The 110,221-nt window shown below is 67.8% G+C and carries 108 protein-coding genes, 3 tRNA genes and 2 pseudogenes (2 of these 113 cut by a window edge); 54 read left to right on the top strand and 59 right to left on the bottom strand.

Annotated elements, in window-relative coordinates:
- The 4 genes from JAN5088_RS01070 to JAN5088_RS01055 all read left to right on the top strand — a co-directional run.
- Nucleotides 1-901 carry the 3' portion of a UdgX family uracil-DNA binding protein gene (locus JAN5088_RS01070; RefSeq protein ID WP_055680943.1) on the top strand. Its footprint begins 548 nt before the window's first position, so only the last 901 of its 1,449 coding nucleotides appear in the window; the start codon falls outside the window, past its left edge; its stop codon occupies nt 899-901.
- A gap of 115 nt (nt 902-1,016) precedes the next feature.
- On the top strand, nt 1,017-1,868 hold the full coding sequence (locus JAN5088_RS01065) for a UTP--glucose-1-phosphate uridylyltransferase (protein ID WP_055680942.1): 852 nt from the start codon (nt 1,017-1,019) through the stop codon (nt 1,866-1,868).
- Nucleotides 1,869-1,895: 27 nt separating this feature from the next.
- Nucleotides 1,896-2,681: a trehalose-phosphatase gene (gene otsB, locus JAN5088_RS01060; protein ID WP_233489683.1), complete on the top strand. Its 786-nt coding sequence runs from the start codon at nt 1,896-1,898 to the stop codon at nt 2,679-2,681.
- Nucleotides 2,674-4,062 (top strand): alpha,alpha-trehalose-phosphate synthase (UDP-forming), encoded by a 1,389-nt coding sequence (locus tag JAN5088_RS01055; RefSeq protein ID WP_055680941.1) that lies wholly within the window; start codon nt 2,674-2,676, stop codon nt 4,060-4,062. The genes otsB and JAN5088_RS01055 overlap by 8 nt, the downstream gene beginning before the upstream one ends.
- Here JAN5088_RS01055 and JAN5088_RS01050 read toward each other — a convergent pair.
- From JAN5088_RS01050 to fsa, 5 genes are all read right to left on the bottom strand, one after another.
- Nucleotides 4,048-4,899: an alpha/beta hydrolase fold domain-containing protein gene (locus tag JAN5088_RS01050; RefSeq protein WP_055680940.1), complete on the bottom strand. Its 852-nt coding sequence runs from the start codon at nt 4,897-4,899 to the stop codon at nt 4,048-4,050. The genes JAN5088_RS01055 and JAN5088_RS01050 overlap by 15 nt on opposite strands.
- The gene (locus tag JAN5088_RS01045) at nt 4,899-5,699 is read right to left on the bottom strand and encodes an SDR family NAD(P)-dependent oxidoreductase (protein WP_055680939.1); all 801 of its coding nucleotides are present in this window, start codon (nt 5,697-5,699) and stop codon (nt 4,899-4,901) included. Before JAN5088_RS01045 ends, JAN5088_RS01050 begins: the two co-directional genes overlap by 1 nt.
- An 82-nt stretch (nt 5,700-5,781) precedes the next feature.
- Entirely contained in the window at nt 5,782-6,708 is a 927-nt protein-coding gene (locus JAN5088_RS01040) for a tyrosine recombinase XerC (protein WP_055680938.1), read from the bottom strand.
- Nucleotides 6,705-7,403 carry a DUF484 family protein gene (locus JAN5088_RS01035; RefSeq protein ID WP_055680937.1) on the bottom strand — a complete coding sequence of 233 codons (699 nt, stop codon included), beginning with the start codon at nt 7,401-7,403 and terminating at the stop codon, nt 6,705-6,707. Before JAN5088_RS01035 ends, JAN5088_RS01040 begins: the two co-directional genes overlap by 4 nt.
- A 124-nt stretch (nt 7,404-7,527) precedes the next feature.
- Nucleotides 7,528-8,181, bottom strand: coding sequence for a fructose-6-phosphate aldolase (gene fsa, locus JAN5088_RS01030; RefSeq protein WP_055680936.1), 654 nt, complete (start codon nt 8,179-8,181; stop codon nt 7,528-7,530).
- Between the two features lie 98 nt (nt 8,182-8,279).
- Between fsa and JAN5088_RS01025 the strand changes: the two genes are divergently transcribed.
- The 4 genes from JAN5088_RS01025 (at nt 8,280) to JAN5088_RS01010 (ending at nt 13,483) form a co-directional block, all read left to right on the top strand.
- Nucleotides 8,280-10,478, top strand: a complete 2,199-nt coding sequence (locus JAN5088_RS01025; RefSeq protein WP_055680935.1) for a primosomal protein N' — start codon at nt 8,280-8,282, stop codon at nt 10,476-10,478.
- A gap of 136 nt (nt 10,479-10,614) precedes the next feature.
- Nucleotides 10,615-11,697, top strand: a complete 1,083-nt coding sequence (gene hisC, locus JAN5088_RS01020) for a histidinol-phosphate transaminase (RefSeq protein ID WP_055680934.1) — start codon at nt 10,615-10,617, stop codon at nt 11,695-11,697.
- The gene (locus JAN5088_RS01015) at nt 11,694-12,617 is read left to right on the top strand and encodes a prephenate/arogenate dehydrogenase family protein (RefSeq protein WP_055681137.1); all 924 of its coding nucleotides are present in this window, start codon (nt 11,694-11,696) and stop codon (nt 12,615-12,617) included. Before hisC ends, JAN5088_RS01015 begins: the two co-directional genes overlap by 4 nt.
- A complete protein-coding gene (locus JAN5088_RS01010; protein ID WP_074962375.1) occupies nt 12,614-13,483 on the top strand; it encodes an extensin-like domain-containing protein in 870 nt (289 codons plus the stop codon). Before JAN5088_RS01015 ends, JAN5088_RS01010 begins: the two co-directional genes overlap by 4 nt.
- 7 nt (nt 13,484-13,490) lie before the next feature.
- Here the strand turns inward: JAN5088_RS01010 and JAN5088_RS01005 are convergent, their stop codons facing one another.
- The 3 genes from JAN5088_RS01005 to JAN5088_RS00995 are packed head-to-tail and all read right to left on the bottom strand — an operon-like array spanning nt 13,491 to nt 17,401.
- Nucleotides 13,491-15,572 carry a peptidoglycan -binding protein gene (locus JAN5088_RS01005; protein WP_055680933.1) on the bottom strand — a complete coding sequence of 694 codons (2,082 nt, stop codon included), beginning with the start codon at nt 15,570-15,572 and terminating at the stop codon, nt 13,491-13,493.
- 1 nt (nt 15,573) lies between these two features.
- Entirely contained in the window at nt 15,574-16,776 is a 1,203-nt protein-coding gene (locus JAN5088_RS01000) for a biopolymer transporter ExbB (protein WP_055680932.1), read from the bottom strand.
- 52 nt (nt 16,777-16,828) lie between these two features.
- Nucleotides 16,829-17,401, bottom strand: a complete 573-nt coding sequence (locus JAN5088_RS00995) for a gamma-glutamylcyclotransferase (protein WP_055680931.1) — start codon at nt 17,399-17,401, stop codon at nt 16,829-16,831.
- Between the two features lie 70 nt (nt 17,402-17,471).
- Between JAN5088_RS00995 and JAN5088_RS00990 the strand changes: the two genes are divergently transcribed.
- Nucleotides 17,472-18,440 carry a DUF2125 domain-containing protein gene (locus JAN5088_RS00990; RefSeq protein ID WP_055680930.1) on the top strand — a complete coding sequence of 323 codons (969 nt, stop codon included), beginning with the start codon at nt 17,472-17,474 and terminating at the stop codon, nt 18,438-18,440.
- Here JAN5088_RS00990 and JAN5088_RS00985 read toward each other — a convergent pair.
- Both JAN5088_RS00985 and JAN5088_RS00980 read right to left on the bottom strand, forming a co-directional pair.
- Nucleotides 18,435-18,950: a hypothetical protein gene (locus JAN5088_RS00985; protein ID WP_055680929.1), complete on the bottom strand. Its 516-nt coding sequence runs from the start codon at nt 18,948-18,950 to the stop codon at nt 18,435-18,437. The genes JAN5088_RS00990 and JAN5088_RS00985 overlap by 6 nt on opposite strands.
- Nucleotides 18,925-21,420 carry a GcvT family protein gene (locus tag JAN5088_RS00980; RefSeq protein ID WP_055680928.1) on the bottom strand — a complete coding sequence of 832 codons (2,496 nt, stop codon included), beginning with the start codon at nt 21,418-21,420 and terminating at the stop codon, nt 18,925-18,927. Before JAN5088_RS00980 ends, JAN5088_RS00985 begins: the two co-directional genes overlap by 26 nt.
- A 145-nt stretch (nt 21,421-21,565) precedes the next feature.
- Here JAN5088_RS00980 and JAN5088_RS00975 point away from each other — a divergent pair, with 145 nt between their 5' ends.
- Nucleotides 21,566-23,206: an FAD-binding dehydrogenase gene (locus JAN5088_RS00975; protein ID WP_055680927.1), complete on the top strand. Its 1,641-nt coding sequence runs from the start codon at nt 21,566-21,568 to the stop codon at nt 23,204-23,206.
- Here the strand turns inward: JAN5088_RS00975 and JAN5088_RS00970 are convergent.
- Nucleotides 23,203-24,147 carry a 2-dehydropantoate 2-reductase N-terminal domain-containing protein gene (locus tag JAN5088_RS00970; RefSeq protein ID WP_055680926.1) on the bottom strand — a complete coding sequence of 315 codons (945 nt, stop codon included), beginning with the start codon at nt 24,145-24,147 and terminating at the stop codon, nt 23,203-23,205. The two genes, JAN5088_RS00975 and JAN5088_RS00970, sit on opposite strands and share 4 nt — an antisense overlap.
- A complete protein-coding gene (locus tag JAN5088_RS00965; protein WP_055680925.1) occupies nt 24,144-24,566 on the bottom strand; it encodes a DUF1489 family protein in 423 nt (140 codons plus the stop codon). The genes JAN5088_RS00970 and JAN5088_RS00965 overlap by 4 nt, the downstream gene beginning before the upstream one ends.
- A gap of 75 nt (nt 24,567-24,641) precedes the next feature.
- Between JAN5088_RS00965 and JAN5088_RS00960 the strand changes: the two genes are divergently transcribed.
- On the top strand, nt 24,642-26,894 hold the full coding sequence (locus tag JAN5088_RS00960; protein ID WP_055680924.1) for an adenosylcobalamin-dependent ribonucleoside-diphosphate reductase: 2,253 nt from the start codon (nt 24,642-24,644) through the stop codon (nt 26,892-26,894).
- A 301-nt stretch (nt 26,895-27,195) separates the two neighbouring features.
- On the opposite strand, the gene adhP is transcribed toward JAN5088_RS00960, so the two are convergent.
- From adhP to JAN5088_RS00945, 3 genes are all read right to left on the bottom strand, one after another.
- On the bottom strand, nt 27,196-28,230 hold the full coding sequence (gene adhP / locus JAN5088_RS00955; RefSeq protein ID WP_055680923.1) for an alcohol dehydrogenase AdhP: 1,035 nt from the start codon (nt 28,228-28,230) through the stop codon (nt 27,196-27,198).
- A gap of 13 nt (nt 28,231-28,243) precedes the next feature.
- Nucleotides 28,244-29,764, bottom strand: coding sequence for an aldehyde dehydrogenase (gene adh / locus JAN5088_RS00950; RefSeq protein ID WP_055680922.1), 1,521 nt, complete (start codon nt 29,762-29,764; stop codon nt 28,244-28,246).
- A gap of 133 nt (nt 29,765-29,897) precedes the next feature.
- Nucleotides 29,898-30,854, bottom strand: coding sequence for a GAF domain-containing protein (locus tag JAN5088_RS00945; protein ID WP_177220034.1), 957 nt, complete (start codon nt 30,852-30,854; stop codon nt 29,898-29,900).
- Between the two features lie 509 nt (nt 30,855-31,363).
- Here JAN5088_RS00945 and JAN5088_RS00940 point away from each other — a divergent pair.
- From JAN5088_RS00940 to ureG, 6 genes are all read left to right on the top strand, one after another.
- Entirely contained in the window at nt 31,364-31,666 is a 303-nt protein-coding gene (locus JAN5088_RS00940; protein ID WP_055680921.1) for an urease subunit gamma, read from the top strand.
- Between the two features lie 245 nt (nt 31,667-31,911).
- Entirely contained in the window at nt 31,912-32,232 is a 321-nt protein-coding gene (locus JAN5088_RS19010; RefSeq protein ID WP_055681134.1) for an urease subunit beta, read from the top strand.
- Complete coding sequence (locus JAN5088_RS00930) at nt 32,219-33,928, top strand: urease subunit alpha (RefSeq protein ID WP_055680920.1); 1,710 nt, start codon at nt 32,219-32,221, stop codon at nt 33,926-33,928. The genes JAN5088_RS19010 and JAN5088_RS00930 overlap by 14 nt, the downstream gene beginning before the upstream one ends.
- Nucleotides 33,929-34,612 carry an urease accessory protein UreF gene (locus JAN5088_RS00925; RefSeq protein WP_055680919.1) on the top strand — a complete coding sequence of 228 codons (684 nt, stop codon included), beginning with the start codon at nt 33,929-33,931 and terminating at the stop codon, nt 34,610-34,612.
- Entirely contained in the window at nt 34,590-35,414 is an 825-nt protein-coding gene (locus JAN5088_RS00920; protein WP_082429740.1) for an urease accessory protein UreD, read from the top strand. The genes JAN5088_RS00925 and JAN5088_RS00920 overlap by 23 nt, the downstream gene beginning before the upstream one ends.
- Nucleotides 35,415-35,430: 16 nt before the next feature.
- Nucleotides 35,431-36,141, top strand: coding sequence for an urease accessory protein UreG (gene ureG / locus JAN5088_RS00915; RefSeq protein WP_055680917.1), 711 nt, complete (start codon nt 35,431-35,433; stop codon nt 36,139-36,141).
- A gap of 440 nt (nt 36,142-36,581) precedes the next feature.
- On the opposite strand, the gene JAN5088_RS00910 is transcribed toward ureG, so the two are convergent.
- Together JAN5088_RS00910 and JAN5088_RS00905 are read right to left on the bottom strand one after the other, a co-directional pair.
- The gene (locus JAN5088_RS00910; protein WP_055680916.1) at nt 36,582-37,469 is read right to left on the bottom strand and encodes a universal stress protein; all 888 of its coding nucleotides are present in this window, start codon (nt 37,467-37,469) and stop codon (nt 36,582-36,584) included.
- Nucleotides 37,470-37,799: 330 nt separating this feature from the next.
- Nucleotides 37,800-38,099 (bottom strand): YjiS-like domain-containing protein, encoded by a 300-nt coding sequence (locus tag JAN5088_RS00905; RefSeq protein WP_055680915.1) that lies wholly within the window; start codon nt 38,097-38,099, stop codon nt 37,800-37,802.
- Nucleotides 38,100-38,489: 390 nt separating this feature from the next.
- Between JAN5088_RS00905 and JAN5088_RS00900 the strand changes: the two are divergent.
- Together JAN5088_RS00900 and JAN5088_RS00895 are read left to right on the top strand one after the other, a co-directional pair.
- Nucleotides 38,490-39,758: pseudogene (locus JAN5088_RS00900) on the top strand (D-amino acid dehydrogenase); the annotation flags it as partial.
- Nucleotides 39,759-39,835: 77 nt separating this feature from the next.
- Nucleotides 39,836-39,912, top strand: a tRNA-Met gene (locus tag JAN5088_RS00895).
- 70 nt (nt 39,913-39,982) lie between these two features.
- On the opposite strand, the pseudogene JAN5088_RS00890 reads toward JAN5088_RS00895, so the two are convergent.
- The 8 genes and pseudogenes from JAN5088_RS00890 to JAN5088_RS00855 form a co-directional block, all read right to left on the bottom strand.
- A pseudogene (locus tag JAN5088_RS00890) lies at nt 39,983-40,843 on the bottom strand (ABC transporter permease); the annotation flags it as partial.
- A 1-nt stretch (nt 40,844) separates the two neighbouring features.
- Nucleotides 40,845-42,548: an ABC transporter permease gene (locus JAN5088_RS00885; RefSeq protein ID WP_055680912.1), complete on the bottom strand. Its 1,704-nt coding sequence runs from the start codon at nt 42,546-42,548 to the stop codon at nt 40,845-40,847.
- Between the two features lie 72 nt (nt 42,549-42,620).
- Nucleotides 42,621-43,733: an extracellular solute-binding protein gene (locus JAN5088_RS00880; protein WP_055680911.1), complete on the bottom strand. Its 1,113-nt coding sequence runs from the start codon at nt 43,731-43,733 to the stop codon at nt 42,621-42,623.
- Between the two features lie 78 nt (nt 43,734-43,811).
- Nucleotides 43,812-44,906 (bottom strand): ABC transporter ATP-binding protein, encoded by a 1,095-nt coding sequence (locus JAN5088_RS00875; RefSeq protein WP_082429738.1) that lies wholly within the window; start codon nt 44,904-44,906, stop codon nt 43,812-43,814.
- A gap of 210 nt (nt 44,907-45,116) precedes the next feature.
- Entirely contained in the window at nt 45,117-45,590 is a 474-nt protein-coding gene (locus JAN5088_RS00870) for a c-type cytochrome (RefSeq protein WP_055680909.1), read from the bottom strand.
- Between the two features lie 6 nt (nt 45,591-45,596).
- Nucleotides 45,597-46,079, bottom strand: a complete 483-nt coding sequence (locus JAN5088_RS00865) for a DUF411 domain-containing protein (RefSeq protein WP_055680908.1) — start codon at nt 46,077-46,079, stop codon at nt 45,597-45,599.
- Between the two features lie 70 nt (nt 46,080-46,149).
- A complete protein-coding gene (locus JAN5088_RS00860) occupies nt 46,150-46,467 on the bottom strand; it encodes a hypothetical protein (RefSeq protein ID WP_055680907.1) in 318 nt (105 codons plus the stop codon).
- 67 nt (nt 46,468-46,534) lie between these two features.
- A complete protein-coding gene (locus JAN5088_RS00855) occupies nt 46,535-46,729 on the bottom strand; it encodes a heavy-metal-associated domain-containing protein (RefSeq protein ID WP_055680906.1) in 195 nt (64 codons plus the stop codon).
- A gap of 143 nt (nt 46,730-46,872) precedes the next feature.
- On the opposite strand from JAN5088_RS00855, the gene JAN5088_RS00850 reads away from it, so the two are divergent.
- The 5 genes from JAN5088_RS00850 (at nt 46,873) to JAN5088_RS00830 (ending at nt 54,695) form a co-directional block, all read left to right on the top strand.
- Entirely contained in the window at nt 46,873-49,335 is a 2,463-nt protein-coding gene (locus tag JAN5088_RS00850) for a heavy metal translocating P-type ATPase (RefSeq protein WP_055680905.1), read from the top strand.
- On the top strand, nt 49,332-49,715 hold the full coding sequence (gene cueR, locus JAN5088_RS00845) for a Cu(I)-responsive transcriptional regulator (RefSeq protein ID WP_055680904.1): 384 nt from the start codon (nt 49,332-49,334) through the stop codon (nt 49,713-49,715). Before JAN5088_RS00850 ends, cueR begins: the two co-directional genes overlap by 4 nt.
- 56 nt (nt 49,716-49,771) lie before the next feature.
- Nucleotides 49,772-50,617 (top strand): DUF6692 family protein, encoded by an 846-nt coding sequence (locus JAN5088_RS00840; protein WP_055680903.1) that lies wholly within the window; start codon nt 49,772-49,774, stop codon nt 50,615-50,617.
- A gap of 11 nt (nt 50,618-50,628) precedes the next feature.
- A complete protein-coding gene (locus JAN5088_RS00835) occupies nt 50,629-51,381 on the top strand; it encodes a MauE/DoxX family redox-associated membrane protein (RefSeq protein ID WP_055680902.1) in 753 nt (250 codons plus the stop codon).
- Between the two features lie 95 nt (nt 51,382-51,476).
- Nucleotides 51,477-54,695, top strand: coding sequence for an ExeM/NucH family extracellular endonuclease (locus tag JAN5088_RS00830; protein ID WP_055680901.1), 3,219 nt, complete (start codon nt 51,477-51,479; stop codon nt 54,693-54,695).
- Between the two features lie 23 nt (nt 54,696-54,718).
- On the opposite strand, the gene JAN5088_RS00825 is transcribed toward JAN5088_RS00830, so the two are convergent.
- The 6 genes from JAN5088_RS00825 to JAN5088_RS00800 form a co-directional block, all read right to left on the bottom strand.
- A complete protein-coding gene (locus JAN5088_RS00825) occupies nt 54,719-56,389 on the bottom strand; it encodes a glycoside hydrolase family 13 protein (protein WP_055680900.1) in 1,671 nt (556 codons plus the stop codon).
- Entirely contained in the window at nt 56,386-58,023 is a 1,638-nt protein-coding gene (locus JAN5088_RS00820) for an alpha-amylase family protein (RefSeq protein WP_082429737.1), read from the bottom strand. The genes JAN5088_RS00825 and JAN5088_RS00820 overlap by 4 nt, the downstream gene beginning before the upstream one ends.
- A complete protein-coding gene (locus JAN5088_RS00815; protein WP_055680898.1) occupies nt 58,023-58,994 on the bottom strand; it encodes a TIGR03885 family FMN-dependent LLM class oxidoreductase in 972 nt (323 codons plus the stop codon). Before JAN5088_RS00815 ends, JAN5088_RS00820 begins: the two co-directional genes overlap by 1 nt.
- A gap of 653 nt (nt 58,995-59,647) precedes the next feature.
- The gene (locus JAN5088_RS00810; protein WP_055680897.1) at nt 59,648-60,490 is read right to left on the bottom strand and encodes a phosphotransferase; all 843 of its coding nucleotides are present in this window, start codon (nt 60,488-60,490) and stop codon (nt 59,648-59,650) included.
- Nucleotides 60,477-60,677: a hypothetical protein gene (locus JAN5088_RS18790; protein ID WP_055680896.1), complete on the bottom strand. Its 201-nt coding sequence runs from the start codon at nt 60,675-60,677 to the stop codon at nt 60,477-60,479. Before JAN5088_RS18790 ends, JAN5088_RS00810 begins: the two co-directional genes overlap by 14 nt.
- Before the next feature lie 106 nt (nt 60,678-60,783).
- A tRNA-Arg gene (locus JAN5088_RS00800) sits at nt 60,784-60,860 on the bottom strand.
- Nucleotides 60,861-60,949: 89 nt separating this feature from the next.
- Here JAN5088_RS00800 and JAN5088_RS00795 point away from each other — a divergent pair.
- Nucleotides 60,950-61,978 carry a LacI family DNA-binding transcriptional regulator gene (locus tag JAN5088_RS00795; RefSeq protein WP_233489682.1) on the top strand — a complete coding sequence of 343 codons (1,029 nt, stop codon included), beginning with the start codon at nt 60,950-60,952 and terminating at the stop codon, nt 61,976-61,978.
- A 467-nt stretch (nt 61,979-62,445) separates the two neighbouring features.
- Here JAN5088_RS00795 and JAN5088_RS00790 read toward each other — a convergent pair whose 3' ends face one another.
- On the bottom strand, nt 62,446-63,315 hold the full coding sequence (locus JAN5088_RS00790) for a lysophospholipid acyltransferase family protein (RefSeq protein ID WP_055680894.1): 870 nt from the start codon (nt 63,313-63,315) through the stop codon (nt 62,446-62,448).
- Between the two features lie 139 nt (nt 63,316-63,454).
- On the opposite strand from JAN5088_RS00790, the gene JAN5088_RS00785 reads away from it, so the two are divergent.
- The 6 genes from JAN5088_RS00785 (at nt 63,455) to JAN5088_RS00760 (ending at nt 67,534) form a co-directional block, all read left to right on the top strand.
- Entirely contained in the window at nt 63,455-64,057 is a 603-nt protein-coding gene (locus JAN5088_RS00785; protein WP_074962379.1) for a lytic transglycosylase domain-containing protein, read from the top strand.
- 48 nt (nt 64,058-64,105) lie between these two features.
- Nucleotides 64,106-64,771: a lysophospholipid acyltransferase family protein gene (locus JAN5088_RS00780; protein WP_055680893.1), complete on the top strand. Its 666-nt coding sequence runs from the start codon at nt 64,106-64,108 to the stop codon at nt 64,769-64,771.
- Entirely contained in the window at nt 64,768-65,703 is a 936-nt protein-coding gene (locus tag JAN5088_RS00775; RefSeq protein ID WP_055680892.1) for a phosphatidate cytidylyltransferase, read from the top strand. The genes JAN5088_RS00780 and JAN5088_RS00775 overlap by 4 nt, the downstream gene beginning before the upstream one ends.
- Nucleotides 65,704-65,708: 5 nt before the next feature.
- Nucleotides 65,709-66,065, top strand: coding sequence for a hypothetical protein (locus tag JAN5088_RS00770; RefSeq protein ID WP_199502135.1), 357 nt, complete (start codon nt 65,709-65,711; stop codon nt 66,063-66,065).
- The gene (locus JAN5088_RS00765; RefSeq protein WP_055680890.1) at nt 66,062-66,697 is read left to right on the top strand and encodes a CDP-alcohol phosphatidyltransferase family protein; all 636 of its coding nucleotides are present in this window, start codon (nt 66,062-66,064) and stop codon (nt 66,695-66,697) included. Before JAN5088_RS00770 ends, JAN5088_RS00765 begins: the two co-directional genes overlap by 4 nt.
- A gap of 87 nt (nt 66,698-66,784) precedes the next feature.
- The gene (locus tag JAN5088_RS00760) at nt 66,785-67,534 is read left to right on the top strand and encodes a CDP-alcohol phosphatidyltransferase family protein (protein WP_082429766.1); all 750 of its coding nucleotides are present in this window, start codon (nt 66,785-66,787) and stop codon (nt 67,532-67,534) included.
- On the opposite strand, the gene JAN5088_RS00755 is transcribed toward JAN5088_RS00760, so the two are convergent.
- A complete protein-coding gene (locus tag JAN5088_RS00755) occupies nt 67,434-68,333 on the bottom strand; it encodes a lysylphosphatidylglycerol synthase transmembrane domain-containing protein (RefSeq protein WP_055680888.1) in 900 nt (299 codons plus the stop codon). The genes JAN5088_RS00760 and JAN5088_RS00755 overlap by 101 nt on opposite strands.
- Here JAN5088_RS00755 and JAN5088_RS00750 point away from each other — a divergent pair.
- From JAN5088_RS00750 to JAN5088_RS00735, 4 genes are read left to right on the top strand one after another with little or no spacing between them, the layout of a single operon-like run.
- The gene (locus tag JAN5088_RS00750; RefSeq protein ID WP_074962381.1) at nt 68,324-69,901 is read left to right on the top strand and encodes an alkaline phosphatase family protein; all 1,578 of its coding nucleotides are present in this window, start codon (nt 68,324-68,326) and stop codon (nt 69,899-69,901) included. The two genes, JAN5088_RS00755 and JAN5088_RS00750, sit on opposite strands and share 10 nt — an antisense overlap.
- A 60-nt stretch (nt 69,902-69,961) precedes the next feature.
- Nucleotides 69,962-71,251 carry an extracellular solute-binding protein gene (locus tag JAN5088_RS00745; RefSeq protein WP_055680886.1) on the top strand — a complete coding sequence of 430 codons (1,290 nt, stop codon included), beginning with the start codon at nt 69,962-69,964 and terminating at the stop codon, nt 71,249-71,251.
- On the top strand, nt 71,248-72,144 hold the full coding sequence (locus JAN5088_RS00740) for a carbohydrate ABC transporter permease (protein WP_233489681.1): 897 nt from the start codon (nt 71,248-71,250) through the stop codon (nt 72,142-72,144). The genes JAN5088_RS00745 and JAN5088_RS00740 overlap by 4 nt, the downstream gene beginning before the upstream one ends.
- Nucleotides 72,141-72,971: a carbohydrate ABC transporter permease gene (locus tag JAN5088_RS00735; RefSeq protein WP_055680884.1), complete on the top strand. Its 831-nt coding sequence runs from the start codon at nt 72,141-72,143 to the stop codon at nt 72,969-72,971. The genes JAN5088_RS00740 and JAN5088_RS00735 overlap by 4 nt, the downstream gene beginning before the upstream one ends.
- On the opposite strand, the gene JAN5088_RS00730 is transcribed toward JAN5088_RS00735, so the two are convergent.
- The 9 genes from JAN5088_RS00730 to sdhC form a co-directional block, all read right to left on the bottom strand.
- Nucleotides 72,968-73,552 (bottom strand): YceI family protein, encoded by a 585-nt coding sequence (locus tag JAN5088_RS00730; protein WP_055680883.1) that lies wholly within the window; start codon nt 73,550-73,552, stop codon nt 72,968-72,970. The genes JAN5088_RS00735 and JAN5088_RS00730 overlap by 4 nt on opposite strands.
- Before the next feature lie 128 nt (nt 73,553-73,680).
- Entirely contained in the window at nt 73,681-73,818 is a 138-nt protein-coding gene (locus JAN5088_RS18785) for a hypothetical protein (RefSeq protein ID WP_158448454.1), read from the bottom strand.
- 109 nt (nt 73,819-73,927) lie between these two features.
- The gene (locus JAN5088_RS00725; protein WP_055680882.1) at nt 73,928-74,707 is read right to left on the bottom strand and encodes a succinate dehydrogenase iron-sulfur subunit; all 780 of its coding nucleotides are present in this window, start codon (nt 74,705-74,707) and stop codon (nt 73,928-73,930) included.
- 66 nt (nt 74,708-74,773) lie between these two features.
- On the bottom strand, nt 74,774-75,586 hold the full coding sequence (locus tag JAN5088_RS00720) for a sulfotransferase domain-containing protein (protein ID WP_055680881.1): 813 nt from the start codon (nt 75,584-75,586) through the stop codon (nt 74,774-74,776).
- On the bottom strand, nt 75,586-75,804 hold the full coding sequence (locus JAN5088_RS00715) for a hypothetical protein (protein WP_055680880.1): 219 nt from the start codon (nt 75,802-75,804) through the stop codon (nt 75,586-75,588). Before JAN5088_RS00715 ends, JAN5088_RS00720 begins: the two co-directional genes overlap by 1 nt.
- A complete protein-coding gene (locus tag JAN5088_RS18485; protein ID WP_144431842.1) occupies nt 75,801-76,022 on the bottom strand; it encodes a hypothetical protein in 222 nt (73 codons plus the stop codon). Before JAN5088_RS18485 ends, JAN5088_RS00715 begins: the two co-directional genes overlap by 4 nt.
- The gene (gene sdhA, locus JAN5088_RS00710) at nt 76,012-77,823 is read right to left on the bottom strand and encodes a succinate dehydrogenase flavoprotein subunit (RefSeq protein ID WP_055680879.1); all 1,812 of its coding nucleotides are present in this window, start codon (nt 77,821-77,823) and stop codon (nt 76,012-76,014) included. The genes JAN5088_RS18485 and sdhA overlap by 11 nt, the downstream gene beginning before the upstream one ends.
- Nucleotides 77,824-77,841: 18 nt before the next feature.
- Complete coding sequence (locus JAN5088_RS00705; RefSeq protein WP_055680878.1) at nt 77,842-78,213, bottom strand: succinate dehydrogenase, hydrophobic membrane anchor protein; 372 nt, start codon at nt 78,211-78,213, stop codon at nt 77,842-77,844.
- Between the two features lie 11 nt (nt 78,214-78,224).
- Complete coding sequence (sdhC, locus tag JAN5088_RS00700) at nt 78,225-78,608, bottom strand: succinate dehydrogenase, cytochrome b556 subunit (RefSeq protein ID WP_055680877.1); 384 nt, start codon at nt 78,606-78,608, stop codon at nt 78,225-78,227.
- Between the two features lie 252 nt (nt 78,609-78,860).
- On the opposite strand from sdhC, the gene JAN5088_RS00695 reads away from it, so the two are divergent.
- Together JAN5088_RS00695 and JAN5088_RS00690 are read left to right on the top strand one after the other, a co-directional pair.
- Nucleotides 78,861-79,895, top strand: a complete 1,035-nt coding sequence (locus JAN5088_RS00695; protein ID WP_055680876.1) for a hypothetical protein — start codon at nt 78,861-78,863, stop codon at nt 79,893-79,895.
- Nucleotides 79,896-79,958: 63 nt separating this feature from the next.
- Nucleotides 79,959-80,294 carry a DUF3140 domain-containing protein gene (locus tag JAN5088_RS00690; RefSeq protein WP_055680875.1) on the top strand — a complete coding sequence of 112 codons (336 nt, stop codon included), beginning with the start codon at nt 79,959-79,961 and terminating at the stop codon, nt 80,292-80,294.
- Nucleotides 80,295-80,300: 6 nt separating this feature from the next.
- Here JAN5088_RS00690 and JAN5088_RS00685 read toward each other — a convergent pair whose 3' ends face one another.
- The 4 genes from JAN5088_RS00685 to JAN5088_RS00670 are packed head-to-tail and all read right to left on the bottom strand — an operon-like array spanning nt 80,301 to nt 83,462.
- The gene (locus JAN5088_RS00685) at nt 80,301-80,999 is read right to left on the bottom strand and encodes a DUF4344 domain-containing metallopeptidase (RefSeq protein WP_055680874.1); all 699 of its coding nucleotides are present in this window, start codon (nt 80,997-80,999) and stop codon (nt 80,301-80,303) included.
- A gap of 36 nt (nt 81,000-81,035) precedes the next feature.
- Complete coding sequence (locus JAN5088_RS00680) at nt 81,036-82,064, bottom strand: MaoC family dehydratase (RefSeq protein ID WP_055680873.1); 1,029 nt, start codon at nt 82,062-82,064, stop codon at nt 81,036-81,038.
- A gap of 1 nt (nt 82,065) precedes the next feature.
- Entirely contained in the window at nt 82,066-82,608 is a 543-nt protein-coding gene (locus JAN5088_RS00675) for an NnrU family protein (RefSeq protein WP_055680872.1), read from the bottom strand.
- The gene (locus tag JAN5088_RS00670; protein ID WP_055680871.1) at nt 82,605-83,462 is read right to left on the bottom strand and encodes an HpcH/HpaI aldolase/citrate lyase family protein; all 858 of its coding nucleotides are present in this window, start codon (nt 83,460-83,462) and stop codon (nt 82,605-82,607) included. The genes JAN5088_RS00675 and JAN5088_RS00670 overlap by 4 nt, the downstream gene beginning before the upstream one ends.
- 262 nt (nt 83,463-83,724) lie before the next feature.
- Between JAN5088_RS00670 and JAN5088_RS00665 the strand changes: the two genes are divergently transcribed.
- From JAN5088_RS00665 to JAN5088_RS18480, 13 genes are all read left to right on the top strand, one after another.
- Nucleotides 83,725-84,054, top strand: coding sequence for a hypothetical protein (locus JAN5088_RS00665; protein ID WP_233489680.1), 330 nt, complete (start codon nt 83,725-83,727; stop codon nt 84,052-84,054).
- Nucleotides 84,055-84,139: 85 nt separating this feature from the next.
- Complete coding sequence (gene mdh, locus JAN5088_RS00660) at nt 84,140-85,102, top strand: malate dehydrogenase (RefSeq protein ID WP_055681132.1); 963 nt, start codon at nt 84,140-84,142, stop codon at nt 85,100-85,102.
- Nucleotides 85,103-85,371: 269 nt separating this feature from the next.
- Nucleotides 85,372-86,565: an ADP-forming succinate--CoA ligase subunit beta gene (gene sucC, locus JAN5088_RS00655; protein WP_055680870.1), complete on the top strand. Its 1,194-nt coding sequence runs from the start codon at nt 85,372-85,374 to the stop codon at nt 86,563-86,565.
- Nucleotides 86,566-86,602: 37 nt separating this feature from the next.
- Nucleotides 86,603-87,175 carry a hypothetical protein gene (locus tag JAN5088_RS00650; RefSeq protein ID WP_055680869.1) on the top strand — a complete coding sequence of 191 codons (573 nt, stop codon included), beginning with the start codon at nt 86,603-86,605 and terminating at the stop codon, nt 87,173-87,175.
- A gap of 19 nt (nt 87,176-87,194) precedes the next feature.
- Nucleotides 87,195-88,082, top strand: a complete 888-nt coding sequence (gene sucD / locus JAN5088_RS00645; RefSeq protein ID WP_055680868.1) for a succinate--CoA ligase subunit alpha — start codon at nt 87,195-87,197, stop codon at nt 88,080-88,082.
- A gap of 4 nt (nt 88,083-88,086) precedes the next feature.
- Nucleotides 88,087-88,518 carry a hypothetical protein gene (locus JAN5088_RS00640; protein WP_055680867.1) on the top strand — a complete coding sequence of 144 codons (432 nt, stop codon included), beginning with the start codon at nt 88,087-88,089 and terminating at the stop codon, nt 88,516-88,518.
- The gene (locus JAN5088_RS00635; protein WP_055680866.1) at nt 88,515-91,472 is read left to right on the top strand and encodes a 2-oxoglutarate dehydrogenase E1 component; all 2,958 of its coding nucleotides are present in this window, start codon (nt 88,515-88,517) and stop codon (nt 91,470-91,472) included. Before JAN5088_RS00640 ends, JAN5088_RS00635 begins: the two co-directional genes overlap by 4 nt.
- 4 nt (nt 91,473-91,476) lie before the next feature.
- Entirely contained in the window at nt 91,477-93,006 is a 1,530-nt protein-coding gene (odhB, locus tag JAN5088_RS00630; protein ID WP_055680865.1) for a 2-oxoglutarate dehydrogenase complex dihydrolipoyllysine-residue succinyltransferase, read from the top strand.
- A 29-nt stretch (nt 93,007-93,035) separates the two neighbouring features.
- A complete protein-coding gene (locus JAN5088_RS00625) occupies nt 93,036-93,746 on the top strand; it encodes a hypothetical protein (RefSeq protein ID WP_144431841.1) in 711 nt (236 codons plus the stop codon).
- A gap of 73 nt (nt 93,747-93,819) precedes the next feature.
- Nucleotides 93,820-94,059: a DUF3303 family protein gene (locus tag JAN5088_RS00620; protein ID WP_055680863.1), complete on the top strand. Its 240-nt coding sequence runs from the start codon at nt 93,820-93,822 to the stop codon at nt 94,057-94,059.
- A gap of 36 nt (nt 94,060-94,095) precedes the next feature.
- Nucleotides 94,096-94,491, top strand: coding sequence for an MAPEG family protein (locus JAN5088_RS00615; RefSeq protein ID WP_055680862.1), 396 nt, complete (start codon nt 94,096-94,098; stop codon nt 94,489-94,491).
- 56 nt (nt 94,492-94,547) lie between these two features.
- Nucleotides 94,548-95,942: a dihydrolipoyl dehydrogenase gene (gene lpdA, locus JAN5088_RS00610; protein ID WP_055680861.1), complete on the top strand. Its 1,395-nt coding sequence runs from the start codon at nt 94,548-94,550 to the stop codon at nt 95,940-95,942.
- 46 nt (nt 95,943-95,988) lie between these two features.
- A complete protein-coding gene (locus JAN5088_RS18480; RefSeq protein WP_143114547.1) occupies nt 95,989-96,696 on the top strand; it encodes a tellurite resistance TerB family protein in 708 nt (235 codons plus the stop codon).
- Nucleotides 96,697-96,700: 4 nt separating this feature from the next.
- Here the strand turns inward: JAN5088_RS18480 and JAN5088_RS00600 are convergent, their stop codons facing one another.
- The gene (locus JAN5088_RS00600; RefSeq protein WP_055680859.1) at nt 96,701-97,348 is read right to left on the bottom strand and encodes a GntR family transcriptional regulator; all 648 of its coding nucleotides are present in this window, start codon (nt 97,346-97,348) and stop codon (nt 96,701-96,703) included.
- A 15-nt stretch (nt 97,349-97,363) separates the two neighbouring features.
- Complete coding sequence (locus JAN5088_RS00595) at nt 97,364-98,059, bottom strand: M48 family metallopeptidase (RefSeq protein ID WP_143114549.1); 696 nt, start codon at nt 98,057-98,059, stop codon at nt 97,364-97,366.
- Between the two features lie 126 nt (nt 98,060-98,185).
- Here JAN5088_RS00595 and JAN5088_RS00590 point away from each other — a divergent pair, with 126 nt between their 5' ends.
- Nucleotides 98,186-98,515, top strand: coding sequence for a TIGR02300 family protein (locus JAN5088_RS00590; RefSeq protein ID WP_055680858.1), 330 nt, complete (start codon nt 98,186-98,188; stop codon nt 98,513-98,515).
- 83 nt (nt 98,516-98,598) lie between these two features.
- Nucleotides 98,599-98,674: transfer RNA gene (locus tag JAN5088_RS00585), tRNA-Ala, on the top strand.
- A 356-nt stretch (nt 98,675-99,030) separates the two neighbouring features.
- Here the strand turns inward: JAN5088_RS00585 and JAN5088_RS00580 are convergent.
- Nucleotides 99,031-100,220, bottom strand: a protein-coding gene (locus JAN5088_RS00580; protein WP_143114551.1) for an IS3 family transposase whose coding sequence is annotated in 2 segments (ribosomal slippage) — nt 99,031-99,968 and nt 99,968-100,220 — 1,191 coding nt in all. Because the reading frame shifts where the segments join, the coding sequence is not laid out codon by codon here.
- Nucleotides 100,221-100,630: 410 nt separating this feature from the next.
- On the opposite strand from JAN5088_RS00580, the gene JAN5088_RS00570 reads away from it, so the two are divergent.
- Nucleotides 100,631-101,515 carry an MBL fold metallo-hydrolase gene (locus tag JAN5088_RS00570; protein WP_055680855.1) on the top strand — a complete coding sequence of 295 codons (885 nt, stop codon included), beginning with the start codon at nt 100,631-100,633 and terminating at the stop codon, nt 101,513-101,515.
- A gap of 75 nt (nt 101,516-101,590) precedes the next feature.
- Here JAN5088_RS00570 and JAN5088_RS00565 read toward each other — a convergent pair whose 3' ends face one another.
- From JAN5088_RS00565 to JAN5088_RS00520, 10 genes are all read right to left on the bottom strand, one after another.
- Nucleotides 101,591-102,022 (bottom strand): DUF302 domain-containing protein, encoded by a 432-nt coding sequence (locus JAN5088_RS00565; RefSeq protein ID WP_055680854.1) that lies wholly within the window; start codon nt 102,020-102,022, stop codon nt 101,591-101,593.
- 55 nt (nt 102,023-102,077) lie between these two features.
- Nucleotides 102,078-103,217, bottom strand: coding sequence for a c-type cytochrome (locus JAN5088_RS00560; protein ID WP_082429730.1), 1,140 nt, complete (start codon nt 103,215-103,217; stop codon nt 102,078-102,080).
- Nucleotides 103,201-104,457, bottom strand: a complete 1,257-nt coding sequence (gene soxC / locus JAN5088_RS00555; protein WP_082429728.1) for a sulfite dehydrogenase — start codon at nt 104,455-104,457, stop codon at nt 103,201-103,203. Before soxC ends, JAN5088_RS00560 begins: the two co-directional genes overlap by 17 nt.
- 28 nt (nt 104,458-104,485) lie before the next feature.
- The gene (soxB, locus tag JAN5088_RS00550; protein ID WP_055681128.1) at nt 104,486-106,180 is read right to left on the bottom strand and encodes a thiosulfohydrolase SoxB; all 1,695 of its coding nucleotides are present in this window, start codon (nt 106,178-106,180) and stop codon (nt 104,486-104,488) included.
- A gap of 87 nt (nt 106,181-106,267) precedes the next feature.
- The gene (gene soxA, locus JAN5088_RS00545) at nt 106,268-107,122 is read right to left on the bottom strand and encodes a sulfur oxidation c-type cytochrome SoxA (RefSeq protein WP_233489679.1); all 855 of its coding nucleotides are present in this window, start codon (nt 107,120-107,122) and stop codon (nt 106,268-106,270) included.
- Nucleotides 107,123-107,196: 74 nt separating this feature from the next.
- Nucleotides 107,197-107,526, bottom strand: coding sequence for a thiosulfate oxidation carrier complex protein SoxZ (soxZ, locus tag JAN5088_RS00540; RefSeq protein ID WP_055680852.1), 330 nt, complete (start codon nt 107,524-107,526; stop codon nt 107,197-107,199).
- Nucleotides 107,527-107,549: 23 nt separating this feature from the next.
- Entirely contained in the window at nt 107,550-107,969 is a 420-nt protein-coding gene (soxY, locus tag JAN5088_RS00535) for a thiosulfate oxidation carrier protein SoxY (protein WP_055680851.1), read from the bottom strand.
- A gap of 1 nt (nt 107,970) precedes the next feature.
- On the bottom strand, nt 107,971-108,450 hold the full coding sequence (soxX, locus tag JAN5088_RS00530; protein WP_055680850.1) for a sulfur oxidation c-type cytochrome SoxX: 480 nt from the start codon (nt 108,448-108,450) through the stop codon (nt 107,971-107,973).
- A 96-nt stretch (nt 108,451-108,546) separates the two neighbouring features.
- Nucleotides 108,547-109,104 (bottom strand): thioredoxin family protein, encoded by a 558-nt coding sequence (locus tag JAN5088_RS00525; protein ID WP_055680849.1) that lies wholly within the window; start codon nt 109,102-109,104, stop codon nt 108,547-108,549.
- Nucleotides 109,105-109,123: 19 nt separating this feature from the next.
- A complete protein-coding gene (locus JAN5088_RS00520) occupies nt 109,124-109,855 on the bottom strand; it encodes a cytochrome c biogenesis CcdA family protein (protein ID WP_055680848.1) in 732 nt (243 codons plus the stop codon).
- Between the two features lie 52 nt (nt 109,856-109,907).
- Here JAN5088_RS00520 and JAN5088_RS00515 point away from each other — a divergent pair, with 52 nt between their 5' ends.
- A protein-coding gene (locus JAN5088_RS00515) for a thioredoxin domain-containing protein (protein WP_055681127.1) crosses the window boundary here: on the top strand, nt 109,908-110,221 show its 5' portion. 76 nt of this gene lie beyond the right edge of the window; 314 of the gene's 390 nt are visible here — the first part of the coding sequence; it begins with the start codon at nt 109,908-109,910; the stop codon falls past the right edge of the window.

The raw sequence follows: 110,221 nt of genomic DNA, 5'->3' as shown, positions 1-110,221 counted from the left end.
AGCCGTGCCATCGGTGCGGCCCGACGGGGACGATGCGCTGGAGGAACTCTGGACGACCTATTACTCCAACATCTTCAACCCGGCCCGGCTGAAGCCCGCGGCGATGCGCGCCGAAATGCCGCGCAAGTATTGGCGGAACCTGCCTGAGACGCGGGCCATTCCTTCCCTGATCGCGGGGGCACGCGGTCGGGTCTCGGCGATGCAGGCGGCGGGGCCGTCCCTCCCCGCACCGCAGTCGCTTCGTCGAAAGGTTCCGACCATGCCCGAACACCCCCTTCCCGATGCCGCACCCCCCGGCGATCTGGCCACGCTGCGCCATCTGGCGACCGACTGCACGCGTTGTCCGCTCTACGGCCCTGCGACGCAGGTCGTCTTCGGCGAGGGGCCGGCGGATGCGCGGCTGGTCATCGTGGGCGAACAGCCCGGCGACCGTGAGGATATCGAAGGCCGCCCCTTCGTCGGCCCCGCGGGACAGCTTTTCGACCGGATCGCCGCAGAAGCGCGGCTGGACCGCTCCACGGCCTATGTCACCAACGCGGTCAAGCATTTCAAGTTCGTGCAGCGCGGCAAGCGGCGCATCCACCAGCGGCCGAACACGAGCGAGGTGTCGGCCTGCCGTTGGTGGCTCGACCGCGAGGTGACCACCGTCGATCCCGACCTCGTCGTCGCCATGGGGGCCACGGCGATGGGAGCCTTGACCGGAAAGGCCACGGGGCTGCTGAAGCGGCGTGGCGGGATCGAGACGATGACCGACGGGCGGCCCGTGCTGATCACGGTGCACCCGAGCTATCTCCTCCGCCTGCCCGATCCGCAGCTGCGCGAACGCGAGACGGAGCTGTTCCGCGACGATCTGGTTCGGGTCCGCAGCTTCCTCGAAGATCCCGCTTCGCTCCGCCCTTGACCGGCAACCGGCAGGCGCCCAGATCGTGCGACCGATGACGGGTTTGGGCGGAACCGGCCGCGCGATCGGGGGGTTTGTCCTGCGACAGCCCGTCTCGTTTTCCAGGATCACTGCCATGACCCGTCTATCCACCGTCATTTTTCCCGTCGCAGGCCTTGGCACACGCATGTTGCCCGCCACCAAGGTCACGCCGAAGGAGCTTCTGCCCGTCTATGACACGCCCCTGCTGCAATTCGCGCTGGAGGAGGCGTTGGCCGCCGGAGCGCGCCGTCTCGTCTTCGTCTCCCACCCCGAGAAAGCGGCGATCGAGGATTACCTGCGCCCTGTCCCGAACCTGGAAAGCAAGCTGGAAGCCAAGGGCAAGCATGAGCTTCTCGACGCCGTCCGCGCCAGCAGGGTGCCCGAGGGCGTCGACGTCGTCTTCGTCATGCAGCCGGAAGCTTTGGGGCTGGGTCATGCGGTGCTCTGCGCGGCGGATCACGTTCTGGACGGTCCCGTCGGCGTGATCCTGCCGGACGACCTGATCCTCGGACGACCAGCCCTGCGGGAGATGGCCGACGCCTTCGAGCAGCAGACAATGACCAGTCTCGTGGCCGCGCAGATGGTGGCATCGGACCGGGTTTCCAGCTACGGTATCTTCGATTGCGACGACGGGGAGTTCGCCCCCGGCACGGCGCGCCCTGCTCGGGCCTTCGTCGAGAAGCCCGCGCCGGGCGATGCCCCATCGCGGCTGGCGGCCGTGGGCCGATACGTCCTGTCGCCGGGTATCTTCGATGCGCTGCGGGCGACGGAGGCGGGAGCGGGCGGCGAGATCCAGTTGACCGACGCCATCGCCGCGATGGGGGGCATCCACGCCTTCCGCTTTTCGGGAACGCGACACGACTGCGGATCGAAGGACGGCATGGTCGAGGCGACACTCGCAGTCCAGAAGGGTCGGCGGTCGCACCTGTCGGTTGCCGCCGAATAGGAGACGCGACATGGGGAGGAAGCGCAGATGCTATTCTATCAGTTGACGGGATTCATGGGAGCCAGCGAGGACGACACCATCGCCTGCAAGGCGCCGCATCTGCCGGATCCTTCCACGGCGTCCCTGCTGCTGGACTTCGACGGGACGCTGGTGGAGATTGCCGACCGGCCCGACGGCATTGTCGTCACCGACAAGGTGCGTTACCTCCTCCGCCACGCATCCGAGCGGCTGGAGGGGCGCATCGCGCTCGTCTCCGGCCGCAGCATCGAGGATCTGCAGCGGTTCCTGCCTGACTTCGATGGCCCCCTCATCGGCACCCATGGGGCCGAGATGCGCATCGACGGCGAACGGACCGAGACGGAGAAGATCGACCATTCCACAGTCTCGCGCCTGATCCGCCTAGCGGAGGATTTCGGCGCCCTGCGTCCCGAATTCCTCGTCGAACGCAAACCTTCCGGCGTCGTCCTCCACTACCGCCAGGCGGAGGATCACGCGGCGCTGGCGCTCCGGTTCATGGAAAGCCTTGCCATGGCCGCCGATGGCTTTCGCCTGCAACCCGCGCTCATGGCCTATGAGTTGAAGCCCGAGAACATCGGCAAGGACGTGGCCTTGCGGAAGCTTCTGGCGATGCCTCCCTTCGCGGGCACGACGCCCGTGTTCATCGGCGACGACCTGACCGATGAGCCCGCCCTTGACCTCGTGCAGGAGATGGGGGGCTTCGGCATCAAGATCGGCGAGGCCGAGACCGTGGCCCGCCATCGCCTTGCCGATCCGTCGGGATTGATCGGGTGTCTGGAGGAATGGCTTGGCTGACCAGTCGGACAGGCCCGGACGCCTGATCGTCGTCTCGAACCGCATACCCAAGGGCGATGTCCCCGCAGGCGGTCTGGTTTTCGCCATCCACGAAGCTCTCTCCGGCGCCGGCGGCCTCTGGATCGGGGCGGCCGATCCCACGCCTCGGGCCGACGACGGCCTGACCCGTATCGGCAGCGGCACCTACGACCGGGCTACCTTCGCGCTGAGCGAGAAGGAGCATCACGGATATTATCTCGGCTACGCCAATTCCGTTCTCTGGCCCCTGTTCCACCACCGCCCCGACCTTTTGCAGATAGAAGAGGGCGATTTCGAATCCTATGCCGTCGTCAACCGCCGCGTGGCCCGCGCGATCGGCAAGGTCGCGGGTCCCGACGATCTGATCTGGATACAGGATTATCATTTCCTGATGGTCGCGCAGGAGTTGCGGGCCCAGGGACTGACAAACCGCATCGGATTGTTCCTCCACATTCCCTTCCCAAACCCTACGGATGTCATGGCCCTGCCGCAGGTGGCGGCGCTGCCGGCCTGGCTGGCCGCGCATGACGTCGTCGGCCTGCAGACCATGCGCGACGTGACCTCCGCCAACGAGATCCTGCGCCACGACCGGCAGTCGCAGATGCTCAACGACGGCTACTGGACGCGGGCGGGGCGGGTCTTCTCGATCCTCAGCTTTCCCATCGGGATCGACGCGCGGGGCTTTGCCGAGACGGCGGCCAGAGCGCCGCGCGTGGAATTGCAGCTGGCGCCCGACGCGCCACTCCTCCTCGGAGTGGACCGGCTCGATTATTCGAAAGGGCTCGTTCACCGGTTCGAGGCTTTTGACGAGTATCTGGGCACCCGCCGGCCCGGCGACCCGCGGCCCACGTTCCTCCAGATCGCCCCCGTCTCGCGCGAGGATGTCACCGCCTACCAGGATATCCGGGAGGATCTGGAGCGCGCCGCGGGCTCGATCAACGGCGCGCATGCCGACCTCGACTGGACGCCGCTGCGCTATGTCCGCCGGCACATCGACCGGGACGTCATCGCGGGACTTTACCGACGCGCGGACGTGGCCCTCGTCACGCCGCTCGCGGACGGCATGAACCTCGTCGCCAAGGAATTCGTCGCCGCGCAGGACGACAATAATCCCGGCGTGTTGATCCTGTCGCACTTCGCCGGTGCCGCCGAACAGATGAAGGCGGCCGTCCTGGTGAACCCGTTCGATACCCACAGTTTTGCCCAAGCCCTCGACCGGGCGATCCGCATGCCGCTCGAGGAACGACGCCAGCGCCACGATGAGCTTCGCAAGCTGGTCTTCGAGAAGGATATCGATTGGTGGACCCAGACGTTCCTGCGCCGGCTGTCGCGGACCGAACGCTCGCTGCTACGCCGCCGCTGACGTCACCCTGTCGATGGCGAACTCCGCCGCCCGGTCCAGCGACGCGCACGCCGCGTCCCACCACGGCGCCCAGACCTGCGCCATATGCAACAGTCCCGGCGTCACCGTAAGGTGGATGTCGGCCCCGGCGGCGCGACCCCGTTCGACCAACGCGAGGGAATCCCCCAGCAGCACCTCGGGCGTCCCCACCTCGATCCAGGTGGGCGGCAGCAGCGACAGGTCGTCCAGCACCGGCGAGACCTGCGGATCGTCGGACGCCATGTCGCCGAAACACATCCGCGCCAGCCGACGATCGTCCGCGTCGTCCACCATCGGGTCGTCGTCTTCCATCGCGGTGCGCGTATCGCTCAACCCGCTGCGATCGGTGTTGGGGGAAAACAGAAGGAGCGCGGCGGGGGGGCGACCCTCCCGCGACATGGCCAGCGCCGTCACCAGCGCCAGATGCCCGCCCGCGCTGTCACCCGCCAGGATCGGGGCCGGGCCGCCGGGAACGGCCGCCAGCGCATCGTCGAGCTGCGCGGGCCAGCGATGTTCCGGCGCCAGCGCATAATGCGGCAGATGCACCACCAGCCCATGGGTGTCGGCCAGATAGCGTCCGATACGCGCGTGGGTGTCCGGTCCGCCGAAAACGTAGCCGCCGCCGTGGAACCAGATCACCGGCGGCAGCCCGACCGAGCGTTCGGGCCGCAGACAACGCGCGCTGCTGTCCGGGCGAGCCCCGTCGCCCAGGACGAGACGACAGAAATTCGACCGCATCTCATCCGGTGACTGGCCCAGCGGATGCTCGGCGATGCGCGCCACGATCTGTTCGCGGGTGACGGGTCCCCGAAAGGCCATCAAATGTTGATGGCCTGAACCGACCCTCCGTCCACCCGCCAGTTCGACCCGTTGACGAAACTCGCGCGTTCGGAAGCGAGGCAGGCAATGACGAAGGCCACTTCCTCGGGCCTGCCGCGTCGCTTGAGCGACAGGTGCGGGCGCTCCTCCTCAAGGAAGCTCTCGACCGCCTCATCGACGCTGGTGCCGCGTTCCTTGGCGCGCTTTTCCATCATGCCGTCGGTCATGTCGGTCTTGATGAAGGCGGGCGCCACGCAATTCACGAGAACCCCCTCCTGCGCATAGATCTGGCTCATCGAGGTGGCGAAGCTCAGCACCGCCGACTTCGAAGCGTTGTACACGGCCTCGTCCGGATAGGGTTGCGCCACGTTCTCGGAGGTGACGAAGATCGCCCGGCCCCACCCCCGCTTCCGCATCCCCGGAATGAATGCCTTGGAAATGCGGACCGCCGTCATGAAGTCGGTGTTCCAGGCGTGCATCCAGTCGTCTTCGTCGATGTCGTCCAGCGGGTCGCCCTTTGCCCCCGTGACGCCGGCCGCATGGATCAGGATGTCGCAATCCCACCCGGCCTCGTCGCAGGCCTCGGCGATCCGGTCGGCACCGGCCTGTTCGCTCAGGTCCGCGACGACCGAGACCACGCCCTGGTCCAACTTGTCCATAACCTGCTTCAATTCGTCCTCATCAATGTCCGACAGGACGAGATTGCATCCTTCGGCCTGGAGGATTTTGGCCGTCTCATAGGCCATATCGCCCGCCGCGCCGGTGATGACCGCGGTGCGGCCCTTGATGTTCAGATCCATGTCGTGCGTCCTTGCTTCGGTATCAGGTATCGCAAGGCAATCCTTCGGCGGCCGCTCCGGTTCCTGCGACAGCTGCGCGCGGTCAGCGGCCGTGAGGATGGGCGCGGGCGTAGGTTTCCATCAGGTGCACGGTATCCACGGCCGTGTAGGACTGCGTTGTGGACAGCGAGGCGTGGCCCAGAAGCTCCTGGATGGATCTCAGGTCGCCGCCTGCTTCGAGGAGGTGGGTGGCGAAGCTGTGGCGCAGGGCATGGGGCGTGGCCGACGACGGCAGGCCCAGCTGCATCCGCGCCCGTGCCATGACACTCGCGACGATCCGCGCGTTGAGGGCCCCGCCCCGGGCGCCGCGGAACAGTGGCCCCTGTGGCGTCAGGTCGTGCGGGCAGGCCGCGACGTACCTGTCCACCGCCTTTCGCGCGACCGGCAGGACGGGCACCAATCGTTCCTTGTCGCCCTTGCCCCGCACCCGCAGAACGTCGGGCAGCGGTGCATCGGCGCCCATCAGCGCCAGCCCCTCGGATATCCGCAGGCCGCATCCATAGAGCACCGTTACCACCGCCACGTCGCGCAGCGCGATCCATGGCGTTTCGTGCTGCATTCCCACGGTCTCGATCAGGTCCCGCGCGGCGTCGCGCCCGAGCGGACGAGGCAGCGGCTTGCGAAAGCGCGGCGCGCGGGTCGAGAGGATTGCCGTCGGATCGAAGCCTTCGCGCTCGCACAGCCAACGGACAAAGGACTTGACCGCAGACAGGCGCCGCGCGACCGACCGCGCGTTGGTGCCGCGCAGCCGCTCCGCGGCCATCCAGGCGCGCATGTCCGCGGTGCCGAGGCGCCCGATCTCAGCCAATCCCATTGGCCCGCCCCGGTGCCCGGCCTGAAACCGCAGGAACGCGGTCAGGTCGCCGGCATAGGCCGTCAGCGTGTTCTCGGCCGCGCCGTCCAGCGCCCGCATGTGCGATAGCCAGGCCTGCATCGCATCGCGGGCGCCGGGGCTGAGGTCGAGCGTCATTGCAGGTGGCGGCGCAGCACCCGTTCCAGCGCGCCGGCCAGGAAGGTCAGAAGCTCCGTCCCCTGATTGGCCCGGAACTGGTGCGGATCTTCGGAGGCGAAGACCAGCATTCCCGGCAGGCGTCCCTGCCCTAGGTCGAGGCTCAGCAGCGCTTCCGACTGCAGCCAGTCGCCCGCATCCCCGAACACCGCGTCCGAGGCCTGCGCGCATTGCCGCAGCGTCACCTGACACGTCGGAACGTCGCGGCCCTGGGTGATGTAATCGCGCACGAAACCGGCCTCTACGGGGACAACGGCCGCATGGGGCGGATCGGCCGAATCAGTCGCCTCCAGCACCAGCCGCACGCGGTCGACGCGCACGATGTCGGCCAGATCGCCCGTCAACTGGTCCAGCAGCGTGGGAAGGTCCGGCGCCTCCAGCAACTTGAGGACGCAGCGGTGAATCTGGTTGGTGCCGGCCAAATTCTCATAGGCGGCAGCGATGACGCTGCGGTGCGTATCCTCCAGCCGGTCGAGCCGTGCTTCCAGGCGCTCCATCGCCACGCCGCGCAGGTCGACGATGTTCTGGCCCATCTGCCGCTCGTTCGCGGCGATCAGGGCGCGCATCAGGTCGCGGTCGTCGAGGATCATGTCGGGGTCGGTCAGGATGCGGTCACGCCAATCGTGACCCGCGGCCCGCGCGGTCTGGTCTGCCATCTGCTCTCTCTCCGGTCTTTGCCGATTTTCGAGGGGGATAGCACAGACGGACGGCGGCGCAGCGAGAAATCCGCGCCGCCGTCCGAATTTCCGCCCGACTGTGTGATCCGGGCGCCGTGCGGGCCTAGAGGATCTTCTGGCCGGTCTTGGCCCAGTCCTTCAGGAAGGCGTCGAGCCCCGCGTCGGTCAGCGGATGCTTGATCATCGCCTGGATCACGCCCGGAGGCGCGGTGGCCACATCCGCCCCGATCAGCGCCGCCTCCTTCATGTGGTTGGCGCTGCGGATCGACGCGGCCAGGATCTGCGTGCCGAAATCATAGTTGTCGTAGATCGTGCGAATGTCCTGGATCAGGTCCATCCCGTCGGTGTTTATGTCGTCCAGCCGCCCGATGAAGGGGCTGATGAACGTGGCCCCGGCCTTGGCCGCCAGAAGCGCCTGATTGGCCGAGAAGCACAGCGTCACGTTGACCTGCGTGCCCTCGTCCGTCAGCACCTTGCACGCGCGCAGCCCCGCCCAGGTCAGCGGAACCTTGACGCAGATGTTGTCGGCGATCTTGGCCAGATGCCGCCCCTCGCTCAGCATCTCGTCGAAGTCCGTGGCCACGACCTCAGCGCTGACCGGGCCGTCGACCAGGTCGCAGATCTCCTTGGTGACGTCCTGGATGTCGCGGCCCGATTTCAGGATCAGCGAGGGGTTGGTGGTCACGCCGTCGACCATTCCCAGGTCGTTGAGCTCACGGATGGCGTCGATGTCGGCGGTGTCTACGAAGAATTTCATGGCGTCCTCGACAGTTTTTGCGTTCGCCCCGTGATACTCCCGCCCCGGCGTCAGGGCCAGCCCCCACCCCTCTGGCATCGGCGACCGGCAGACGCGATATGGGGGACATGACGACGCATCACCCCAGGGGCACGCCGGTCGCCGTGCTGACGACGCAGCCGCTCGACCGCACGCTGGACTATCGCGCGCCCGAGAGCGGCGTGGCCGACGGCGCCTTCGTCGAGGTTCCGCTGGGCCCCCGCCTCGTGCCCGGCGTGGTCTGGGGGACGGCGGCGGGCGATTGGCCCGCGGAAAAGCTTCGAACCGTCGCGCGCGTGCTGGAGGTTCCTCCCATGCGGCCGGCGTTCCGCGACTTCATCGAACGCGCGGCGGCCTATACGCTGACCCCCCTGCCCGCGATGCTTCGCCTCGCCCTGCGGTCCCCGGGGCTGGGCGAGGCACCGGGCAAGCGCCGTGTCTACAGCCTGGGCACGGGCGTCCCCGACCGCGCCACGGCGGCGCGGGACAAGGTGATCGCCGTGCTGCGCGACCGGCCGTCGGACATCTTCGCGGCAAGGGAACTGGCCGATCTGGCGGGTGTGTCGACCGGCGTGGTCAAGGGGCTGGTCGCCTCCGGCGCCATCGTCGAAGGCGCGCAGGCCCGCGATGCCGACTTCCCCCCGCTCGACGCGGGCCGGCCGGGCAAGCCCCTCGCCCCCGATCAGGCGCAGGCGGCGACGACGCTGCGGGGGGCAGTGGCCTCCGGCACATACGGCACGACGCTGCTGCGCGGCGTCACCGGGTCGGGCAAGACCGAAGTCTACCTGGAGGCGGTGGCCGAATGTCTGGCACGGGGACGGCAGGCGCTGGTCCTGCTGCCCGAGATCGCACTGACGGCCGAATTCCTGACGAGGGTCGAGGCACGGTTCGGCGCGCGCCCGGCCGAATGGCATTCCGGCGTCACCCACGCCGAGCGGCGACGCACCTGGGCCAAGACGGCGCAGGGACAGGCGCGGCTGGTCGTCGGCGCCCGGTCGTCGCTGTTCCTGCCGTTCCGCGACTTGGGCCTGATCGTCGTGGATGAGGAGCACGACACCTCCTATAAACAGGAAGACGGGGTGCTGTATTCGGCGCGTGATATGGCCGTGCTGCGCGCGTCCTGCGAAGGGGCGCAGGTGGTGCTGGCGACGGCCACCCCCTCGCTCGAAAGCTGGGCCAATGCGGAGTTGGGGAAATACGCGCGGCTCGACCTGACCTCGCGCTTCGGTACCGCCGTCCTGCCCCGCCTGCGCGCCGTCGACATGCGCGACGAGGATCTGCCCGGCGGCCGCTGGATCTCCCCCACCCTCCGGCGCGGGATCGAGGCGCGGATCGCGCGGGGCGAACAGTCGCTGATCTTCCTCAACCGCCGGGGCTATGCGCCGGTGACGCTCTGCCGGGCCTGCGGGCAGCAGGTGGCCTGCCATCAGTGCGACGCCCGCATGGTCGAACACCGCTTCCAGAAGCGCCTGATGTGCCACCAGTGCGGCGAGACGACGCCCATTCCCCCCGCCTGCCCGTCCTGCGGGGTCGAGGGCAAGCTCGCGGCGGTCGGCCCCGGCGTGGAACGCATGGCCGAGGAAGTCACCGCGCTGTTCCCCGAGGCGCGCGTCGCCGTCCTGTCGTCCGACCTGTTCGGCTCGGCCCGCGCGCTCAAGGCCCGGGTGGAGGAGATCGCGCAAGGCGGCGCCGACATCGTCGTGGGCACGCAGCTCGTGGCCAAGGGGCACAACTTTCCCCTCCTGACCCTCGTCGGCGTGATCGACGCGGACCTCGGCCTGCAGGGGTCGGACCTGCGCGCGGCGGAACGCACGTTCCAGCTCATGCGTCAGGTGTCGGGCCGGGCGGGCCGCGCCGACCTGCCGGGCGAGGCGTTCCTGCAGACCTATCAACCCGACCACCCCGTCATCCGCGCGATCCTGACGGGCGACGAGGAGGCCTTCCTGCGGCAGGAGGCCGACCAGCGCCGCGCCGCCGGCGTGCCGCCTTACGGCCGGATGGCGGGCATCGTCATCTCCGACCCAGATGCCGCGGTGGCTTTCGACGTGGGCAATGCGCTCGCCCGCAACACCGCCATGCTGCGCGACGTGGGGGCCGAGGTCTGGGGGCCCGCTCCCGCCCCCATCGCCCGTATCCGGGGCCGGCACCGCGTCCGCCTTCTGGTGCGCGCGCCGCGTCAGGCGCCGATCCAGCCCGCGCTGGCGCAATGGGTGGCGCAGGTCCGGCTGCCCGGCACGACCCGCCTCAGCATCGACATCGACCCGCAGAGCTTCCTCTGACCCGCCCGCACGCGCGGTCTTTGCTTGTCCGGTCTTTCCACCGGAGGCTCCGCCGATTGCCACTCGCTCGAACCGCGCCCATTGCAGCGCCCTGTCCGCCCCGGCTAGAAGACGCCGGACCAGATGGGGTAGACCGATGAACGCCGCGCCGCAGCCCCAGCCGGGGATCATGGAAATCGACCTCTATCAGGGCGGCGCGTCACAGGTGGCGGGCCAGACCGATATCCTCAAGCTGTCGTCGAACGAAAATCCCTACGGCGCCCCCCGCAGCGCGCGGGAGGCCGCGCGCGAGGCCGTGGGCTCCATGCACCTCTATCCCGAGACCGATCACGCCGGCCTGCGCGCCGCCATCGCGCAGGTGCACGGCATCGATCCCGACCGCGTGATCTGCGGCGTGGGCTCTGATGAGGTGATCCACATGCTGTGTCAGGCCTATGTCGGGCCGGGCGACGAGGTGCTGCACACAGAGCACGGTTTCCTGATGTATGCGATCAGCGCGCGGGCCGCCGGCGGCACCCCCGTACGTGTGCCGGAGCGGAACCGCAGGGTGGACGTTGACGCTTTGCTCGCCGCCGTGACGTCCCGCACGCGACTGGTGTTCCTTGCCAACCCGGCGAACCCCACCGGTACGATGATAGACGCGGCAGAGGTCGCGCGGCTGGCCGACGGGCTGCCTGACGGTTGTCTCTTGGTGCTGGACGGCGCCTATGCGGAATACGTCCCCGAGTTCGACGGCGGGCTGTCGCTCTCGCAGGCGCGCGACGGGGTCTTCGTGACGCGGACCTTCTCCAAGATGTACGGGCTGGGCGGGCTGCGGGTCGGTTGGGGTCACGGCGCGAAGTCGGTGATCGACGTGCTCAACCGCGTGCGCGGGCCGTTCAACCTCTCGAACGTGGCGCTGGCCGCCGCCGAGGCCGCCATGCGCGACCGCGATTTCGTCGCCCGGTGCCTGGCCGAGAACACACGCCAGCGTGCGCGCCTGCGGCAGGGTCTCGACGACCTCGGGATCGCCTCGGACCCGTCGGAGGCCAATTTCGTGCTGGCCCGGATGGCCACGGCAGAGGAAGCCGCCGATTGCGACGCCTTCCTTCAGTCGCGCGGCGTCATCCTGCGCCGCGTCGGTGGATATGGCTTCCCCGAGGGCCTGCGGATGACCGTGGGCGACGAGGCGGGCGTCACCCGCCTGCTGGAGGGACTGTCCGCATGGCGGGAGGGATGATCTACGACCGTGTCGCGCTGATCGGGCTGGGCCTGATCGCGGGGTCCATGGGCCTGCGCATCCGCCGCGACGGGCTGGCGCGCGAAGTCGTGGGCACCGCCCGGTCCGCCGCGACGCGCGAGGTGGCCGTGAGCCTGGGCCTCTGCGACCGCGTGACCGACACCGCGGCCGAAGCGGTGCGCGATGCCGACCTCGTCGTCCTCTGCGTCCCCGTGGGCGCGATGGAAGATGTGGCCCGCCAGATCGCCGGACATCTGAAACCCGGCGCCACGGTCAGCGACGTGGGCTCGGTCAAGCGCGCCGTCCTCGATGCCGTCGGCCCGCATCTGCCCGAGACGGTCGATTTCGTCCCCTCTCACCCCCTGGCCGGCACCGAACATTCCGGCCCGACCGCCGGCTTTCCCGAACTGTTCGAGAACCGCTGGTGCCTGCTGACGCCCACCGGGGACAGCGGCCCGGCGACCGACCGCCTGACCCGGCTGTGGCAGGCCATGGGTGCCAGCGTCGAGACGATGGACCCCGACCACCACGACCTCGTGCTGGCCGTCACCAGCCATGCGCCGCACCTGATCGCCTATACGATGGTGGGCGTGGCCGACGACCTGCGCCGCGTCACCGACAGCGAGGTCATCAAGTATTCCGCGGCAGGTTTCCGCGACTTCACGCGCATCGCGGCCAGCGACCCGACGATGTGGCGGGACGTGTTCCTCAACAACCGCGACGCGACGCTCGAAATCCTCGGCCGTTTCACGGAGGAGCTTTTCGCCCTGCAACGGGCGATCCGCACGGGGGACGGCGACATGCTGCACGACTATTTCACCCGCACCCGCGCCATCCGCCGCGGCATCATCGAAGCGGGGCAGGACACCGCAGCCCCCGACTTCGGACGGGGCAAGACGCCGAAAGGATCCGCCGCATGAAACGCCTGATGGCCGCTACGCTGACCTTCCTGATCGCGGGCAGCGCTACGGCCGATGCCGCCCGGCCGGAGCCGCGTCCCCCCCTGCAGATCGAGGTGATGTCATCGCGCGGCACGCTCGCCGTTCCCCCGCCCGAAGCAGCGGTGCCGTCGTCGGTCCGGCCGGTGCTGCGGCTGGACGAGGCGATCCGTGCGCGCCGCGACCGGGCCGCGGTCCGGCGTCTGGCCGAACCCCGGATCGACGTCGCGGGCCATGTCCGCCTCTCCGACCGGCCCGCTTTGCGTCCCGACGGCGGACCGGAGGAACTCGTCCTTGCCATGGGTGGCCGCCCGCGCGCGAACCGGGGCGGCGGCATCTGCGGGCGTGGGTCCATCCAGGGCCAATCCATTGCCCCCATCCGAGACGGAGGCGGCTGCGGCATCGCCGACCCCGTGCGCGTCACCCAGGTCTCGGGCGTCGCGCTGGTCGACCCCGTGCGGATGGATTGCGTGACGGCGCAGACGCTGGACGACTGGGTGCGGTCCGGGCTGCTGCCGACCGTGGGGCGCACCGGCGGCGGGGCCGTGGCATTGCAGACGGCGTCGGGCTACGCCTGCCGGGCGCGCAACAACCAGGCCGGCGGCAAGATCAGCGAACATGCCAAGGGTCGCGCCATCGACATCTCGGCCATTGTTCTGGCGAACGGCGACCGGTTCAGCGTGCAGGACGACTGGGGGCGCGGACGGGGCGGCCGCATCCTGCAGGCGCTGCACCGGGCGGCCTGTGGCCCCTTCGGCACCGTTCTGGGTCCCGACTCCGACCGCTTCCACCGCGACCATTTCCACTTCGACACGGCACGCTACCGCTCCGGCGCCTATTGCCGCTGATCGCGTCTCAGCGTTCGGTCAGCTTCAACTCGATCCGGCGGTTGCGCTGCCGGGCCTCATCCGTGTCGGCCGGGTCGACAGGGCGGTATTCGCCGAAGCCTGTGGCAGCCAGCCGCTCCGGCGGCACGCCCAGTTCGTTGATCATGTAGAGAACGACCGACAGCGCGCGTCCCTGCGACAATTCCCAGTTGTTGCGGTACTGGCCAAACCCCGTCAGCGGCACGTCGTCGGTGTGCCCGTCCACCCGCAGCACCCAGTCGAGCCCCGGGGGGATCTGGTCGGCCACGTCCAGGATCACGTCGGCCACCTGCGCGATCTGGGCGCGGCCCTCGGGCTGCAACTCCACCTCGCCCTGCGCGAACAGCACCTCCGACGAGAAGACGAAACGGTCGCCAACGACCTCCACGCCCTCGCGCCCGGCCAGCACCTCGCGCAACTGCCCGAAGAACTCCGACTTGAACCGCTCCAGCTGCTCGGCCTGCGCCTGCAGCCGGATGCGCTCGGCCTCCTCCAGGTCGGCGCGGGCGCGTTGTTCCGCCGCGACCTGCGCCAGAGCGGCGTTCAGGCGATTGCCCAGGCTGTCGAGCTGGATGCGCGCCTCGGCGTCCCGCGCCTCCGCCTCGCCCAGCAGGGTCTCCAGCCCCGAAAGCTGGCTCCGCAACTCGGCCACCTGACGGTTCAATGCCGCCGCCTCCCGCTGGGCGACGATGCGGCTTTCCTCGACCTCGGCCAACTCCGTCGTCGCCTGGGCCAGCAGTGCGGCGACGCGTTCCCGCTCGCTCAGCGCCTCGGTCGCCGATCCTTCGGCCGCCAGTCGCTCCGCCAGCGCGGTGGCCAGCGCGTCGCGCACCTCAGCCTCGGACGCGCGGGCGTCGCGGCGGTCGGCCAGCGCCGCGTTGAGCCGCCGCTCCAGTTCGGCCTGCCGCTCGGCCGGATCGTCCTCGCCGTCCCGCGCGTCGAGCGTCGCCTGAAGCTGGGCCACCTCGGCGCGCAGGTCATCCTCCGTCTGCAACCCCTCGTCGAGCCGCGCCAGCGCCGCCGCGAGCCGTTCTTCCGTTCCCGCCGTGTCCTCGCGCGCGGCTGTCAGGTCGGCCAGCGTCTGCGACAGCCGGTCGGTCAGGTCGTCGCGCGCGGCCTCCGTCGCAGCCAGAATGGTCAGCGTCTCCTCCGCCGCGCGCCGCTCCTCCTCCAGCGCCAGCGACATCGCGGTCAGCTCCGCCTCCGATCCGGCCAGACGCTCGCGCAGGGCCTCGGCAGCGGCGGCTTCGACCAGTCGCGCGGCTTCGGCCTCTGACAGTTCGGTCTCGGTTTCGGCCAGACGGGCGCGCAGGGCTTCGGCGGCCGCGAGTTCTGCCAGCCTCGCGGCCTCGTCCTCGTCGAGCCCCGCCTGAAGGTCCGTGACCTGCGCCTGAAGGTCGGTCGCACGGGCCTGCGCGGCTTCCAGCGTGGCGAGCGTCTGGCTCAGCGTCGCGGTCCGCGCGTCGGCGGCGGCGCGCGCGTCGTCCAGCATCGCCTCCAGGGCTTCGCGGCGAGCGGCGGCGAGCCGGGCAGCCTCGGCCTCGGCGTCGATCTCCTCGCGCGCGGAGGCGAGCGCCAGTTGCAGCGCCTCGCGCTCGTCGATGACGCGGTCCAGTTCGGCCCGGTTGGTGGCGAGCTGCCCGTCGAGCTCGGAGCGTTGCCCCTCGCTCTCCTCCAGCGCGGCGGCCAGGCTGTCGCGACGGGCGATCAGCGCGGCCACCTGATCCTCGAAGGAGGCCACGCGCGACGTCAGGTCGTCGCGCTGCGCCGAAAGCGTCGCGATCAATGCCGCCTGACGCTCCCGATCCTGTCCAAGTGCCGCAACCTCGTCCTCCAGCCCCGCGGCCCGCGCGTTCTCCAGCCCGAGGGCCTGGGCCAGCGACGCGACCTGTTCGCCCAGCGCGTCCAGTTCGATCCCCTGGTCCGAAATGGTTTCCGACAAGATGAATTGCACGATCATGAAGATCGACAGTACGAACATCAGCACCAACAAAAGCGCCGTCATCGCATCGACGAAACCCGGCCAGACATTTGCCGTGAACCGCTGGCCGTTGCGACGGGCGAAGGCCATGTCAGCCGTCCCCTTCGATGACCTGGCCGCTGGTCGCCTGCACCTGGCGGTTCAACTGTCGCAGCGTCCGCGTCAGCGCGCTCAGATCGCCGCGCAGGTCATCGATGGCCGACTGGCGGCCCTGCTGCATCTCCTCGAAGACCTTCAGAAGCTGCACGTCGATCGACCGCAGGCGCATGCGGCTTTCGGCGTCGATGCCGCCCTCGCCGCCGGACCCGCCTTCCAGAACGGCGACGATGTTCTCCTGCCCCTCGGCCACACGGTTCAGCGCGGCCGCCGTCGCGCCGCCCGATTCCATACGCGCGGCCATGTCGGCCACCGCGTCCGAGAGCGATGCCATCCGCGCGTCGCTGGTCAGGCGGCCGGCCTCGGCCTTGGCGAACATGTCGCCCAGGGTCTCCATTTGGTAGTTCATGTGGTCGAGGACGGCCGCCAGCGAATATTGGTCGATGGTCTCCTCGCCGCCGTCGCCGACAAGGCCCACGCGGGTGATCGACGACAGCCAGTTCTCCATCTCGCGGTAGAAGCGGTTCTGGCCGTGGCCTGCGAACAGCTCCAGCAGGCCCACGACGAGCGATCCGGCCAGACCCAGCAGAGACGAGGCGAAGGCCGTGCCCATGCCCGCCAGTTGCGATTCCAGCCCGCCGATCAGCCGCCCGAAGACCGCCACGCCGCCTTCACCGCTTTCAGGGTTCAGGCTGCGGATGGTGTCCACGACGGCCGGGACGGTGGTGGCCAGACCCCAGAACGTGCCCAGAAGCCCCAGGAAAATCAGCGTGTTGACGATATAGCGCGTGATGTCCCGCGCTTCCTCCATCCGGGCGCCGACCGAGTCGAGGATCGAGCGGGACGAGGTGGACGAGATCTGGCTGCGCGCCGACCGCGACCGCAGCAGCGATGCCAGTGGTGCCAGCAGGCCCGGCGGGCGGGTGATGTCGTGACCGGGGCGGTTCTCGGCGAAACCCTCGATCCAGCTGACCGAGGAGAAGAGCTGGAACACCTGCGCGAAACAGGCCAGCACGCCCAGAACGAAGACCGCAATGATCGTGCCGTTGAGCCAGGGGTTCGCCGCGAAGATCGGCGCGACCTGCGGATAGGCCAGTGTGACTCCGGCACCGACCAGACCCAGGACAAGCAGCATCTGCACGATCTGGCGGATGGGCTGCGAGAATTGCGTCGCAGTGTCGAGAGGTTCGCGTGCCATCTGCCCCCGGTCTCCGGCCCCTTCGCGGGCCCCTGCCGTTCAGGTGCGGAGACTAGACCGGCGGCTTCGCCGTCACAAGCGGGCGCCCGGCCTGCTGCCTGATCTGTTGCACCCGCGCGACCAGCCATTCGAGGTCGGGGTCGTCGATGTCGAGCGCGGCGAGGCTGCGGGCCGTGTTCGACAGATATTCATGGTTCGGACCCCGTCCACCGACGGCATGGGCGATGATCCGCGCCTGTTCGTCGAGGCTCAGATCGCGGGCGTACTGGTCGTGGGCGGTGTCGACCACGTAGCCGATGGCCGGCAGGTCGCCCGCGTCGGTGGACAGCATCAGCCCCCGCTCGTGATAGGCGGCGGAGACCAGTTCGCGTTCGCGCAACTCGGCCAGCGCTGCGTCGGGATCGGCGGCGCGCAGCGCGATACCCTCGCAGGCGGCGCCCTCGCCGGGCTCGAGCGCAAGGACGAGGCCGGGGTCGGTCAGGCTGCCGCGATGATGGATCGACCACATGCAGAACCTCCGGCGGAACCCGCGCAGGGTCGCACGCCGCGTCTCGGCCACGGCGATCCCCGGATTCCACACCAGCGATCCGTAGCCGAAGACCCAGAGTTCCTTGGATGCCGCCATCGTCCGTCCTTTCGCGTCGCGCCCGCCCCCGTTAGACCGGGACGGTGCAAATCGGAAGAGGGTGAGTGCGGTGGCGAAATGGTTGGCGATCCTGGTCGCGGTGGCGGCGGTGCTGTGGGGCGGCTGGTGGATCGTGGGGTCGCGCGCGCTGGAACGCGGGGCCACCGGGGCAATCGCCTCGGCCCGTGCGTCCGGCTGGGACATCGCCTATGGCGACCTGTCGGTCGCGGGCTTTCCAAGCCGCTTCGACACGACCGTCACATCCCCGCGCGTGACCACGCCCGACGGCGCAGTCGGCTGGGCCGCGCCCTTCGTGCAGATCATCGCCCTGTCCTACCGGCCCAACAAGGCGATCCTCGTGGCGCCGCACCGGATGGAAGTGGCAACGCCTTTCGCGCCCTTCACGATCACCTCCGAAGACCTGCGCGCCTCCGTCACCGTCACGCCGTCGCGGCGCCCGGTGCTGGACCATGCGACGTTGGTGGCTGACCGGCTTTCCGTGACCGATGGCGACTTCGGCGCGACGTTGCGCCAGGGCCAGGTGGCGACCCGCCAAGCCGGGTCCGACAGGGTGCACGACCTCGCCGTCTCGCTGGCCGACATCGGCCTTCTGCCGGAGTTGCGCGCCCAGCTGGATCCGGGTGCCGCCCTGCCCGACACGATCGGGGCGATCGACATCGACGCGCAGATCACCCTGACCGAGGCGCCGGGCGTCGGTCGGCAACCGCGGCCGGAGGCGCTGACCCTGCGGCGCGCGACGGTGGCGTGGGGCGACCTGCGGGTGAAGGTGACAGGCGACGTGATCGTGGCGTCCGACGGCATCCCCGAAGGCACCCTGTTGCTGGAGGTCGAAGGCGCCGCGACGGCGTTGCGTCTGGCTGCGGACCTGGGTGTGGTGCCCGCCGACTGTGTGCCGCTTATCGCGGCCGGTCTGGCGGGGATGACGGCGGACGACGGGCGCGTGACGATGGACCTCACGCTGGCGGGCGGTCAGATGCGCTTGGGTGCGATCCCGCTCGGCCCGCTGCCGCGTCTATGATCGCCCGGGCTTGGGCGACCATAGGCGGGGGCGCCAGGCCACCTTGCGGCTGATGCCGTCGCAGGACCCTGCCCCTTCGATGGCCCTCATGGCGCAATCGAGCGTCGCCGGCGGCAAGGGTCGCCCGACGTCGAGGGCCGCCCCGCCACCCATCGCGCCGAGGTCGATCAACACGATCCGCGTCGCTCCGTTGATCGCCGGCCGCCGCAGCACCACGACATCCGCCCCGCCGTCGCAGGCCCGGCCGCAGAGCGCCATGACGTCGCTCAGGCCTTCGAGGTTCTGCCAGCGCCGGAACGTCACGATCTGCACCGTGGCCCTGTGCGGGTCGTCCGTGCGCACATGATTGGCCCCGTCGAATACCCGCGCCGCGACTTGCACGGCCCCGTCGCCGCTGACGTGCACGGTGATCGGCGCGACGGGCCCGACGGCGTGCCGAACCAGCCCGCCAATCACCACCGCCGCTGCCAGGAAAGCCGCCGCCCTAGCCGTCCGCACGGATGCGGGCATTGGTCGGGTCGTAGGGGCTGTCCTCCGTCACCTCGGCCTCCCAGAGAGCGCGCTGCATCCGCACCTGCAGCGGCGTGCCGGGCACCGCCAGGTCGGGGCGGACGTAGCCCATGCCGATGCTGCGCCCGAAGGCCACGGAATAGCCGCCCGAGGTCAGACGCCCGACCCTGTCGTCGCCCGCATAAAGCGCCTCGCGCCCCCAGGGGTCGGCATCATCCGGCCCGTCGATCAGTAGGGTGACGCATTTGGAGCGGATGCCCGTCTCCTCCATCGCGGCCTTGCCGTGGAAGTCCTTGGACAGGTCCACGAAGCGGTCCAGCCCAGCCTCGAGCGGCGTCGCGTCGCGGCCCAGTTCGGTGCCGAAGGCGCGATACGATTTCTCCTGCCGCAGCCAGTTCTGCGCCCGCGCGCCCACCAACGTCAGCCCATGCGCCTCGCCCGCAGCCATCAGACGGTCGAACAGGTGGTTCTGCATCTCCATCGGGTGATGCAGCTCCCACCCCAGTTCCCCCGTATAGGCCACGCGGATCGCGTTCACCGGCACCATGCCGAGTTCGATCCGCCGCGCCGAAAGCCAGGGAAAGCCCTTGTTGGAGAGCGCGAATGTCGGGTCCGGCGCCACGATCAGGTCGCGCAGCACATCCCGCGCCCGCGGCCCGGCCAGCGCAAAGACGCCATGCGCGCCCGTGCAATCGTCCAGCCACATCGGTCCGAAGTCATTCACCTTGTCGTTGACCGCCTTGGCCAGGAAATCGCTGTCATAGGCCTGCCACGCGCCCGCCGACACGAGGTAGAACGTATCTTCCGCCAGCCGGACGATGGTGTATTCCGTCCGCGTCGTGCCCGCCTCCGTCAGCGCATAGGTCAGGTTGATGCGGCCCACCTTGGGCAGTTTGTTCGTGGTGAACCAGTCGAGGAACGCCGCCGCTCCCGGCCCGCGCAGCATGTGCTTGGTGAAGGCCGTCGCGTCGATCATGCCGACGCCTTCGCGGATCGCCTTCGCCTCGGTCACGGCATGGCCCCACCAGGCCCCGCGCCGGAAGGAGCGGCTGTCGTGGTCGAAGCTGTCGGGCGCATCGAGCGGTCCGAAGTAATTCGGCCGTTCCCACCCGTTGACGCAACCGAACTGCGCCCCTCGCGCCTTCATCCGGTCATAGCAGGGCGCGGTCTTGAGCGGCCGGCAGGCGGGGCGTTCCTCGTCGGGGTGGTGCAGGACGTAGACGTGGTCGTAGGCTTCCTCGTTCTTTCGCATGGCGTATTCGGTCGTCATCCACTTGCCGAACCGCCGCGGGTCGAGCGAGGCCATGTCGATCTCGGCCTCGCCCGAGGTCATCATCTGCGCGAGGTAGTGCCCGGTGCCGCCGGCCGCCGTGATGCCGAAGCTGAACCCCTCGGCCAGCCACATGTTGCGCAGGCCAGGCGCGGGGCCGACCAGCGGGTTTCCATCTGGCGTGTAACAGATCGGACCGTTGAAATCGTCCTTCAGGCCGGCGTTCTCGCTGCTCGGAATGCGATGGATGAAGGACATGTATTCCTGCTCGATCCGCTCCAGATCGAGCGGGAACAGGTCCGCGCGGAAGCTGTCGGGCACGCCGAAGGGGAAGCGCGCGGGCGCGTTCTGCTCGTACGGTCCGAGGATCCAGCCGCCGCGTTCCTCGCGCACGTACCATTTGGCGTCGGCATCGCGCAGGACGGGGTGCTGGGGGTTCGACTTGCGCCATTCCACCAGCGCGGGGTCGGGCTCGGTGACGATGTACTGGTGCTCGACCACGATGGCGGGCGTCTTGATGCCCAGAAGCTGCGCCGTCCGCTGCGCGTGGTTGCCGGTCGCGGTGACGACGTGTTCGGCGTGGATCGTGACCTGTTCGTCCGATGCCACGAGATTGCCGCCCCGTTCCACCATCCGCGTCGCGGTGACGTCCCAGTGTTCGCCCGTCCAGTGGTAGCCGTCGACCTGCCAGCGCCGCTCGATCGTGGCGCCGTGCTGGCGCGCGCCCCGCGCCATGGCCATCGTGACGTCGGCGGGGTTGATGTAGCCGTCGGTCGGGTGAAGGATCGCCCCCACCAGGTCGTCCGTCCGCACCAGCGGATAGCGGTCTGCGATGTCGGCGGGCGTCAGCCATTCGTGCGGGATGCCCACGGTTTCGGCCAGCGAGGCGTAAAGCTCGTACTCGTCCATCCGCGCCTGCGTCTGCGCCATCCGCAGGTTGCCCACGACCGAGAAGCCGGGGTTGAGGCCCGTCTCCTCCTCCAGCGTCTTGTAGAAGCGGATCGAATAGTCGTGGATGTGGCTGGTGGCGTACCCCATGTTGAAATAGGGCAGCAGGCCCGCCGCATGCCAGGTGGACCCCGACGTCAGTTCGTCGCGCTCCAGAAGCATCGTGTCCCATCCGGCCTTCGCCAGGTGATAGGCGATGCTGGTGCCGACCGCACCGCCGCCGACGACGAGTGCCCTGACGTGGGTTTTCATGCGCATGTCCCTTCCGATGCCCTGCCGTCTTTCTGGCCCATCCACGCGGCGATGGGCAATCGCCGCCGACCGGACAGCGGCGTTTTGCGACAGGCTTGCACGCCGCGCCCGTCCGGGCTTGGCTGTGGCTTGGGGAGGGTCGGGCATGACGGACATCATCGTGATCGGCGCGGGCCTTGCGGGCCTCGTCGCCGCGGTCGAGGCGGCGGACCGGGGCCGCCACGTCACCCTCGTCGATCAGGAGGGGCGGCAGAACCTCGGCGCGCAAGCCTTCTGGTCGCTGGGCGGGCTGTTCATGGTGGACACGCCGGAACAGCGGCGCATGGGCATACGCGACAGCCGCGACCTGGCCATGGCAGATTGGCTGGGCAGCGCGGCCTTCGACCGAGCGGAAGACGCCTGGCCCCGCCGTTGGGCCGAAGTCTTCGTCGATTTCGCCGCGGGCGACATGCGCGGCTGGCTGCACGGGATGGGGATGCGCTGGTTTCCCGTCGTGGGCTGGGCCGAACGCGGCGGCGGATTCGCGGGCGGGCACGGCAATTCGGTTCCACGCTTCCATCTGACCTGGGGCGTGGGGCCGGGGGTCATCGCGCCCTTCGTCGACCGCGCGATGGCACATGCGCGCGACGGGCGGATCGACCTGCGCTTCCGTCATCGGGTCACGCGCCTCGACATGGCGGATGGCGCCGTCACCGGCGTGGCGGGGGACGTGCTGGAGGAGGACGACGCGCGGCGCGGCGCCTCCTCGACCCGCGCAGTGACGGGCCTCTTCGCGATCGCCACGCCGAACGTCGTCGTGGCCTCGGGCGGAATCGGGGGCAATTTCGACATGGTGCGGCGCAACTGGCCCCGCGACCGGCTGGGCGATCCGCCGGCGTCGATGCTGTCGGGAGTGCCCGCGCATGTGGACGGCCGCATGATCGACACCGCGGCAGCGGCAGGCGCGGAGGTCGTGAACGCCGACCGGATGTGGCACTATACCGAGGGCGTCGCGAACCATGACCCGATCTGGCCGCACCACGGCATCCGCATCCTGCCCGGCCCCTCGTCGCTCTGGCTCGACGCCACGGGCCGCCGGCTGCCCATGCCCTGCCTGCCGGGCTTCGACACGATGGCGACGCTGCGCGCGATCCTGGCCACGGGCCACGCCCACAGCTGGTTCGTCACCACCTCGACCATCGCGAAGAAGGAGTTCGCGCTTTCCGGATCGGAGCAAAACCCCGATCTGGAGTCGAAGGACTGGCGGATGGTGCTGCGCGACCGCCTGCTGAACCGCCGCGCCACCCCGGCGGTCGAGGCGTTCAAGAAACGAGGGGCCGATTTCGTCGTGGCGGACGATCTCGACGGGCTGATCGTGGAGATGGTGACCAAGGACGAACACGTCGATCCGGCGCGCGTCCGGGCCGAGGTGGCGGCGCGCGACAGCCAGATGGACAACCCTTTCTCCAAGGACGGACAGGTCATGGCGATCCATGCGATGCGGAACCACCGAGGCGACAGGTTCATGCGGACCGCGCGGCCGCACCGCCTGACCGACCCCCGGCACGGGCCGATGATCGCCGTGCGCCTGCATGTGCTGACGCGCAAGTCGCTGGGCGGGCTTCTGACCGACCTGGACGGCCGGTGCCTCGGAGCGGATGGCGCGCCGGTGCCGGGCCTGTTCGCCTGCGGCGAGGCGGCGGGCTTCGGCGGCGGCGGCTACCACGGCTGGAACGCATTGGAGGGGACGTTCCTGGGCGGCTGCCTGTTTTCGGGCCGCAGGGTCGGACGGTCGGGGGCGCTCTAGTCGTCCAGGCCCAGCGCGGCGCGCAGGTCGGGCGCCGTCCACTGCCGCCGGCCGCCCGCCTCGGCTTCATGCATCAACCGGACGAGCCCCGCGTTGACCGGCGCGCCGCCCTCGCCCGCCAGCCACACGACCTCGCCTGTCAGCGTGTCGATCTCGGTGGGTTTCCCGGCCGCCAGATCCTGCGCCATCGACGTCATGGTGCCGTCGTCCACACCCTGAAGCGGCAGCAGGACGTTGGTGAAGACGGCATCCGGCAGGCGCAGCAGCATCGGCGCCAGACGCGGCGGCACCGGCCCCGCCCGCACGAAGGCGACGCCCGCGCGGTCGAAGACGGCAATGGCCTCGGACAGGGCGGCGGCGAAGATGTCGCGCCATGCCCGGTCGGACAGCATCCGTTTCACCGGCATCCCCGACAGCGCGTTGACCGGATTGACGAGGTTCACCAGCAGCTTGCCGTGCTGCAACTCCGCCATGTCGCGCCTCCGCACGGTGCCCGGCAGGGCGGGAACATCGGCGGCGTCCTCGACCGCCACCTTCCCCGCACCTGACCGATGCAGATGCACGGGGCCTTTCCAGACGACATTGAACGGCACCATTCCCGCCCGGATGTCCCGGCCTGGCAAGCCCGCGCCGAGACGCCACAGGGGATCGAGGCCGTTCAGCAGGCAAAGCACGGAGGCGCCGGGCTTCGCGTGACGCCGCATGTCGTCGATGGCACCGTCCAGCGCCGTGGCCTTGACCGCCACGACGATCAGGTCGGCGCGGGCCAGCGCCTCTGGACCCTCGATGCGCGGCGCGGCCCGACGGTCCCGTCCGTCCCCGGTCAGGCGCAGGCCCTGGGCCAGATCGCGCGCGACATGCGGTCGTCCCACCAGCACGGCGTCCCATTCGGCCCCGACCCAGAGGCCGATGGCCCCCGCGCCCAGGACCGTGACGGTCACAGCACCCCGATCTCGGCCAGCGCCACCGACAGCTCCGCCGGCAGCCGCGCCTCGGCCGCACGGGCCGGATCCATATCGGCGGGCGCGTCCTCGGGGTTCAGATACCGCCAGCCCTGGAACGGACGCTTCGGCACGGGAACCACGGGGATCAGGCCCGGGCGCAGGATCAGGCCACAGCGGCGGATGCCGTCGTCGCGCACCACCTCGTCGAACCGCAGGATGGGCTGGCGGCACAGGATCGCGCCCTTGATGACCCAGTAGATCGACCCGCCGTCCAGCACCTCGTCGCCGCGCTTGGGCCACATGCGGGTGACGTGGCGGGGGTTGCCGTCCGCCGCCTTTGCCCGTCTGTCGGCCTGCCAGGCGGTCAGCCCCTCGATGGTTTCGCTGCCGACGCTGAGCTTGATGAGGTTGATCATGTGAATTTCCCGCCGTTGCGGTATATCTAGACCCTCAGCCCCCCACCGCAACCAGCCGCCCCGGAATGTGTCGCCATGTCAGACTTCGCCGCCCCCATCGCCGAACGGATCTGGGACATGAAATACCGGCTGAAGGATGCAGGAGGCGATCCCATCGACGACGACATCGACGCGACCTGGACCCGTATCGCCACCGCCCTCGCCGTGCCGGAGGACGACCCGAACGCGTGGCGACCGCGCTTCCTCGACGCGCTGCGGGATTTCCGATTCCTGCCCGCCGGGCGCATCGTCGCCGGGGCGGGCACGGGGCGGTCCGTCACGCTGTTCAACTGCTTCGTCATGGGCACGATCGAGGACAGCATGTCCGGCATCTTTTCCGCCCTGCGCGAAGCCGCGCTGACGCTGCAGCAGGGCGGCGGGATCGGATACGACTTCTCCACGATCCGGCCGCGCGGCGCCCCGGTCAGCGGGGTGTCGGCCGATGCCTCCGGCCCGCTGTCGTTCATGGACGTCTGGGACGCGATGTGCCGCACCATCATGTCGGCCGGGTCGCGGCGCGGAGCGATGATGGCCACCCTGCGCTGCGATCACCCGGATGTGGAGGCCTTCGTCGCCGCCAAATCCGACCCCGCGCGACTGCGGATGTTCAACCTGTCGGTACTGGTGACGGATGCGTTCATGGAGGCCGTGGCCACCGACGCCGACTGGCCGCTGGTCTTCGGCGGCCGCACCTTCCGCACGCTGCGCGCCCGCGACCTGTGGGACCGGATCATGCGCGCGACCTACGACTACGCCGAACCGGGGGTGATCTTCATCGACCGGATCAATGCCGCCAACAACCTGTCCTATGTCGAGACCATCGCTGCCACCAATCCCTGCGGCGAACAGCCCCTGCCGCCCTATGGCGCCTGCCTGCTGGGGTCGATCAACCTCGCGCGGCTGGTCGAGGGGCCCTTTACCGACGGCGCACACGTCGACACCGATGCGCTGGTCGATCTGACGGCGACCGCCGTGCGGATGATGGACAACGTCGTCGACGTGTCCCGCTTTCCCCTGCCGCAGCAGGCGGAGGAGGCCCGCGCGAAGCGCCGCATCGGGCTTGGCGTCACCGGGTTGGCCGATGCGCTGGCGATGTGCGGGCTGCGCTACGGGTCGGCGGGGGCGGTCGCCGCGACGTCGGACTGGCTGCGGCGGATCGCGAACGCGGCTTACGGCGCGTCCGCCCGGCTGGCGGAGGAGAAGGGGACGTTCCCCCTTTACGACCGCGATGCCATCCTCGCCGCGCCCATGATCCAGCGGCTCGACCCCGACGTGCAGGAAGCCATCGCCCGCCACGGCCTGCGGAACGCGCTCCTGACCTCCATCGCGCCCACCGGCACCATCAGCCTGCTCGCCGGGAATGTCTCGAGCGGGATCGAACCGATCTTCGCCCACGAATACACCCGCAAGGTGCTGCAACCCGACGGCACCCGGACCGAGGAGACGGTGCAGGACCATGCCGTCGCACTCTGGCGCCAGATGCACGGCGACGCTCCCCTGCCCGATGCCTTCGTATCCGTGGCCGACCTCGCGCCCGCAGACCACGTCGCCATGCAGGCGGCGGCGCAGGAATGGGTGGATTCCAGCATCTCCAAGACGATCAACGTCCCCGCCGACATTGGCTTCGATGCCTTCAAGGACGTGTACCTTCAGGCCTGGGACCAGGGCTGCAAGGGCTGCACCACCTATCGCCCGAACGCGACCACCGGATCCGTCCTGTCGGTCGATCCCGCCCCGCGTCAGGGCGAGGTGCAGGATTTCGCCCCCCTCGACCGACCCGCGACGCTGGGGGGCGAGACCTACAAGATCAGGTGGCCCGCCTCTGAACATGCGCTCTACATCACGATCAACGATATCGAGCAGGACGGCCAGCGGCGGCCCTTCGAAATCTTCGTGAACTCCAAGAACATGGAGCATTTCGCATGGACCGTCGCCCTGACGCGGATGATCAGCGCGATCTTCCGACGTGGCGGCGACGTGTCCTTCGTGGTCGAGGAATTGAAGGCAGTCTTCGACCCGCGCGGCGGGGCATGGATGCAGGGCCGCTATGTCCCGTCGATCCTGGCTGCGATCGGCGGGGTGATCGAACGCCACATGATCCTGACGGGCGTCATTGCCGCCGAGGGGCTTGGCCTTCGCACCGACCCCGTGCCGCCCCCGCTGGCCGATGCGGACCACGCTGCCGTCACCCCGCCCGGACCGACCTGCCCGAACTGCGGCAGCTTCGACCTGCGGATGGTCGAAGGCTGTGCCGTCTGCGCCGCCTGCGGGTTCTCGGAGTGCGGGTGACGTGGTCTGGAGTGGTTTGTTGCGTCGGTGAAAAGCCGTGTCTGGAAAATGGCTGACGACCTTGCACTTGGCTGAACGACAATCTCGCGCTGTATAAGTCCGAAGCCGAAAGGAGCAGGGCCGCCCGTCTTGCAGGGCGTCGCCTGACCCTGTCGTTGCAGGCGAATATCATCGGACCTCGGGACAGGGCGATGGGGACACTCCTTCCCGAGGAACAGGCTGCATGTTCGGCTCTGGCCTTCGCGCAGTCGTGTTCGTGGCGGTCGGCCCGTCTAGACCTGGGCCGACCGCGGCGTTCGGATCAGGCCGAGAGATCCATGACCATCCGGCCTTCAATCTTGCCCGCCTTCATCCGGTCGAAGACCGTGTTGACGTCCTCCAGGGAGGCCGTTTCGATGGTGGCTTTCACCTTTCCGTCGCTTGCAAAATCGAGCGATTTCTGAAGGTCGAGCCGCGTGCCCACGATGGAACCGCGCACGGTGACGCCATTCAGCACCATACCGAAGATGTTGAGCGGAAAGTCACCCGGCGGCAGGCCGTTCAGTGCGACGGTGCCTCCGCGATCCACCATGCCGATGGCCTGCTCGAACGCCTTTTCGCTGACCGCCGTGACCAGGATACCCTGAACGCCGCCGCCGGTTTCGCGTTTGACCTCGGCAGCGGGGTCTTCGCTCGTGCGGGCATTCACGGTGATCTTGGCCCCGAGGCGTCGCGCGAGGTCGAGCTTGGCATCGTCGATATCGACCGCGACCACATCGAAACCCATGGCGACGGCGTATTGGACCGCCATGTGCCCGAGCCCGCCGATGCCCGAGATGGCGACCGTATCGCCCGGTCGGGCATCGGTCATCTTGAGGCCCTTGTAGACGGTAACGCCCGCGCAGAGAACGGGCGCGATCTCGTTGAAGCCGATGTTATCGGGCAGGTGGCCGACGTAGTCGGGATCGGCGAGGACGTATTCCGCGAAGCCGCCGTTTACCGAATAGCCGGTGTTCTGCTGGCTTTCGCAGAGCGTCTCCCAGCCGCCAAGGCAATGGCGGCAATGGCCGCAGGCGGTATAGAGCCACGGCACCCCGACGCGGTCGCCCTCCTTCACGTTGGTCACACCTTTGCCCACGGCCGAGACGAACCCGACCCCTTCATGGCCGGGAATGAACGGTGGCTTGGGCTTGACGGGCCAATCCCCCTCGGCGGCGTGCAGGTCCGTGTGGCAAACGCCGGACGCCTGGATGGCGACCTGGATCATGCCGGGCTCGACCTCTGGGATCGGCGCTTCCTCGATCCGGAGAGGGGCACCGAATTCGCGGACGACGGCCGCTTTCATCGTTTTCGACATCACTTCTTCTCCTTCAGAAAAATCCAAGCTTGTTGGGGTTGTAGCTCACCAGCATGTTCTTGGTCTGCTGGTAGTGGTCGAGCATCATCTTGTGGTTCTCGCGCCCGATGCCCGACTGCTTGTATCCGCCAAAAGCAGCATGGGCGGGATAGGCGTGATAGTTGTTGACCCAGACACGGCCCGCTTCGATCCCGCGGCCCATGCGGTAGCAGCGGTTTGCATCCCGGCTCCAGACACCGGCGCCCAGGCCGTACATGGTGTCGTTTGCCAAGGCCAAGGCTTCGGCCTCGTCCTTGAAGGTCGTGACCGACACGACGGGGCCGAAGATCTCCTCCTGGAAGACGCGCATCTTGTTGTGGCCCTTCAGGATCGTGGGCTCGATGTAGAAGCCGCCCGCTATGTCGTCCGGAACGTCGGCCAGACCGCCGCCCGTCAGCACCTCGGCCCCTTCGTCGACGCCGATGGTGAAATAGGACATGATCTTGTCGCGCTGCTCCTCGCTGGCCTGTGCGCCGACCATGGTTTCCATGTCGCGCGGATCGCCCTGCTTGATCGCCTTGACGCGCGCGATGCAGCGTTCGATGAACGCCTCATAGATATCTTCCTGGATCAGTGCGCGGCTGGGGCAGGTGCAGACTTCGCCCTGGTTGAACGCGAACAGCACGAAACCCTCGACCGCCTTGTCGAGGAACGCGTCATCCTCGGCCATGATGTCCGAGAAGAAGACGTTGGGCGATTTGCCACCCAGCTCCAGCGTCACGGGGATCAGGTTCCTTGTCGCGGCCTGCATGATCTTGCGGCCCGTTTCGGTCGACCCGGTGAAGGCGATCTTGGCGATGCGCGGGCTTTCGGCCAATGCGCCGCCGACCTCGGCGCCGTAGCCGTTGACGACGTTCAGCACGCCGGCGGGCAGCAGATCGGCGATCAGTTCGACCAGCACGAGGATCGCCGCCGGGGTCTGCTCGGCCGGTTTCAGCACGACGCAGTTCCCCGCCGCCAGCGCCGGGGCCAGCTTCCAAGCGGCCATCAGGATCGAGAAGTTCCATGGGATGATCTGCCCCACCACGCCGAGGGGTTCATGGTAGTGATAGGCCACGGTGTCCGCGTCGATCTGCGACATCGTGCCTTCCTGGGCCCGGAGTACCCCTGCAAAATACCGGAAGTGGTCGATGGCGAGCGGAATGTCCGCGGCTGTCGTCTCGCGGATCGGCTTGCCGTTATCCCAGGTTTCGGCCTGCGCCAGAAGGTCGAGATTCTCCTCCAGCCGGTCCGCGATCCGGAGCAGTGCGTTCGCCCGTTCCGTAGCGGAGGTAGCTCCCCACTGTGCCTTCGCGGCATGCGCGGCGTCGAGTGCCAGTTCCACGTCGGCCGGGCCCGATCTCGCGACCCGGCAGACTGTCTGCCCGGTGATCGGGGTGACGTTCTCGAAATAGGCCCCGTCGACCGGAGCGACGAACTTGCCGCCGATGAAGTTGTCGTACCGGTCCCTGAAGGGCGAGGCGTAGAGGCTTTCGGGTTTGCTCATCTCGTTCATGGTTTTCCTCCGCTGATCAACCGGAGCTCCCTCCCGGTTCGGCATCAGCCTGCCACAAAGGTGCAGAGCGACGAATACAGCCGGGCAAGATGGACAGGTCGTGGTGTCTCGACAGTGAGACACTCGGCCGGTCCTACCTTTCGATGCCGAACTTGTGCATCTGCCGGTAGAGGGTGGCGCGTCCGATTCCGAGCACCCGGGCCGCCTGCGAGACGTTGCCGTCCGCGCGCACCAAGGCGCGCACGACCGCGGCCCGTTCGGCCTTCTCGAAGCCCGTCGGGCCGTCGCCCCGACCGAAGAGGTCCACCGACGGGCGCAGTTTGAGCGGGCCGACCGACTCAAGCCCGAAGACACGGCGAGCAGAGCGGGTGGCCCCGATCACCAGATCATTGTCGTCGACAGCCAGCAGCGCCGTTGCGTCGGCCCCGTCCGGGTCGGCCAGGATGATCCGCGCATCGGGAAAGGTCGCCCGAAAATGAAGGTTCTCAATGGTCTGGGCATATTGGGACACCGCGGCGGATAACAGCCGGTTGAACCCCTCGGTCTCGTTCACGCGCGCGGAGGATACATCCAGTGCCGCTAGAATATGCCCGTCCGCACCGAAGATCGGCGCATCCATGCAGCTGAGCACCGTGTTCCGTGCCAGAAAATGATCATCGCGATGGATGGTGACCCGGCGCCTCTCGGCCAGGCAGGTGCCGATCCCGTTCGTGCCCTCGTGCGCCTCGCTCCAGTCGGCACCGGGGCGCAGACCCCAGTCGCGAAAGATCTCGGCATCCGCGTCGGCGCATCTGAGGTCGAGCACGATCCCCGTCGCGTCGGTCAGCAGAACCCCGCAGCCCGATGCACCGACGAGCGCGAATAGCTGGTCCAGCTTCGGCATCGCCATTGCAAGGAATTCCCCGAGTTCATCCCGACGCCGCGCCAGTTCGCGCGCCTCGACCACATGAGGCACCTTGCCTCTGGCGGTATCGAGACCGTGATGTTCCATCGAACGCCGCCAGGACGCGGCGACGGGTGACCGCGCCGCGTCCGACCGGGATTCGACCGCGCGCATGACCTTGTCGATATGGTCCGCTTCCTGCCGCATGATGTGTCCTCCCGTATGAGGCAGACAGCGAAGGTCCAAGCGGAGCGCGTGGCGTTGCGCGTGCCTCCCCTTTCGATGTTTTTAACGCCTATCATAACACGATCGATCTTCGAACTGACCAGATCATATGATGTCCGATCGGCTCCGCTCCGCTCGGGATCCGCGCCAGTAGGTCCGCCCTGTTCGGGCCCAAGTGCCGTTCCAGCCATTGCGAACACTGCCGCAACATGAGCCATCTGCAGGGGCCGCCCATCATGGCCAGGCCGGCCCCCGTTCGGCTCCGGTCTGCATGCCGGGCGGGGCGACGTACGCTCCTTCGTGGACGCCACGGTCAGCGCGACCTTGTGCCGTCGAGGGATCACGATGGCAACCGCGCTCCGGACTTAGGCAAGAAGCTGGACGGGCTGGCAGATCCTTCCCGGCGGCGGAGCGCAATTAGGGGGTGACACCGGGACGCCGCACCTTCACGGTGAAGGTGAATTGCAATTCAGGCCCGAAAGGGGACGTCCATGTTGCTCAGCATGCAAGAGCAGGAACGGCTGATGGTCTACACGGCCGGAAAGCTTGCGCTGGAGCGTCGTGAGCGGGGGTTGAAGCTCAACCTTCCGGAAGCGACAGCGCGGCTGACCTCCTACCTTCTCGAACGTGCGCGCGACGGGGAGACGGTGACGGACCTGATGGAATCGGGTCGCAACGTCCTGACGCGGGACGACGTCATGGAAGGCGTGCCCGAGATGATCGCCCAGATCCAGGTCGAGGCCACCTTTCCCGACGGCACCAAGCTCGTCACCGTGACGGAGCCGATCCGATGACAGGCAAGCTCAATCCCTTCGCCCGGCTCGTGGCCGACAACCTGTCACCCGCCGAGACCGAGGAGAGACCGCGGTATCCGACCGACGATCCGGGTCGCGAATACGACCGGTCCAGTTCGGAGGCGCCCGAGCAGACCCGGTCCTCCGGCGTCAGCGCCCCGAGCGAGCCGCGCCGCCCCGGCGGCGGCACGCGGCAGGCCCCGCGCCGGCAGTCGGAGGCGCCGCTCGACGAGGGGACCGATCCGCTGATCCCCGGCGAGATCCTCTATGGCGAGGGCGACGTTGTCATCAACGAGGGGATGGAAGTCACGACGATCCGCGTGGCCAACACCTCCGACCGCCCCATCCAGATCGGCTCGCATTTCCACTTCGCCGAGGTGAACCCGGCGCTGCAATTCGACCGGGCCGCGGCCTGGGGCAAGCGTCTTGCAGTGCTGTCGGGCGGGGCGGAGCGGTTCGAGCCGGGCGCGGTCGAGGAGGTGGAGTTGGTCCCGATCATGGGGCGGCGCGTGGTGCTGGGCCTGCGCGGGGAATGCCGAGGGGGGCTTGACGATGCAAAGGATTGATCGCCGCGAGTACGTCGCGTCCTACGGGCCGACCAAAGGCGACCGGATCCGGCTGGCCGATACCTGCCTGACCATCGAGGTCGAGGAGGACCGCTCGGGCGGGGGGGACGAATCCGTCTTCGGCGGCGGCAAGTCGATCCGCGAATCCATGGGACAGTCCTCGCATACCCGTGCCGACGGCACGCCCGACCTCGTCATCACCGGCGCGGTGATCCTGGATCACTGGGGCGTCATCAAGGCCGACATCGGCATCCGCGACGGGCGCATCGTCGGCATCGGCAAATCGGGCAATCCGGACACGATGGACGGGATCGACCCGGCGCTGGTCATCGGCCCCTCGACCGAGATCATGGCGGGCAACGGTCTGATCGCCACGGCGGGCGCAGTGGACACGCATGTCCATTTCGTCGGCCCGCAGATGCTGCAAGTCGCCCTGGCCGCGGGCGTCACCACCGTGACCGGCGGCGGTACCGGCCCGACCGAAGGGTCGAAGGCGACGCTGGCCACGCCCGGTTCCTGGTGGATGGAGAGGATGCTGGAGGGCTTCGACCCCTGGCCGGTCAACGTGCTCTTCCTTGGCCGCGGCAACACCATGTCGAAAGAGGCGATGTGGGAGCAGCTGCGCGGCGGCGTGGGCGGCTTCAAGGTGCACGAGGACTGGGGCGCCACGCCCGCCGCCATCGACGCCTGCCTGTCGGTGGCCGAGGAATCCGGGGTGCAGGTGGCGATCCACTCGGACACGCTGAACGAGGCGGGTTTCGTCGAGGATCTGCTGCGCGCGGTCGACGGCCGCACCTTCCACGCCTTCCATACCGAGGGCGCGGGCGGCGGACACGCGCCCGACATCATCTCCATTGCGGGCGAGCGGAACGTCCTCCCCGCCTCCACGAATCCGACACGGCCCTTCACCCGCAACACGGTGGCCGAGCATCTCGACATGGTAATGGTCGCGCATCACCTGAACCCTCAGGTTCCCAACGACCTCGCCTTCGCCGAAAGCCGGGTGCGCGCGGGCACAATCGCGGCCGAGGACATCCTTCAGGACATGGGCGCAATCTCGATCATGTCGTCGGACGCACAAGCGATGGGCCGCATCGGCGAGACGGTGATGCGGACCTGGCAGACGGCGCATCAAATGAAGAAGCTGCGCGGCTCCGCCCCCGGCGATGACCGCGCCGACAACCACCGCGCGCGGCGTTACGTGGCGAAATACACGATCTGCCCCGCCGTCGCGCATGGGATGGAGCGCGAGATCGGGTCCATCGAGGTGGGCAAGAAGGCCGACATCGTGATGTGGCAGCCCGCGCTTTTCGGGGTGCGTCCGCATACGGTGTTCACCGGCGGCATGGTGGCGACGGCGGCGCTGGGCGATCCCAACGCCTCGATCCCGACGCCGCAGCCGGTGATGGAGCGGACCGGGTTCAACGTCCATTCGCCGGCCGCGGGGGCCACGTCGCTCGCCTTCGTGTCGCAGCCGGCGATGGACGACGGGCTGCCCGACCGGATCAACACGAACCGCACGTTCGTCGCCATCGAGAACACCCGGGGGCGCGGCAAGGAGGACATGCCGGAGAACACGGCCCTGCCGCGTATCGAGGTCGACCCGGACACCTATCAGGTCAGGATCGACGGAGAGACCGCCGATCACGAGCCCGCGCATGAGGTTCCGATGGCGCAACGGTACTTCCTGTTCTGAATGGCGCGGGCCGCGGGAGGATCGGCGGCGCTTCTGCTGCTGGCGGACGGTCGCCTGCCGGCGGGCGGCTATGCCCATTCCGGCGGGCTGGAGCCGGCGGTGACGGCCGGCCGCATCACCGACATGGCCGGGGTGGAGCGGTTCCTGATCGGGCGCGCCGAGACGGCCGGGCTGACCGCTGCCGCTTTTGCCGCCGCTGCCTGCAGTCGCGCGGCGCGTGACGACCTGTCGGACCTGTCCGGGCTCGAAGCCGAACTCGACGCGCGCATTCCGTCGCCCGAACTGCGCACGGTCTCGCGCAATCTCGGGCGGCAGCTTCGTCGCGCCATGGCGGGCATCCACCCCCATCCGCATTACGCCACCCTGGGCGCAGCGCCGCACCAACCGATCGTGATGGGTGTGGCGGCGGCAGTGCTGGGCCTCGGGCCGCGCGACGCGGCCCTGGCCATCCTGCATGAGACCAATTCGGGCGCGGCGGCAGCCGCCGCCAAGGTGCTGCGCGTCGATCCGTTCGAGGTGCATGCCATCCTGGCGCGCATGGCGGATCGGCTCGACCGGCTGGCCGGAGAGGCCGCGGCGGCGGCGGCCGGCCCCGCCTGCGACCTGCCCGCGCCCGCATCGCCCCTGGCCGATATCGCCGCCGAGCATCATCGGAGAACGCATGTACGTCTCTTCGCCTCCTGAACCCGTCGGCCTCGCCAACCGAATGACCGCCCGCGCCGCGCTGGCGACCGAATTGTCCGGGGGCGCCAGCCGCATCCGCGCGCTGCGTTCGGACGGGCCGCTCGTGCTGCGCCCCTCGCACCCCAAAGGTGCCGAGCCGCTGACCCATCGCCGCCCCGACGTGGCCCGCGTCTCGCTGGCGGCGGGCACGGCCGGGCCGCTCGGCGGCGACGACTACGCCCTGTCGATCCATGTGGGCGGGGGGAGCACGCTGGTTCTGCAGGAGGTGTCGGCCATGCTGGTGCTGCCGGGCGCCACCGGAGGCCGCTCCCGCACGGCTGTCGACATTCGCGTCGAGAGCGGCGCCACCTTCGTCTGGTGGCCGGAGCCGATCATCGCCGCGCACCGCTGCGACCACGAGCATGATATCCGCATCGAGATCGCCCCGGATGCCCGCATGATCCTGCGGGAAGAGGCGATCCTCGGCCGTCATGGCGAGATGCCTGGCGATTTCGCGAGCCGTCTCCGCATCACCCGCGGCGGCCTGCCGCTCTACGACCAGCGGCTGCGCTTCGGGCCCGGGGCCGAAGGCGCGGATGGCCCGGCCATCCTCGGCGACGCGGGCGCTGTCGGATCGGTCATCGTCGTCGATCCGGTCTGGGTCGATGACGCACCGCCGGCGCTGCCCTTCCACCGCGATGCCGCACGTACCCCGCTGGCCGGCCCCGCCGTCGCCATCGCCGCCATCGCCGCCGACAGCCTTGCCCTGCGGCGTCTGCTCAGTCGGGGCGTGCAGGACCTTGGCGCCCCCTGGGCCGCCTGATCTCGAGGAGAGACCCATGACCGAAAAGACACCCCGCTCCCTGCGCCTCGGCGTTGCCGGACCCGTCGGTACGGGCAAGAGTTCCGTCATCGCCACGCTCTGCCGCCATCTGCGCGACGAGTTCGCCCTCGGCGTCATCACCAACGACATCTACACCGACGAGGACGCGCGCTTCCTGAAGTCGGCGGGCGTCCTGCCGGAAGAGCGTATCCGCGCCGTCGAGACCGGCGCCTGCCCGCACACGGCGATCCGTGATGACGTCACCATGAACCTGATGGCCGTCGAGGACATGGAACGCGACTTCGCCCCCCTCGACATCGTCCTGGTGGAAAGCGGCGGCGACAACCTGACGGCGACCTTCTCGCCCGCGCTCGTGGATGCCCAGCTTTTCGTGCTGGACGTGGCCGGCGGCGGCGACGTGGCGCGCAAGGGCGGGCCGGGGATCGCCCGGGCCGACCTTCTGATCATCAACAAGATCGACCTCGGCCCGCACGTCGATGTGGACGTAGCGCAAATGGTCGCGGACGCCGAGGGCGCGCGCGAAGGAAAACCCGTCCTGGCGCTGTCGCGCAAGCATCCCGACACGATCGAGAAGTTGTGCGACTGGGTGCGGCAGTTGCACGCCGCCCATGCCGCAGGCCACCACACGCCCGTCGACCCCGGCCCCATGGCACCACATCACCATCCGCATGACAGCAATCACGCCCATGGCCATTCCCACGACTGAGAACCGCCGTGGCGGTTTCGGATCCCCGTTCGGGATCGTCACGGGGCCAAGATCCCCCGGGCGGCGACCTTTGTGAAAGGTCGCTCGCAGGCTCTCTTGCCAGTCGGTTCCTCCATCCGTCGCCGAGCCTTCACCTGCGCAGCCGTCATCGGTATCTTCGCCCTGTTCCGTGGGTTCCATCATGTCGCCGGGACGGGGCGGCCAGGTAACGCGCCACCTGTCCCGGTCACGCAACGCCCCGTTCGAGACGCCCATCGGACGCCGAACCGATGGGCTGAAATGGCCTGCCATCTGGCAGCGCGGTTTTTCGCTCAGCGATGCGCATGACTTCATCTCGGCCAGCGGAAGCACCGTGAGCCGCCGAAGATCAACGAGCGGAAGTTGCCCTGCCCCAATATCGTTGGGCTGAGCGGTGCGCGGAACAGCGCTGGGCTCAGCGCTCAGTCCGACTGACCGCCCTCGGGCGGGCGGCAGACCAGCACGTCACAGGGCGCATCGCGCACCACCCGCCGCGCCACGCTGCCCACGAAGGCGCGGCGGAACAGGCCGGCGCGCCCTCGCCCCAGCACGATCAGGTCGCTCCCGCGCCGGCGCGCTGCCCGGACGATCGCGTCGGCCGGGTCGCCCTGCATCACGCGCAGGGTTACGGGGCGGTCCAGCGTCGCCGCAAGCTCGCGCAGGTTTCGGGCGGCCGCATCCGCGATCGCGCGCCGGTGCGCCTCCATCTCCTCGGGGCCTGTGCCGATCCGCAGGATCGCCTCCTCGAGCTGCTGCACGATCCGCACCGCTTGCACGAGGTGCAGCGACGCCTGCGGCAGAAGACCGGCGGCGAAGGACAAAGCCGCCTCGTCCGACGGCCCGCCATCCGCCGCAAGCAGGACACGCGCGTGCGGGGGCGCGATCCCGGCCCGGACGACGAGCAAAGGCACGTACCCCGATGCCATGACCCGATCGGTCGTCGACCCCAGGATGCGGTCGGCCAGACGGTCGCCCTGATGTGCGCCCATGACCATCAGACCGGCCCCGACATCCCGCGCCAGATCGGTCAGGCAAGTGACCGCGTGGCCCAGGACGATGCGGACGTCGATGTCGATGTCCGCCCCGTCGAGCCCGCCGAGCGCAGCTTCGATCCGATCGCGCGCGCCGCGTTCCAGTTGCGCGCGGAGCGTCTCGCCCAGATCGAGCGACGGCAGGGGACCCGGCACGTCGATCACATGCGCGATCGTCACCGCGGCCCCATGGGCGCGCGCCAATTGCAGCGTGCGGGCGAGCACGGCCTCGCCCTGGGGAAATCGGTCCACCGCCGCCAGTAGTCTCGCCAAGGCCATTGCCGCTCCTTTCGCGTCCGGTCCCCCACCCTAACGCGATTGCCATGCCGGGTTTAGGGGGGTTGGCCAACCCTGCCATACCGTCCCGGCCGCCAGCGTCGCGGCCATCGGGATCAGTGGAGCCATCCATAGCGACAAGCCCGACCGCGCGGGGAGTGCGGACCGCCACATCGCCCGACAGGCGCGTGGCGGAGAGGGCGGACCGCTGTCATCCCCCCATCGGTCGGGGCAGAGCCGAAGCTGGTGCAGGAGGAAACCCGTCGGGGAACAGATCCTCGTGATAGGCCCTGCTCAGCATCACGTCATGCCTCCCTTTCGGGATCGCCCCCTTCAGGCTGCCCGTGCGTAGACCTCCGCCTGCTCGGGCGCGGGGGATGTCCGTCGCGCGACCGGCGCCATCCGCAGTTCGCCCCGGTCCAGCCGGTCGACGAACTCCGCGATGCCGCCACGATGCAGGCCGATGTCCCGCAGCGTCCGGTCATCGAGGCTGTGGAGAGTTGCGACCATCCGCTGCCGCTGCCAACCGTCGAGGCGGGTGCGCAGCCAACGGCGCAGACCGACGCGCCCGGGTGCGATGTCGATGCGCCGCTGCGGGGCGTCGAGAACGCGGGCGATGATGAGAGGATGCATGTCTTTTCCTTTCCGAAGATGCTGACCGACGACGTCCGGCTGGCCCCTGCGAAGGGACGCCTGCCAGTCGTTCGTCTTGCGTGTCGAGAGATCAGGATCACCCCCGTGGCGCCGGACGGACTCCGCCCGCGCCCGGGGCTAATGCCGGGTCAGCAGATTTCCCGCGAACAGCAGGAACCTCTTGGAATAGCTGATTTTCCTCATGCTTCATATGTGGGCCGGCGGCGTGGCGCTTTCAATCCGCCTCTCTGCCCATCGGCGCGAAAGCGCCCATCCTGCGGACCGTCCCCCCAGATGCAGAACCGGCTGCGCGAAAACCGGACCTTGCGGACGCAGCTGCGAAGGTGCTGATCTGCGCCCGGCGGCAGCCGCGTCGCCCTTGCAGTCAGTCAAAAGGGAAAAGCCATGAAGGTCATCGTTCTTGGGGCAGGCGTGATCGGCGTGACGACCGCCTGGTATCTGGCGCGCGCAGGGGCCGAGGTCACGGTGATCGAACGCCAATCCGGGCCGGGCATGCAGACCAGCTTCGCCAACGCGGGCGAGCTCAGCTACGGCATGACCTCGCCCTGGGCCGCACCCGGCATCCCGCTCAAGGCGATCAAATGGATGATGATGAAGTACCGCCCCCTGTTCGTGCGGCCGTTGCTCGATCCCGACCTGATGCGCTGGACCTGGATGATGCTCGGCAACTGCAACGCCGCGTCCTATCGGACCAACAAGGCACGCATGGTCCGCATCTCGAACTACAGCCGCGACGCCATGACCGAGTTGCTGGAAGAAGTGCCGCTCGACTTCGACCTGCGGGAGCTGGGCACGCTGCAACTGTTCCGCACCGAGAAGCAGGTCGAGGCGTCGAAGGCCGATCAGGAGGTTCTGGCCGAGTTCGACTCTCCCTACGAGGTGCTGGACCGCGACGGCTGCATCGCGGCCGAGCCGGGACTGGCCCACGTGCAGGAAAAGTTCGTGGGCGGCCTGCGCCTGCTGGCCGACCGGACCGGCGACTGCCGCATGTTTACCGAGGCGCTGGCCGAACGGGCCGCCGGACTCGGCGTGACCTTCCGCTATGGCGAGACCGTCCGCGCGCTGGAGACGCGCGGCGACCGGATCATCGGCGTGCGGCTCGACGCCGGGCCGGAGGAGGCTGATGCCTATGTCTGCGCCTTGGGCCCGCAGGCCCCTGCGATCTTGCGGACGGCGGACATTCGCGTGCCGATCTACCCGGTCAAGGGTTATTCCATCACCCTGCCAGTCACCGATCCCGACGCCGCGCCCCGCTCGACCCTAATGGATGAGACGCACAAGGTCGCGATCACCCGGCTGGGCGACCGCATCCGCGTGGCGGGCCAGGCAGGGCTGGTAGGATACGACGAACGGCTGAACGCGCATGCCACCGACACTGTGCGCCATGTCGTCTCGGACCTGTTCCCCAAGGGCGGCGACCTGTCGCAGAGCGAGGGCTGGACCGGCCTGCGCCCCATGACCCCCGACGGCACACCGGTGCTGGGGCCGACGCGCTATGGCAACCTGTTTTTGAACTCCGGGCACGGAACGCTGGGCTGGACGATGGCCTGCGGATCGGGCCGGGCCGTGGCCGACGCGGTGCTGGGCCGCACGCCAGAGATCGACTTCGACGGGCTGACGGTCGCGCGATACGGCTGACGCGCGAACGTCAGACCGATGCAAAAAATCCTGACGACGGGGATTGTATCCCCCCCACGAGGCAGCTAGATGCCCCTTGCGGGATGGAGCAGTCCGGTAGCTCGTCAGGCTCATAACCTGAAGGTCGTAGGTTCAAATCCTACTCCCGCAACCAGCACCCCTCATCATCCGTCAGGGCCGGTACCGTTCGGCGCCGGGCCTGGTCCCGGAACACGCGCTCCGGTTCAGCCAGGCGTCATGCCCCGCATCCGCTCGGACCGGCGGCGGAGCAGTTCCACCGTCGTCAAAAGCCCGATCGAGATGACCACGAGGATCGTCGCCACTGCCAGAATGGTGGGCGATATCTGTTCGCGCAGGCCGATGAACATCTGCCAGGGCAGCGTCTTCTGTTCGGCGGACCCCACGAACAGAACCACCACCACCTCATCGAAGGAGGTGATGAAGGCGAACAGCCCCCCTGAAATCACGCCCGGCAGGATCAGCGGCATCTGCACCTTGAAGAACGTCCGCACCGGCCCCGCTCCGAGGTTGGCCGAGGCCCGCGTCAGCGATTCGTCGAAGCCCACCAGCGTCGCCGTCACGGTGATGATGACGAAGGGAATGCCCAGCGCCGCATGGGCCAGCACGACCCCCAAGTAGGTGCCCTGCAACCCGATGCGCGAATAGAAGAAGTACATTCCCGCCGCCGAGATGATGAGCGGGACGATCATGGGCGAGATCATGATCGCCATGATCGCCCGGCGGAACGGCACATGGCTTTGCGACAGGCCGATGGCCGCCAGCGTACCCAGCGCGACCGACAGGAGCGTAGCCACCGGCGCGATCGTGACCGAGTTGCTCACCGCCTGCTGCCAGTCGGGGTTGGTGAAGAAGTCGCGGTAGTGCTTGAGCGAATAGGCCTCCGCGTCGAAGGCCAGCATGCCGGGGGTGAATGTGAAGAAGTTCTCGGCGTTGAAGCTGAGCGGGATGATGGTCAGGATCGGCGCGATCAGGAAGAAGAAGATCAGCCCGCAGATCACGAGGAACGTGTAGTGCCAGATCTTCTGGCCCAGGGTGGCATAGGGGGGAAGCGTCATGCGGTCTCTCCTAGGACAGCGACACGTTGTCGATGCCGACGATCCGATCGTAGAGGTAGTAGAGCACCAGCACGACCACGAGCAGGATCGTCCCCAGCGCCGCCGCTAGGCCCCAGTTCAGCGAACTCGAGATGTGATAGGCGATCCGGTTCGAGATGAACGTCCCCGTCGTGCCGCCCACCAGTTCAGGCGTGATGTAATAGCCGATCGACAGGATGAAGACGAGGATGCACCCTGCCCCGATGCCCGGCACCGATTGTGGGAAATAGACCCGGCGGAAGGCCGTGAAATTCGTGGCCCCGAGCGACTTCGCCGCCCGGACATAGCTGGGCGGAATCGTCTTCATCACCGAGTAGAGCGGCAGGATCATGAACGGCAGCAGGATGTGCGTCATGGCAATTATCGTGCCCGTCTGGTTGTTGATGAGCGCGAGCCGCCCTGCGTTCGATACGATCCCCGTCCAGACCAGGATGTCGTTGATGACCCCCTGCTGCTGCAACAGCACCTTCCAGGCGGAGGTCCGCACCAGAAGCGATGTCCAGAACGGGAGCAGGACGAGGATCAGCAGGATGTTCGCCGTCCGCATCGGCAGGTTCGCCAGAAGGAACGCGATCGGATAGCCCAGCAGGATGCAGCTGACCATGATGGTCAGCGACATGAACATCGTCCGCCCGAACAGGAGGCCATAGATCTGCCGGTCCTCGGGTTGCGCCGCGATGCCGTCGGCGGTCAGCTGGAAATCGGCGGCGGCCAGGAAATAGCCGGCCGTGTATTTGCCCGAGAACGCCTTGATCGTGCCCCATAATTCCGGGTCGGCCCAGTCCCGGTCCATGTCGACGAAGGCATCGGTAACGGAGAGCGCATCGAACGTCGGGGCGGCGACGGCGGCCTCGGCCAGCAGCGGCTCATCCTCGGGCAAGGTCACGGGACCGAGTGTCAGATCCTCCCACAGCGCCTGATAGACGATGTTCCAGGGTTCCTCCTCCGTGGGACTGTCGCGGTCCTCGGTCTGGATCAGACGGGCGAAATCGGCGTAGATGTCGGCGGTCCGCGGCAGCATCTCCGCCACACCGTCGCGCAGGCGAAAAGCCGGTTCGCGCGTGGTGAAGGGCCCCTGGGCTGCTTCCTTCTCGGCGGCCCATTCCGCCTGATCGGCGATCCAGCCCTCGTCGGCCATCAGCGCGATCCAGGTCGCGGGCTCCTCCCATGCGGGGTTCAGAGCGATGAACTGGTCCGTCAGTTCCTCGCCGATATCATCCACGCCTCGCCCGGTCTTGCGCAGCAGGGAAGACGCCCCCGTCGTCTCGTAATTCAGGCGCGACCCAAGCCGCGTATGGTTCTTCAATTCCGCCGCGATCACCAGATCGCGTGCCAGGTCGCGGAACACTTCCTCGTCGGGCGTCCCTTCCCCATCCCAATCGCGCAGCGCGACGACGGTGCGCGGCAACGTTTCGGACACGATCTGGTTCTCGACCGACCGGAACAGCATGTCAGCGATGGGGGCTATGAACGTCACCAGCACGAAGATCAGAAGCGGCGCAATCAAGGCCAGCGCCCGCAGCTTCTGCCGGCGCAGGGCCTTGTTGAGGCTGCGTCGGAGCGGCGTCCCGTCGGCCGCCAGCACGGGGCCGGCCAGCTCCTCCTCGACGATGCGCAGGCCGGTGTCCGGCGTCACGCCGGTTTTCGCGTCGGGGCCCTGGGTTGCATCGGTCATGAGGTCTCGCCTTCGGGTCGTCCGGGTGCCGGGTATGTCGGGGGCGACCCTGCGGCCGCCCCCCATGATGGCTTACTGCGCGAGCCAGGCCTGGAACTTCGAATCCAGGTCGTCGCGGTAATCCGCCCACCATTCGTAGTTCTGCACGAAGGCGTTGCTCGCGTTGTCGGGGTTCGTCGGCATGTGCGGCGCCATCTCGATACCAAGCTCCGCGTGCTTGCCTACCAGCGGGGCGGAGGATTTGCGGGCCGGGCCATAGCTGATCCAGGCCGCCTGATCCGCCAGACGCTGCGTGTCCGTGGCGAAATAGAGGAAGTCCTTCACGCGGTTCAGCGTCGGCTCGTCCAGCCCCTCGGGAATGACCCAGCCGTCGAGGTCGTAGGACTGCGCGTCCCAGAGCATCGCGACGGGCTGATCCTGCTCCTCGATGACCGAGAATAGGCGCCCGTTGTAGGACGACCCCATCACGACTTCACCGTCCGCCAGAAGCTGCGGCGTGTCCGCGCCCGACGTCCACCAGACCGTCTGGTCCTTGATGGTGTCGAGCTTGGCCAGCGCGCGGTCCTGCCCTTCCTCGGTCTCCAGCGTGTCGTAGACGTCCTCCATGGCGACGCCGTCACAGATCAGCGCCCACTCCATGTTGTTGTGCGGACGCTTCTCCAGGCTGCGCTTGCCGGGGAACTCCTCCAGGTTGAAGACGTCGCAGATCTCATCGGGGGTGCGGCCGTCCCAGGCGTCCACATCGGTGCGGTAGCCGAAGGTATAGGAATAGGCGATCTGCGGGATGAAGCAGTCCGAGATCAGCATCTCCTCCCCGAAGTCCTCGGACGCGGGCGTGCCGTCGGGCGCGGGCGCCAGAAGCTCGTCGTGGTCGACCTCCATGGCCAGACCCTCGTCGCACAGGCGCATCGAATCGGCGGCAGTCGCATCGACCAGGTCCCAGGTGATGTTGTTGGCTTCGGACTGAGCGCGCATGCCCGCCACCGCCTCGGCCGAACTTTCGTCCCAGGTGACCTTCAGCTCCGGATGCATCGCCTGATACGGCTCCACATAGGCCTTGAGCTGGCTGTTCTGATACGCGCCGCCCCAGCTGACGATCGTCATCTCGTCGGCCATCTCCTGCGCCAGCGCCGGCATGGCCACGATCGCCGCGCCGCTCATGAGCATCAGTGATTTAAGTTTCATCTCGGTTTCTCCTTGTTGCAGGCCCTTGTTCTCATCGCCACGCGCCGGGCATCCGCGGGGCTTGTCCCTCCGGCCGCGTCACCCGTTCAGCGCGCGGCAATCCTCCGGCAGCCAGCCGATCTTGACGTGCTGGCCGGGCGTCAGCCGCTTCTGGCCCACACGGTTCCGGGTCTTGACGATGAAATCATCGCGCCCCGCCACCCGCAGGCGGGTGCGGAACACGTCGCCCATGTAGATGAATTCCAGCACCTCGGCGTCGAGCGTATGGGCATCGGGCCCCAGTTCCGGGTCGATCTCGACCCGCTCGGGGCGGATGGACACCAGCGTCCGCTCGCCCGGCTTCGACACATTGACCGGAACGGCGTCGATGGTGGCGCCGTCGTCCAGCTTGACGAGGCAGCGGTGGTCGCCCATCTGCGTCAGCTGGCCGGCCAGCGTGTTGTTCTCGCCGATGAACTGCGCGACGAAGCTGTTGTCGGGCCGTTCGTACAATTCGTCCGGCGGGGCAAGTTGCTGGATGCGGCCGTCGTCGAACACCGCGACCCGGTCCGACATCGTCAGCGCCTCGGTCTGGTCATGGGTGACGTAGACCGTAGTGATGCCCAGCTCATGCGCCAGGTTGGTGATCTCGAACTGCAGCGTCTCGCGCAGCTGCTTGTCGAGCGCGCCCAGCGGCTCGTCCATCAGCACCAGTTCCGGCTCGAAGACCAGCGCACGCGCCAGCGCGATCCGCTGCTGCTGCCCGCCTGAAAGCTGCGCAGGCCGGCGGCCGCCGAAATCCTGCATCTGCACCATGCCGAGCGTGCGCTTGATCCGCTCCTCCCGCTCGGACTTGCCGACCTTGCGGACCTCCAGCGGGAAACTCAGGTTCTCGGCCACGGTCATGTGCGGAAACAGGGCGTAGTTCTGGAACACCATGCCGATGCCGCGCCTGTGGGGCGGGATGTTGTTGATCTCGCGCCCCTTCAGACGGATCTCGCCGTGGGTGGCGGTCTCGAAGCCTGCCAGCATCATCAGGCATGTCGTCTTGCCCGACCCCGACGGCCCCAGCATCGTGAGGAATTCGCCCTTGGCGATCGAGAGGTTGAGGTCTTTGACGACCAGCGTTTCGCCGTCGTAGCTTTTCTGGACGCGCTCGAACTCCACGAACGCGGTTTCACGTGCATCGGACAAGATATCCGGCTCCCTGATGTGGCTGGACGCTCAGTATCGCCCGCTCGTTGACGGGCAATAGACTCGACGACGGGCCATTATGCAACCGAAAGGGCGCGAGCCGGCCAGAACCCTTCCGTTCCGCCATCCGACATCGGGGATCGGAACGTCGCGCCGAACGGCGACGTCTGCCTGCGCGGCAAGGTCTCACCGGCAACCGGAAGGGCGCGCCTAGCGCCCTTCCGCCCGGGCATTGATGGCGTCGTGGGTGGCCCGCACCTCCGCCGGCCAGGTGGACTTGATGTAGGACAGCGCCGCGCGGATCTCCGCATCCGTCAAGACATCCTTGAAGACCGGCATTCCCGAATTCACGCGCATGTCGGGCCCGAGTAATGCCCCGACCCCGTCCCGCGTCAAGGTGATGAGCGTGGCGTCGTCATGGTGCCATGTGTGCCCGGTTGCGTCATGGGGCGGTGCGGGCAGGGCCCCGTCCGGCCCCGGACTGCGCCAGTCAGGCTGACCCTCCAGCCCCGCCCCATGGCACGAAGCGCATTGCGCGGCATAGATCGCGGCCCCCAGCTGAACCTCGGCCCGGTCGTCCGGACGCAGGCCCGGGCTGTCAGCTTCGGCCCCGGGCCAGACGGCGATGAGGAGGCCGGCGACCCCGATGCCGCCGACCAACCCCAGAAGCACGATGCGTCGCATCGACCCTCAGCTCGCGAAAGGCGTCGCGGTCCCGGCACGGTAGAACACCCGCCCGTCGCCGGCCGCGCCACCGAAAGCGATCACGTCGAAGCGTGCATCCGGATCGTCCCCCATGCCGGGCGACCCCATCGGCATCCCCGGAACGGCCAGCCCCGCGATGGCGGGACGGTCGCGCAACACGGCGTCTAGGGCCTCGAAGGGCACATGCCCCTCGAACACGTAGCCTTCGGCCCGAACGGTGTGACAGGAGGCGAGCGCCCCCGGCACGCCGAGCGCGGCTTTCTCTGCGTCGGGATCCGTGAACTCACGCATGGTGACGACATGGCCGCGCGCGCGGGCGAGGTCGGCCCACCCTTCGCAGCAGCCGCATCCGGGCGACTTGAAGATTTCGAGGTCGACAGGCGCGGCGGCCCGTGCGGACAGGGAAAGGGTGGACCCGGCAAAGGCGGTGCCTGCCAGAAGGGTCAGGAAACGGCGTCGATCGGTCATGATATGATCCTCGGTCGAAAGGGTGGGACGTGCGACAGCACGCTCCGGAAAAGTCACGAAGGAAGCGACTTCAGCCTTTCGGAGGGGCCAGCGGAACGACTGCATCCGGGGGCGCGGGCGCCCGTGCCTGCGCGGTGCGGTGCCGGATGGTGCGGACGGCGACGTCCGGCGCAAACGGAGCGGAGATCAGGACGGCATCCCACCCGCAGGGCGCGGAGGTCCGGCCCGGCACGGCATCGCAGCATTCCATCTCCGGCGTCTCGCCATCGGGCATATCGCCCATTTCCATCGCCGCATGGCTCGCGCCCTGCGACAGCGCATGGGCGGCCTGCATCGTCAGCGCGGACAGAAGCGCGACGGTCAGCAGAAGGGGAAGCAGGAAGCGCATGGCAGACACCTAGGCGCGGTTACGGGTCCATGCAAGCGAAGCGCGCCCTCGTCGATCCCAACCCGCCTCAGATCGGCCGCGCCTCATAGCCTTCGTCGCGCAGCGCCCGAAGCAGCTGCTCCTTACCGGCGTCGCTCTCGACATCGACAGTGCGGCCGGGCAGGTCGACGACGACCTTTGCCCGGGGGTCGACGGAGGCGATGGCTTTCTCCACCGCCGCACGGCAGTGGCCGCAGGTCATGTTCTCGACGTTCAGGCGCATGGGGCACTCCTTTCGTTGTCGAACCCGACCTAGGGCATTCCCGCGCGGGAATGCCAGACGATGGAGGTTTTTCTTTCCGGACCCTTGACCTTCCAGCTACTGGAACCCCCATCTGACCGTCAGGACCGGATGCGGAGATTCCCATGGCGACCCAGACATTCGAAATCGAAGGCCTCTCCTGCGCCTCATGCGTGGGCCGGGCGGAACGCGCCTTGTCCGCCGTGCCCGGCACGTCAGGCGTCCGGGTGAACCTCGCCACCCACCGCGCCCATGTCGACGGCACCGCATCGGCGCGCGACCTCTCCGCAGCCTTGGCCGAAGCCGGCTATCCCGCGCGGCAGGAGACGGTCGTGCTGGACGTGGACGGCATGACCTGCGCGTCCTGCGTCGGGCGCGTGGAACGGGCGCTGATGGCGGTGCCGGGCGTGACCGGGGCGCAGGCGAACTTCGGCACCGGCCGGGCGACTGTTACGGTTCTGCATGGTTCGGTGAAGCCCGCCGATCTGGCTCGCGCGTCGACGCAGGCAGGATACGCGGCCAGTGTGCCGCAGGCCGGCACCGACGCCCGCCCGGAGCATGACGACGGGGCCAGCGACCTGCGCCGCCGCCTGATCGTGGCGGCCGCCCTGACGCTGCCGGTGTTCGTGGTGGAAATGGGCGGGCATTTCATCCCCGGCGTCCGCAATCTGGTCGACGCGACCATCGGGCGGACGGCGTCCTGGTGGATCCAGTTCGTGCTGGCCACGCTTGTGCTGGCCGGGCCGGGCCGCGTGTTCTTTACCAAGGGCATCCCTGCCTTGCTGCGCGGCGCGCCCGAGATGAACAGCCTCGTGGCCCTCGGCACGTTCGCGGCCTGGGGTTATTCCACCGTGGCCCTTCTGTTGCCCGGCATCTTCCCCGAAGGCACCCGCGCCGTCTATTTCGAGGCGGCCGCCGTCATCGTCACGCTGATCCTGCTGGGGCGCTGGCTGGAAGCGCGGGCACGGGGCCGCACCGGGGCCGCCATCGCGCGTCTGGTGGGCCTACGGCCCGCGACCGCCCGCGTGATCCGCGACGGCGCGGCGGTCGAGGTGCCCGTGGCCGACATCGTGACCGGCGACCTGATCGAGGTACGCCCGGGTGCGCGTCTGGCCGTGGACGGCACCGTGACCGACGGCGCCTCCTGGATCGACGAGAGCATGGTGACGGGCGAACCCGACGACGTCCGCAAGGAGGTGGGAGACCCGGTGACAGGCGGCACCGTCAACGGCGCCGGGGCCTTCACCATGCGCGCCGACGCCGTAGGCGAGGATACCGTGCTGGCCCAGATCATCCGCATGGTCGAGACGGCGCAGGGCGCCAAGCTTCCGATCCAGGCGCTCGTGGACCGCGTGACAGGCGTCTTCGTGCCTGTCGTCATGGGCCTCGCCGCGCTTACGGTGGCGGTCTGGCTGTTCGTCGATCCGTCGCTCGCACTGGTGGCGGGTGTGTCGGTCCTCATCATCGCCTGCCCCTGTGCGATGGGTCTGGCCACGCCCACGTCGATCATGGTTGGGACCGGCCGCGCCGCCGAACTGGGCGTGCTGTTCCGCCGGGGCGACGCCCTCCAGGCATTGCAGGGCGTCCGCGTCGTGGCACTCGACAAGACCGGTACCCTGACGGCCGGCCGGCCCGAAGTCACCGCCCTGATCCCCGCCCCTGGCCTGACCCGCCCCGAGGTACTGACCCTGACCGCGGCGGTCGAGGCGAAATCCGAACACCCCATCGCCGGCGCCATCCTGCGCGCGGCGGAGCGTGAAGGCCTGACCCTGCCCGAGATCTCAATATTCGAGAGCCACACGGGCCTTGGCGTCTCGGCCATGGTCGACAATCGGCGCGTCCTCGTCGGCGCCGAACGGTTCCTGACCGGCGAGGGCGTCGACGTGGCCCCACTGCGTGCCGATGCCGACCGCATCGCGCGCGACGGCCGGACGCCGCTCTGGGTCGCCATCGACGGGGCCGTCGCCGCGGCCATCGGCGTGGATGACCCGATCAAGCCGTCCACCCCCGCCGCCATCCGGGCGCTGCACGATCTGGACCTGCAGGTCGCGATGATCACGGGCGATGCCGCAACCACGGCCCGCGCCGTGGCGGGCCGGCTGGGCATAGACCATATCGTCGCCGAGGTCATGCCGGTCGGCAAGGTCGACGCGCTGAAGGCCCTGCGAGCGGATCACGGCGCCATCGCCTTCGTCGGCGACGGCATCAACGACGCCCCCGCCCTGGCCGAGGCCGACGTGGGCATCGCCATCGGCACGGGCACCGACATCGCCATCGAGGCGGCGGACGTGGTGCTCATGTCCGGCGAACTCGACGCCGTGGTCCGCGCCTTGTCGATCAGCCGCGCGACGATGCGCAACATCCGCCAGAACCTGTTCTGGGCCTTCGCCTACAACGCCGCGCTGATCCCGGTGGCCGCCGGGGTGCTCTACGGCCTGACCGGGACGCTCCTGTCGCCGATGCTGGCAGCCGGGGCCATGGCGCTGTCGTCGGTCTTCGTGCTGAGCAACGCGCTGCGCCTGCGACGCGCCGGGACTCCGGTCGGGGACGCGTCTCCTGACACCCGACCCGAGGAGGCGCTGGCATGAACATCTCCGCCGCCGCCGAACGTTCGGGCGTCCCGCCCAAGACGATCCGCTACTACGAGAACATCGGCCTCGTCCGACCGCAGCGGGAGGCGAACGGCTACCGCGTGTTTCGCGAGAGCGACGTCCACAAGCTGACGTTTCTTGGTCGCGCCCGCGCCCTCGGCTTCGGGATCGAGGACTGCCGGGCCCTGCTCGCCCTCTGGGAGGACGAGGCGCGCGCCTCGGCCGAGGTCAAGCGCATCGCCGCGGACCACCTGGCTGAGATCGACGCGAAGATCGCCGATCTGCGCGACATGCGCGAGACGCTGGCCGATTTGGTCGATCATTGCCGCGGCGACGACCGCCCGGACTGTCCGATCCTGAAATCCCTCCAGGCCTGACGGAACCCGCCCGCGCTGGAACGTTGTTCTCCTGTCGAAGCAGCAGGAGAAACCCTATGTCATACTGGCGCTTTTTCGCGATGATCGGCACGTCCACGGTCGTGATGTACGGCCTGATGTACGCAAATTCCTACGCCTGGGAGCATCTCTACTTCAGCGAAAGCCGCGTCTACATGGCGTTCTGGATGGGTGCCATGATGGCCGTCATCATGCTGGCCTACATGCTGGGAATGTATTCCGACAAGCGCATCAACATCGCCATTTTCCTAGGCAGCGCCGTCGTCTTCGTCGCCGCGCTGACCCTCTTCCGCACGCAGGCCCTGGTCGAGGACCGATCCTGGATGAAGGCAATGATCCCGCACCATTCCATCGCGATCCTGACGTCGCGGCGCGCCGATATCAGCGACCCCCGCGTGGCCAAGCTGGCCGAGGAGATCGTGCTGGCGCAGGATCGCGAAATCTCCGAGATGCGCTGGCTGCTGGAGGACATCGCTCGCAATGGCGAAGCAGGTGCCGACACCCCCCTTGGCCGCACGGACGGCGAGACGCCGGTCGAGACGCTGGCCGAGGCGCTGGCCACGCCCGTCATCGCCGGCATCCGGCCCGACCCCATGACCGAGGCCGAGATCGCCCGCGCGCTCGGCACGCAAGCCACCTGCCGCTTCACCCGCGCCGTCGATGCCGACCCGATCCTCGCCACGGCGGACGGACGCGGCGTGGCCAAGGTCTCGGGCTCGCTGATCCTGCTCGATGGCGACGTTCCGACCTTTGCCGCCGAAGGCATCCGCTTGACGCTCACCCCGCCCGAGACGGACGATGGCGAAGGCGCCGACCTGATCTTCGATCTGACGACCGAACCGCCGTTCCGGGTCGGCTTCGACGGTTACTGGACTTGCACCTGAGGGAGGGCGCGATGCCACGCGACACCACGAGAACCGCGAAACTCTACCGGATGACGATGCCCGACCACATCTGTCCCTTCGGACTGAAGTCGAAGGATCTGCTTGAGCGTGAGGGGTTCGAGGTCGAGGATCACCCCCTGACGACCCGCGAGGAGACCGAAGCCTTCATGGAGAGGCAGGGTGTCGACACCACGCCGCAGACCTTCATCGACGGCGAGCGTATCGGCGGATACGACGATCTGCGGGTCCATTTCGGCAAGGCGGATCCTGAGGCGGGCGACACGTCCTATCAGCCCATCATCGCCCTGTTCTCCGTCGCCGCCCTGCTGGCGCTCGCCGTCGCCTGGCTAACGCTGCCCACGATATTCGCCTGGCGGACGCTTGGATGGTTCATCTCCATCTCCATGGTCCTGCTCGGCCTCCAGAAGCTCAAGGACATCGAGTCGTTCTCGACGATGTTTCTCAACTACGACCTGCTGGCAAAACGCTGGGTCCGTTATGCCTATGCCTACCCCTTCATCGAAACGGGCGCGGGCCTCCTGATGACGGCCATGCTTTTGCCCTGGCTCTCCATCCCCTCCGCCCTGTTCATCGGGACGGTGGGGGCGGTCTCGGTGTTCAAGGCCGTCTACGTCGACAAGCGCGAACTCAAATGCGCCTGCGTGGGCGGCGACAGCAACGTGCCGCTGGGCTTCGTGTCCCTGACCGAGAACCTGATGATGGTGGGCATGGCCCTCGTCATGCTCTGGATCGAACTCGCCTAGTCTTCCGGGCCGATGTCAGAAAATGTTTGCAATCGCATCTGACAGGTCCGCAACTGTCCCGGACACTCCAACCTAGCTTTCAGGACAGGTGACAGATGACTTCGTTTCCCCGGTTCCGCATTGGCACGTTCGGCGATGACATTCTGACGGGGGGGCGGGGGCGGGACGTCCTGCTGGGTCTCTTCGGCAACGATACCCTGTCGGGCGGGGCCGGACGCGACACCCTGTTCGGCGGCTGGGGCGACGATGTCCTGTCGGGCGGCGCCGGGCGCGATCGCCTGTTCGGCGGCGCGGGCTTCGACACCGCCCTGCTGGGCGGCGGCGTGACCGACTATGCCGTCAGCGGGGGGCGCGGCAAGTTCCGGGTCGAGAACCTGCGCGACGCGAGCGACGTCGACCGCCTCTGGGGGATCGAGCGTCTGGTCTTCGGCGACGGCTATGTCGCCGACCTGACCGGGGGCAACAACGCCGTCCGCGCGGCGGACGATGCCGCCGACGTGTCGGCGGCGGGTCAGACGGCCCTGTCCGGCCTTCTGGACAACGATTTCGACTTCGACGGCGATGCGCTGCGGATCGTCAGCATCGACACCACCGACCTCATCGGCACGGCGCGGCTGGTCGACGGACAGATCGTCTATGATGCGGGCGGCGCCCTCGACGCGCTGGCCGAAGGGCAGACCGCCCAGACGACGCTGCGCTATACCGTCAGCGACGGGAACGGATCGACGTCCGAGGCGCAGGTGACGCTGACCGTCGCGGGCGTGAACGACGCGCCGATCCTGACGGTGGCGCAATCCGCCGAGGTGGCCGAGGGCGAGACCGCCGTCGCGATGGCGCAGGTTTCGGACCCCGATGCGGGCGATACGTTCGCCTTCGCCCTCTCGGGCGCGGATGCGGGTCTGTTCACCATCGGCGGGGACGGCACGCTGCGCTTCATCGACGCCCCCGATTTCGAGGCTCCAACCGATGCGGACGGTGACAACATCTATGACGTCACCGTCACGGCCACCGACGCGGGCGGTCTGTCCGACAGCCAGGACGTCTCCGTCGCCGTGACCGACGTGGCCGAGGGGCCCGCCGTGGTCATCAACGAAATCCACTATGACAACGCGGGCGCCGACACCGGCGAGTTCATCGAGGTCGCGGGCGCGCCAGGAACCGAGCTGACGGGGTGGAGCCTCGTCCTCTACAACGGCAGCAACGGCACGGTCTACGATACCATCGCCCTGTCGGGCACGATCGGCGACGCCGGGGTGGCGGATTTCGACGCGGTGGGCCTTCAGAACGGCGCGCCCGACGGCATCGCCTTGGTCACGCCCGACGGGACCGTGGCGGAGTTCCTGTCCTACGAGGGCGTGCTCACCGCGACCGACGGGCCGGCGACGGGACTGACATCGAGCGACATCGGCGTCGCCGAAGGCAGCGGAACCGAAGTCGGCCAGTCGCTGCAGCGGCAGGCCGACGGCACCTGGACCGGACCGGTGGAGGCCACTCGGGGCGCGGCCAACGACAGCGGCCCCGTCGACCCCGGCGAGGCGCAGGCCGCCCTCATCAGCGAGGTGCAGGGCGACGGCGCGGTGGCCGCGCTGATCGACCGGTTCGTGTCGGTGACGGCGGTGGTGACGGCCACGGTCGGCAACGGCTTCTATCTGCAGGAGGAGGACGCCGACGCCGACGGCAACGCGGCCACCTCCGAAGGCATCTTCGTCTTCACCGGCGACACCCCCGGCGTGACCGTGGGCGATGTCGTCTATGCCGAAGGCACGGTGGAGGAGTTCTTCGGCTTCACCCAGATCGCCGCCAGCGCGACCCGCACCATGGGCACCGCCGCCCTGCCCACGGCCGCCGACCTGGTTCTGCCGTTCGCGACCGAGTTCGACCTCGAGTCGGTCGAGGGGATGCGCGTCTCGGTCACGGCCGAGGGCGCGCCGCTCACGATCATCGAGAACTTCAACTTCGACCGCTTCGGCCAGATCACCGTCAGCGCGGGCGAGCAGATCCAGCCCACGCAGATCTTCGACGCGCAGACCCAGGCTGCCGAGATCGACGCGCTCATGGCGCGAAACGCGGCCAACCGCCTGCTGATCGAGGATGGCGTCGGCGGGCAGAACCCCGACAGCTTCGGCTACATCGCCAACGACACGGCCGGCGACGACGGCGACGGCGTGCTGTCGGCAGGCGACGACCTGTCGCTGGGCAACCCCGCTCCCCGCATCGGCGCCCAGATCGACGCGCCCATCGAGGGCGTGCTGGCCTATGCCTTCGGCGCCTATCAGGTGATCCCGACCGGAACCCTCTCCATCGACCCTGCCACCAACGCGGGTGCACGCGACGCCGATGCGCCCGACGTGGGCGGCGACCTGACGGTGGCGAGCTTCAACGCTCTCAACTACTTCACCACGCTGGGCGAACGCGGCGCCGCCACCGAAGGCGATCTGGCGCGCCAGACCACGAAGCTGGTCAACGCGCTGGTCGAGATGGACGCCGACATCGTGGGCCTGCAGGAGGTCGAGAACAACGGCTTCGGCGAAGGCTCGGCCATTGGCGCGCTGGTCGCGGCGCTGAACGCCCGGCTCGGGGCGGAGGTCTATGCCGTGGTCGATCCGACCGACGACGGTGGCATGATCGGCACCGATGCGATCACCACCGGGCTGATCTACAAGATGGATGCGGTGTCGCTGATCGCCGCGGACACCTTCGCCTTCGACGTGGCCGACCGGCAGCTCAACCGCCCCGCCGTGGTCGGCGCCTTCGAGGATGCGAACGGCGGCGTCGTCACCGTGGCCAGCAACCACTTCAAGTCGAAGGGCCCGAGCGGGGTGGACGCGGGCGACCCGAACGCCGATCAGGGCGACGGTCAGGGCAACTGGAACCTCGCGCGCACGCAGGCGGCAAAGCAGCTGACCGCCTGGCTCGCCACCGACCCGCTGGGCACGGGCGACCCGGACGTCCTCATCATCGGCGACCTCAACGCCTACAGCCAGGAAGACCCGGTGCAGGCAATCGAGGCGGCGGGCTACGTCAACCTGCTGGAGCGGTTCGTGGGCGCGGCCGACGCCTTCAGCTTCGTCTTCGACGGCCAGCGCGGCGCTCTCGATCAGGCGATGGCGACGGACTCTCTGGCGGGTCAGGTGACCGGGGTGGCCGAGTGGCACATCAACTCGCCCGAACCGGACCTTCTGTCCTACGACAGCCGGTTCACCGATGCGGGCTTCTTCGACCCGACGACCCCCTTTGCAGCCTCCGACCACGACCCGCTACTGATCGGCCTGACGCTGACGCCATCACAGACGGATGGCTTCGTCTTCGTCTGACGTGCCGAAGATGGCGGCCCCGCTCAACCGGGGCCGCTCTCCCCGCCAGGGCCCATGACTGCAAAGGCTTCGTAGGGCGCAAGGTCCAGCGTCCCGCGGACCTGCGTCCGGGGCGTGACGTTCGCGCTCAGGCTCTCGCCCTCGACCTCCAGCCCCTTTGGCACCCGGAACGACACGGGCTGCGCGCAGAGGTTCACGACGACGGACAGGCGCTCTCCGTCCAACTCGCGCGCATAGGCCATCACCTGCGGATGACCTTCGGCATGGGCCACGAACTGCCCATGCGAGACGATGCGCCGATCGCGGCGCAACCCGATCAACCGGCGATAATGCGCGACGACGCCGTCCGGGTCCGCGCGGTCGGCCGCCACGTTGATCTCCGCATGGTTCGGGTTCACCCCGATCCAGGGCCTGCCGGTGGTGAAGCCGCCATTGGGTGCGTCGGACCATTGCATCGGCGTGCGCGCGTTGTCGCGTCCGTTGGCGTTCACCCCGGTCAGGAAATCCTCCAACTCCTCGCCCCGCGCCCGCGCCTCGGCCCAATGCCCGATGGCCTCGATGTCCCGGAACTCGTCCGGATCGGTGAAGCGGGTGTTGGTCATCCCGATCTCCTCGCCCTGATAGACGAAGGGCGTACCGCGCAGCAGATGGATCGCGGTGGCCAGCGCCTTGGCCGACCGCACCCGCCACTCGCCGTCGTCGCCATAGCGCGACACCTGCCGCGGCAGGTCGTGGTTCGACAGGAACAGCGCGTTCCATCCATCGTCGCGCAGCGCCTCCTGCCAGCGAAACAGCGTGCGCTTGAAGACCGGCAGGTCGAACGGGAGCGGGTCCCACTTGCCGCGTTCGGGGTGGTGAAAGGCGGTCACATGCTCGAACTGGAACACCATGTCCAACTCGTCCCGATCCCGCCCGCAATAGAGCAGCGCCGTCTCGGGCGTGACGCTCCAGGTCTCGCCCACGGTCAGGGTGTCGCGGCCACGGAAGGCGGCGTCGTGCATCTCGCGCAGGAAGGGGTGCAGGTCGGGGCCTTCCGCGAACACGCCGGCATCCGGATCCTTGCCGATCAGGTCGATCACGTCCAGCCGGAAGCCACCGATCCCCCGGTCCAGCCACCAGTTCATCATCTCGTGGATCGCCGCCCGCAGGTCCGGGTTCTGCCAGTCGAGATCCGGCTGCCCGGGGGCGAACTGATGGAAATAGTAGCGCCCCAACTCGGGCACCAGCGTCCACGCAGGTCCGCCGAAGACCGACCGCGCATCGGTGGGCGGCCCGCCGTCGGGGCCGGGATCGCGCCAGATGAAGTAGTCGTGCTCCGGCGCCGAGGGGTCGGCCACGGCCTTCAGAAACCAGTCGTGCCGGTCCGAGCAATGGTTCACCACGAGGTCCATCACGATGCGGATACCCCGCGCGCCCGCCTCGGCGATCAGGCGGTCCATGTCGTCCAGCGTGCCATAGGCTGGATCGATCGCGCGATAGTCCGAGATGTCATACCCCATGTCGACCTGCGGCGAGGCATAGACCGGCGACAGCCAGACGAACCCCACCCCCAGGTCGGCCAGATGGTCGAGGCGCGCGATGATCCCCGGAATGTCCCCAATTCCATCACCGTTGCTGTCCTGGAAACTGCGCGGATAAATCTGATAGCCGACGGCCTTCTGCCACCAGGGCACGTCCTGCCCGGCCCCGGTCATCGCCGCTCTCCACCGACGCGGAACCAGCGGTATCCGTTGGGTTCCAGCTCGATCGTGCCGCCGGGGGGGACGGGCTCCACCGTGTCCACGCTGGCGAGGAACGGCATCAGCCGCTCCTCGGCCTCGACGCTCATTTCCGCCTCCTCCCCACTCAGGTTGTGCAGCGTAACCACCGCCCCGCCCTGCCAGTCGCAGCGCAGCGCCAGCACCGCGTCGGGCGCGTCCAGCACCGTCCAGTCGCCCCAGCCGATCTCGGGCGCCGACCGTCGCGCGCGGATCGCCGCACGTACCCTTTCCAGTAGGGTGCCGGGCCGGTCCCGCTGCGCGGCGACATTGGTTTCGTGGAACCCCAGGGGCCCGTCCTCGACCACGGGGCGCACCAGATCGCCCTTGGTCCGACTGAACCCGCCGTTGCGCTCATCGGACCATTGCATCGGCGTGCGCACGGGCAGGCGCTCGGGCAGGTCCAGATCCTCGCCCATTCCGATCTCGTCGCCGTACCACATCACCGGCGTCCCCGGCAGCGCGAACAGCAGCGAATGCGCCAGCGCCAGCCGCGCCGGGTCGCCGTCCAGCATGGGTGCCAACCGCCGCCGCACGCCGCGGCCATAGATCCGCATTCCCTCCTCGGGGGCCAGCGCGGCGAAAGCCTCCTTCTGCTCCGCCTCGCTCAGCTTGTCGAGGCTCAGCTCATCGTGGTTTCGCAGGAACACGCCCCACTGCGCGTGGACGGGCATCGTGCCAGGCCGCGACCGCAGCGCCTCGATCAGGGGCGCCGCCGAACGGCGCACCAGCCCCAGCCACAATCGCTGGTTGAGGGGGAAGTCGAACACCATGTGCATCCGCTCGTCGCTGCCGAAGGCACGGCCGCCGAAATACTCGGGCACCGTCTCACGCTCCACATTGGCCTCCGCCAGCAGGATCGCGCCCGCCCGTCGCCATGACAGGAAATCGCGCATCTCCGACAACAAGAGCAGGGGATCGCGGTCCGGCTCCTCCTTCAGGCCCTTGTATTCGATAAGGAACGGCACCGCATCGACGCGGAACCCCTCGACCCCCATTTCCAGCCAGTATCCCATGATCCGCCGGATCTCGGCACGGACCTCCGGGTTGGCGATGTTGAGGTCGGCCTGATGCGCATAGAAGCGGTGCATGTACCAGGCACCGGTCTCCTCCGTCTGCGTCCAGACCGCCTCCTGCACGCCGGGAAAGATGATGCCCTCGGTGATGTCTTCGGGCTTTTCCTCCGACCAGACGTACCAGTCGCGATGCGGGCTGTCGCGGGAGGCGCGGGCCGACTTGAACCACGGATGGTCGATGGAGGTGTGGTTGCACACCAGATCGACCATCACCCGCATCCCCCGATCGGCCGCCGCTTTCGTGAACTCGACGAAGCGGCCGGGCGAGCCGAGCCGGGGATGGACACCGTAGAAATCGGTGATGTCATAACCGTTGTCGCGCATCGGCGACGGATAGAACGGGTTGAGCCACAGACACGTCACCCCCAACCCCTCCAGATGGTCCAGCCGGTCGGTCAGCCCCAAAAAGTCACCCGATCCGTCGCCGTCCGCGTCCATGAAGGTCTCGACGTCGAGACAGTAGATCACCGCGTTCTTGTACCACAGGTCGAGCATCACGCTTCCTTCAGTCGGGGCAGGACGCGGTCGCCGAAGGCGTCGATGAACGCCTCCTGGTTGGGCGCCACGTTGTGGATCATCACTTCGTCCGCGCCCATCTCGGCAAAGTCGCGGATATGGTCGGCCTGCGCATCCAGATCCTCGGACACGAAGACCGCCGACGCCACGTCCTCCGGGGTGACATGGCACGTGGCCTCTTGAAACTGGCGCGGGGTACGGATTTCCCAAGGCACGTCGCCCGGCAGAATATTGGTGCGCCATTCGCGCCAGGCCCCCTCCAGCGCGGCATCGCGCGTCTCGTCCCAGCCGATCTTGGCCTGCACGCAGACCGGCTTGCCCTCGCCGCCGCCTTCGCGGAACGCATCTATCACCGCGCGGGTCCGCGACCGGTCGGCCGCGCCCACGGTGATCAGCCCGTCGGCCCAGGTGCCGCACCACCGCGCCGTCGCCTCGCTCACCGCGGCGCCGATCGCCAGGGGCGGCACCTCGGGGCGGGAATAGAGCCGCGCTCCCTCGACCGTGACGCGACCCCGATGCGTCACCGTCTCCCCAGCCCAGAGCGCACGCATCACCTCGACGCATTCCAGAAGATGCGCGTTGCGCGCGTCCTTGGCGGGCCAGTTCACCCCCGCGATCCCCTCGTTGAGAAGCTGTCCGGACCCCAGCGCCATCCACAACCGTTCGGGATACATCGCCGACAATGTGGCCCCCGCCTGGGCCAGGATAGCCGGATGATACCGCCATCCGGGGCAGGATACGGTGCGAAACGACAGCGACGTCGCCTCCATCGCCGCACCCAGCCACGACCAGACGAACCCCGACTGACCCTGCTCCGCCTCCGACCAAGGGTGGAAATGGTCCGAGGCCGAGGCCACGCGGAACCCGGCCGCGTCGGCCCGCTTCGCCAAAGACAGCAGGCGCGCGGGTGCGAACTGCTCATGGCTGTTGTGATAGCCGTAGACGGTCATGGAACGCGCGCGGCCGATGCGGGTCCGACCCCCCGATCCGTGCGGGGTGCGACCGGGATCAGCCGGTCCCTGCCGTCACATCGACGTGGTAGCGCGCTGCAGCACTTCAAACGCGTGATCCCCCTTGGTGCATGACCGGACAATCGCCAACACGCGGATTGCGGAGGATGTTCCCCAGAGCGACAAAGGGCCGGTCGTTCGGCTTACGCGTTCGACAGGATTCCTGCGCAGACTTTGGCACAGTCGATCACGGGCGCAGGAGATGGACGCACGGCGCGCTGATCTTCCGAAGCTCGCCCGGAACCGAGGCCTGCCCGATGCTCGTCTTATGGGGCAGGACGGGCGAAGCAGGTGCCAGGTCAGGCTCCATGACTGATGCGCCCGTTATCCGGCGGTGCACCGACTGCAGACCTGCCGAGCCCCGCCCGCGCGGCATATGAGAACCGTAGGTCCGGCGTCCCCCGCTCCGCCGGGCAGTTCCGATTGGCCGATCGTAACCCAGCCGCCAGCCCAGACGCCCGGTGACGGTATTTTCTCGGATCGTTCTTTCCGGATCAGCGGGCGCCATCGTCCCTCCTCATTCCGTCAACGGGTGCGGTCGATATTTGTCCCATGGACGTTGGGAAACGCCCCACCCGCAATGATCAGTCATTTCAGCCGCACAAAACGAAGGTCACCCTTGGGCGAACGCGCGTTCGGCGATCGGGAGCAGACGGTCCAATGTCCGCTGCTTGGCTGCGGTGCGCCGACCCGGATCGGCCGGGACGTGCAGCCAGGCGGACAGGATCTTGACGTAGACAAGGAAGCCCACGCTCGGGTCGTCCGCGCCGACCACGCCATAGCCATCGAAGAACGCTGCCAATACCCAGGCTGGGATCACCCCCGCCCGCGGGGATCTCGGACGGGGCGACGAACAGGCTGACGTGGTCGAACAGGAGCTTGGCGATGTCGTGAACCACGGGCGCGGGATCTGCCTTGGAGACTTCGAGGCCCCAGACGGTCCGGTCCGACGGGATCAGGTTGCGCATGTGCAGGTCCCCATGTTTGGCACAGGATGCCGTTTGTCCGCCGTCGAAGCGGGGCGCGATCGCCTCCAGCATCCGAACGCCCCGCAGGAAAACGTCGGAATGGGGGACGGAGCGGTCGCCGCGCTCGATCTCGTCCCGCAGGCGGCGGAACCAGCGCAGCGTGAATTTCGGGCGAAACGGCCGGCGCGCATCGAGTTGGTCACCGTGAAACCGGTCGAGCCATGTCCCCGCCCGGCGAAGCAGCGCGGCCTGCGCCGCCGGATCGTCCCGCGACGCACGCATCAGATTCGACATGATTTCGCCCGACGCGTATTCCAGCAGGCACGCCCGGCGTTCCACGTCGAGATGGATCGGCCGGGGGACGTTCAGGCGGTCATCCCAGCGGCAGGCGGCCCTGACCGTTCGAAGCATGTGATACTGCGCCGCGAACCCTTCGGATGCATCCGGCCGAAGCTCATGCTTGACCACAACCGACCGTCCGTCCGTCGCGATGCGTGGCACAGAGGACGATCCGGGCGATATCGGGGTCGTCGCGCCGCGACAGGACCGAGAGCGTCCAGCACGTCGGATCGTATCCCGGATCGTCGCAGATCCCCGTCCATGCGGTCAGGGCCGAGGCATCGAGATCGCTGAACAGGGTTTGCAAGGTCCGCATGGGAGCGACGCTAGAGAACCAGGAAAGCGCCGTGAACGGATCGACGTCATTGATCGGGCCACGTCAGGCCCTTTCGGCATTCGCGACCAGACGGCCAGGGGGAAACTGGTGATCCCGGCAGGACTTGAACCTGCAACCTATCCCTTAGGAGGGGATTGCTCTATCCAGTTGAGCCACGGGACCACGGTTCTGCCATAGCGCCGCGCGGGCCTGCTTGTCCACAGGGGGCCGTGCGCGCTATCAGCGAGCGAATGTTCCCGGGGGAGGTCCGATTGACCCGCAGCAACACCCGCCACCACCACCTGACCCTCCGTGACGTCTCCGAAGCCTCGGGCGTGAGCGAGATGACCGTCAGCCGGGTTCTCCGCAACCGCGGCGACGTCAGCGAAAAGACCCGTGTGCGGGTGATGGAGGCGGCCCGGCGGCTCGGCTATGTTCCCAACAAGATCGCGGGCGCGCTGGCATCGAACCGGGTCAACCTCGTGGCCGTCATCGTGCCCAGCCTGTCGAACCTCGTCTTTCCCGAGATGCTGGCCGGCGTGGACGAGGTGTTGGCCGACACCGGCCTGCAACCCGTGATCGGTGCCACCAACTACGACCCGGAGAAGGAGGAGAAGGTCCTGTTCGAGATGCTGTCCTGGCGACCCTCCGGCGTCATCATCGCGGGTCTCGAACACTCCGATGCGAGCCGCGCGATGCTGGCCAACTGCGGCGTGCCCGTGGTCGAGGTGATGGACGTGGACGGCGATCCCGTCGATGCCGCCGTGGGCATCAGCCACTGGCGCGCGGGCTATCAGGTGGGCACCGAGATCGCGGCGCGGGGCTATGGACGCGTGGGCGTGCTGGGTACGAAGATGGACGGCGATCACCGCGCCCGCAAGCGGATCGAGGGGCTGGAGCGGGCCTTGCAGGAGAACGGGATCGCCCTGGCCGACCAGATGGCCTATTCCGGTTGGTCCGGCTTCGCCAAGGGGCGTGAGATGACGCAGGCCATGCTGGACCGCACACCCGACCTGGATTTCCTGTTCTACACCAATGACCTGACCGGGGCGGGCGGGCTGCTCTATGCGTTGGAACGCGGCCTCGATGTGGGGGGCGACCTGGGGCTCGCCGGGTTCAACGCCTTCGCGCTTCTCGACGGGCTGCCGCGAAAGCTCGCCACCGTGGACAGCCGCCGGCGGGAGGCCGGGCAGGTCGCGGCGCGCATCGTCGCGGGGCTGCATGACTTCGCCGATGGCGAGCGGCGGGTCGAACTCGTGCCCACTTTCCTGCCGGGTGACACGATGCGGCCGAAGCCCTGATACGGCCGTGACGCTCCGACCTCGTGAAGACCGCGGCGACATGTTCTTGTCGACCGGCACCTGGGCAAAGAAGGTGCGTTCCACAGGAGGTTCCGGGGGGCGCCCACGACGTCGACCCGGATTTCGCGCATATGGTCGAGACGGATGTAGCGCTGTAACGGCAGGTCCGGAACCGTAAGCCCGACAATCACGAAATGCCACAGGTTCGGCTCGCCGCATTTACCGCCGCAAAGGTCGTTTAGGGCAGGCTCGAAGCGCGCGTGCGCGGATCGAGCGGTCCAATGCGCGGCTGTCGGGATCGGCGATGAAACTGCCCTCGACGACATTCCGGTTCGACGGAACGCGCCGACCGTCCTCTAGATCCTGCCACGCGGCGGCTGGGCAAGTCCCCCTTTGCGGTCGTCGGCGCGGCGAACCGGCCCCTTGGGCGTGCGCCATCCGTCTGGCGCTTGGCGGTGAACGGAGCGTCAGCGCGGACGCCGCTTTCCATAGGGCTTCCAGCGGCGGTGCAGCCAGTGCCACTGCGCGGGATGGCGCGTCACCCACCACGACAGCCGGTCGTTGAAGGCATGCATCATCGTGGCGGCGTCGGTGTGGGGGATCGGCTCCTCGAAGACGACGCGCAGGCCGGTATCGCCTTCGGGTGCGAAGGCAGGCACCAGCGGCAGGTCGTAGCGCAGCGCAAGCTCCGCCGCCGCGAGCGAGGTCCTGGCGGGATGGCCGAGGAACGGCAGCACCTCGCCGTCGGAGACGTGCTGATCTGGCAGAAGCGCCATGAAGCCGCCCGACCGGATGTGGCCCAGCATCTGGCGGTAGCCCGACCGCCCCTTGGGAATGATGGGCGCCCCGCCCCGCTCGATGCCGGCACGGAAGATCGGCTCGTAGAAGGGGTTGTTGTTGGGGCGGTAGATGGCGCCCGTCTCCATGCCCTCGCGGCGCAGGACGTGGCGGATCGCCTCCCACTGGCCGAAGTGGCCGGAAACGACGATGGCCCCGCGCCCCGCCGCGCGCGCATCGCGCAGCGCCCGAAGACCCGGACCTTCGGGGTCGAGATCGGCCACCTCGGCCGCGAAATCGTCGTTGAACCAGATGCCGGTCAGGGTGCGCCCCACGTTGCGCGCGGCTTGCGCCAGGATCGCGTCGCGCTCCGCCTGCGGCCGATCGGGCCAGACCAGCGCCAGGTTTCGCGCGGCCCGCCGTCGCAGCGGCGACAGGCGCACGACCCATTCGGTGACAAAGCCCAGCACCCGGCGCCGCGCGGCCAGCGGCAGCACGGATACCAGCAGCAGGAGCGCGCGCAGGGCCAGGGCCTGGAGGCGGTAGAGCAGGGTTTCCATGGCTCCGGGGTGCCGCAAGGCGGCCGCGCTGACAAGACGCGATGGGCGGATGGCTGCCGACGCGGAACGCCGGACTGTGCGGATCGACGCGCCGACGGTAACGACGTTGCAAAAATCAAGATGCCGAGGGATGCCCCCAATGTTCCGATTCCTTCTGCCGCTGGTCTTCGTGCTGGCGGCCTGCGCCTCGACCGCGCCCGACGCCACCCGCACCGCGCCGCCGACCGTGCCGCTCTACCCCGGCGAGACGCCCGCCGTCCGCAGCCTGGTGAACAAGTGGGCCGATGCCTATTCCATCCCCCGCAGCCTGCTGCACCGCGTGATCCAGCGCGAAAGCGACTATCGCCCCGGCGCGCGCAACGGCCCCTACTGGGGGATGATGCAGATCCTGCCCGCCACGGCGCGGGGCGTGAATTTCCGCGGCGAGCCGGCGGAGCTTCTGGATGCGGAAACGCACCTGAAATACGCTACCCGCTATCTGCGCGGCGCCTGGATCCTTTCGGGCGGCGACGAGCACGAGGCGATGATGTGGTATGCCAAGGGCTACTACTACGAGGCCAAGCGCCAGGGCCTGCTCTACGAGACCGGGCTGCGCGGCGGGATGTGGAGCAAGTACGACGCCGGCTCCGCCCCCATGGTGCCGATCGACGCGAAGGGCCGCGTCGTGACGCAGCTGGCCGAAGCCGAGTGTGTCCCCGCTGCCGGTCCGGCGAGACTTCTAGGTGGGCGCACCTGTTCCTGACGCGGGGGCATCGCTAGGGTCCGGCCGGATGACCGACCGGACCATGACATGCGCGACACCCTGACCCACCTCGCCGCCGCCGCCACGGCGGGCGCCATCGAAGTGCTCGCCCGCCTCGTCACGGCCGTGCGCGCCGACTGGGACGGTGTGGAGCCTGTCCCCGGCAGGCGCGTCTATTACGCCAACCATTGCAGCAACGGCGATTTCGTCCTGATCTGGACGATCCTGCCGCATCGCCTGCGCCGCGACGTGCGGCCGGTGGCCGGGGCGGACTACTGGCTGTCCTCGCCGCTCAAGCGGTTCATCGGGCGGCATGTGTTCAACGCCGTCCTGATCGACCGCACCGGCACCGGCCCGCGCAAGGCGCCAGTCGAGCAGATGGCCGAGGCGCTGGACCGCGGGTCGTCGCTGATCCTGTTTCCCGAAGGCACGCGAAACCTGACCGAACGGCCGCTGCTGAACTTCAAGTCGGGTCTCTATCACCTGGCCCTCGCACGGCCGGAGGTGGATCTGGTCCCCGTCTGGATCGAGAACCTGAACCGGGTCATGCCCAAGGGCGAGATCGTGCCCATCCCCCTGCTCTGCCGGGTACGGCTGGGCGCGCCGGTGCGGCTCACGCCGAGCGAGGGCAAGGACGCCTTCCTGTCCCGATCGCGCGAGGCTCTGCTGGCGCTCGCGCCCGAGACCGCATCGACGTCGAAGACGCCCGCATGATCCCCGACCTGATCGTCCTTCTGGCTTGGATCGGCGGCCTTCTGGTCGTGGCGACCTTGATCGGCCACGTCCTGCAACGCCGCCTGTCGCCCGACGGCCGAAACGAGGGTGTCGAGAACCTGGTGGCCCGCATCCGGGCCTGGTGGGTCATGGCCATCCTGATCGCGCTGGCCTTCCTGGCCGGGCGGACGGGCGTGGTGATCCTGTTCGCGCTGTGCAGTTTCGCGGCGTTGCGCGAATTCGTCACGCTGACCAACGCGCGGCGGGCCGACCATTGGACGCTGGCCATCGCCTTCTTCGTGGTCATCCCGCTGCAATACTGGCTGGTCTGGGCGGGGGAATACGGCATCTATTCCATCTTCATCCCCGTCTATGCCTTCCTTCTGGGTCCCATCGTCTCGGCCCTGCGGTGCGAGACGACGAACTTCCTGGTGCGCGTCGCGGAGATCCAGTGGGCGCTGATGATCGCGGTCTTCTGCGCGAGCCATGTGCCCGCGCTCCTGACGCTGGACATCCCCGGACACGAGGGACGCGGCGTCCTGCTGATCGCCTTCCTCATCGTGGTGGTGCAGATGTCGGACGTGCTGCAATACGTCTGGGGCAAGCTGATAGGCCGCCGCAGGATCGCGCCCCGTCTGTCGCCCAGCAAGACGGTCGAGGGGTTCGCGGGCGGCGTCCTGTCGGCCACGGCGATCGGGGCGATGCTCTACTGGATCACGCCCTTCACGCCGCTTCAGGCGGCGGTCATGGCCTTCGTCATCGCCATCATGGGCTTCTTCGGCGGGCTGGTCATGTCGGCCATCAAGCGCGACCGGGGGGTCAAGGACTGGGGCCACACGATCGAAGGGCACGGCGGGTTCATCGACCGGCTGGATTCGGTGGTCTTCTCGGCGCCGATCTTCTTTCACCTGACCCGCTACTGGTGGACATGAGGGGGATGCTCGGCTCCACCCCGCTGCGCATGGCGGTGGCCTTCGTGCTGATGTGGGGCTGGGCGGTGCTGGCGACCCGCATCCACCCCATGCCCGCGCCGATGATCGCGGTGCCGACGCAAGGGGCGCTGTCGGCGGCGCTGACCGCGGGCCTGAAGCGCGGGGTCGAGGCGCTGTCGCGGCACATCGGCGGGTCGCTTCTTCCCGCGCTGGCGGCGCTGGCGGCGTCGGCCACGCTTCTGGTCGCCGCGCATCTGGTCGCGGGCACGCCCGAGTCGGCGGCCACCGTGGCCATGCCGCTCGCCGTCTCGGGCAGCTATGTCCTCCTCTTCAGCTACCTCAACGACCGGAGACGCGCATGACCGGCACGAAGAACCGCCGCCCCCTGACGAGCCGCGACACCGGCTGGGCGCGCGCCGTCACCCGAAGGCTGGCCGAGACGCGGATCACCCCCGACCAGGTCTCGGCTTTCAGCGTCGTGGCGGCGGTGCTGGCCGGATTGTCGCTGGCCGCGGTGGCCTGGGCGGACGGGGGATGGGCCATCGCCGCGCTGCTCATCGGGGGGGCGATGGTGCAGCTCCGGCTGCTCTGCAACCTGTTCGACGGGATGCTGGCGGTCGAGGCGGGGCGCGGCGGACCGGCGGGCGCCTTCTGGAACGAGGTGCCGGACCGTCCCGCCGACATCGCCATCCTGGTCGGCATGGGTATGGGCGCGGGCGAGCCCTGGCTGGGATGGGCCGCGGCGGTGCTGGCCGTCTTCGTGGCCTACCTGCGCGCCTTCGGCGTGTCGCTCGGGCAGGCGGCGGACTATCGCGGCCCGATGGCCAAGCAGCACCGCATGGCGGCCGTGACGGTTGCGGCGGTGGGCGCGGCGGTCCTGTCGCCCTGGGTCGCGCCGGGCGCCGTGCTGGCCGTCGCGCTCTGGGTCATCGTCGCAGGCTCCACGGTGACGGCGCTGCGCCGGGGCAGGACGGTCCATGACCGCCTGCTCTGACCGCGCTGCCCCCTTGCCGGGGCGGACCCGTTCACAATATTGACGGACATGTCCGTCTCCTATCATCCCTCAGCCGGTGCGCGTCGCATGGCGCTCGCTCTGGCGCCCGCGGTGATCCTCTGCGGTTGGTTCGTGGCGGGCGGTGTCTCGGGCGCGGTGATGGCCGGGATGCTATGGGGCGGGGTCATGGCAGCGGTTCGGACGTTCCTGCCAGCGTACCACCCCCATCGGCGGTTCGGCGCGGCCAACGGCGTCACGACGCTGCGGGCGGCGGGCGTGGCCGTACTGGCGGCTGCCACGCTGCACGGGCCGGGCGGTCCGTTCGACGGCTGGCCGCTGGTGGCGGCGGTCGCGGCGCTTCTGGCGCTCGACGGGGTGGACGGGACGCTGGCGCGGCGCACGGGCCTCGCCTCGCGGTTCGGCGCGCGTTTCGACATGGAGGTTGATGCGGCATTCGCGCTGGTGCTGACGCTGCTTCTGTGGCGGACGCAGGGGATGGGGGCGTGGGTCCTGCTCCTCGGCCTGCCGCGCTATGCCTTCGTCCTGGCAGGGCGGATCGTCCCTTCGCTGACGCGCGATCTGCCGCCGTCCTGGGCGCGCAAGGCCGTCTGCGTGCAGCAGATCGCGACGCTCTGCCTGTTGTTCGTGCCCGGCTTGCCGCAGGAATGGGCGTTCTGGCTGGGGGGCGCGGCTGTAGCGACGCTGGCCTGGTCCTTCGGGCGCGACATCCTGTGGCTCAGGCGGGCCGCGACCACAGGAACATCGCGCCCGGCAGCGCCCCCGCAAGGCACACCAGTCCATAGAGCGCCGCCGCCGCGACCCCGTCCGCAGCCATGAGCCCGGCGAGCGGCCAGAGCGCCGCCGCCGCCCCCTCCCTCAGGCCCCAGCCGCCGACCGAGAGCGGCAGGGTCATCGCCAGGAGCGTCAGCGGCACGACCGTCAGTGCCGCTCCCAGGGGCAGCTCATGCCCCAGGGCACGGGCGCAGAGGATGAAAACTGCGACGTAACTGGCCGCGATGGCAGGCGACAGGACGACCTGCGCCCGCCACGCGCCGTCGGCCACCCAGGCCCGATGCAGCAGGCCCCGCACCCCGCCCCCGGCGCGGCGCGCGCCAAGGACGGCACCGCCCGCGCCGCCTGCCGCCGCGACCGCCCCGGCGACAGCGACCCACACCGGCGCGCCCAGCATGAGCGGCGACAGGGCGAGGCCCAGCGACGCGAGCAGCCACATGGCGATCTGGCCCGCCAGACGCTCCACCACGACCGGGGCGGCGGCGGCGCGCCAGCCGTCGGCGTCCCGACCCCGTGCGATGCGCGCGGCATCGCCGGCGACCCCACCCGGCAGCGTCATGTTGAGAAGCCCCGCGACGTAGTACTCGCGCACCGCCCGCCCCATCCTCAGCGGACGGCCGAGGGCCTCTGCCGTCAGCCGCCAACGCCAGGCCGAAGCGATGGTCTGCGCCTGTACCCCAAGGATCGCCAGTGCGACCCATCCCGGTTGCGCCGCGACGAGACGGCGGAGTATCGTCGCGCCGTCCAGCCAGACCCAGAGCAAGGCCAGAACCGCGACAGACAGGGTCAGGCGCAGCGCGGCCCCGATCCGCCCGGACAGGAAGGAACCCCTATATGACGCCATCGCCCCGCACCCCGCCGCGCCTCTGGGCGGGTGCCGTGCTCGCCGTGGTCCTGTTGCAAGCGGTGCTGCGGTTTCCGGGCCGGCCAAGGGACATGGGGATCGGGACCTTCCTTCTGCTGCCCATCGAACTTCCGATCATCCTTCTTGCGCTCCTGATCCTGCGCGCCTGGTGGCTGCGGGCGGCGGTCGTCACGGGAGCCACGGGGGTTCTGATCCTGCGGATCGCGGACATCGGCACCTTCCAGGCCTTCAGCCGCCCGTTCAACCCCGCGCTGGACCTGCATCTGCTGGTATCGGGTTGGGACCTGTTGTCCAGCAGCATCGGCCGGGCGCAGGCGCTCGCGCTGATCGCGGCGGCCGTGTTGGCGGTCGGGGCGGTCGCGGCGGCTCTGTGGTGGGCGCTCTCGGCGCTGGTGCGGCTGCGCGGCGTGGCGAGGCGGGCTGCGGTGGCGGTGTCGGCGCTGCTGCTGGTTGCGGGGTTGGCCGGCCTTGCGGTGCCCCGCGCGCCCGTCACGGCCGACCTGATACCCGAGACGGCCCGGCGCCTGGGCCGCATGACCGACGCCGTTCGCGACCTGCGCGCCTTCGCGGCTGAGTTGCCGCAGGACGACGTGGGCCAGCCGGGGTTCGCGGCGCTGCGCGGGCGCGACGTCATCGTGGTTTTCGTGGAATCCTACGGCCGGTCCTTTGTCGAGGATGCGCCCTTTGCTCCTGCCGCGCAGGACCGGCTGCGTGCCGTCGAGGCGCGGCTGGCGGAGGCGGGCTGGCACGCGCGGAGTGGCTGGCTCACGGCGGCCTCGCGCGGGGGGCAGAGCTGGCTGAACCACGGCACCTTCCTGTCGGGGCTCTGGGTGGACGGGCAGGCGCGCTACGACCGGCTGATGACGTCGGAGCGTCGATCGCTCAACCGGCTGTTCGGCCAAGCGGGCTGGCGGACGGGGGCGGTGATGCCCGCGATCACGCTCGACTGGCCCGAGGCCGCCTGGTTCGGATACGACGTGACGCTGGACGCGGCCGGGCTGGGCTATCGCGGGCAGCCCTTCGAATGGGTCACGATGCCGGACCAGTATACATTGACGGCGCTCGACGACCGGCTGCGCGGCACGGAGCGGGTAATGGTGGAGGCCGCGCTCATCACCTCGCACGCGCCCTGGACCCCCCTGCCCCGCATCCTGCCGTGGGAGGAGATCGGCGACGGATCGGTCTTCGACGGCAGCCACCGCGACGGCGACACACCGCGCGAGGTCTGGGCCGACCCGGACCGCATCCGCACGCAATATGCGCTCGCGCTCGACTACAGCCTGGAGGTCATCGGCCAGTGGGTTGCGCGACAGCCGGAGGACGCGCTGATCGTGGTGCTGGGCGACCACCAGCCGGCGCAGCTTCTGACCGGGCCCGACGCGACGGCCGACGTTCCGATCCATGTCATGTCGCGCGACGCGGCACTGCTCGACCGCTTGCCGGACAACATCTTCGGCCCAGGCATGATCCCCTCGCCAGACCGCCCGGCGCAGCGGATGGACGCGATGCGCGCCGTCTTCGCCACAGAGTTCGAGGATGCCGGATGAGGTGGCCCCTTGGCAGGGAATATCCTGCGCCTATCATTGCCTGAACCCCGGAGGTTGCCCATGATCCGACCGATCCTCGCCGCGCTGGTCGCGCTGACGCCCGCCCTGCCCGCCGTGGCGCAGGACCTCATCACCCGCAACCGCGTCGGCCCGGAGGATGCGGAGAAGTCGCTGAGCTTCCGCCTGACGGCGTTCGACCTCTACAGTTCCGACCCGGCGACGCGCGAGGGGTTCGAGGCGCTGTTCACCGATTTCATCGAGGCGCATCCCGGCTGGCGGATCGACACGCAGCTGTCGACCGGCAACATCGGGCAGGAACAGGCGCGCCTGCTTCAGCAGACGCAGGCCGGGCGTGGGCCCGATTGCGCCATGATCGATAGCAGCCAGATCGCGCTGTTCCGCGACACCGGCGTGTTGCAGCCGATGAACGCGGTCTTCGACGCGGCGGCCGTGGACGACCTGTTTCCCTATGTTCGCGACGCGGTGATCGACGCCGAGGGCAACGTGCTGGCCTGGTGGTGGTTCACGGACCTGCGCGTCCTCTACCGCGACACGCGGTTGGTGCCCGAAGCGCCGCAAACCTGGGAGGAGGCGCAAGCCGCCGGGCTGGCGGCGGCCGGGCAGGGCAGCGAGGGCTTCCTGTTCAACGGCGGCCGTTGGGAAGGCACGGCCTTCGACTGGCTGGCGAATTTCTGGGCGCAGGGCGGGCGGCTGGTCGATGACGCCGGCGCGCCGGTCTTCGCCGAAGGAGACAACCGAGCGCGGATGCTGATCGCGCTGGAGTATGTGAAGGGACTGGTGGACAGCGGTGCGGCGCCGTCGCGGGTAACGGCGATCACCGACTACGACGCCTTCAACGCCGCCGCGGCCGCCGGATCGGCCGCGATGTTCGTGGGCGGAAACTGGCAATACGGACAGTTGCGCCAGACCCTGCCGCCCGAAGATTTCGCCGCCTGGGAGGTGTCGGAACTGCCCGGCCCGACGGCGGATCAGCGCGCGACCGGCGCGGGCGGCTGGTCCATCGGCGCGCTGAGCGACGACCCCGAGAAGATAGAGATGTGCGCCCTGATCGCGCGCGACATCTATGCGGGCGCGGGCAATGCGTTGCAGGGGCTTCTGCCCACCTCGGCGGGCATCTACGACGACTACGACGTCTATGCCGGGCCCGAATACGACCTGTTCGCCGCGGCATTGGAGAACGGCCGGGCACGTCCGGGGGCGGCGATCTATCCCGAGATCAGCAACCAGATCCAGATCATGCTGGGCGACGTCCTGTCGGGCAGCGCGACCCCGGAGGAGGCGCTGGACGCCGCCGCCACCGCCGTGCAGGCGGCCTACGACCGCCGTTGAGGCGGGCCAGCCCCACGCCGGGCGACGCCCCGGCCCTGCCCTGGCTGATGCCCGCGCTGGCGATGCTGGCACTGTTCTACGCGGTTCCCGTCCTTGACGTGCTGCGGCTGGCGTTCAGCGACGCGACGCTGATCCGGCCCGCGACCGAAGTCTCCACGCGCGCGGTCGCGGCCGTCCTGTCGAACCCGGCCCTGCCGCAGGTGCTTGGCACGACTGCCCTGTTTACGCTGGCCAGCGTCATCGCGTTGCAGGGGGTGGGGCTTGCCATCGCGCTCCTGATCGTGCGGGGGGAGCGCCGGGGACTGCGCGGGATGACGGCGCTCCGGACGCTGGTGCTGGCGGCGTGGGTCGTGCCGGGCATCGCCAACGGTCTGATCTGGCAGATCCTGTTCTCGGAGGCGCCCTACGGCGGGCTCAACAGTCTGCTCGGAAGTGTGGGGCTGGGGCCGGTGGCCTGGCTCTCGGACCCGCAGATGGCGCTGGTCTCGGCGGTGATCGCGAACACCTGGCAGGGGGCGGCGTTTTCCATGATCGTCTTCTATGCCGCGCTGCGGGCCATCGACCCCGTGATCTACGAGGCGGCCGAGGTGGACGGTGCGCGCGCCTTCACCGTGCTGACGCGCATCACCTTGCCCCTGTTGCGCGGTGCGGTGCTGGTCAATTCGGTGCTGGTGACGGTGCAGACCCTCAACACCTTCGACGCGATCCTGGCCCTGACCGGGGGCGGCCCGGGTCGGGCAACGGAGGTGCTGGCGCTCTTCACCTTCAACACCGTCTTCTACAACCTCGACCTGGCCGGGGGCAGCGCGCTGGCGATCCTGCTGTTCGCGCTCGCCATGGCGCTGGCGCTGGTGCTTTGGGTGACGCTGGGGCGGCGGGACATGCGGGCATGACCGGAAGGGCCGGCGATGCGCTGACTTACATGGGCGCGGCACTGGTCGCCGTCTTCTTCGCCGCGCCCTTCGTCTGGTTGCTGAGCCTGTCGCTGCGCACCCCGGCGGAGGTCTATCTGGGTGCTTCCCGCCTGATCCCCGAGGCGCCGACGTGGGGCAACTTCGCCACCATCCTGCGCGACCCGGCCTTTGCCATCTACTTGTGGAATGGGGTCAAGCTGGCGGCATCGGGCGCTGCGTTGGCCGTCGTGCTGGCGGTGCCTGCGGGATACGCCTGTTCGCGCATCGACTTCCGCGCGAAACCGGCGGTGATGCTGGGTATCCTCGCGGTGCAGATGGTGTCGCCCCTGGTCATCCTCATTCCGCTCTACGCATGGATCGACCGGATCGGCCTTCTGGACACCGACCTCGCCGTGATCGCCGTCTATGGCGCCATTGGCCTGCCCTTGTCAGTCTGGCTTCTGAAGGCAAGCTTCGACGCCATCCCCATCGAGATCGAGGAGGTGGCCGCCATCGACGGCGCGTCGCGCGCGCAGATCCTCACGCGGATCACCCTGCCGCTGGCAGCCCCCGGCCTCGCCTCGGCCTTCATTTTGACGATGATCATGAACTGGTCGCAGTTCCTCGTGCCCTTCATCCTGCTGGAGAGCGATGCGAACTGGCCGATTTCGGTAGCGATCTTCAACTTCGCCGGTTCCACCAGCGCGTCGACGACGCAGATCCTGGCTGCCGCCTGCATCGTCGCGGTGATCCCGGCGGTGGCGGTCTTCGTCGCGTTGCAACGAATAATCGTCTCGGCCCTGATCGACGGGGCGGTGAAGGGCTAGTCCTGCCGGATTGCTTCGGTCGAGATGGTGATCGCCACCTCGTCGCCCACCAGCCCGTTGGCCACCCCGTAGTCCATCCCCCAGTCCGAACGCATCAGGCTGCCGGAGGCCGAGAGGCCCAGCGTGAACTTCTGGTGCCCGAAGGGATAGACCTCGGCCTTGTTGAGCGTGACGTCGAGCGTCAAGGGGTGCGTCAGGCCGAGCAGGGTCAGATCGCCCGTCACGGTGCCGGTCGTCTCGCCGGTGGGCGTGCCGCCGTCGGCGGTGAAGGTCATGGCGGGGTGATCGGCGACGGCGAGGAAATCGCCCTTTTGGACGTGCTCATCGCGGGCGTCGTCGAAGGTGTCGACGCTGGCGGTCTCGACCGTGATCTCGACGTCGCTCAATTCGCGTGTCTCGTCATCCCAGGTGAAGCCGCCCGAGACCTCGCCGAAGATGCCCAGAACCTGTGAATAGCCGACGTGGTCCACCATGAAGGAGACGACGGTATGCGCAGGGTCGAGCTCATAGCGCGCGGGCTCAGCCAAGGCCGCACCGGCACCGGGCATCAAGACAAGGGCGAGGATCAGGGATCTGGTCATTCCGGCACTCCTTTGATCGAGGAGTGTAGCGCGATGGCCCCGATCCGTCGATGCCGTGCACCGGCGGTGGGGCGTTTCACGTCGTCGTCACGCCGCGAACGGCGGGGCGGGTTTTGCAGGCGCGGCGATCAGGCTGCGATGGGATAGTCGTTGGTGTCGTCGTCGGTGGCCGGCTCGGGCTCCGCCGAGTAGTATTCCCAGGCTTGGTTCAGCGCGTCGAGAGCCTTTTGCGCCGCACTATCCGTGGCTTGATTGACTTCGCTCATTGTGGTCGTTCCCATGTCCGTCTTGTTACGTGCACGTAACATAGGCGTTGCCGCAGCGCAGCACACCGGCGGATGACGCATGGCTGCCACCCGCCGGGCGCATGGTCCGTCAAAGCTGACGTTCGACCATCATCTTCTTGATGTTGGCGATGGCCTTGGCCGGGTTCAGCCCCTTGGGGCAGGTCTTGGTACAGTTCATGATGGTGTGGCAGCGGTATAGCTTGAAAGGGTCTTCAAGATCGTCCAGCCGCTCGCCCGTCGCCTCGTCGCGGGAGTCGATGATCCATCGGTAGGCATGCAGCAACGCGGCCGGACCAAGGTAGCGGTCGCCGTTCCACCAGTAGGACGGGCAGGCCGTCGAGCAGGACGCACACATGATGCATTCGTAAAGTCCGTCGAGCTTTTCGCGGTCTTCGATCGACTGGCGCCATTCCTTCGCCGGCGTGTTCGACTTCGTCTCAAGCCAGGGCATGACGCTGGCGTGCTGGGCGTAGAAGTGCGTGAGGTCGGGGATCAGGTCCTTGATGACCGGCATGTGCGGCAACGGATAGATCTTCACGTCGCCCTTCACGTCGTCGATGCCCCAGGTGCAGGCCAGCGTGTTCACGCCGTCGATGTTCATCGCGCACGACCCGCAGATTCCCTCGCGGCAGGAGCGGCGGAAGGTCAGCGTCGGGTCTATCTCGTTCTTGATCTTGATCAGGGCGTCCAGGATCATCGGGCCGCAGGTGTCCAGATCGACCCAGTAGGTGTCGAGACGCGGGTTCTGCCCGTCCTCCGGGTTCCAGCGATAGATCTGGAACTTGCGAAGGTTGTTGGCGCCCTCGGGCTTGGGCCAGGTCTTGCCCACGGTGATGCGGGAGTTCTTGGGAAGGGTCAGTTGGACCATGATGTCCTCCTCGGGGATGTCGTTGGCCAGGCGTGCTGGCCTGCGCGAAATGAGGTGGCTTGGCGGTCAGGCGGCGGCATGACGCAGTTCCTCAAGCCAGGCGGTGGGGTGATCCTCGTAGCCCAGCGTGACAAGCGCCTCGCCGTGACGCTCGGCATAGGCGCGGGCGACGGAAAGCGGCAGGTCGGCGCGCCATTGCGCGGCACCGCCGTGGGTCACATGGGCGCGCACGCGGGGGCTGCGGTCGTCGTCGCGGGCGAGACCGCCGAACAGGGCGGTGTCCCAGAAGGCCCGCAGGCCCACGGCGACCTCCGGCTCGGTCAGGCCCAGGTTCCGCAGGTATTCGCGGAACAGGCGTCCGTCGCGGTCGCGGATGAGATCCCCGTAGCGTGCCTCGACGGTCGTGCGGCGGGCATAGTCCCAGGCGGTCATCTCGGCCAGGGTGCGCGCGTGCCGCTCGCCCATCTCGAACATCAGGCGGGCCGTGTCGTCGGGCAGGGTGTTGAGATGCTGCTGATAGCTTCGGCCGTCCAAGTCGTCGCGGGCCTCGTGCAGCACTTCCTCGCCGCCCTCGGGCGCGCGACGATGATAATGCATGCCCGAAAGCAGCACGTCGCGGGGGTCGCGGATGACGTGCAGAATGCGCGCGTCCGGCCGGTCGAGGATGGCCTCGGGGAATTGCGACGACCATTGGAACAAAAAGACGCGCCGGTCGTCGGGAATCAGCCGCTCGCCGCTGGCCGGATAGACGGTATGCGCCTCGATTCCGGCACTCTCGGCCAGCCTGCGAAACACCGCCCGCATCCAGAGCGTGCCGGTCTTGTGATGCGTGCCGACGCCCATGACGCGCGGCGCGACGAGAGGGGCCTCGGACACCATCAGCGGCGCGCCCGCTCTGCGGTGCAGGTGAGCAGGCCCTGGATCTCGACGGCGGACATCGGCGCCTCCGGGTCGGCTGCCACGTCGGCGCGTCCGATCGCGGACAGACACGAGGCGAGGCCCGGCGTCACCCCGTCGCCTGCCGTGAACGCCGGACGGGGGCCATCGGCCACGCAACCCGCAAGGAACAGCGCCCCGGTGAGCCACAGACCCTTCATCGCGGCACCGCCCGGCAGGCGTCGAGCCGCGCCAGATCCTCCGGCCCGCGCGTGACGATGGTGCCGCCCCGAACCGTGACCCCCTGATCGCGCGCGCAGTCGAGATAGCTCGCCCGCCGCGCCTCCGGCCCGGTGGGCATGCAGGCGGCAAGGGCCGAGAGGCCACAGACTGCGCCAAGGCGACCAAGCACGGTCAGGAGGGCGCGATCAGTAGACACGGGCCTTCGGCGCGATCTTCTTGAGGTCGATGCCGCCATCGTTGTGGCTGGTAAGGGGGTTCACGTGGACGCCCCGATAGCCGAGGTCCGGGGCCATCCGGTCGCCCTTGAACCAGGTCAGCGAATGCTTGCGCCAGTTCTCGTCGTCGCGGTCGGGGAAATCCTCATGCGCGTGGGCGCCGCGGCTTTCCTTGCGCGCTTCGGCGGCGACCACGGTGGCCACGGCGTTGGGCATGAGGTTGGCCAATTCCAATGTCTCCATCAGGTCGGAGTTCCAGATCAGCGTGTTGTCGGTGACGGACACGTCCGACAGCTTGCCGGCGATCCCCTCCATCTTCTCCTTGCCCTGTGCCAGCGTCTCGGAGGTACGGAAGACGGCCGCGTCGTCCTGCATGGTCTTCTGCATCTCAAGCCGCAGTTCGGCCGTGGCGACCTGTCCGCGTGCATGGCGCAGCCCGTCGAACCGGGCAAGCGCCATCTCGACCGAGCGCATGTTGGGCGCGGGCACGGCGGTTTCGGGATCGACGATCTGGCCCGCGCGGATCGCGGCCGCGCGGCCGAAGACCACAAGGTCGATGAGCGAGTTCGACCCCAGGCGGTTCGCCCCGTGCACGCTGGCGCAGCCTGCCTCGCCCACGGCCATCAGGCCGGGCGACACCCGGTCGCCATCGTCCTTGGTAGGGGCAAGCACCTCGCCCCAGTAGTTCGTGGGGATGCCGCCCATGTTGTAGTGCACCGTGGGCAGCACGGGGATCGGCTCCTTCGTGACGTCGACGCCGGCGAAGATGCGCGCCGATTCGGAGATGCCCGGAAGGCGCAGGTGCAGCGTCTCGGGCGGAAGATGCGACAGGTTCAGGTGGATATGGTCGCTGTTCTTGCCGACGCCGCGGCCCTCGCGGATCTCCATTGTCATGCAGCGGCTGACCACGTCGCGCGACGCCAGGTCCTTGTAGGTGGGAGCGTAGCGTTCCATGAAACGCTCGCCCTCGGAATTGGTGAGGTATCCGCCCTCGCCGCGCGCGCCTTCGGTGATGAGGCAGCCGGCGCCGTAGATGCCGGTGGGGTGGAACTGCACGAACTCCATGTCCTGAAGCGGCAGGCCGGCGCGCGCCACCATGCCGCCACCGTCGCCGGTGCAGGTGTGGGCGGACGTGGCACTGAAGTAGGCGCGACCGTAGCCACCCGTCGCCAGCACCGTCATCTTGGAGGAGAACAGGTGAAGCGTGCCGTCGTCGAGCTTCCAGCACAGGACGCCCTGGCAGGTGCCATCCTCGGACATGATGAGGTCGATGGCGAAGTATTCGATGAAGAACTCGGCCTTCTGCTTGAGCGACTGGCCGTAGAGCGTGTGCAGGATCGCGTGGCCGGTCCGGTCGGCGGCGGCGCAGGTGCGCTGCACCGGGGGGCCTTCGCCGTATTCGGTGGTATGGCCGCCAAAGGGCCGCTGGTAGATCTTGCCCTCCTCCGTCCGGCTGAACGGCACGCCGTAATGCTCGAGCTCATAGACGGCCTTAGGCGCCTCGCGGGCGAGGTACTCCATGGCGTCCGTATCGCCCAGCCAGTCCGACCCCTTGACGGTGTCGTACATGTGCCATTGCCAGCTGTCGGGGCCCATGTTGCCCAGCGACGCGGCGATGCCACCCTGGGCCGCCACGGTATGCGACCGGGTCGGGAACACCTTGGTCACGCAGGCCGTCCGCAGCCCCTGTTCCGCCATCCCGAGCGTCGCGCGAAGACCGGCGCCACCGGCCCCCACGACGACGACGTCGTATTCGTGGGTCTCGTATTCATAGGCTGCCATCGTCGAATTCTCCGGAACTTACAGGGCCAGCCGGGCCAGCGCATAGACGCAGGCCAGCGCGGCGGCATAGCTGAGACAGGTGGTCGCGATGATCGCGGCCTTGCGGGCGGTGCCCGAGACGTAGTCCTCGATCAGGACCTGCACGCCCTTGGCGAAATGGATCCAGCCCACCACCAGCGTCAGCAGCGCGACGAGCGCGGGCAAGGGACGGGAATAGTAGATGACGACTTCGGGCCAAGGAGCGCCGAGCACCGCGCCGAAGGTGAAGACGAACAGCGGCACGAGGATCACCAGCGCCGCGGACAGCACCGTCTGGTGCCAGTGGTGCATCGTGCCGGACCCGGCGGGCCCCAGTCCCTCGACGCGCTTGCGATCGGTCAGAAAAGCCATGGATGCGCCCCTTACAGGATGATGACGGTCAGGAGGGTGAGCACGACCGAACCGCCGACCACGCCCCACCCGAGCTTTTCGGCCGTCCCGATCTCGAGGCCGTAGCCCTGATCCCAGATCAGGTGCCGGATGCCGGCGAGCGTGTGATACCACAAGGCCCAGATCGACCCCAGGAAGATCAGCTTCCCGAACCACGACCGCAGAAACCCATCCGCGACCGCGAAAGCGTCGGGCCCGGAGGCCGCGGCCACGAACCACCATGTGATCATCAGACCCGCGATGACCAGCGCATTGCCGGTGAGCCGTGTGAGGATCGAGGTGATCGAGGTGAGCTGCGGGCGATAGACCTGCAGATGCGGGCTGAGCGGGCGATTGCCCCGGTTCACATCGGCCATGGATGGCGTCCTTCCGGCTCTGACTGTTCGAAAGGGTTCTAGCGGGTTTCGCGCCGGTGTCACGGGGGCGGACGGTCGCAGCGTGGCAAATCGCACCGTTTGGCAAGGTTCGTGATCACGCGGACCGGACTGTGATCACGAACCGCGGCGAACCGGGCGGCGGCCCCGGTCATGGAACCGTGACGCAACGTCGGTGTTGCCCTCCTGGACGGCGCATCCCGCGCCCCCGCACCGAAAACCGCGGAGAGCACGATGAAAAAGACCACGCACACCACCCCCGCACCCGGTCGGCCGGGAGACCTTGTCCACGACGACATCGAGCGGATGTACGATGGCCGGGGGCGCGCCGTCTGGGGCGCGATCTTCGCCGGCACGGTCGTCGCGCTGGGCGTCTTCGTCCTGCTCAGCCTCGTGGGGATCGGTCTCGGCCTTTCGCTGTTCGAGCCCGACGAGGCCAGCCCGATGAACGGCAGCCTGACCACCACCGCCATCTGGCAGTTCATCAGCCAGCTCGTGGCCCTCGGAGCGGGCGGCTATGTCGCAGGGCGCCTGGCCGGCGTGATGCACTCCGTGGGTGCCATGCTGCATGGCGCGACGGTCTGGGGGCTGACGACGCTGGCCGCTGTCTGGCTCGCCACCTCGGCCGCCATGGGCATCGCCAATGTCGCCGGCTCGGCCATCTCCAGCATCGCAAGCGGTCTGGGATCGGCGACGCAGGCCGTCGTGCCCGACGACTTCTCGCTGCCGGACGTGTCGATCAGCTCGCTTTCGATGGACGATCTGCCCGACGGCGTGCAGCAGGCCCTGCGGCGCAACGGCATCACGCCCGAGAACTTCCGTGCCGAGGCGCGCGAAGCGTTCCGCAACGTGATCTCGCAGCAGGAACAGGCCCGCATCCGCCAGCAGGCGACCGCCACGGCCGATGACATCCTGGCCAATCCGACGAACATCGGGGCCGAAGTCGACAATTTCATCGACAACGTCTTCGGCCAGGGCGGCGTTCTGGGTGAGGAAGACCGGCAGGAAGCCATTGCGGTCATGGAGAACCGCTTCGGCGTGACCCCGGCCGAGGCCGAACGCTTCATCGACGACGTCCAGGCCCGGGCGGAACAGGTTCAGCAACGGGCCGAAGCCGCGTTGACGGAGGCGCGCGAGACGGCCCTCGCCGCTGCCGAGGAAGCGACCGACGCCGCTGCGACCGCTGCGTGGCTTGCCGCGCTGGCCTCGCTCATCGGGCTGGGCGCTGCCGTGGGCGGTGCTGCCGCCGGCCGCCCCGCACGCGCCTGACGACACGATGGGGCGGCCCCGCGCGGGCCGCTCCTTCCCTTTCACCTGACGAACGGAGACCGCATGTCGAAATCACGCGAAGAGGTCTGGGACGAATGGCGCGACCTCGTGAACATGGCGCCGAAGGAGCTGGAAGACTGGCTGGAGAGCGACGAGAGCAAATCCGTGGGCGTCGACAGCGGCGACGGCGAATCCAAGGGCCACAAGTCCGGCGAGCGCATCGTCGAGATCAAGCGCACCAATAAGGACGACCTGACCGACGACCAGTGGGACCACATGGCCAAGGTCGTGGGCTACATCAAGCGTCACAAGGCGCAGGGCGGCCCGGACGATGACATGGAGCATTCCGACTGGCGCTACAGCCTGATGAACTGGGGTCACGATCCCAAGAAGGACTGACCCGCCTCAGCGCAGGCCCCGCGCGGACAGGGCCTCGACCATTTCGGAGCAGAACTCGATCCGCTCGTCGATGTGGAAATAATAGGCATTGTCCTCGCCGCAGGCCACGTTCGTGACCGGCACGGGCCGCGGCAGGACGATGGCTTCGTTCACCCGTTCGATATCCTGCCCGAGCAGGCGCAGCGCCTTGCCGTGACGTCCCGGACGCAGGCTTTCCGTCAGGGTAGCGCCGGGCTTGGGACGCAGCCGCTCCATCACCGGCGCCCACGCCGCGCGGACCTGCGTCGCATCCTCGACGCAGGCATCGGCGGCGCTCGCGGGCATTCCCAGGGCGCGGGCCAATGGCAGACGCTCGGCCGGGTTGAGGCCGTAGGCCAGACAGATCGCGCGTGCCAGCCGCTGCGCATCGGGCATGTATTGGTCCCAGGGGTCGAAGATCCGCTCCACCGCCTCGGCCCGCGAAAGGGCTGTCATGTCAGTGAGGATGACCTGCATCTCCTCCTCCGGGTGCAGGCGATCGGCCAAGACAATGCCGAAGCTGTCGGCGGCCGTCTCCTCCGTTCCGAAGACGGGCAGCGACAACTGGTCGATCACCGCGTGCCCCAGCTCGTGATACAGCGTGAAGCGTAGATTGCTGCGAATGAAATCGGCCGCCGCTGGACCCGCCGTGCAGAGATACAGGCAAAGGATCGCGAGACGTGTCATCCCCGCATCAGACGTCATGCACCCCCTCCCGGCAAGTCAGCCTGGCATCGCCACCCAATAATCGAAGTCGAGCAGCACATCCGGCAGGTATTTCCCCGCCTCGTCGCGCAGGGCGAAAGGGTGCCCCCGCGTCGCCACCGTCCGCAGGCGCAGGGCGGCGATGCCGGGGGCGAGATCGGCGCGGTCCAGCACCTCGGACCAGGCGCGCAGGGTGTCGCCCGCGAAGCAGGGGTTGGCATGGGCTCCGCCATTGATCGCGAGGATCACCTGCGCATTGGCAAGGCCGTTGAACGACAGGGCGCGCGCCATGCTGATGACATGGCCGCCATAGATCAGCCGGCGGCCGTCGTCGCGGTGGGTGGCGTCGAAATGCACCTTGGCCGTGTTCTGCCACAGGCGGGTGGCGAGCATGTGCTCGGCTTCCTCGATGGTGACGGCATCGACGTGGTCGATCGTCTCGCCCACTGCATAGTCGCCGGCCCGGTGCGGCGATCCGGCCAGGCCGAAATCGTAGTCCGCGAACGTCAGGCCCTCCGGCAGGATCAGGTCTTGGGGGGCGACCGAGGTTGCCAGGTCGGGGACATGGGTCTCGGGCGCGGGGGCATCGGCGTCGCGCTTGCGGACCATGACCCATCGCACGAAAGTCAGCACGGCGTCGCCGTTCTGGTCGAAGCCCGTGGTGCGGACCCAGACGACGCCCGACGTGCCGCTCGACGTCTGCTTGAGTCCGATGACCTCGGACTCCGATCGCAACGTGTCGCCCGCAAAGACGGGGCGCAGGAACCGCCCCTCGGCATAGCCGAGGTTCGCCACAGCGTTGATCGAGATGTCGGGCACCGTCTTGCCGAAGACCGTGTGGAACACCGCCAGCGCATCCATGGGCGAGCCGTCGAGCCCGCAGTCGAGCGCGAAGGCATCCGAGGAATTGAGGGCGAACCGCTGCGGGTAAAGCGCGTGATAAAGCGCACGCTCCCCCTCCGCGAGCGTGCGGGGCACGGCGTGGCGGATGGTCTGCCCGAGGCGGTAGTCCTCGAAGAAGCGGCCGGGGTCGGTCTTTGCAGTCATCTCAGGCTCCGAACGGATTGACGCCGAGCCAGATATGCACGGCCGCGGCAATGACCAGCAGCACCAGCCCAATCACAAGCGCCTTCAGGTCGCCCTTCCACGACCCTGCGGGCCGGTCCCAGGGCTGACTGCGGTTGATGACGGCCATCTCCGCGAGCGCCCAGACGAGCAGCCCGCCGAAGAGGACGACGGAGGCCAGATCGCCGTTCACCAGAAGGTGCCCGACGGCCCAGACCGACACGGCCGTCAGCTGCGGATGACGCAGCCAGGTCGCCGTGATGCCCCGTGCCGCCCCCACCCCGAACAGGTAGAAGGCCAGTACCATGAGCAGGTTGTTGACGTGGACGAGGAACGGCGGCGGATACCAGAGCGCCACGAAGTCGGCACCGCGATAGCCCAGCACCATCAGAACGATCGACGCCACCAACGCCAGCGCCACGACACCCTTGCCCGCATCGCCCATGCGCGCGCGGGCGTCCGGGGCGAGCCGCTTGAAAAAGTGCGCCCCCGACCAGAGCGCGACGCCCGCCGCCAGCAGGATCATGCGCCCAACCTTTCGATGGCGTCCAGGCGAGCCAGCGTGCGGCGGGCGGTGTCGACATGCAGGTTCTCGACGATCCGCCCGTCGAGCACGGCGACCCCCTGCCCCGCCGCCACCGCTTCATCGAAGGCGGCGATGCGGCGGCGGGCAAGGTCGACCTCCTCGGCCGAGGGGGCGAAGACCTCGTTGGCGATGGCGACCTGCGCAGGGTGGATCAGGGTCTTGCCGTCCATCCCGAGGTCGCGCCCCTGTTCACATTCGGTACGCAGCCCGTCCTCATCCAGGTAGGCATTGAACACCCCGTCGATGCAGGGGATGCCCGCGGCCCGCGCGGCCATGAGACAGGTGCCGAGCGCGGTCATCAGGGGCAGGCGGTCCGGCCGGTCGCGACAGTTCAGCTCCTTGGCCAGATCGTTCGTGCCCATGACGAATCCCCCCATCCGGGGTGCGCGGGCGATGGCGGCGGCGTTCAGCACCCCCTCCGGCGTCTCCATCATCGCCCAGATCTGCGTCTCGCCCTCCAGATGTTTCGCGGCTGCGGCGACGTCGTCGGGCGAATTGACCTTGGGCAGCAGGACCGCATCGGGGGCGAGAGCGGCCAGCGCGGCAAAATCGTCGGCACCCCATTCGGTGTCCGCCCCGTTGACCCGCACGATCCGCAGCCGGGCGCCGTAGCCACCTGCCTGCAATGCTTCTGCCAACGTGTTCCGGGCGTTGATCTTTTCGTCGGGAGAGACTGCATCTTCCAGGTCGAAGATGATCGCATCGACCGGTAGGCCCCGCGCCTTTTCCAGCGCGCGCGGGCGCGAGCCGGGGATGTAGAGGACGGAGCGGACAGGGCGGTCGGCGGTGGTCATGGCGAAATCTCCTCGGCACCGTTGCAAACATTCCGCGCAATGGTTGGCAAGCCGTTTCGCCCCCGTCCGCATGAATCTGTCGCACGTGCCCGCTGCCCCGCAGCGTGAGGTTTCCGGGCGATTAACCATTTATTCGCATCTTTGCGGCAATCTTGGCAGCATCGCTTCGGCCCCGGCACCGACCGGACCGCGAGGGAGAGAAAGGGGCCGCACTGCCCGTCTTTCACCCCGCGGCCCGTCACGACCGCGAAAGGACCGCACCATGACGAAGACGCAGATCCTGAACACCACGCTTGCCCTTCTGACCGGGCTTGCCCTTGCGCTGACCGCACTGCCCGGTCGTGCGGACGATGCGGCCTGTGGCGCGCGAAGCACCGTGGTGGCGCGGCTGGCCAGCCATTTCGGCGAGACGCGCCGCGGCATCGGCCTCGGGCAGGCGAACCGCGTGGTGGAGGTTTTCGCCTCCGACGCGACGGGCAGCTGGACGGTCGCCGTGACGCTGCCCGACGGGCGCATGTGCCTGCTGGCCACCGGTCAGGCATGGGAGGACCGGATGGACGACCTGGCCCATCTGGCCGATGCGGAGGCCTGACGGCACGGCGCCACCGCCCCTTGCGCTGGCCATGGGCCATCCGCTACCCCTCCGCCCGATATCGATGGACATATCGGAGACGGAAATGGCCCGACCCAAGATCGCCCTCATCGGCGCCGGACAGATCGGCGGCACGCTCGCCCATCTGGCGGCTATCAAGGAACTGGGGGACGTCGTCCTCTTCGACATCAGCGAGGGCACGCCGCAGGGCAAGGCCCTCGACATCGCCGAAAGCGGCCCGGTCGAGAAGTTCGACGCCGACCTCAAGGGCACGAACGACTATGCCGACATCGCGGGGGCCGATGTGTGCATCGTCACCGCAGGCGTGCCGCGCAAGCCGGGCATGTCGCGCGACGACCTGCTGGGCATCAACCTCAAGGTGATGAAGGCCGTGGGCGAAGGCATCCGCGACAACGCTCCCGACGCCTTCGTCATCTGCATCACCAACCCGCTCGACGCGATGGTCTGGGCCCTTCGGGAGTTCTCGGGCCTGCCGCACGAGAAGGTCGTGGGAATGGCCGGCGTCCTTGATTCGGGGCGCTTCCGGCATTTCCTGGCCGAGGAGTTCGGCGTCTCTATGCGCGACGTCACCGCCTTCGTGCTGGGCGGCCACGGCGACACGATGGTGCCGCTGGTGCGCTATTCCACCGTCGGTGGTATCCCCCTGCCCGACCTCGTCGAGATGGGGTGGACAAGCCAGGACAAGCTCGACGCGATCGTGCAGCGCACCCGCGACGGCGGGGCCGAGATCGTGGGCCTGCTCAAGACCGGATCGGCCTTCTATGCCCCCGCGTCCTCCGCGATCGAGATGGCCGAGGCCTATCTCAAGGACCAGAAGCGGCTGCTGCCCTGCGCAGCCTGGGTCGACGGAGCCCTTGGTCTGAACGGCATGTATGTCGGTGTGCCCACCATCATCGGCGCAGGCGGGATCGAGCGGGTCGTCGAGATCAAGATGACCCGCGACGAACAGGCGATGTTCGACAAGTCGGTGGACGCCGTGAAGGGCCTGGTGGAGGCCTGCAAGGCCATCGACGGCTCGCTGAGCTGACCCGATCCGGCGGTCCGGCGTGTCCGGGCCGCCGCTTTTCGTCCCCGGCACCTACGGGCCGGCGAATGGGAATCACCCCAGCGACGCACTGACGGCACAACACCAGGCCGCTCCTCCGCAACTTTGTGATCACGGCCAACCGGAGCGTGATCACAGCACGGCGAATATCTGCCTCAATCCTTCAAATGGCGGCTTTTGCTGTTCCAAACCCCCGCGCCCCATGCCAAGCCAATGGGTGATCCATAACGAACCCGACGGGGGCGCGACGCATGAACATCCACGAATACCAGGCCAAGGCGCTGCTGCGCGAATACGGCGCCCCGGTCAGCGACGGCGTGCCCGTCACCCGCGCGGCCGACGCCAAGGATGCCGCAGGTCAGCTCGACGGACCGCTCTGGGTGGTCAAGGCGCAGATCCACGCCGGCGGCCGCGGCAAGGGCAAGTTCAAGGAAGCCGATGCCGGCGAGAAGGGCGGCGTGCGCCTTGCGAAGTCGGTCGAGGAAGCGGCGGAGGAAGCGCGCCGGATGATGGGCCGCACCCTGGTGACGCACCAGACCGGTCCGGCGGGCAAGCAGGTCAACCGCATCTATATCGAGGACGGGTCCGACATCGCGCGCGAACTCTACCTCGCGCTGCTGATCGACCGTCAGACCAGCCGCATCGGCTTCGTCTGCTCGACCGAGGGTGGCATGGACATCGAGCAGGTCGCCGCCGACACGCCGGACCGCATCGTCAGCTTCGACGTCGATCCCGCCACCGGTTACCAGCCGTTCCACGGCCGCCGCGTCGCCTTCGCCCTCGGGCTGGAGGGTCCGCAGGTCAAGCAGTGCGTCGCGCTGATGGGCAACCTCTACCGCGCCTTCACCGAGAAGGACATGGAGATGCTCGAGATCAACCCGCTGATCGTCACCGACACGGGCGACCTCAAGGTGCTGGACGCCAAGGTCAGCTTCGACGGCAACGCGATGTACCGCCACAAGGACATCGCTGAGCTGCGCGACGAGACGGAGGAGGATCCGAAGGAACTGGCCGCCTCGAAGTACGACCTGAACTACATCGCCCTCGATGGCGAGATCGGCTGCATGGTGAACGGCGCGGGGCTTGCCATGGCGACCATGGACATCATCAAGCTCTACGGCGCGGAGCCGGCCAACTTCCTCGACGTGGGCGGCGGCGCCACCAAGGAGAAGGTGACGGAGGCGTTCAAGATCATCACCTCCGACCCCAACGTCAAAGGCATCCTCGTCAACATCTTCGGCGGCATCATGCGCTGCGACGTCATCGCCGAGGGCGTGATCGCCGCTGTCAAGGAAGTGGGCCTGAAGGTGCCGCTGGTCGTACGTCTGGAAGGCACGAACGTGGAGAAGGGCAAGGAGATCATCCGCAACTCCGGCCTTGACGTCATCGCCGCCGACGACCTGAAGGACGGCGCCCAGAAGATCGTGAAGGCGGTCAAGGGGTGAGCCTTCGTTACCAGAAGGCGAGAGCCGCGGCTTTGTGATGATCCGCGCGCTGCCCCTCCTCCTCCTGCTCGGCGCCTGCGCGCAGACGACTCAGACGGGTTTCCCCGCGGGAGTCAGCGACATTGCGGCGCAGCGGATGCGTTTCGTGACCGAGGCGGTATGCCTCAACAACGCGACGCGCCGGACGCAGGAGGCGGCGGCCCGCGCGCTCGACTTTCCCATCCGGGAGGAGGACGCGGGCGCGACCGTCTATGCCAACCCCGGCACGCTGACCTTCGTTCGCATCGGTCCCGCGCCCGAGCAAACCTTCACCGACGACGAAGGGCGGCGCCGGGCAGTGAGCGGCAACGGCTGTTCCGTGGGTTCGCCCGCCGTGGGCACGCGGATGGCGAACCGGCTGGCGGGCGAGATCCTGGCGCCCCGGCTGGTGGACGGCAGCGACCTGCTGCGGGCGCCGCTGGCGGCCGGGCGGAACGTGGACGGCGGTGTCGGGTTCTTCTTCGACACACTTGCCGTGACGCTGCCGCTGGCGCGCACCTCCTTCACCGATCCCGAGACGGGGGAAGGCGCGGCCTTCGACCACCCCGTGATCCTCATCGTTCACAACTGACACTACCTCCGGAGACGACATGGCCATTCTCATCGACGAAAACACCAAGGTGATCTGCCAGGGCCTCACCGGCAGCCAGGGCACATTCCACACCGAGCAGGCGATCGCCTACGGCACGAAGATGGTCGGAGGCGTCACCCCCGGAAAGGGCGGGCAGACGCATCTGGACCTGCCGGTCTTCGACAGCTGCCACGAGGCCGTGGCCAAGACCGGCGCGAACGCATCTGTGATCTACGTCCCGCCCCCCTTTGCCGCAGATTCCATCCTGGAAGCCATCGACGCGGAAATCCCGCTCGTCGTCTGCATCACCGAGGGCATCCCGGTGCAGGACATGATGCGCGTCAAGCGCGCGCTCGACGGCAGCAAGACGCGGCTGATCGGGCCGAACTGCCCCGGCGTCATCACGCCCGACGCCTGCAAGATCGGCATCATGCCCGGTCACATCCACAGGCGCGGCTCGGTCGGCGTCGTCTCGCGGTCCGGCACCCTCACCTATGAGGCGGTCAAGCAGACGACCGACATGGGGCTGGGCCAGTCGACGGCCGTGGGCATCGGCGGCGACCCGATCAAGGGAACCGAGCATATCGACGTTCTGGAGATGTTCCTGGCCGACCCCGAGACCACGTCGATCATCATGATCGGAGAGATCGGCGGCACCGCCGAGGAGGAGGCCGCGCAGTTTCTGGCCGATGAACGCAAGGCGGGGCGCTGGAAGCCCACAGCCGGCTTCATCGCCGGCCGCACCGCCCCTCCGGGCCGCCGCATGGGCCACGCGGGCGCCATCGTCGCGGGCGGCAAGGGCGATGCGGAATCGAAGATCGAGGCGATGAAGGCCGCGGGCATCGTCGTCGCCGACAGCCCCGCCACGCTGGGCGAGGCGGTCAAGGACGCGATCGACAAGGGGTGATGCGATGGGACCGAAGGAGGCCATAGCGGCGGTGCCGGCGCGGTCGCTCGACCTCGAGAGCCGGGTCGGGCGATCGGAACCTTTCCGGTTTCCGGCCTTCGCGGGGCTGTTCTTCGCGGCCGGCCTGTTCCTCCTTCACATATGCTTCTGGGCCGACCGGTATACCCTGTCGGCCCTCGTCCTCACGGCGATCTTCTGCTTTCCCGTCACCTCCAACGGCCTGCGCCGCCTGCAGAACGGCAGCCGGAGCGGCAACAGGATGCGCGCCGGCGCCGTCCCCGCCTCGCCTTCCGTGACGGCGCCGAAGGCGGTCTTTCCTCGGTTCTGTGCGGTCGTCGGAACGACCGGCACGCCCCTTGTGTTCTCCTTCGATATCTTCCGGCCGCTTCCGTGGCCCTCCTGCCCTGGCCCCAACCTCACCGAGGTCCCCCAATGACCGACCAGTCCCCCAATGACGTATTCCGCTCCACCAGCTTCATGCAGGGGCACAACGCGGAATACCTGGAACAGATGTACGCCCGTTATGCCGAAGACCCCGGCGCAGTGGACGAGACCTGGAAGCAATTTTTCGCGGCGCTGGCCGACGACCCGGCAGACGCGCGGGCCGAGGCGGCGGGGCCGTCCTGGGCGCGGGCCGACTGGCCGCCGATGCCTGCCGACGACCTGACCGCCGCGCTCACGGGCGAATGGCCCGCCCCGGTCGAGGCACAGGCTGCGGGCGAGAAGATCGCGGCCAAGGCGAAGGAGCTGGGCGCCACCCCCGACGAGGAGGCGATCAAACGTGCCGTCCTCGACAGCATCCGGGCGATCATGCTGATCCGCGCGTTCCGCATCCGGGGGCACCTGGCGGCCGATCTCGACCCGCTCGACATGCGCGACGAGTCCGACCATCCGGAGCTCGAGCCGAAGTCCTACGGGTTCACCGAGGCCGATCTGGACCGGCCCATCTTTATCGACAACGTGCTGGGGTTGGAGGTGGCCACCCTGCGGCAGATCGTGTCGATCCTGCGGCGGACCTATTGCGGCACCTTCGCGCTGCAGTTCATGCACATCTCCGACCCCGAGCAGAGCGCCTGGCTCAAGGAGCGGATCGAGGGGCTGGGCAAGGAAATCGAGTTCACCCGCGAAGGTCGCATGGCCATCCTCAACAAGTTGGTCGAGGCGGAGGGTTTCGAGAAGTTCCTGCACGTCAAGTACATGGGCACCAAGCGGTTCGGACTGGACGGCGGTGAATCCCTCATCCCCGCGATGGAGCAGATCATAAAGCGCGGCGGCCAGCTGGGCTTGCAGGACATCGTCATCGGCATGCCCCACCGGGGTCGCCTGTCGGTCCTGGCGAACGTGATGCACAAGCCCTACAAGGCGATCTTCAACGAGTTCCAGGGCGGCAGTTTCAAGCCCGAGGACGTCGACGGGTCGGGCGACGTGAAGTACCACCTCGGCGCGTCGTCGGATCGGGAGTTCGACGGCAACAAGGTGCACCTGTCGCTGACGGCCAACCCGTCGCATCTGGAAGCGGTAAACCCCGTCGTTCTTGGCAAGACCCGCGCCAAGCAGGATCAGTTGGGCGACAGCGAGCGGCGCAAGGTCGTTTCCGTCCTCTTGCACGGCGACGCGGCCTTCGCGGGCCAGGGCGTCGTGGCGGAGTGCTTCGCACTCTCGGGTGTGCGCGGCCATCGCACGGGCGGGACGATCCATATCGTCGTGAACAACCAGATCGGCTTTACGACGGCACCGCACTTCAGCCGTTCCAGCCCCTACCCCACCGATACGGCACTGGTTGTCGAGGCGCCGATCTTCCACGTCAACGGCGACGACCCGGAGGCGGTGGTCCACGCCGCCAAGGTCGCCACCGAATTCCGCCAGAAGTTCGGCAAGGACGTCGTGCTCGACATCTTCTGCTATCGCCGCTTCGGCCATAACGAGGGGGATGAACCGATGTTCACCAACCCCCTGATGTACAAGAAGATCAAGCAGCGGAAGACGACGCTGACGCTTTATTCCGAGCGGCTGGTCCGCGACGGGCTGATCCCCGAGGGCGAGATCGAGGACATGAAGTCCGCTTTCCAGGACCGGATGGCGATGGAATTCGACGCCGGCCGTGACTACAAGCCCAACAAGGCCGACTGGCTCGACGGGCGCTGGTCGCATCTCGACCGCCGCAAGGAGGACGACTACGTCCGGGGCGAGACCGCCATCGCTCCCGAAACCTATGAGGAGGTCGGCCGCGCCCTGACGAAGACGCCCGACGGCTTCCCGCTCCACAAGACGGTCGGCCGCCTGCTCGACGCGAAGACCGAGATGTTCGAGACCGGTGAAGGCTTCGACTGGGCCACGGCCGAGGCGCTGGCCTTCGGGTCGCTGCTGACCGAAGGTTACCGCGTGCGTCTGTCGGGCCAGGACAGCACGCGCGGCACCTTCAGCCAACGGCATTCCGGCCTCGTGAATCAGGAGACGGAAGAGCGGTACTACCCCCTCAACCACGTCCGGGAGGGGCAGGCCAACTTCGAGGTGATCGACTCCGCGCTGTCCGAGTATGCGGTTCTGGGCTTCGAATACGGCTATTCACTGGCCGAACCCAACGCCCTGACCATGTGGGAGGCGCAGTTCGGCGACTTCGCCAACGGTGCGCAGATCATGTTCGACCAGTTCATTTCATCGGGCGAGTCGAAATGGCTGCGGATGTCCGGCCTCGTCTGCCTTCTGCCGCACGGCTACGAAGGACAGGGTCCGGAACATTCCAGCGCGCGGCTTGAGCGGTTTTTGCAGATGTGCGGCTCCGACAACTGGATCGTCGCCAATTGCACCACGCCCGCCAACTACTTCCACATCCTGCGCCGGCAGTTGCACCGCGACTTTCGCAAGCCGCTCATCCTGATGACGCCCAAGTCGCTTCTGCGCCACAAGCTTGCGGTGTCGAAGAAGGAGGAGTTCACCACCGGCAGCAGCTTCCACCGCGTGCTGTGGGACGACGCGCAATACGGGTATTCGGACACGAAACTGGCGTCCGACGACAGGATCCGCCGCGTCGTGATCTGCTCGGGCAAGGTCTATTACGATCTGCTGGAGGAGCGCGACGCCCGCGGCCTGACCGACGTCTACATCCTGCGGCTGGAGCAGTTCTATCCTTTTCCCGCGCTGTCGATGGTCAACGAATTACAGCGCTTCAAGCAGGCCGAGATCGTCTGGTGCCAGGAGGAGCCCAAGAACCAGGGCGGCTGGACCTTCGTCGAGCCGAACATCGAATGGGTGCTGACGCGCATCGGTGCCGATCACAAACGGCCATCCTACGTCGGACGCGCGGCCTCGGCCTCGCCCGCGACGGGACTGGCCAGCCAACACAAAGCCCAACAGACGGCGCTCGTCAACGAAGCGCTGAGCACGGAGTAAGCCCATGACGATCGAAGTGAAAGTTCCCACCCTGGGCGAATCCGTGACCGAGGCGACGGTCGCGACCTGGTTCAAGAAGCCAGGCGACAGCGTCGCGCAGGACGAGATGCTTTGCGAGCTCGAGACCGACAAGGTGACAGTCGAGGTACCCAGCCCCGCCGCCGGCACCCTCAGCGAGATCGTGGCGCAGGAGGGTGAGACCGTGGGCGTGGACGCCCTGCTCGCCACCATAGGGGAGGGCGAAGGCGCCGGCGCGGCCGAGGCGCCCACCAAGGACGCCCCGAAGGCCGAGCAATCCGCCGACAATGCGCCTGCGCAGACGAAGCCCGACACTTCCGGCGACACCACGGACGTCATGGTCCCCGCCCTGGGCGAATCGGTGTCGGAAGCGACGGTCGCCACGTGGTTCAAGAAGCTGGGCGACACCGTAGCCGCCGACGAGATGCTGTGCGAGCTGGAGACCGACAAGGTGTCGGTCGAGGTGCCTGCCCCCGCAGCCGGAACGCTGACCGAGATCGTCGCCAGGGAAGGCGAGACCGTCGCCGCAGGGGGCAAGCTCGCCGTCATCGCGGGCGGCGAAGGTGCCGCGCCCAGGGCCGAAGCGCCGCAGGAGGCGTCCGCACCGTCCGACAGGTCCGGCGCCGACGTGGAAGATGCGCCGTCGGCGAAGAAGCTGATGGCCGAAAAGGGCCTGACGTCGGATCAGGTGACGGGCACCGGCCGCGATGGCCGCGTCATGAAGGAGGACGTGCTGAAAGCAGCCTCCGCCGCGACGGAGGCCCCTGCCCCGCAGGCCAAACAGGCGCCCCGCGCGCCCGTGGCCGCCGGCGATGAGGGCCGGGAGGAGCGGGTGAAGATGACCCGTCTGCGCCAGACCATCGCCCGCCGCCTGAAGGACGCGCAGAACACCGCCGCCATGCTGACCACCTACAACGAGGTGGACATGAAGGCGATCATGGACCTGCGGGATGAATACAAGGAGCTGTTCCAGAAGAAGCACGGGGTGAAGCTAGGCTTCATGTCCTTCTTCACGAAGGCCTGCGTCCACGCCCTGCGCGAGGTCCCCGAGGTCAACGCCGAGATCGACGGGACCGACGTCGTCTACAAGAACTTCGTCCACATGGGCATCGCCACGGGCACGCCGCAGGGCCTGGTCGTGCCGGTGATCCACGACGCCGACGCCATGTCATTCGCCGAAATCGAGAAGGCCATTGCCGACAAGGGCCGCGCCGCGCGCGACGGCAAGCTGTCGATGGCGGACATGCAGGGCGGCACCTTCACCATTTCGAACGGGGGTGTCTATGGCTCCCTCATGTCCTCGCCCATCCTGAACCCCCCGCAGTCGGGCATCCTGGGGATGCACAAGATCCAGGACCGGCCAGTGGTGATCGGCGGCAAGATCAAGGTCCGCCCGATGATGTACCTCGCGCTCAGCTACGATCACAGGATCGTTGACGGCAAAGGCGCGGTGACGTTTCTTGTTCGTGTGAAGGAAGCGCTGGAGGACCCGCGGCGGTTGCTGATGGACCTGTAGAACCAGCCATCATCCGGGAAAGCCACTTGATGACACCAGCGGAGATGCAGCAACTGGCCCTTATCGTGAACCCCGATGGCCCGTGGTCGTTGGGATTCTGGATCAAGATCGGAGGGTTCGTAATCGCCGGGGCCGGCCTGCTTTTTGCCGGATGGCAGATCCGTCAACTATCACAGCAACTGGCTCAGTCCAACGAAGTATTCAAGGCTGACCATGACAGGACACGCCGGGAAAACCTCGTCAACACCCTCCGCCACTACACGGCCGGCACCAAGCCCGAACACAACAAGATGGTGCAGTTGCTGGACCGGATGTCGGAGGACCAGCTCATCAACCTGTGGGAGGCCAAGCCGATCACCCTTGGAGGCGAGTTAAAGGAATTCGCTTGCTCCGCCCTCCGGCGGGAGTTTCCGGATGCCTACGAACGACACTGCAAGGATCGGGAGCCGGTCCAGTTCACCCATGGCGAGTCGATGCAATTGCGATACATCATGCTCGATGTCCTAAATCATTACGAGGTTTGCCTGGCTCCGTGGCACCTCGGAATTGCCGACGAAGAGGCGATGGAGTCGCAGTTCAAGGCCCTCGTCGACCGCAAGGACGGCAAACACAAGCTCGACGCGGCGCGCAACATCATCGGGCCGGACAGGTTTCCGGCATCCAAAGCGTTCAAGGACAAGCTGTTTCCTCCTGAGGGAAAGATACAGCCCGCCAAACCTCAACTCGGCCAAGGTCAGTAGATCGGGGCAAGAAATCCAGTCGGTAGCGGCACGGCCGGCGTCACATCTCTTCGAGAAAATGCGGGAGCCCCCCATGAACCTCCTCCTCCACCAGACCCCCGCCTCCTACGACGACTGGAAGCGCGACTTCGACGCCCACACCGAGACCCGCATGAATGCGGGCCTCACGCTGCTTCAACTCTGGCGCGACCTTGACGGCTCTGGCGTCACCGCCCTGTTTCAGGTCAATGACCGCAAGAAGGCGCAGGACTGGCTCGACCGCGAGACGCAGACGGGCGGCCCGCTCGACGCGCGGTTCATGCGCACCGCCTGATCTGCCGCTTCCCCGGCCCCGAAAGGACCCGCGTTCATGACCTCCGAACTGACCGTCCTGGCTTTGGCCGCCCTCCTGCAGGCGGTGCAATTCCTGCTCATGGCGATCCCGGCCAACATGGAATTGCGACCCGGATACCTCATGTCTGCGCGCGACCGCCCGCCGTCGCGCAACCTGTCGGAACGGACCGCCCGCCTCCAACGCGCCTTCGCCAATCATTTCGAGGGGCTGATCCTCTTCACCATCGCGGTCGTCGTCGTCACCCTGTCGGGGCAGGCGACGGACTTCACCGCGGCCTGCGCATGGGTCTATCTGGCGGCGCGGGTCGTTTATGTGCCGGCCTATGCCTTCGGGTGGAACCCCGGCCGGACGCTGATCTGGGCGGTGGGGTTCACGGCGACCGTCCTTATGGTTATCTCCTCGCTCGTCTGATCGCGGGGCCGAAGCTCCGCGCACGGCATGTCGCGACCCATTCCCCCGGAGGCATCATGGCCCAATACGACGTCATCATCATCGGCAGCGGCCCCGGCGGCTATGTCTGCGCCATCCGCTGCGCGCAGCTGGGCCTCAGGACCGCCGTGGTCGAGGGGCGCGAGACGCTGGGCGGCACCTGCCTGAACGTCGGCTGCATTCCGTCGAAGGCCCTGCTCCATGCCACCCATTCGCTCCACGAGGCCGAGCACAACTTCGCCAAAATGGGGCTCAAGGGCAAATCGCCCTCCGTCGACTGGAAGCAGATGCTGGCCTACAAGGACGACGTGATCGGCCAGAACACCAAGGGCATCGAGTTCCTGTTCAAGAAGAACAAGATCGACTGGATCAAGGGCTGGGCGTCGATCCCCGAGGTGGGAAAGGTCCGCGTGGGCGACGACACGCACGAAGCGCGGCACATCGTCATCGCCAGCGGCTCCGTCTCGGCCGCGGTACCGGGCGCGGAGGTGGAGATCGACGAGAAGGTCGTCGTCACCTCGACCGGCGCGCTGGAGCTGGGGTCGATCCCGAAGTCCATGGTCGTGGTGGGCGGCGGCGTCATCGGGCTGGAGATGGGCAGCGTCTATTGCCGGCTGGGCACCGAGGTGACGGTGATCGAATACCTCGACGCCATCACCCCCGGGCAGGACGCCGAAGTCGCGCGCACCTTCCAGAAGCTCTTGCAGAAGCAGGGTCTCAAGTTCGTCACAGGCGCGGCCGTCAGCAAGGTGGAGGTCAAGGGTGGCAAGGCGCGTGTGGACTACAAGCTTCGCAAGGACGACAGCGCGCATGACCTGAAGGCCGATGTCGTACTGGTCGCTACGGGGCGCAAGCCGCTGACCGAAGGGCTGGGCCTGGATGCCCTGGGCATCAAGCTGACGCCGCGCGGCCAGATCGCCGTGGACGACCGCTATGCCACCAACGTGGACGGCATCCATGCGATCGGCGACGTGACCCCCGGCCCCATGCTGGCCCACAAGGCCGAGGACGAGGGAATGGCCCTGGCCGAGATCTTGGCAGGGCAGGCGGGGCATGTGAACTACGACGTGATCCCCGGCGTGATCTACACCCACCCGGAGGTCGCCAGCGTGGGCATGACCGAGGAGCAGCTCAAGGAGGAAGGCCGCGCCTACAAGGTCGGCAAGTTCAGCTTCATGGGCAATGGTCGTGCCAAGGCCAACTTCGCGGGCGACGGCTTCGTCAAGATGCTGGCGGACAAGGAAACCGATCGCATCCTCGGATGCCACGTCATCGGCCCCATGGCGGGCGACCTGATCCACGAGGTCTGTGTCGCCATGGAGTTCGGCGCGGCGGCCGAGGATCTGGCCCGCACCTGCCACGCCCACCCGACCTATTCGGAGGCGATGCGCGAGGCGGCGCTGGCCTGCGGCGACGGTGCGATCCACGCCTGACGGAGGTTTCCCGCCGGGAAAAGGTCGGGCCATCTTCAGCCACGATATGACGGCGGGACTTTCCAGTCCTGCCGCTATTTGCTTGTCAAACCGTTCTGATGTCCCTCCAAGCAGCTGCGTGGTGCCCTTGATCCGATCCGTCCTTACTCTCCTTGCGTCCGGGGCCGCGTTCTTGGCCCACGGCGCCCGTGCACAGGTCGAGTCCGAGCGTTGGCAACAGCCGTTCTTCGGCACTTGGGGCACGCAGTTGGGCGACATAGTGGGTGGGGCATCCCTGACGTGGTGGACGGCAGCCTTCCTTCCGGTGGCATTGGTCGGCGTTCTGGCGATCTGGCGTCTGCGCCGCCGGCGGCGCGCGCTGCGCCGGCGCATCACCGGTTTGCCGGATGGTCCCCGGTTCCGTATGGTCGACGCGATGTGCCACGCGGTGTGGGCGGAACGACGAATCGATCCCGAACGCCTGCGCCGCGCCGCCGACATCGCGCGCGATACCACCGGGATGGATTTCCATCCCGATCGCCTGCGCGACGCCGCGATGCGCGTGGATCGCGGCGGCCCTCCGCCCGGGTTCCGTTGGATGCGTCATGGGCTGACGCCGGCCGAGAAGATGGTGATCTTCAATGCCACGATCTCGGTCCTTCTCGCGGACGGCCCCCTTTCTTCGGCCGACCGCAAGTTTCTGCGCAGGCTGGTCAGGGGTCTCGGCATTCCGTCCGACGATCTTGGCGACCTGAATCGCGTGCTTTCACTCTGACCGCTCAGCCGGCCAGCAGGCGCAAGCCCTGCGTCACGTCCGCGCGCACCGCAAGCCGCAAGCCAGGCTCGTCGCCTGCGCGCAGCGCCGCGACGATCAGGCGGTGGTTCTTGGGAACCTCAGTCCGGTTCAGCCGTCCGTAGAGCGCCCGCATCGTCGGCCCCAGTTGCAGCCAGACCGTCTCGACCATGGCCAGCATCGCAGGGGCCTGCGCGCGCAGATAGAGCGTGCGGTGAAACTCCAGGTTGGTCCGGATATAGCCCGACGCGTCGTGCTTCACGATCTGCTCGGCAATGGCGGTGTTGATCGTCTCCATCCGGTCGATCAGTGCCAGATGCGCGCGCGGAAGGGCGCGGATCGCCAGTTCCGGCTCCAGCAACGAGCGCAGGGCGGCCAGCTCCTCGATCCGGTCGGTCGACAGGGCGGGCGTGCTGATCCGCCCCGAGGCGGATAGCGACAGCGCGCCTTCGGCCACCAGCCGGCGCATGGCCTCGCGCACGGGGGTCATGCTGACGCCGTAGTCGCGCCCGATGCCGCGCAGGGTCAGCGACTTGCCGGGGTCGATCTCGCCATGCATGATCCGGCTGCGGAGCGCGCGGTAGAGCCGTTCGTGCGCGGCACCTGTGCCATCGGAAAGAGGGGTCAACAGCATGGCGGGATCATGCCCTCATCCTGCGCCGAAATCCACGGCATGCAGCGCCGCCCCTTCGGCCCGCAACCAAGCGCGCCGGGGTGTGTAGTCGGGCATCAGTGCGGCAACCTGCGCCCAGAAGCGGGCGGAGTGATCCATGTGGGCCAGATGCGCCACCTCATGCGCGGCGACGTAGTCCAGCACGTCAAGTGGCGCCATGACCAGACGCCAGCTGAACATCAGGTCGCCCCGCGACGAACACGACCCCCAACGTGACCGCGTGTCGCGCAGCGTCATCCGGGCAGGTGCCCGTCCCAGCACCGCGGCGTGCCGGTCGACCGCCGCCGACAGATGCGTCCGTGCAAGCGTCCGCAGCAGCGCCCGCACCCGCGCGCCCGCATGACCGTCGTCGGGCACTGCGATGGCCTCGCCGGTGAACCGCGCCGCCCGACCGGAGCCTGCGACCACCGGAACCTCCCGACCCAGAAGGGGCAGCGTACCGCCGATGGCAACGCGGCGCGGGGCGGGCGCGGCGGCGACGTGCCGCGCGATCCAGTCCGCCTGTTGCGCCACGAAGGCGCGCGCGTCGGCCAGCGACATCCGGCGCGGAAGAGACAAGGTGACAAGCCCATCCGACCGCCCGACCCGGAGCGACATGCGCCGTGCGCGGGCCGATCGGCGCAACAGCACCAGAAGGTCGGGCGCACCGGGAACGGGCAGTGTGTCGGTCATTTCCGTCCCTCCGGCCCCGGGGCCGCCCAGCCGATCTGGGGCTTGCCATGCCTTGACCCCTGTGGCATCCGCCCCCAATTCCCTGCACCCGAGGCGATCTTGCCCGGACAAGATGAAGGATGCGACATGCCCAAGGAAGAATGGGGCGTCAAGCGGGTCTGCCCGACGACCGGCAAGCGCTTCTACGACATGAACCGCTCGCCCATCGTCAGCCCCTACACGGGCGAGGTCGTGAACGTCGACACCGGCACCAAGACCCGCATCCTGGTGGCCGACAAGGATGACGCCGACACCAAGAAGAAAAAGAAGGACGACGACGACCTGCTGCTGGACGACGACGATGTCGATCTGGAGGAGGACGAGGTCGCAGATAACGACGCGGTCCTGGAAGACGAGGATGACGACACCGTCTCCCTCGACGAGATCGCCGACGTCGGCGGCGACGACGACGACTGATCCGCGTCAGGCGGATCCTGGCGACGCAGGCGATTTTTCCGCTTGCGCCGCCCCCGGGCCTGTCCTAGATCGCAGGCCGGTCAGGGGCCTTAGCTCAGTTGGTAGAGCGCTTGCATGGCATGCAAGAGGTCAGGGGTTCGACTCCCCTAGGCTCCACCATCCGTCAATTTGAAACGTGCCACATAGATTCCGTTTCTTAGCCACGCCGATCGGCTTCTGTTTGGTTGAAAAGTCGTTTCAGTAGGTTCTAGGCCTGCCTACGGAAGTGTTCCGAAGGCCACGGACGACTCCATATTTAACGAGCACACTGTTCTATACCGGTGTCTTGCGAGGCTGCGCCCAACCGCTTCGTCATCAACTGCATCAGCCGTCCGATCACCAACCTGCACACACCGGGGCCCTTCGAGCACGATCAGCACAGAGGGTCGCATTGTTGCTTCGATCAGAACGCCTTCATGCCCATGACAAGGCCGTTCCGTCTCGTTGTTTGTAGCACGTGACCTGCCACTGAACGTTCATCCAGCCGCGACCGGAGCCCGGTTTTTGTTTACGCCGTTTGGCGCAGGTTGAGCAATCGCCCGACGCGCGGAGCTTTCATCTCGCGCAGCGGGGCGGGCGATTGCGGCGGTCAGGGTCCGCGCGTAGTCGGCCGGGGTTTGGTAATCCAATGCCGAATGCGGGCGTTCGGTGTTATAGTCGGCAGCCCAGGCGGCGATTACGACACGTGCATGAGCCAGATTTCGGAACATGGTTTCGGTGAGCAGCTCGTCGCGCATGCGCCCGTTGAAACTCTCGACGAAACCGTTCTGCATCGGCTTGCCCGGCGCGATGTAATGCCATTCGATCCGGCGCTCGGAGCACCACCGCAATATCGCGTTACCGGTCAGTTCCGTCCCATTGTCGCTGACAATCATTCCTGGCTTCCCGCGGCGCTCGATCAGGGCCGTGAGCTCACGCGCAACGCGGCGTCCGGAGATCGAGGTGTCCGAGATCGCCGCGAGGCATTCCCGGGTGACGTCGTCGACCACGTCGAGAACCCGAAAGCGCTGGCCGTCAGCAAACTGGTCATGGACGAAATCCAGTGACCAGCGCGCATTGGGCCGTGCCTCGACCAGGATTGGCGCCCGGGTCCCGACGGCCTTGCCTCGGGCCTTTCGCTTGCGCACCGTCAGCCCCTGCTCGCGGTAGAGCCGATAGATCCGGTTGATCCCCGAAGGCTCACCCTCGCGGCGCAGCAGGACGAACAGGCGCCGGTAACCGAACCGCCGGCGCTCATCGGCCAGATCCCGCAACCGACCGCGCAAAACCGTGTCCGAGGCGCGCCGAGATCGATAGCGGATCATCGTTCGATCCGCGCCGACGATATGGCAGACCCGCCGCTCCGACAGGCCATGCTCGGCCCGAAGATATGCGACGGCTTCACGCTTCACGGCGGGCTCTACCACTTTCTTGAAACCAGATCCTTCATCGCAGCCAGATCCGGCATTTGCTCGGCCGGAAGCTTCTTCAGTTTGGCGTTTTCATCCTCGAGCGCCTTCAGCCGCTTGGCCTCTGATACCGTCATGCCCCCGAACTTGGCCTTCCAGTTATAGAAAGTGCCTTCCGACATGCCGTGCTTGCGACACAGGTCTGCGCACTTCGCGCCAGTCTCGTGCTCGGCGAGGATGCCGATGATCTGTTCGTCCGTGAATCTCGTGCGCTTCATTGTCCGTCCTCAGGTTGGGGCGGACTCCAATCAACGGTGGAGGAAAAATCCCGTGGCAGGTCACCTTCGACAACGCCTTGGGCAGATCAGGCGAGCAGACAGATCATGTAGATCGGCAGGCAGCCGGGGCGGAACGCTCCGCGGACAGGACGACCATCGGCAATGGCGTGGTCCGGGAAACCACATGCCAGATCAACGCCTGCGACCACGACCAGGTCCAACAATCTCGTGCCCCACATGCGCCAAGAAAGACGCTGATGCGCTCCTGCCCGTCTGCGATGGCGCGGTTCCGACAGCAACGCGAAGTCGGCACCCGACGAGATCATCGTTCCGGTCGAAACGCGACCATGAATGTTGTCTCCAACCTTATGGTGGATCATACTCACGTATATGAATGTATTGAGGCCTCTATGATCGATCGTCGAACCTTCATCGCCAGTTCCCTGGCCGGGGTCGCGCTGCCCTACTTCGCCCTCGCGCAGATCGAACTCGCCGATGGCCAGTCACTCATCACGGTCAGCGACGGCAACCTCGTCCTGCCGCGCGGATTCATCTTCGATCCGATGCCGAAGGACGAACTCGCCTCCGTCGTCGCGCCCTTCGACCTCGGCGAGGAACTGACCCCGGAATGCAATCTCGCACTGGTGCAGGGCGGTGGCCGGACGATCCTGTTCGATGCCGGCGCCGGGCCCGACTTCCAGCCGAGTGCCGGGCATCTCCTGGCCGCACTGGAGGCGGCGGGCATCGCGCCCGCGGACGTCACCGACGTCGTCTTCACCCATGCCCACCCCGACCATATCTGGGGCGCGCTCGACGATTTCGATGAGCCACTGTTCTCAGAAGCCGTGCATCACATTGGCACCTTGGAGCATGCCTACTGGTCCGATCCGGCGACGCTGGAGACCATTGGCGAGGCGCGGGCGACCTTCGCCGTGGGCGCGGCGCGGCGGCTCGAGGCCCTTGCCGACAGGTTGCGGTTCTTCGACGACGGGGACGAGGTGCTGTCGGGGATGCTGGCCATCGCCTCGCCGGGCCATACGCCCGGACACATGTCGTTTCAGATTGGCGACACGCTCATCCTGGGCGACGCGATCGGCAACCATCACGTCGCCTTCCTCAAACCGGACTGGCCTTCGGGCAGCGATCAGGATCAGGACATGGCCGCCGCGACCCGTCGCGCCCTGTTCGACCGCATCCGGGCAGACGACCTCGCGATCGTCGGCTTCCACCTGCCGCAGGGCGGGTATGGCCGGGTCGACGCCGAAGGTGACGGCTTCCGTTTCGTTCAAAGCTGACCGGGACCGCCCCGCCGGCGGCCACACCGGCGCGGCAGCCATCGCAAACCCGGCCGCGACCCGACGCGGCGGCCCTTATTCGATCGCCGCCGCGACGATGTCCGAAAGCAGCACGTTCACCGGTTCCATGGTCTCGGCCGCATAGCGTCGATGTCCGACGACGGTCGCGCCGTCGATGTCCGCGACGAAGATGCCATAGGGGCAGTTGCTGACGTTCATCGGGTCCGCCTCCATCACCTCGCGACTGACGAGGGCCGAGCAAAAGACGAAGATCTTCGCCTCTGCGCCCACGGGCGAGGGTCCGAGATCGAGGTCCGCGCCGGTCCGATCCAGCATGTCGCCCACGTTCGAGACGTAGTCGATCACCAGACCAGCATCGACGATGGCGTTTTCCACTGCAAAGGCGGCGTCGCCCACATCACCTTCGAAGACCTCGGTAGCGATGTCGTCGGCCATCGCACAGGTGCCCGCGACGGCCATCACGGCTGCAAATGTCAGAGTCCGCATTTTCGTCTCCTTTTCAGTCCGGCTCCTGGCCCGTGGCGGGCCCAGGGCTTGCCGTTCATTCCTCGATCGATTGCAGGTAGGCGATCACCGCAGCCCGCTCCTCTTCGTCTCGCAGACCCCGGAACACCATCTTGGTTCCGGGCAGGTAGTCCCGGGGCGCGGTCAGGAACGCGGCAAGTTCCTCCTGCGTCCAGACCAGTCCCGCCTCGGCCTTCTTCTCGAGAGCGCCCGAATACCGGAACCCCTCGACCGCGCCGGCCTGATGGCCGACGACACCGTTTAGGACCGGCCCCGTGCGATTGCCCGCGCCCTCGCCGACTTGATGACAGGACTTGCACTGGCGAAAAACGCCTTCACCCTGCGCGATCAGATCCGGGTCGGATGTCGGCGCGGCCGCGCCGTCAGGCGTCGTGACCTGCGCGTCCGCTTCGGTGATGCCGCTGTTCTCGCCCGTCGCGGCTGCTTCTCGGGCGAGCCGCGCGGTTTCGTCGTCGGGCGTCACATCCACGACTTCGGCACGCGCGGTGATCTCCACCTCATTCCGGCAATCTTCCATGCAGATGGGTGCGGAAAAGACACCGAACTCCGTCTCGGCGCGATCGTCGGGATAGAAGCCGTTCACGTTGGGCATGTCGAACCCGGCCAGTGCCTCCCGGTCGAGCACGAAATCATCGTCCACGAGGTCGTTGAGATAGAGCAGGTAGGCCGTGATCGCATAGACGTCGTCGTCGGAGAGCGATTGCGCGTCACCGAACGGCATGGCCCTGTGAACGTAATCATAGACCGTCGAAAGATAGGGCCAATAGCTGCCGATCGTCTTGACGGGGCGATCGCGAGTCAGCGTCCCCTGCCCGCCCGCAAGCTGCGGCCAGCGTCCGATGGATTCGCCGAAATCGCCGTGGCAGCTGGCGCAGTTCTCGACATAGAGTTCCTCGCCCGTCCAGACGTCGCCGGAGCCGTCGGGGAGGCCGGCGCCATCGGGCCGGATGTCGATGTCCCAAGCGGCGATCTCGTCCGGCGTGGCGAGCCGGCCAAGCGCAAGTTCCTCCCCGGTCGGCACCGTCTGCGCCTGCGCGGTCATCGTGAAGCTGGCCATGAGCCGGCTCGGCATCTCGGGCGCGATGGCCGTCGCAGCCACCGCGATGCCGCATAGAGCGATCGCGAACCGCGTCCTGCGTTCAACCGACCTCGACATTCTCGGCCTCCCCGCGTTCGTCGACATGCCATGTCTGGATGCCGTTGTTGTGATAGATCGAATCCGGTCCGCGGATCGCGCGCAGCGCATCCTTCGTCGGCTGGACGTAGCCGGTGCTGTCATGCGCCCGGCTCTGCAGCAGAAGCGGACGCCCGTCCCAGTCGAAATCGAAGTAGAACCGGTGCATCGATTTCTCCAGGCTCGGGCCATCCATCCGCGCCTGATGCCAGTTCCGACCGCCGTCGAGCGTAACGTCCACCCGCGGGATCGTGCCACGCCCCGACCAGGCGATACCGGTCAGGACGGTCGGCCCCTTTCCATGGCTCAGCGGGGCCTGCGGTGACGGGTTGGTGATCACTGACTTCGCGTCCATCTCATAGGTGAATCGCCGGGCGCGTCCGTCGGGCAGCAGGTCAGTGTACTTCGACGTCTCCTCGCGGTGCTGCCAGGGTTGGTCGCCGATCTCGATCCGGCGCAGCCACTTGACCCACATGTTGCCTTCCCACCCCGGCACGACGAGGCGCACCGGATAGCCCTGTTCGGGGCGCAGCGCCTCGCCGTTCATCTTGAAGGCGATCATGCAGTCGTCGAGCGCCTTTTCCATCGGGATGGAACGCGTCATCGCGGCGGCATCGGCCCCCTCCGCCAGCAGCCATGTTCCAGTCGGCTTCACCCCCGCGGCCGCCAGGACGTCGCGCAGCATCACACCTGTATACATGACGTTGTGGATCATGCCGTGGGTGAACTGACACCCGTTCAGCTGGGCACCGCGCCACTCCATGCCGGAGTTGGCCGCGCATTCGAGGAAATGGATCCGGTTGTACCGCGGAAAGCGCTTCAGGTCGTCCATGGTGAACACGATCTCGCGGTCCACCAGCCCGTTGATCATCAGTCGGTGGAGCGAGGGATCCACCCGCGCGATACCGGAATGATGGCGCTCGAAGCACAATCCGTTGGGCGTGATGATGCCGTCGAGCTCGTGGATGGGGGTGAAGTTGACCGAACTCACCGGATCGGCCGTCAGCCATTCCACGTTGCGGCGCTTCACATGTGCCTCGAACGGGGACGGCATCCCGTAGGGGTGGGCGTCGACGCCGTCTCCAAGGCTCCGCATCCAGGGTTGCAGCTCGGTGATGGCCGGATCGCCCGCAGCACGGGCCATTCCAGTCGTCATCGCGGCGCCACCCGCGGCCATCGCGCCCAGGAGCATGCGGCGGCTGGGACCTTTGTGCTCGCTCATCTGTGGTTCTCCTTCGGCTCCAGGCGGGTCATCCGGTGACGACCTGCACATTCTGATTGGGCGAGATCGAGACGGTGCCTTCGCGCGCGACGTAGGATTCCACCACGTCCCAGATCGGCGGCCCCTCGACCTCCGGATTGACGCTGGCCCAGCCCGCGACGACGTAGGTCCGCGACGGCTCCACCGCTTCGCCGGTCGAAAGCATCGTCATCTCGGAGATGCGGCTGCCGGCCGGTCTGCCGATGTCGATGCGGTAGCCCATGCCCCCGACGCGCACCATGTCGCCGCCCTGTTGGTAGTAGGGATCGGGATGGAACAGGTTGTCGGCCACGTCCTCCATGATGATGTGCAGCTGTTCGCCGGTCATTTCCGTGCGGTAGGCCTCGGGGTAGGTCATGGCGGTCGCGTTGAAGATGTCCTCGCGCGTGATGTCCTGCCCCGGCAGCACGGAGGCGCCCCAGCGGAATCCCGGCGACAGCGCGATATCCGCCTCCCGCTCCTGCAGCAGGGCGTCGCAGATCAGGTCGTCCCACGTTCCGTTGAAGTTCCCGCGGCGGTAGAGAAGCGACTCCGTCCGTCCGATCACTTCCGAAAGCTCGCCCTTGAAGGGGCCCCGCTGGGCCTCGACCAGTGCGGTCATCTCCGGATCGGCCGCGATGACGTCCGAGAAAACGGGGATCAGCTTGTGGCGCACCGCCTTCACCTCGCCGTCGCGCACGTCGAGATCGAGGCGGCTCACGAACTTGCCATGGCTGCCCGACGCGATCAGATGCGTCTTGCCGACAAGCAGTGGCTCGGGAAGCGCGTCGTGCGTGTGCCCGGTCAGGATCACGTCGATCCCCGGCACGCGGGCGGCCATCTTGCGATCAACGTCGAAGCCGTTGTGCGACAGCAAGACCACCGCATCGGCCCCCTCGTCGCGGGCCTCCCGGACGACTTCTGCCATCCGCTCATCCCGCACGCCGAAGCTGAGGTCGGGGAACATGTAACCGGGATTCGCGATCGGCATGTAGGGAAAGGCCTGCCCAATCACGGCGATGCGCGCCCCGCCCCGTTCGAAGATGACATAGGGCTCATAGGCCGGCTCGTTCCATTCGGCGTCGAAGATGTTCGCCCCGAGGAACGGGAAGTTCAGTTCGTTCTCGACGATCTCCGTCACCCGGTCGATGCCCAGCGTGAACTCCCAGTGAGACGTCATCGCATCTGTGCCGAGCGCGTTGAACACCTCCACCATATCGCGCCCGTCGGTCCGCAGCGCGGTCAGGCTGCCCTGCCAGGTGTCGCCGCCGTCGAGGAGTAGCGCGTCGGGCCGCTCTGCCCGGATCGACTTGACGATGGTCGCGATCCGGTCGGCGCCGCCCATCCTTCCGTAGCTTCGGGCCAGCGCGGTGAAATCGGGATAGGACAGCGCGTATTGCGCCGCGCTGCCGGTCTCGATCCCGTAGCGCTGCAGGAACTCCTTTCCCGTCAGGTGCGGCGGCTGGCCTTCGGCGGCCCCGACGCCGAGGTTGATCTCAGGCTCGCGGAACCACACGGGGACCAGTTGCGCATGGATGTCCGTGATGTGGATCAGCGTCACGTTGCCCGTCGTCTCGAAGGACAGAAGATCGTCCTGCGTCATTGCCTGCTGCGCGGCTGCGCGGGACCATGTGCCGAAGGCAGCGCCCCCGTAGATGGCCGTGGTCGCCATCGCCACCTGGAGGAAGTCTCGTCTGGAAATCATGTCGCCGCTCCGGTCGTATTCGAGAAACCGCATGTATTCGAAGAAAGAAAGGCCCGTCTGCCATCTCCGGCAGACGGGCTCGAAAGGTCAGTTGCGGACGCTCGGCCCTTCGACCGACAGCCCGTTGCCGCGCGAGGCGACGTAGAGTTCGAGCGCGATGAGCTCCGGCGATCCGGGCGCGAAAGTCTCGGCAAGGGTGTCTCGGATGCAGCCCTTGAACCGGTCCTGCACGCCGTTCAGCTTGGTGTTCTTCAGCCGGTAGACCGGGAAGCCGTTGCTCTGGCCCTGGCTCAGGTGATCGGCGCGGATCATCTGGCCGTTGTTGTCCTCATGGCAGTTCGCGCAGCTCAACTCCATCTGGCCGAAGCGCGTGTAGTAGAGGTCATGCCCCCTCTGCCAGGTCTCCTCCGCCGGGCCGTCGATCGCCACGTTCACGGGCATTCCCCGGCTGACCGAAGTGAGGAGCGCGGTCATGTCGACGGCATCGCTCTTGTCGTAGGCGAAGGGTTCAGCACCCATGCGCTCCGTCCGGCATTCGTTGATCTGCATGGTCAGGGTCTGCACCTCCCCCGCCGTCTCGTCCCACTTCGGATAGGTCGGGGACACGCCGGCCATTTCCTCGGGCTCGCCATGGCAGGACTGGCAGCTTTCCTCGCCCGTCCCCGCGCTCTCGACCCAGAGATCGCGGGCCTTCTCGACGCCGAGCATCCCCGGATTGTCGAAATCGTCGGCCTGAACCGATTGCGTCTCGTCCTCGCGGTAGCGCCAGCCCGAATAGATCGTGTCGCCCAGCGCGCCGTCCAGATGGGCGGGGGCCGGGGCTTCGGTCGCGATCTCCAAATCGCCGTTGATCACAAGCTGGTCATCGTCCGGACCGGCCAAAGCTGCACAGGTCCCCAGTGTCAGCGCGGCGACCGTGGCGGACAACATCTTCACCGTCATTCTCATGCTCCCTTCCCCTCCCCGGGATTGCGGCGCGGCCTCCTCCCCGGATCCGCGCCACCGTTCGACCCCAGTCAGGAGACCGTGATCGACTGTTCGTCGGTGTAGACGTCGCCGTCGTCGTCGTACCATGTGAAGACGAAGGTTCCCGATGTCGGCACCGTCGCTTCGAATTCGAAATAAGGGTTCGTGGAGATCGCCGGCTCCAGCGTGACGTCGATGACGTTCTCGCCTTCGAAATCGACCGTGAACCGATTGATGATCGAGCGCGGGATCGTGTTTCCCGCGTCGTCCTTGCGCTGCCCCGATTCCATCTGGTGCGAGATCAGGGTCTTGATCAGTATCGCCTCGCCGACCGACGCTTCCTTCGGAACGCGGACGCGGGGTTTGACGCCTTCTGCCATCTTGGTTCTCCTTGTCGTCGATCTCAGCCGCCGCAGCCGCCGATGGTGACCTTCACCTCGGTCGATGCCTGCACGAAGCTGCCGTCCTGCATCTTGGCGACAGCAATGACATCCTGCGTTCCGGCAAGACGTATCCGCGTCGAGGCGTACTGGCGTGCCGCCAGCGGGCCGAAGTTGAACGTGCCGACATCCGGGTTCGGATTGCCCGCGGCGAGCACCATGATCGACACAGCGCCCGGAGCCTCGACCTCGATCGGCACCGTGTTGCCGTTCTCGGCAATTTCCGGGGCGGTCAGCGTGATCCCCTCGGACCCGACCTCGGCGCCCCCGGTGAATTCCGCGATGGCGTCGTCGGACAGGGCCGCATATGCGCCGAAAGGCAGCATCGCCGCCGCGAAAGCGGTCGCTCCCGTCATGAGTGTCTTGCGTCTCGTGAAGTTCATCTCAACCCTCCTTGAGCGTCATGAGGTAGGCCACCACATCCTCGACCTCCTGCGCTGTCAGAAGCGGCTGGACGTCGCCTTTGGGGGCATTTCCGGTAAAGGCGTCTCCGGGTCGGACGAAGCCGGTGGTCCGGTAGAAGGACGGCATCATCGTCCCCTCGAAGACGTTCTTGGCATTCACCACGATTCCGCGAAGATCGGCTTCCGTCCAACGATCGGCAGCGCCGTCGAGAACGGGGCCGATGGTGCCGTGAAAGCCCAGATGGGACAGCTCCGTCACCGCATGGCATGCGATGCAGTTGCCAGACCCCTTGTCCATCAGCGCCTGCCCGTTCGCCGGATCCCCGGGGGCGCCGGTCAGGGACGTGGCGATGCCCCCGTACTCATCGACGGCAACACCGCCGGGGGCCACGACATCCTGTGCCGCTCCCATCGTGGCGCAGGCAACAGCCGTCGCGAAAGCTAACGCAAAGCGTCTCATGAAACCTCCCAGTCTCGTCTCCCGGTCATGAGGCTATGCCGCGGAGGGACGATCGCGCAAGGATCAATTCACAATCGTGAATACTTTAATGCCAATTCAGCCGCCGCCGAGCTTGCGGGCATGGTAGGCTTGGAACGGCTCGTCTCCGTCGTATCCTTTTTCCAGAACCCAGGTGAGCATGTTGCGCGTGGTCTCGATCCCGAAGGCGCCGGGCACGGTCGCCGCCGCGGCGGACTCGGCGTCAACTCCGTCGGGCACATCCTCGGGAAAGAACATCATCGTCGGCGTGAAGTTGAGCCTCCACTTCCGGACCGCCTCTTTCTCCGACAGCGCTTCGCCATCGAAATCGGTGACCTCGACGTCGCCGAACATATTGATCTGCACGACGTAGTAATCCTCGCCCAGCATCGTGGCGATGTCCGGATCGGGGAAGACCTCCTCGTGCATCCGCGTGCAATAGATGCAGCCCCGCTGCTCCACGATCACCATGAGGCGGCGCCCCTCGGCATTCGCCTCGTCGAGGTCCTCCCGCAGGTCCTTGAAGGTCTCCACCATCCAGGGCGCCTTGTGCAGCCCGTCATCGCCAAGTTCGGCCGCCGTCGCGGGCAGGGCCAGAGCCAGGGTCGCGGCCAGGGTGGTCATCAAGCGTGTCATGTCATCCTCCCGAAAGGTATCAGCCGATTGCCGGCCAGAATTGCAGCATCCAGTTCGCGATCACGTTCATCGAGTTCGTGGCGATCAGCACCGCGAAGACGATGAGGAAGACACCCATAATCTTCTCGATCGTTGGCAGGTGACGGCGGAACCGACGCATCCAGCGCATGAACGGCCCGACGAAGGCAGCGGCGAGAACGAAGGGTGCCGTCATGCCGATGGCGTAGATCAGCAGAAGGATCACGCCTTGCGACACGCTCTCCTGCGACCCCGCCATGAACAGGATGGCGGCGAGGACGGGGCCGACGCAGGGCGTCCAGCCGAACGCGAAGGCAAGGCCGATGACGTAGCCGGCCATCATGCCCCCGCCGCCCGGCGCGGCCGTCCTGTTCTGGCCGAAGGACCGGTAGAGCAATCCGATCTTGAAGACCCCCAGGAAATGCACTCCCATAAGCAGGATCAGCGCCGCCGCGATCCAGCGCAGGACGTCGAACCAGTCGCGGACAATCTGCCCGAAGGCGGTCGCAGTCGCTCCCAGCCCCATGAAGATCGTGGCGACCCCGGCGGCGAAGGCGACCGCCGAAAGCACCGCCCGGCGTCGCGTGCCGGCCGGCAGATCCCCCTCCTCCAGCGCCTGCACGGAGCCGCCGGCGAGGTAGGAGAGATAAAACGGCACCATCGGCAGGATGCAGGGCGACAGGAACGACAGCAGTCCTGCCAGAAAGGCCCCGAAGAATGAGATGTCGAACATCGGACGCAACCATGTCTTGCCGCATTCAAACATTCAAATTATGTATTATGAAATGCAACCGCTAATTCCCGCCCTTGCGACGATGCTCTGCCTTGCGCCCGGGGTCGCCACGGCCGAGGTCACGCTGGTCATGGGCGAGGAGGCGGGCTGCATCTGGTGCGCCCGCTGGAACGCCGAGGTCGCGCCGGAGTATCCGCTGACCGCCGAGGGGCACGCGGCCCCCTTGCGCCGGATCGACATCCACGCCTCCGTACCCGACGATCTGGACCTGGCCGGGCGCATCAGGTTCACGCCGACCTTCATCCTCGTCCATGACGGACGCGAGATCGCGCGCCGCGAGGGCTATCCGGGGGAGGAATTCTTCTG

It is taken from the genome of Jannaschia rubra, from assembly GCF_001403735.1.
GTDB lineage: Bacteria > Pseudomonadota > Alphaproteobacteria > Rhodobacterales > Rhodobacteraceae > Jannaschia > Jannaschia rubra.
The sequence above is the reverse complement of the archived record's forward strand: the minus strand, read 5'-3'. Positions and strand labels throughout refer to the sequence as shown.

Bases quoted from the DNA above. Each gene is read 5' to 3' on its own strand.
- JAN5088_RS01065 (WP_055680942.1), top strand. From the start codon at position 1,017: ATGACCCGTCTATCCACCGTCATTTTTCCCGTCGCAGGCCTTGGCACA.
- otsB (WP_233489683.1), top strand. From the start codon at position 1,896: ATGCTATTCTATCAGTTGACGGGATTCATGGGAGCCAGCGAGGACGAC.
- JAN5088_RS01050 (WP_055680940.1), bottom strand. From the start codon at position 4,899: ATGGCCTTTCGGGGACCCGTCACCCGCGAACAGATCGTGGCGCGCATC.
- JAN5088_RS01045 (WP_055680939.1), bottom strand. From the start codon at position 5,699: ATGGATCTGAACATCAAGGGCCGCACCGCGGTCATCACCGGCGCGGCG.
- JAN5088_RS01040 (WP_055680938.1), bottom strand. From the start codon at position 6,708: ATGACGCTCGACCTCAGCCCCGGCGCCCGCGATGCGATGCAGGCCTGG.
- JAN5088_RS01035 (WP_055680937.1), bottom strand. From the start codon at position 7,403: ATGGCAGACCAGACCGCGCGGGCCGCGGGTCACGATTGGCGTGACCGC.
- fsa (WP_055680936.1), bottom strand. From the start codon at position 8,181: ATGAAATTCTTCGTAGACACCGCCGACATCGACGCCATCCGTGAGCTC.
- JAN5088_RS01025 (WP_055680935.1), top strand. From the start codon at position 8,280: ATGGGGGACATGACGACGCATCACCCCAGGGGCACGCCGGTCGCCGTG.
- hisC (WP_055680934.1), top strand. From the start codon at position 10,615: ATGAACGCCGCGCCGCAGCCCCAGCCGGGGATCATGGAAATCGACCTC.
- JAN5088_RS01015 (WP_055681137.1), top strand. From the start codon at position 11,694: ATGATCTACGACCGTGTCGCGCTGATCGGGCTGGGCCTGATCGCGGGG.
- JAN5088_RS01010 (WP_074962375.1), top strand. From the start codon at position 12,614: ATGAAACGCCTGATGGCCGCTACGCTGACCTTCCTGATCGCGGGCAGC.
- JAN5088_RS01005 (WP_055680933.1), bottom strand. From the start codon at position 15,572: ATGGCCTTCGCCCGTCGCAACGGCCAGCGGTTCACGGCAAATGTCTGG.
- JAN5088_RS01000 (WP_055680932.1), bottom strand. From the start codon at position 16,776: ATGGCACGCGAACCTCTCGACACTGCGACGCAATTCTCGCAGCCCATC.
- JAN5088_RS00995 (WP_055680931.1), bottom strand. From the start codon at position 17,401: ATGGCGGCATCCAAGGAACTCTGGGTCTTCGGCTACGGATCGCTGGTG.
- JAN5088_RS00985 (WP_055680929.1), bottom strand. From the start codon at position 18,950: ATGCCCGCATCCGTGCGGACGGCTAGGGCGGCGGCTTTCCTGGCAGCG.
- JAN5088_RS00980 (WP_055680928.1), bottom strand. From the start codon at position 21,420: ATGAAAACCCACGTCAGGGCACTCGTCGTCGGCGGCGGTGCGGTCGGC.
- JAN5088_RS00975 (WP_055680927.1), top strand. From the start codon at position 21,566: ATGACGGACATCATCGTGATCGGCGCGGGCCTTGCGGGCCTCGTCGCC.
- JAN5088_RS00965 (WP_055680925.1), bottom strand. From the start codon at position 24,566: ATGATCAACCTCATCAAGCTCAGCGTCGGCAGCGAAACCATCGAGGGG.
- JAN5088_RS00960 (WP_055680924.1), top strand. From the start codon at position 24,642: ATGTCAGACTTCGCCGCCCCCATCGCCGAACGGATCTGGGACATGAAA.
- adhP (WP_055680923.1), bottom strand. From the start codon at position 28,230: ATGTCGAAAACGATGAAAGCGGCCGTCGTCCGCGAATTCGGTGCCCCT.
- adh (WP_055680922.1), bottom strand. From the start codon at position 29,764: ATGAACGAGATGAGCAAACCCGAAAGCCTCTACGCCTCGCCCTTCAGG.
- JAN5088_RS00945 (WP_177220034.1), bottom strand. From the start codon at position 30,854: ATGCGGCAGGAAGCGGACCATATCGACAAGGTCATGCGCGCGGTCGAA.
- JAN5088_RS00940 (WP_055680921.1), top strand. From the start codon at position 31,364: ATGTTGCTCAGCATGCAAGAGCAGGAACGGCTGATGGTCTACACGGCC.
- JAN5088_RS00930 (WP_055680920.1), top strand. From the start codon at position 32,219: ATGCAAAGGATTGATCGCCGCGAGTACGTCGCGTCCTACGGGCCGACC.
- JAN5088_RS00925 (WP_055680919.1), top strand. From the start codon at position 33,929: ATGGCGCGGGCCGCGGGAGGATCGGCGGCGCTTCTGCTGCTGGCGGAC.
- JAN5088_RS00920 (WP_082429740.1), top strand. From the start codon at position 34,590: ATGTACGTCTCTTCGCCTCCTGAACCCGTCGGCCTCGCCAACCGAATG.
- ureG (WP_055680917.1), top strand. From the start codon at position 35,431: ATGACCGAAAAGACACCCCGCTCCCTGCGCCTCGGCGTTGCCGGACCC.
- JAN5088_RS00910 (WP_055680916.1), bottom strand. From the start codon at position 37,469: ATGGCCTTGGCGAGACTACTGGCGGCGGTGGACCGATTTCCCCAGGGC.
- JAN5088_RS00905 (WP_055680915.1), bottom strand. From the start codon at position 38,099: ATGCATCCTCTCATCATCGCCCGCGTTCTCGACGCCCCGCAGCGGCGC.
- JAN5088_RS00885 (WP_055680912.1), bottom strand. From the start codon at position 42,548: ATGACCGATGCAACCCAGGGCCCCGACGCGAAAACCGGCGTGACGCCG.
- JAN5088_RS00880 (WP_055680911.1), bottom strand. From the start codon at position 43,733: ATGAAACTTAAATCACTGATGCTCATGAGCGGCGCGGCGATCGTGGCC.
- JAN5088_RS00870 (WP_055680909.1), bottom strand. From the start codon at position 45,590: ATGCGACGCATCGTGCTTCTGGGGTTGGTCGGCGGCATCGGGGTCGCC.
- JAN5088_RS00865 (WP_055680908.1), bottom strand. From the start codon at position 46,079: ATGACCGATCGACGCCGTTTCCTGACCCTTCTGGCAGGCACCGCCTTT.
- JAN5088_RS00860 (WP_055680907.1), bottom strand. From the start codon at position 46,467: ATGCGCTTCCTGCTTCCCCTTCTGCTGACCGTCGCGCTTCTGTCCGCG.
- JAN5088_RS00855 (WP_055680906.1), bottom strand. From the start codon at position 46,729: ATGCGCCTGAACGTCGAGAACATGACCTGCGGCCACTGCCGTGCGGCG.
- JAN5088_RS00850 (WP_055680905.1), top strand. From the start codon at position 46,873: ATGGCGACCCAGACATTCGAAATCGAAGGCCTCTCCTGCGCCTCATGC.
- cueR (WP_055680904.1), top strand. From the start codon at position 49,332: ATGAACATCTCCGCCGCCGCCGAACGTTCGGGCGTCCCGCCCAAGACG.
- JAN5088_RS00840 (WP_055680903.1), top strand. From the start codon at position 49,772: ATGTCATACTGGCGCTTTTTCGCGATGATCGGCACGTCCACGGTCGTG.
- JAN5088_RS00835 (WP_055680902.1), top strand. From the start codon at position 50,629: ATGCCACGCGACACCACGAGAACCGCGAAACTCTACCGGATGACGATG.
- JAN5088_RS00830 (WP_055680901.1), top strand. From the start codon at position 51,477: ATGACTTCGTTTCCCCGGTTCCGCATTGGCACGTTCGGCGATGACATT.
- JAN5088_RS00825 (WP_055680900.1), bottom strand. From the start codon at position 56,389: ATGACCGGGGCCGGGCAGGACGTGCCCTGGTGGCAGAAGGCCGTCGGC.
- JAN5088_RS00820 (WP_082429737.1), bottom strand. From the start codon at position 58,023: ATGCTCGACCTGTGGTACAAGAACGCGGTGATCTACTGTCTCGACGTC.
- JAN5088_RS00815 (WP_055680898.1), bottom strand. From the start codon at position 58,994: ATGACCGTCTACGGCTATCACAACAGCCATGAGCAGTTCGCACCCGCG.
- JAN5088_RS18790 (WP_055680896.1), bottom strand. From the start codon at position 60,677: ATGCGGACCTTGCAAACCCTGTTCAGCGATCTCGATGCCTCGGCCCTG.
- JAN5088_RS00790 (WP_055680894.1), bottom strand. From the start codon at position 63,315: ATGGAAACCCTGCTCTACCGCCTCCAGGCCCTGGCCCTGCGCGCGCTC.
- JAN5088_RS00785 (WP_074962379.1), top strand. From the start codon at position 63,455: ATGTTCCGATTCCTTCTGCCGCTGGTCTTCGTGCTGGCGGCCTGCGCC.
- JAN5088_RS00780 (WP_055680893.1), top strand. From the start codon at position 64,106: ATGCGCGACACCCTGACCCACCTCGCCGCCGCCGCCACGGCGGGCGCC.
- JAN5088_RS00775 (WP_055680892.1), top strand. From the start codon at position 64,768: ATGATCCCCGACCTGATCGTCCTTCTGGCTTGGATCGGCGGCCTTCTG.
- JAN5088_RS00770 (WP_199502135.1), top strand. From the start codon at position 65,709: ATGCTCGGCTCCACCCCGCTGCGCATGGCGGTGGCCTTCGTGCTGATG.
- JAN5088_RS00765 (WP_055680890.1), top strand. From the start codon at position 66,062: ATGACCGGCACGAAGAACCGCCGCCCCCTGACGAGCCGCGACACCGGC.
- JAN5088_RS00760 (WP_082429766.1), top strand. From the start codon at position 66,785: ATGGCGCTCGCTCTGGCGCCCGCGGTGATCCTCTGCGGTTGGTTCGTG.
- JAN5088_RS00750 (WP_074962381.1), top strand. From the start codon at position 68,324: ATGACGCCATCGCCCCGCACCCCGCCGCGCCTCTGGGCGGGTGCCGTG.
- JAN5088_RS00755 (WP_055680888.1), bottom strand. From the start codon at position 68,333: ATGGCGTCATATAGGGGTTCCTTCCTGTCCGGGCGGATCGGGGCCGCG.
- JAN5088_RS00745 (WP_055680886.1), top strand. From the start codon at position 69,962: ATGATCCGACCGATCCTCGCCGCGCTGGTCGCGCTGACGCCCGCCCTG.
- JAN5088_RS00735 (WP_055680884.1), top strand. From the start codon at position 72,141: ATGACCGGAAGGGCCGGCGATGCGCTGACTTACATGGGCGCGGCACTG.
- JAN5088_RS00730 (WP_055680883.1), bottom strand. From the start codon at position 73,552: ATGACCAGATCCCTGATCCTCGCCCTTGTCTTGATGCCCGGTGCCGGT.
- JAN5088_RS18785 (WP_158448454.1), bottom strand. From the start codon at position 73,818: ATGAGCGAAGTCAATCAAGCCACGGATAGTGCGGCGCAAAAGGCTCTC.
- JAN5088_RS00725 (WP_055680882.1), bottom strand. From the start codon at position 74,707: ATGGTCCAACTGACCCTTCCCAAGAACTCCCGCATCACCGTGGGCAAG.
- JAN5088_RS00720 (WP_055680881.1), bottom strand. From the start codon at position 75,586: ATGGTGTCCGAGGCCCCTCTCGTCGCGCCGCGCGTCATGGGCGTCGGC.
- JAN5088_RS00715 (WP_055680880.1), bottom strand. From the start codon at position 75,804: ATGAAGGGTCTGTGGCTCACCGGGGCGCTGTTCCTTGCGGGTTGCGTG.
- sdhA (WP_055680879.1), bottom strand. From the start codon at position 77,823: ATGGCAGCCTATGAATACGAGACCCACGAATACGACGTCGTCGTCGTG.
- JAN5088_RS00705 (WP_055680878.1), bottom strand. From the start codon at position 78,213: ATGGCTTTTCTGACCGATCGCAAGCGCGTCGAGGGACTGGGGCCCGCC.
- sdhC (WP_055680877.1), bottom strand. From the start codon at position 78,608: ATGGCCGATGTGAACCGGGGCAATCGCCCGCTCAGCCCGCATCTGCAG.
- JAN5088_RS00695 (WP_055680876.1), top strand. From the start codon at position 78,861: ATGAAAAAGACCACGCACACCACCCCCGCACCCGGTCGGCCGGGAGAC.
- JAN5088_RS00690 (WP_055680875.1), top strand. From the start codon at position 79,959: ATGTCGAAATCACGCGAAGAGGTCTGGGACGAATGGCGCGACCTCGTG.
- JAN5088_RS00685 (WP_055680874.1), bottom strand. From the start codon at position 80,999: ATGACACGTCTCGCGATCCTTTGCCTGTATCTCTGCACGGCGGGTCCA.
- JAN5088_RS00680 (WP_055680873.1), bottom strand. From the start codon at position 82,064: ATGACTGCAAAGACCGACCCCGGCCGCTTCTTCGAGGACTACCGCCTC.
- JAN5088_RS00675 (WP_055680872.1), bottom strand. From the start codon at position 82,608: ATGATCCTGCTGGCGGCGGGCGTCGCGCTCTGGTCGGGGGCGCACTTT.
- JAN5088_RS00670 (WP_055680871.1), bottom strand. From the start codon at position 83,462: ATGACCACCGCCGACCGCCCTGTCCGCTCCGTCCTCTACATCCCCGGC.
- JAN5088_RS00665 (WP_233489680.1), top strand. From the start codon at position 83,725: ATGACGAAGACGCAGATCCTGAACACCACGCTTGCCCTTCTGACCGGG.
- mdh (WP_055681132.1), top strand. From the start codon at position 84,140: ATGGCCCGACCCAAGATCGCCCTCATCGGCGCCGGACAGATCGGCGGC.
- sucC (WP_055680870.1), top strand. From the start codon at position 85,372: ATGAACATCCACGAATACCAGGCCAAGGCGCTGCTGCGCGAATACGGC.
- JAN5088_RS00650 (WP_055680869.1), top strand. From the start codon at position 86,603: ATGATCCGCGCGCTGCCCCTCCTCCTCCTGCTCGGCGCCTGCGCGCAG.
- sucD (WP_055680868.1), top strand. From the start codon at position 87,195: ATGGCCATTCTCATCGACGAAAACACCAAGGTGATCTGCCAGGGCCTC.
- JAN5088_RS00640 (WP_055680867.1), top strand. From the start codon at position 88,087: ATGGGACCGAAGGAGGCCATAGCGGCGGTGCCGGCGCGGTCGCTCGAC.
- JAN5088_RS00635 (WP_055680866.1), top strand. From the start codon at position 88,515: ATGACCGACCAGTCCCCCAATGACGTATTCCGCTCCACCAGCTTCATG.
- odhB (WP_055680865.1), top strand. From the start codon at position 91,477: ATGACGATCGAAGTGAAAGTTCCCACCCTGGGCGAATCCGTGACCGAG.
- JAN5088_RS00625 (WP_144431841.1), top strand. From the start codon at position 93,036: ATGACACCAGCGGAGATGCAGCAACTGGCCCTTATCGTGAACCCCGAT.
- JAN5088_RS00620 (WP_055680863.1), top strand. From the start codon at position 93,820: ATGAACCTCCTCCTCCACCAGACCCCCGCCTCCTACGACGACTGGAAG.
- JAN5088_RS00615 (WP_055680862.1), top strand. From the start codon at position 94,096: ATGACCTCCGAACTGACCGTCCTGGCTTTGGCCGCCCTCCTGCAGGCG.
- lpdA (WP_055680861.1), top strand. From the start codon at position 94,548: ATGGCCCAATACGACGTCATCATCATCGGCAGCGGCCCCGGCGGCTAT.
- JAN5088_RS18480 (WP_143114547.1), top strand. From the start codon at position 95,989: ATGACGGCGGGACTTTCCAGTCCTGCCGCTATTTGCTTGTCAAACCGT.
- JAN5088_RS00600 (WP_055680859.1), bottom strand. From the start codon at position 97,348: ATGCTGTTGACCCCTCTTTCCGATGGCACAGGTGCCGCGCACGAACGG.
- JAN5088_RS00595 (WP_143114549.1), bottom strand. From the start codon at position 98,059: ATGACCGACACACTGCCCGTTCCCGGTGCGCCCGACCTTCTGGTGCTG.
- JAN5088_RS00590 (WP_055680858.1), top strand. From the start codon at position 98,186: ATGCCCAAGGAAGAATGGGGCGTCAAGCGGGTCTGCCCGACGACCGGC.
- JAN5088_RS00570 (WP_055680855.1), top strand. From the start codon at position 100,631: ATGATCGATCGTCGAACCTTCATCGCCAGTTCCCTGGCCGGGGTCGCG.
- JAN5088_RS00565 (WP_055680854.1), bottom strand. From the start codon at position 102,022: ATGCGGACTCTGACATTTGCAGCCGTGATGGCCGTCGCGGGCACCTGT.
- JAN5088_RS00560 (WP_082429730.1), bottom strand. From the start codon at position 103,217: ATGTCGAGGTCGGTTGAACGCAGGACGCGGTTCGCGATCGCTCTATGC.
- soxC (WP_082429728.1), bottom strand. From the start codon at position 104,457: ATGAGCGAGCACAAAGGTCCCAGCCGCCGCATGCTCCTGGGCGCGATG.
- soxB (WP_055681128.1), bottom strand. From the start codon at position 106,180: ATGATTTCCAGACGAGACTTCCTCCAGGTGGCGATGGCGACCACGGCC.
- soxA (WP_233489679.1), bottom strand. From the start codon at position 107,122: ATGACGGTGAAGATGTTGTCCGCCACGGTCGCCGCGCTGACACTGGGG.
- soxZ (WP_055680852.1), bottom strand. From the start codon at position 107,526: ATGGCAGAAGGCGTCAAACCCCGCGTCCGCGTTCCGAAGGAAGCGTCG.
- soxY (WP_055680851.1), bottom strand. From the start codon at position 107,969: ATGAACTTCACGAGACGCAAGACACTCATGACGGGAGCGACCGCTTTC.
- soxX (WP_055680850.1), bottom strand. From the start codon at position 108,450: ATGAGACGCTTTGCGTTAGCTTTCGCGACGGCTGTTGCCTGCGCCACG.
- JAN5088_RS00525 (WP_055680849.1), bottom strand. From the start codon at position 109,104: ATGACACGCTTGATGACCACCCTGGCCGCGACCCTGGCTCTGGCCCTG.
- JAN5088_RS00520 (WP_055680848.1), bottom strand. From the start codon at position 109,855: ATGTTCGACATCTCATTCTTCGGGGCCTTTCTGGCAGGACTGCTGTCG.